This window comes from Flavobacterium tyrosinilyticum (assembly GCF_023656565.1).
GTDB classification, from domain to species: domain Bacteria; phylum Bacteroidota; class Bacteroidia; order Flavobacteriales; family Flavobacteriaceae; genus Flavobacterium; species Flavobacterium tyrosinilyticum.
Map to the genome: position 1 here is coordinate 875854 of NZ_JAMOKG010000001.1, position 115343 is coordinate 991196.

105 protein-coding genes, 1 tRNA gene and 1 pseudogene (1 of these 107 running past the window's edge) are annotated in these 115343 nt (G+C 33.3%); 67 read left to right on the forward strand and 40 right to left on the reverse strand.

Annotation, left to right across the window (positions count from 1 at the left end):
• Window positions 1-597 precede the first annotated feature (597 nt).
• From NCC77_RS03840 to NCC77_RS03850, 4 genes are all read right to left on the reverse strand, one after another.
• Window positions 598-789 (reverse strand): hypothetical protein, encoded by a 192-nt coding sequence (locus NCC77_RS03840; RefSeq protein WP_250834424.1) that lies wholly within the window; start codon window positions 787-789, stop codon window positions 598-600.
• A gap of 58 nt (window positions 790-847) precedes the next feature.
• Window positions 848-982, reverse strand: a complete 135-nt coding sequence (locus NCC77_RS22940; protein ID WP_284705076.1) for a hypothetical protein — start codon at window positions 980-982, stop codon at window positions 848-850.
• 69 nt (window positions 983-1051) lie between these two features.
• Window positions 1052-1234, reverse strand: coding sequence for a hypothetical protein (locus NCC77_RS03845; protein ID WP_250834425.1), 183 nt, complete (start codon window positions 1232-1234; stop codon window positions 1052-1054).
• A 62-nt stretch (window positions 1235-1296) separates the two neighbouring features.
• Window positions 1297-2853, reverse strand: a complete 1557-nt coding sequence (locus NCC77_RS03850; RefSeq protein WP_250834426.1) for a vitamin K epoxide reductase family protein — start codon at window positions 2851-2853, stop codon at window positions 1297-1299.
• Between the two features lie 589 nt (window positions 2854-3442).
• On the opposite strand from NCC77_RS03850, the gene NCC77_RS03855 reads away from it, so the two are divergent.
• The 5 genes from NCC77_RS03855 to NCC77_RS03875 are packed head-to-tail and all read left to right on the forward strand — an operon-like array spanning window position 3443 to window position 4360.
• Complete coding sequence (locus NCC77_RS03855; RefSeq protein ID WP_250834427.1) at window positions 3443-3583, forward strand: rSAM-modified peptide; 141 nt, start codon at window positions 3443-3445, stop codon at window positions 3581-3583.
• A 45-nt stretch (window positions 3584-3628) separates the two neighbouring features.
• Window positions 3629-3778, forward strand: a complete 150-nt coding sequence (locus NCC77_RS03860) for an rSAM-modified peptide (RefSeq protein WP_250834428.1) — start codon at window positions 3629-3631, stop codon at window positions 3776-3778.
• A gap of 45 nt (window positions 3779-3823) precedes the next feature.
• Window positions 3824-3973 carry an rSAM-modified peptide gene (locus tag NCC77_RS03865; RefSeq protein WP_250834428.1) on the forward strand — a complete coding sequence of 50 codons (150 nt, stop codon included), beginning with the start codon at window positions 3824-3826 and terminating at the stop codon, window positions 3971-3973.
• Between the two features lie 47 nt (window positions 3974-4020).
• Window positions 4021-4170 carry a TIGR04149 family rSAM-modified RiPP gene (locus tag NCC77_RS03870; RefSeq protein WP_250834429.1) on the forward strand — a complete coding sequence of 50 codons (150 nt, stop codon included), beginning with the start codon at window positions 4021-4023 and terminating at the stop codon, window positions 4168-4170.
• A 46-nt stretch (window positions 4171-4216) separates the two neighbouring features.
• The gene (locus tag NCC77_RS03875) at window positions 4217-4360 is read left to right on the forward strand and encodes an rSAM-modified peptide (protein ID WP_250834430.1); all 144 of its coding nucleotides are present in this window, start codon (window positions 4217-4219) and stop codon (window positions 4358-4360) included.
• 20 nt (window positions 4361-4380) lie between these two features.
• Here the strand turns inward: NCC77_RS03875 and NCC77_RS03880 are convergent, their stop codons facing one another.
• Window positions 4381-6156, reverse strand: coding sequence for a helix-turn-helix domain-containing protein (locus NCC77_RS03880; RefSeq protein WP_250834431.1), 1776 nt, complete (start codon window positions 6154-6156; stop codon window positions 4381-4383).
• Between the two features lie 165 nt (window positions 6157-6321).
• Here NCC77_RS03880 and NCC77_RS03885 point away from each other — a divergent pair, with 165 nt between their 5' ends.
• From NCC77_RS03885 to NCC77_RS03920, 8 genes are all read left to right on the forward strand, one after another.
• Window positions 6322-7500, forward strand: a complete 1179-nt coding sequence (locus tag NCC77_RS03885) for an acyl-CoA dehydrogenase family protein (RefSeq protein WP_248729059.1) — start codon at window positions 6322-6324, stop codon at window positions 7498-7500.
• 90 nt (window positions 7501-7590) lie between these two features.
• Window positions 7591-8373, forward strand: a complete 783-nt coding sequence (locus NCC77_RS03890; RefSeq protein WP_250834432.1) for a DUF3050 domain-containing protein — start codon at window positions 7591-7593, stop codon at window positions 8371-8373.
• A gap of 132 nt (window positions 8374-8505) precedes the next feature.
• Complete coding sequence (locus tag NCC77_RS03895) at window positions 8506-9279, forward strand: helix-turn-helix domain-containing protein (RefSeq protein WP_250834433.1); 774 nt, start codon at window positions 8506-8508, stop codon at window positions 9277-9279.
• 67 nt (window positions 9280-9346) lie between these two features.
• A complete protein-coding gene (locus NCC77_RS03900; protein ID WP_250834434.1) occupies window positions 9347-9775 on the forward strand; it encodes a hypothetical protein in 429 nt (142 codons plus the stop codon).
• A 57-nt stretch (window positions 9776-9832) separates the two neighbouring features.
• A complete protein-coding gene (locus tag NCC77_RS03905; RefSeq protein WP_250834435.1) occupies window positions 9833-10582 on the forward strand; it encodes an SGNH/GDSL hydrolase family protein in 750 nt (249 codons plus the stop codon).
• A 277-nt stretch (window positions 10583-10859) separates the two neighbouring features.
• On the forward strand, window positions 10860-11672 hold the full coding sequence (locus NCC77_RS03910; RefSeq protein WP_250834436.1) for an AraC family transcriptional regulator: 813 nt from the start codon (window positions 10860-10862) through the stop codon (window positions 11670-11672).
• 71 nt (window positions 11673-11743) lie between these two features.
• Window positions 11744-12709: a nitrilase family protein gene (locus tag NCC77_RS03915; RefSeq protein ID WP_250834437.1), complete on the forward strand. Its 966-nt coding sequence runs from the start codon at window positions 11744-11746 to the stop codon at window positions 12707-12709.
• Between the two features lie 73 nt (window positions 12710-12782).
• Window positions 12783-13289: a GNAT family N-acetyltransferase gene (locus tag NCC77_RS03920; protein WP_250834438.1), complete on the forward strand. Its 507-nt coding sequence runs from the start codon at window positions 12783-12785 to the stop codon at window positions 13287-13289.
• Window positions 13290-13336: 47 nt separating this feature from the next.
• On the opposite strand, the gene NCC77_RS03925 is transcribed toward NCC77_RS03920, so the two are convergent.
• Together NCC77_RS03925 and NCC77_RS03930 are read right to left on the reverse strand one after the other, a co-directional pair.
• Window positions 13337-13423, reverse strand: a tRNA-Ser gene (locus tag NCC77_RS03925).
• 48 nt (window positions 13424-13471) lie between these two features.
• Entirely contained in the window at window positions 13472-14353 is an 882-nt protein-coding gene (locus NCC77_RS03930; protein WP_250834439.1) for a LysR substrate-binding domain-containing protein, read from the reverse strand.
• 90 nt (window positions 14354-14443) lie between these two features.
• Here NCC77_RS03930 and NCC77_RS03935 point away from each other — a divergent pair, with 90 nt between their 5' ends.
• Complete coding sequence (locus NCC77_RS03935) at window positions 14444-15685, forward strand: MFS transporter (protein ID WP_250834440.1); 1242 nt, start codon at window positions 14444-14446, stop codon at window positions 15683-15685.
• Window positions 15686-15899: 214 nt separating this feature from the next.
• On the opposite strand, the gene NCC77_RS03940 is transcribed toward NCC77_RS03935, so the two are convergent.
• From NCC77_RS03940 to NCC77_RS03960, 5 genes are all read right to left on the reverse strand, one after another.
• Window positions 15900-16928, reverse strand: a complete 1029-nt coding sequence (locus NCC77_RS03940; RefSeq protein ID WP_250834441.1) for an asparaginase — start codon at window positions 16926-16928, stop codon at window positions 15900-15902.
• The gene (locus NCC77_RS03945) at window positions 16918-18054 is read right to left on the reverse strand and encodes a 1-acyl-sn-glycerol-3-phosphate acyltransferase (protein WP_250834442.1); all 1137 of its coding nucleotides are present in this window, start codon (window positions 18052-18054) and stop codon (window positions 16918-16920) included. Before NCC77_RS03945 ends, NCC77_RS03940 begins: the two co-directional genes overlap by 11 nt.
• A 63-nt stretch (window positions 18055-18117) precedes the next feature.
• Complete coding sequence (locus tag NCC77_RS03950; RefSeq protein ID WP_250834443.1) at window positions 18118-18897, reverse strand: TatD family hydrolase; 780 nt, start codon at window positions 18895-18897, stop codon at window positions 18118-18120.
• 314 nt (window positions 18898-19211) lie between these two features.
• On the reverse strand, window positions 19212-20858 hold the full coding sequence (locus tag NCC77_RS03955; RefSeq protein WP_250834444.1) for a S41 family peptidase: 1647 nt from the start codon (window positions 20856-20858) through the stop codon (window positions 19212-19214).
• Between the two features lie 131 nt (window positions 20859-20989).
• Window positions 20990-21961: a CDC27 family protein gene (locus NCC77_RS03960; protein WP_250834445.1), complete on the reverse strand. Its 972-nt coding sequence runs from the start codon at window positions 21959-21961 to the stop codon at window positions 20990-20992.
• Between the two features lie 253 nt (window positions 21962-22214).
• On the opposite strand from NCC77_RS03960, the gene NCC77_RS03965 reads away from it, so the two are divergent.
• The gene (locus tag NCC77_RS03965) at window positions 22215-22652 is read left to right on the forward strand and encodes a retropepsin-like aspartic protease (RefSeq protein WP_250834446.1); all 438 of its coding nucleotides are present in this window, start codon (window positions 22215-22217) and stop codon (window positions 22650-22652) included.
• A 53-nt stretch (window positions 22653-22705) separates the two neighbouring features.
• Complete coding sequence (locus tag NCC77_RS03970; RefSeq protein WP_250834447.1) at window positions 22706-24694, forward strand: T9SS type A sorting domain-containing protein; 1989 nt, start codon at window positions 22706-22708, stop codon at window positions 24692-24694.
• Window positions 24695-24765: 71 nt separating this feature from the next.
• Here the strand turns inward: NCC77_RS03970 and NCC77_RS03975 are convergent, their stop codons facing one another.
• The 6 genes from NCC77_RS03975 to NCC77_RS04000 all read right to left on the reverse strand — a co-directional run bounded on the left by NCC77_RS03975 (window position 24766) and on the right by NCC77_RS04000 (window position 33331).
• Window positions 24766-26004, reverse strand: a complete 1239-nt coding sequence (locus NCC77_RS03975; protein WP_250834448.1) for a TCR/Tet family MFS transporter — start codon at window positions 26002-26004, stop codon at window positions 24766-24768.
• A gap of 322 nt (window positions 26005-26326) precedes the next feature.
• The gene (locus NCC77_RS03980; protein ID WP_250834449.1) at window positions 26327-29503 is read right to left on the reverse strand and encodes an efflux RND transporter permease subunit; all 3177 of its coding nucleotides are present in this window, start codon (window positions 29501-29503) and stop codon (window positions 26327-26329) included.
• 92 nt (window positions 29504-29595) lie between these two features.
• Window positions 29596-30663 (reverse strand): efflux RND transporter periplasmic adaptor subunit, encoded by a 1068-nt coding sequence (locus NCC77_RS03985; RefSeq protein WP_250834450.1) that lies wholly within the window; start codon window positions 30661-30663, stop codon window positions 29596-29598.
• A gap of 12 nt (window positions 30664-30675) precedes the next feature.
• A complete protein-coding gene (locus tag NCC77_RS03990; RefSeq protein WP_250834451.1) occupies window positions 30676-32010 on the reverse strand; it encodes a TolC family protein in 1335 nt (444 codons plus the stop codon).
• Between the two features lie 91 nt (window positions 32011-32101).
• Window positions 32102-32701 (reverse strand): TetR/AcrR family transcriptional regulator, encoded by a 600-nt coding sequence (locus NCC77_RS03995; protein WP_250834452.1) that lies wholly within the window; start codon window positions 32699-32701, stop codon window positions 32102-32104.
• Window positions 32702-32809: 108 nt separating this feature from the next.
• The gene (locus tag NCC77_RS04000) at window positions 32810-33331 is read right to left on the reverse strand and encodes a YceI family protein (protein WP_250834453.1); all 522 of its coding nucleotides are present in this window, start codon (window positions 33329-33331) and stop codon (window positions 32810-32812) included.
• Window positions 33332-33597: 266 nt separating this feature from the next.
• On the opposite strand from NCC77_RS04000, the gene NCC77_RS04005 reads away from it, so the two are divergent.
• Both NCC77_RS04005 and NCC77_RS04010 read left to right on the forward strand, forming a co-directional pair.
• Window positions 33598-34572, forward strand: coding sequence for a polyprenyl synthetase family protein (locus NCC77_RS04005; protein ID WP_250834454.1), 975 nt, complete (start codon window positions 33598-33600; stop codon window positions 34570-34572).
• Between the two features lie 67 nt (window positions 34573-34639).
• Entirely contained in the window at window positions 34640-34993 is a 354-nt protein-coding gene (locus tag NCC77_RS04010; RefSeq protein ID WP_250834455.1) for a hypothetical protein, read from the forward strand.
• A gap of 65 nt (window positions 34994-35058) precedes the next feature.
• On the opposite strand, the gene NCC77_RS04015 is transcribed toward NCC77_RS04010, so the two are convergent.
• Entirely contained in the window at window positions 35059-35442 is a 384-nt protein-coding gene (locus NCC77_RS04015; RefSeq protein ID WP_250834456.1) for a hypothetical protein, read from the reverse strand.
• Between the two features lie 55 nt (window positions 35443-35497).
• Entirely contained in the window at window positions 35498-36052 is a 555-nt protein-coding gene (locus NCC77_RS04020; RefSeq protein ID WP_250834457.1) for a hypothetical protein, read from the reverse strand.
• A gap of 117 nt (window positions 36053-36169) precedes the next feature.
• Here NCC77_RS04020 and NCC77_RS04025 point away from each other — a divergent pair, with 117 nt between their 5' ends.
• The 7 genes from NCC77_RS04025 to NCC77_RS04055 all read left to right on the forward strand — a co-directional run bounded on the left by NCC77_RS04025 (window position 36170) and on the right by NCC77_RS04055 (window position 46544).
• Window positions 36170-38944: a 2-oxoglutarate dehydrogenase E1 component gene (locus NCC77_RS04025; protein WP_250834458.1), complete on the forward strand. Its 2775-nt coding sequence runs from the start codon at window positions 36170-36172 to the stop codon at window positions 38942-38944.
• Between the two features lie 75 nt (window positions 38945-39019).
• Entirely contained in the window at window positions 39020-40264 is a 1245-nt protein-coding gene (gene odhB, locus NCC77_RS04030; protein WP_250834459.1) for a 2-oxoglutarate dehydrogenase complex dihydrolipoyllysine-residue succinyltransferase, read from the forward strand.
• 218 nt (window positions 40265-40482) lie between these two features.
• Window positions 40483-42963: a TonB-dependent receptor gene (locus tag NCC77_RS04035; RefSeq protein WP_250834460.1), complete on the forward strand. Its 2481-nt coding sequence runs from the start codon at window positions 40483-40485 to the stop codon at window positions 42961-42963.
• 60 nt (window positions 42964-43023) lie between these two features.
• Window positions 43024-43356 (forward strand): hypothetical protein, encoded by a 333-nt coding sequence (locus NCC77_RS04040; protein ID WP_250834461.1) that lies wholly within the window; start codon window positions 43024-43026, stop codon window positions 43354-43356.
• Window positions 43357-43369: 13 nt separating this feature from the next.
• Window positions 43370-43669 (forward strand): hypothetical protein, encoded by a 300-nt coding sequence (locus tag NCC77_RS04045; protein WP_250834462.1) that lies wholly within the window; start codon window positions 43370-43372, stop codon window positions 43667-43669.
• 5 nt (window positions 43670-43674) lie between these two features.
• Window positions 43675-45225 (forward strand): PepSY-associated TM helix domain-containing protein, encoded by a 1551-nt coding sequence (locus NCC77_RS04050; RefSeq protein WP_250834463.1) that lies wholly within the window; start codon window positions 43675-43677, stop codon window positions 45223-45225.
• A 206-nt stretch (window positions 45226-45431) separates the two neighbouring features.
• Window positions 45432-46544: a PepSY-associated TM helix domain-containing protein gene (locus NCC77_RS04055; RefSeq protein WP_250834464.1), complete on the forward strand. Its 1113-nt coding sequence runs from the start codon at window positions 45432-45434 to the stop codon at window positions 46542-46544.
• Window positions 46545-46602: 58 nt separating this feature from the next.
• Here the strand turns inward: NCC77_RS04055 and NCC77_RS04060 are convergent, their stop codons facing one another.
• Window positions 46603-46950, reverse strand: coding sequence for a toxin-antitoxin system YwqK family antitoxin (locus tag NCC77_RS04060; RefSeq protein WP_198854876.1), 348 nt, complete (start codon window positions 46948-46950; stop codon window positions 46603-46605).
• A gap of 211 nt (window positions 46951-47161) precedes the next feature.
• On the reverse strand, window positions 47162-48157 hold the full coding sequence (locus NCC77_RS04065; protein WP_250834465.1) for a TlpA family protein disulfide reductase: 996 nt from the start codon (window positions 48155-48157) through the stop codon (window positions 47162-47164).
• 157 nt (window positions 48158-48314) lie between these two features.
• On the opposite strand from NCC77_RS04065, the gene aspS reads away from it, so the two are divergent.
• The 18 genes from aspS (at window position 48315) to NCC77_RS04155 (ending at window position 68576) form a co-directional block, all read left to right on the forward strand.
• The gene (gene aspS, locus NCC77_RS04070; RefSeq protein ID WP_248729017.1) at window positions 48315-50066 is read left to right on the forward strand and encodes an aspartate--tRNA ligase; all 1752 of its coding nucleotides are present in this window, start codon (window positions 48315-48317) and stop codon (window positions 50064-50066) included.
• Between the two features lie 309 nt (window positions 50067-50375).
• A complete protein-coding gene (locus tag NCC77_RS04075; protein ID WP_007137066.1) occupies window positions 50376-50570 on the forward strand; it encodes a cold-shock protein in 195 nt (64 codons plus the stop codon).
• A gap of 242 nt (window positions 50571-50812) precedes the next feature.
• A complete protein-coding gene (locus NCC77_RS04080; RefSeq protein WP_095929654.1) occupies window positions 50813-51178 on the forward strand; it encodes an NADH-quinone oxidoreductase subunit A in 366 nt (121 codons plus the stop codon).
• A gap of 149 nt (window positions 51179-51327) precedes the next feature.
• Entirely contained in the window at window positions 51328-51876 is a 549-nt protein-coding gene (locus NCC77_RS04085) for an NADH-quinone oxidoreductase subunit B (RefSeq protein ID WP_095929653.1), read from the forward strand.
• Window position 51877: 1 nt separating this feature from the next.
• The gene (locus NCC77_RS04090; protein ID WP_250834466.1) at window positions 51878-52399 is read left to right on the forward strand and encodes an NADH-quinone oxidoreductase subunit C; all 522 of its coding nucleotides are present in this window, start codon (window positions 51878-51880) and stop codon (window positions 52397-52399) included.
• Between the two features lie 21 nt (window positions 52400-52420).
• Window positions 52421-53659 (forward strand): NADH-quinone oxidoreductase subunit D, encoded by a 1239-nt coding sequence (locus tag NCC77_RS04095; protein ID WP_095929651.1) that lies wholly within the window; start codon window positions 52421-52423, stop codon window positions 53657-53659.
• A gap of 198 nt (window positions 53660-53857) precedes the next feature.
• On the forward strand, window positions 53858-54388 hold the full coding sequence (locus NCC77_RS04100) for a complex I 24 kDa subunit family protein (RefSeq protein WP_012023324.1): 531 nt from the start codon (window positions 53858-53860) through the stop codon (window positions 54386-54388).
• A gap of 1 nt (window position 54389) precedes the next feature.
• Window positions 54390-55760 carry an NADH-quinone oxidoreductase subunit NuoF gene (nuoF, locus tag NCC77_RS04105; RefSeq protein WP_250834467.1) on the forward strand — a complete coding sequence of 457 codons (1371 nt, stop codon included), beginning with the start codon at window positions 54390-54392 and terminating at the stop codon, window positions 55758-55760.
• Between the two features lie 172 nt (window positions 55761-55932).
• The gene (locus NCC77_RS04110; RefSeq protein ID WP_091490522.1) at window positions 55933-56961 is read left to right on the forward strand and encodes an NADH-quinone oxidoreductase subunit G; all 1029 of its coding nucleotides are present in this window, start codon (window positions 55933-55935) and stop codon (window positions 56959-56961) included.
• A gap of 6 nt (window positions 56962-56967) precedes the next feature.
• Window positions 56968-58020: an NADH-quinone oxidoreductase subunit NuoH gene (nuoH, locus tag NCC77_RS04115; protein WP_250834468.1), complete on the forward strand. Its 1053-nt coding sequence runs from the start codon at window positions 56968-56970 to the stop codon at window positions 58018-58020.
• Window positions 58021-58106: 86 nt separating this feature from the next.
• Window positions 58107-58652: a NuoI/complex I 23 kDa subunit family protein gene (locus NCC77_RS04120; RefSeq protein WP_111286267.1), complete on the forward strand. Its 546-nt coding sequence runs from the start codon at window positions 58107-58109 to the stop codon at window positions 58650-58652.
• On the forward strand, window positions 58653-59192 hold the full coding sequence (locus tag NCC77_RS04125) for an NADH-quinone oxidoreductase subunit J family protein (RefSeq protein ID WP_095929645.1): 540 nt from the start codon (window positions 58653-58655) through the stop codon (window positions 59190-59192).
• The gene (nuoK, locus tag NCC77_RS04130) at window positions 59192-59512 is read left to right on the forward strand and encodes an NADH-quinone oxidoreductase subunit NuoK (RefSeq protein ID WP_008466103.1); all 321 of its coding nucleotides are present in this window, start codon (window positions 59192-59194) and stop codon (window positions 59510-59512) included. The genes NCC77_RS04125 and nuoK overlap by 1 nt, the downstream gene beginning before the upstream one ends.
• A 6-nt stretch (window positions 59513-59518) precedes the next feature.
• Window positions 59519-61402, forward strand: a complete 1884-nt coding sequence (gene nuoL, locus NCC77_RS04135) for an NADH-quinone oxidoreductase subunit L (RefSeq protein WP_250834469.1) — start codon at window positions 59519-59521, stop codon at window positions 61400-61402.
• Window positions 61403-61412: 10 nt separating this feature from the next.
• Window positions 61413-62852, forward strand: a complete 1440-nt coding sequence (locus NCC77_RS04140) for a complex I subunit 4 family protein (RefSeq protein WP_250834470.1) — start codon at window positions 61413-61415, stop codon at window positions 62850-62852.
• 66 nt (window positions 62853-62918) lie between these two features.
• Window positions 62919-64310 (forward strand): NADH-quinone oxidoreductase subunit N, encoded by a 1392-nt coding sequence (locus tag NCC77_RS04145; RefSeq protein WP_250834471.1) that lies wholly within the window; start codon window positions 62919-62921, stop codon window positions 64308-64310.
• A 163-nt stretch (window positions 64311-64473) separates the two neighbouring features.
• Entirely contained in the window at window positions 64474-65244 is a 771-nt protein-coding gene (locus NCC77_RS04150; RefSeq protein WP_201999061.1) for a Bax inhibitor-1/YccA family protein, read from the forward strand.
• 482 nt (window positions 65245-65726) lie between these two features.
• A complete protein-coding gene (locus NCC77_RS04155; protein WP_250834472.1) occupies window positions 65727-68576 on the forward strand; it encodes a pectate lyase family protein in 2850 nt (949 codons plus the stop codon).
• A 51-nt stretch (window positions 68577-68627) separates the two neighbouring features.
• Here NCC77_RS04155 and NCC77_RS04160 read toward each other — a convergent pair whose 3' ends face one another.
• From NCC77_RS04160 to amaB, 5 genes are all read right to left on the reverse strand, one after another.
• Window positions 68628-69044, reverse strand: coding sequence for a hypothetical protein (locus tag NCC77_RS04160; RefSeq protein ID WP_250834473.1), 417 nt, complete (start codon window positions 69042-69044; stop codon window positions 68628-68630).
• Window positions 69013-69576 (reverse strand): LemA family protein, encoded by a 564-nt coding sequence (locus NCC77_RS04165; protein WP_250834474.1) that lies wholly within the window; start codon window positions 69574-69576, stop codon window positions 69013-69015. The genes NCC77_RS04160 and NCC77_RS04165 overlap by 32 nt, the downstream gene beginning before the upstream one ends.
• Before the next feature lie 6 nt (window positions 69577-69582).
• Window positions 69583-70626, reverse strand: a complete 1044-nt coding sequence (locus NCC77_RS04170) for a hypothetical protein (protein ID WP_250834475.1) — start codon at window positions 70624-70626, stop codon at window positions 69583-69585.
• A 30-nt stretch (window positions 70627-70656) separates the two neighbouring features.
• On the reverse strand, window positions 70657-71469 hold the full coding sequence (locus NCC77_RS04175; protein WP_250834476.1) for a leucine-rich repeat domain-containing protein: 813 nt from the start codon (window positions 71467-71469) through the stop codon (window positions 70657-70659).
• Window positions 71470-71597: 128 nt separating this feature from the next.
• Complete coding sequence (gene amaB, locus NCC77_RS04180; protein WP_250834477.1) at window positions 71598-73151, reverse strand: L-piperidine-6-carboxylate dehydrogenase; 1554 nt, start codon at window positions 73149-73151, stop codon at window positions 71598-71600.
• Window positions 73152-73332: 181 nt separating this feature from the next.
• On the opposite strand from amaB, the gene NCC77_RS04185 reads away from it, so the two are divergent.
• Both NCC77_RS04185 and NCC77_RS04190 read left to right on the forward strand, forming a co-directional pair.
• Window positions 73333-74289 carry an MBL fold metallo-hydrolase gene (locus NCC77_RS04185; protein ID WP_250834478.1) on the forward strand — a complete coding sequence of 319 codons (957 nt, stop codon included), beginning with the start codon at window positions 73333-73335 and terminating at the stop codon, window positions 74287-74289.
• A gap of 53 nt (window positions 74290-74342) precedes the next feature.
• The gene (locus NCC77_RS04190) at window positions 74343-74627 is read left to right on the forward strand and encodes a type II toxin-antitoxin system RelE/ParE family toxin (protein ID WP_250834479.1); all 285 of its coding nucleotides are present in this window, start codon (window positions 74343-74345) and stop codon (window positions 74625-74627) included.
• Here the strand turns inward: NCC77_RS04190 and NCC77_RS04195 are convergent.
• The 3 genes from NCC77_RS04195 to NCC77_RS04205 form a co-directional block, all read right to left on the reverse strand.
• Window positions 74620-74931, reverse strand: a complete 312-nt coding sequence (locus NCC77_RS04195; protein ID WP_250834480.1) for a hypothetical protein — start codon at window positions 74929-74931, stop codon at window positions 74620-74622. The genes NCC77_RS04190 and NCC77_RS04195 overlap by 8 nt on opposite strands.
• An 84-nt stretch (window positions 74932-75015) precedes the next feature.
• Window positions 75016-75555 carry a 3-hydroxyanthranilate 3,4-dioxygenase gene (locus tag NCC77_RS04200; protein WP_250834481.1) on the reverse strand — a complete coding sequence of 180 codons (540 nt, stop codon included), beginning with the start codon at window positions 75553-75555 and terminating at the stop codon, window positions 75016-75018.
• Window positions 75556-75670: 115 nt separating this feature from the next.
• Window positions 75671-76771, reverse strand: coding sequence for an endonuclease/exonuclease/phosphatase family protein (locus NCC77_RS04205; RefSeq protein WP_250834482.1), 1101 nt, complete (start codon window positions 76769-76771; stop codon window positions 75671-75673).
• Window positions 76772-76899: 128 nt separating this feature from the next.
• On the opposite strand from NCC77_RS04205, the gene NCC77_RS04210 reads away from it, so the two are divergent.
• The 6 genes and pseudogenes from NCC77_RS04210 to NCC77_RS04235 all read left to right on the forward strand — a co-directional run bounded on the left by NCC77_RS04210 (window position 76900) and on the right by NCC77_RS04235 (window position 83462).
• On the forward strand, window positions 76900-77781 hold the full coding sequence (locus tag NCC77_RS04210; RefSeq protein WP_250834483.1) for a serine hydrolase domain-containing protein: 882 nt from the start codon (window positions 76900-76902) through the stop codon (window positions 77779-77781).
• A 349-nt stretch (window positions 77782-78130) separates the two neighbouring features.
• Window positions 78131-79030: a S66 peptidase family protein gene (locus tag NCC77_RS04215; RefSeq protein WP_250834484.1), complete on the forward strand. Its 900-nt coding sequence runs from the start codon at window positions 78131-78133 to the stop codon at window positions 79028-79030.
• A 193-nt stretch (window positions 79031-79223) separates the two neighbouring features.
• The gene (locus NCC77_RS04220) at window positions 79224-79595 is read left to right on the forward strand and encodes a YraN family protein (protein WP_250834485.1); all 372 of its coding nucleotides are present in this window, start codon (window positions 79224-79226) and stop codon (window positions 79593-79595) included.
• A 125-nt stretch (window positions 79596-79720) separates the two neighbouring features.
• Window positions 79721-80377, forward strand: a complete 657-nt coding sequence (locus tag NCC77_RS04225; RefSeq protein WP_008466087.1) for a hypothetical protein — start codon at window positions 79721-79723, stop codon at window positions 80375-80377.
• A gap of 480 nt (window positions 80378-80857) precedes the next feature.
• A pseudogene (locus NCC77_RS04230) lies at window positions 80858-80989 on the forward strand (sigma factor-like helix-turn-helix DNA-binding protein); the annotation flags it as partial.
• 325 nt (window positions 80990-81314) lie between these two features.
• Window positions 81315-83462, forward strand: a complete 2148-nt coding sequence (locus NCC77_RS04235; protein ID WP_250835064.1) for a glycoside hydrolase family 97 protein — start codon at window positions 81315-81317, stop codon at window positions 83460-83462.
• A gap of 161 nt (window positions 83463-83623) precedes the next feature.
• Here NCC77_RS04235 and NCC77_RS04240 read toward each other — a convergent pair whose 3' ends face one another.
• Window positions 83624-84178 carry a DUF5683 domain-containing protein gene (locus tag NCC77_RS04240; RefSeq protein WP_250834487.1) on the reverse strand — a complete coding sequence of 185 codons (555 nt, stop codon included), beginning with the start codon at window positions 84176-84178 and terminating at the stop codon, window positions 83624-83626.
• A gap of 179 nt (window positions 84179-84357) precedes the next feature.
• Here NCC77_RS04240 and NCC77_RS04245 point away from each other — a divergent pair, with 179 nt between their 5' ends.
• Window positions 84358-84507 carry a hypothetical protein gene (locus NCC77_RS04245; protein ID WP_250834488.1) on the forward strand — a complete coding sequence of 50 codons (150 nt, stop codon included), beginning with the start codon at window positions 84358-84360 and terminating at the stop codon, window positions 84505-84507.
• Between the two features lie 52 nt (window positions 84508-84559).
• Entirely contained in the window at window positions 84560-84997 is a 438-nt protein-coding gene (locus tag NCC77_RS04250) for a DUF6169 family protein (protein WP_250834489.1), read from the forward strand.
• Window positions 84998-85063: 66 nt separating this feature from the next.
• Here the strand turns inward: NCC77_RS04250 and mfd are convergent, their stop codons facing one another.
• Both mfd and NCC77_RS04260 read right to left on the reverse strand, forming a co-directional pair.
• Entirely contained in the window at window positions 85064-88429 is a 3366-nt protein-coding gene (gene mfd / locus NCC77_RS04255) for a transcription-repair coupling factor (RefSeq protein ID WP_250834490.1), read from the reverse strand.
• Window positions 88422-89030, reverse strand: coding sequence for a hypothetical protein (locus tag NCC77_RS04260; RefSeq protein WP_250834491.1), 609 nt, complete (start codon window positions 89028-89030; stop codon window positions 88422-88424). Before NCC77_RS04260 ends, mfd begins: the two co-directional genes overlap by 8 nt.
• Before the next feature lie 321 nt (window positions 89031-89351).
• Between NCC77_RS04260 and NCC77_RS04265 the strand changes: the two genes are divergently transcribed.
• Together NCC77_RS04265 and NCC77_RS04270 are read left to right on the forward strand one after the other, a co-directional pair.
• Window positions 89352-90290: an L-threonine 3-dehydrogenase gene (locus NCC77_RS04265; RefSeq protein ID WP_250834492.1), complete on the forward strand. Its 939-nt coding sequence runs from the start codon at window positions 89352-89354 to the stop codon at window positions 90288-90290.
• A gap of 175 nt (window positions 90291-90465) precedes the next feature.
• Window positions 90466-91665 (forward strand): DUF418 domain-containing protein, encoded by a 1200-nt coding sequence (locus tag NCC77_RS04270; protein ID WP_250834493.1) that lies wholly within the window; start codon window positions 90466-90468, stop codon window positions 91663-91665.
• A gap of 130 nt (window positions 91666-91795) precedes the next feature.
• Here the strand turns inward: NCC77_RS04270 and NCC77_RS04275 are convergent, their stop codons facing one another.
• The 4 genes from NCC77_RS04275 to NCC77_RS04290 all read right to left on the reverse strand — a co-directional run bounded on the left by NCC77_RS04275 (window position 91796) and on the right by NCC77_RS04290 (window position 97251).
• The gene (locus NCC77_RS04275) at window positions 91796-92854 is read right to left on the reverse strand and encodes an SDR family oxidoreductase (protein WP_250834494.1); all 1059 of its coding nucleotides are present in this window, start codon (window positions 92852-92854) and stop codon (window positions 91796-91798) included.
• A gap of 94 nt (window positions 92855-92948) precedes the next feature.
• Window positions 92949-93533, reverse strand: a complete 585-nt coding sequence (locus tag NCC77_RS04280; RefSeq protein ID WP_250834495.1) for a Crp/Fnr family transcriptional regulator — start codon at window positions 93531-93533, stop codon at window positions 92949-92951.
• A gap of 135 nt (window positions 93534-93668) precedes the next feature.
• A complete protein-coding gene (locus NCC77_RS04285) occupies window positions 93669-95549 on the reverse strand; it encodes a M1 family metallopeptidase (RefSeq protein WP_250834496.1) in 1881 nt (626 codons plus the stop codon).
• Between the two features lie 64 nt (window positions 95550-95613).
• The gene (locus NCC77_RS04290) at window positions 95614-97251 is read right to left on the reverse strand and encodes a S8 family peptidase (RefSeq protein ID WP_250834497.1); all 1638 of its coding nucleotides are present in this window, start codon (window positions 97249-97251) and stop codon (window positions 95614-95616) included.
• 278 nt (window positions 97252-97529) lie between these two features.
• Between NCC77_RS04290 and NCC77_RS04295 the strand changes: the two genes are divergently transcribed.
• A complete protein-coding gene (locus tag NCC77_RS04295; protein ID WP_250834498.1) occupies window positions 97530-103766 on the forward strand; it encodes a T9SS type A sorting domain-containing protein in 6237 nt (2078 codons plus the stop codon).
• A 2-nt stretch (window positions 103767-103768) separates the two neighbouring features.
• The gene (locus NCC77_RS04300; protein WP_250834499.1) at window positions 103769-104470 is read left to right on the forward strand and encodes a glycoside hydrolase family 78 protein; all 702 of its coding nucleotides are present in this window, start codon (window positions 103769-103771) and stop codon (window positions 104468-104470) included.
• An 85-nt stretch (window positions 104471-104555) separates the two neighbouring features.
• Here the strand turns inward: NCC77_RS04300 and NCC77_RS04305 are convergent, their stop codons facing one another.
• Both NCC77_RS04305 and NCC77_RS04310 read right to left on the reverse strand, forming a co-directional pair.
• On the reverse strand, window positions 104556-105413 hold the full coding sequence (locus NCC77_RS04305; RefSeq protein WP_250834500.1) for an MBL fold metallo-hydrolase: 858 nt from the start codon (window positions 105411-105413) through the stop codon (window positions 104556-104558).
• A 78-nt stretch (window positions 105414-105491) separates the two neighbouring features.
• The gene (locus NCC77_RS04310) at window positions 105492-106406 is read right to left on the reverse strand and encodes a DUF8428 domain-containing protein (RefSeq protein ID WP_250834501.1); all 915 of its coding nucleotides are present in this window, start codon (window positions 106404-106406) and stop codon (window positions 105492-105494) included.
• A 319-nt stretch (window positions 106407-106725) separates the two neighbouring features.
• Here NCC77_RS04310 and NCC77_RS04315 point away from each other — a divergent pair, with 319 nt between their 5' ends.
• The 7 genes from NCC77_RS04315 (at window position 106726) to sufD (ending at window position 111702) form a co-directional block, all read left to right on the forward strand.
• Complete coding sequence (locus tag NCC77_RS04315) at window positions 106726-107055, forward strand: HesB/IscA family protein (RefSeq protein WP_068841559.1); 330 nt, start codon at window positions 106726-106728, stop codon at window positions 107053-107055.
• 85 nt (window positions 107056-107140) lie between these two features.
• Window positions 107141-108589 (forward strand): Fe-S cluster assembly protein SufB, encoded by a 1449-nt coding sequence (gene sufB / locus NCC77_RS04320; protein WP_250834502.1) that lies wholly within the window; start codon window positions 107141-107143, stop codon window positions 108587-108589.
• 16 nt (window positions 108590-108605) lie between these two features.
• Window positions 108606-108803, forward strand: coding sequence for a DUF2683 family protein (locus NCC77_RS04325; RefSeq protein ID WP_250834503.1), 198 nt, complete (start codon window positions 108606-108608; stop codon window positions 108801-108803).
• Window positions 108794-109066: a Txe/YoeB family addiction module toxin gene (locus tag NCC77_RS04330; RefSeq protein WP_250834504.1), complete on the forward strand. Its 273-nt coding sequence runs from the start codon at window positions 108794-108796 to the stop codon at window positions 109064-109066. The genes NCC77_RS04325 and NCC77_RS04330 overlap by 10 nt, the downstream gene beginning before the upstream one ends.
• A gap of 6 nt (window positions 109067-109072) precedes the next feature.
• Window positions 109073-109561 (forward strand): flavodoxin family protein, encoded by a 489-nt coding sequence (locus NCC77_RS04335; RefSeq protein ID WP_250834505.1) that lies wholly within the window; start codon window positions 109073-109075, stop codon window positions 109559-109561.
• An 11-nt stretch (window positions 109562-109572) separates the two neighbouring features.
• Entirely contained in the window at window positions 109573-110319 is a 747-nt protein-coding gene (sufC, locus tag NCC77_RS04340; RefSeq protein WP_008466070.1) for a Fe-S cluster assembly ATPase SufC, read from the forward strand.
• 66 nt (window positions 110320-110385) lie between these two features.
• Window positions 110386-111702 (forward strand): Fe-S cluster assembly protein SufD, encoded by a 1317-nt coding sequence (gene sufD, locus NCC77_RS04345; protein ID WP_095929604.1) that lies wholly within the window; start codon window positions 110386-110388, stop codon window positions 111700-111702.
• Between the two features lie 99 nt (window positions 111703-111801).
• Here sufD and NCC77_RS04350 read toward each other — a convergent pair whose 3' ends face one another.
• On the reverse strand, window positions 111802-113157 hold the full coding sequence (locus tag NCC77_RS04350; RefSeq protein ID WP_250834506.1) for a serine hydrolase domain-containing protein: 1356 nt from the start codon (window positions 113155-113157) through the stop codon (window positions 111802-111804).
• A 219-nt stretch (window positions 113158-113376) separates the two neighbouring features.
• Between NCC77_RS04350 and NCC77_RS04355 the strand changes: the two genes are divergently transcribed.
• The 3 genes in view from NCC77_RS04355 to NCC77_RS04365 are tightly spaced (at most 11 nt apart) and all read left to right on the forward strand, a layout consistent with a single transcriptional unit that may run on beyond the window.
• Window positions 113377-114591 (forward strand): aminotransferase class V-fold PLP-dependent enzyme, encoded by a 1215-nt coding sequence (locus NCC77_RS04355; protein WP_250834507.1) that lies wholly within the window; start codon window positions 113377-113379, stop codon window positions 114589-114591.
• A gap of 11 nt (window positions 114592-114602) precedes the next feature.
• Window positions 114603-115028: a hypothetical protein gene (locus tag NCC77_RS04360; RefSeq protein ID WP_250834508.1), complete on the forward strand. Its 426-nt coding sequence runs from the start codon at window positions 114603-114605 to the stop codon at window positions 115026-115028.
• 2 nt (window positions 115029-115030) lie between these two features.
• Window positions 115031-115343, forward strand: partial view of a SufE family protein gene (locus NCC77_RS04365; RefSeq protein WP_250834509.1) — the 5' portion only. The gene runs 113 nt beyond the window's last position; only the first 313 of its 426 coding nucleotides appear in the window; it begins with the start codon at window positions 115031-115033; its stop codon lies off the right edge, out of view.

Sequence of the window (115343 nt, forward strand, 5' to 3'; positions counted from 1 at the left end):
GTAAGGAGTTGCCTCCTTACCCTACTCTGTAATTTAGCAACTTACATTGCAAGCAGAACAACATGCGCTTGCAGAAGAATACTCTCCTAGATAACGACCATTGCAAGAGCAAGAAAATCCGCCATTAATACTTTTCATTTCAGCTTTGCTTAAAGCTTTACCAAATTTTTGTAAATTTTTCATAATTTAAAATGTTATAGTTAAAAAATAACTCACAAGAATAATTTTAAAGTTTTGTGATTTGCTCGCGATCAAATTCATAATTTTAAGATTAAACCTACGGTTATTATAAATATAACACTTTTAAACTTACATAATAGCAATATTTAAATTTTAACATAAAAAAACAGAGAAGATATGATCTTCTCTGTTTCGTATTTAAAAACAAATTTTAGCAACACAATTTCTTTAGGACATGGCCGCGGTTACCCTAACCAAATAAAATTAACACAGCGGCCAACTCCTAAGAATCTCAGTACCAATCATCAATACTGAGAATTTGCTCAATGTTCCACGATCGAGCGCCTATACATTCAAAAAAAACATGACTAAATTCTAAATAAGGCTATATCGTATTACTTTTAAAAAAGTTAAAAATCAACAACAAAGACGGCTTGTATCACAAATACCCGATGATGTATTTAGCGGACAAGTTTCGCCTAACGGTATTAAAATGCATCCTGCTTCCAAAGCATAAACCCAACAATCTGGAATTCCTCCTTTCATGGTCTTCTGTACACTTTTGTTAATGTACTGAGCACCTTCTAGTTTTAAGATCTTCTTTAACATATTTAATACCTTTTTTATATAATAACAGTGCTTGATTGTTACTATCTAAACATTAAAATTAGCAAGCATAATATTTCTCGACAGCAGTATCATTGCAATTCAGTTCTTGTGAATACTCACTTCCTAAAATGCTTTTCTGCTCTTTTTTTGTCAGCTTTCTCGTTTCTTTGCTTTTTAAAATTTTTTCTAACATAACTGGTTATTTACATTTTTGAGTTTAAGCCTCAAATCCTTAATAACTTGATGCTTAGCATTTTATTCCTTAGCAATTTCCAACATAACTATTTGGTATACAGTTCCAGTGTGCTGGCACCGTTCCAAATTCTGTACATCTTTTCGCTTTAAATCCATCTTCACAAATAGGAGCATGATCTCCGTTCATTGTTTTTAGCTCATTTGCAGTCAATTCTACCGCACCTTTCAATTTCAAAATATTCTTTAACATAACTGCAGGTTTTAAATCGGGGATTAACATTTTCTATTTGAACAGTCGAAATTTCTGTTTTTTTATGCTGTCTTCTCTAAAACTTGAACTTCCTCAACAAAATCATTTAAGAAATATTTCAATTCATTCAATTCATATTCATTTGGAAACAGCCTTTCATTGACAATTTTAATAGGTGTATAATTAAAATTGTTCATAGAGCACCAATCATATTGTTTCTGAATTTCCTGATTTATCATCATGCTTACAGAATCAACGTTCCATTTTTTAAGCCATTTTTTATGAACCATTCTCTTGATATACCAATCTGAGATTGCTTCAACTGTTTTCCCTGGCGTTGTTCTATTAATTGTTAATAGTCTTTCTACAACTGCTTTATAAGGATTATCGTTGTTTTCGGGATTAATATTAAAAAGAACATTCAAAAATATTTTGTCTGGAAACTTCAATACTAAATCAAAAGCTTCTTGAAAAGTTTTATAACAATGTCCACAACTTGGACTAAGAATGACAGAAAGTCTAACTCCTGCATTTTTGTTGCCAAATGTCAAACCTCTTAAATCTTCAAATCCTTTTGTATATTTTACTTTTTTAGACAAGAAATTTAATAGCGAATAATTTCTTTTAAATTTCTTAAGCTCTTTTAAAGAGTTCTCGTTATCAAGCATTTTTTTAATCATCACCTTAACTGTCGCCCAAATTGGAATTAAAAGCAGTAAAGAAAATACATAAGGAAAAATGGCATTAAAACTAAAACTCAACGTAAAAAGATCTGACGAAAACCAAACTATACTTTGAACTAAGATTAAAAATGATATTGCTAAACACATTATACACCATTTTTGAATCTCGAATTTCTGAATCCAGATCGAACAAACTATTATTGGAATAGCTAATAGACTTAAGAATCCAATAAAAATAGCCGAACTTAAAGGCTGAACTAATATAGCGATGATGCTTGATCCAAAGAAAAGCAATGGCAAATCTGAGAAACTCAACCATCTATTTGCAATATCATCATTGAAACTTATTACAGAGTGGCAAGAAGTATTTGAACTTAAATTACAGAATTTAGAAATTACTGTGTTTTTAACTCCCCATTTCTCCTGTACAATAAATATGCTTACGACAAAACCTAATACCGATGTTACCAAAAAAGAAGCGCTAAACCAATCAAAACGATTAAAAAAGAAAGATAATCCGGCTACTAGCGCAAGTGGCAGAAAATATTTCAACCAATTGTATTCTATTTTAAGATTGTCTCTTGCTACAACATTGTTTGGTTCAATGGCTACAATTACGCCATTCCAATCTAAAAGGAATTTATCATATGATAATTTTTGAGTCCCTTTTTTTGTAGTTGTGATTCTAACGCCGCTTTTAATTTTTTCTACCAGTATTAATTCGTCTTTAAAATAAGCCAAAAAGTTTGAAGGCAAATCTTCAATCTGCTCTTTCGAAACTCTCACAGCTGCGTTCTCCACAGAAAGCAAATCAAACGAGTCTGTAATGGCAAACAAACTCGGATAATTTGGATGTGACAAAAACAGATCCTTAAACTCATTTTTGATATCTGAGTAGCGATTGATTTGCAGAAATTTTTGGACCAGCTTTAACATCGTTTTGGATCGTTTTTAAATCATAATTACACTGCAAAGATTGGGGTTTTTATTGATTAAAATCGCATGAACACATACATTTTATTAATTATACCACATACAATTTATAAATTATACCAAGTATAGTAACCACTGCAACATGTTGAAAAATAAGCTTTTAAATGTTTATTTATTTGTCAAAAAGCTTCAAAAGCCCATTTTCGATTAACGGTTTCGCTTTTTATCTAGTTTTGGATAAGTAATAATCTAAACATTCATAAACATGAAAAATAGGCCCTAAAAAAGAGTTGATTTTACAAGAAAAAAATCATAAAAAGAGGATGCAAAAAATAACCAATTTTAGTCCATAATTGATCCTCGAAAAGAACAAAAAACACTCCCAAAAAAGCAAAGAAAAACAATTTTAAAAAATCAGAATTAACTTATAAATAAATCTTTTTTCTACTGCTTTTAAAGACCAAAAAATAAACCCAAAAAACTTTACATAATCAATTTTTAGCGCTGTTTTTTATCGCATCTGATATGACTGCCAAAAAATATTTATGAAAGATTTATAGTACTAATTTTAAATAATACAAATATCAAAAACATGAAAAATTCAAAATTAACATTCAGTGATTTTCAAATAGATAAACTTTCTAGAGAAGAACAAAAAATAATTAGAGGGGGAAATATAGATCCTAATGATCAAAACGAGCCTAAAAAAACTGGCGGAAACGGGAATCCATAAACAATAGAAAAAAACACTTTAAAACTAATCCAAAAAAATAAAGTCATGAAAAATAGCAAATTAACATTCGAAAATTTTCAATTAGAAACAATCTCGAGAAAAGAACTAAAAACAATTAAAGGAGGTGACGATCCAGTTATTGATCCAAATAATCAAAATGAGCCTAGAAAAACTGGCGGAAACGGGAATCCATAAACAATAGAAAAAAACACTTTAAAACTAATCCAAAAAAATAAAGTCATGAAAAATAGCAAATTAACATTCGAAAATTTTCAATTAGAAACAATCTCTAGAAAAGAGCTAAAAACAATTAAAGGAGGTGACGATCCAGTTATTGATCCAAATAATCAAAACGAGCCTAGAAAAACTGGCGGAAACGGGAATCCATAAACAATAGAAAAAACTCTTTTAAAAACTAATCCAAAAAAAATAAAGTCATGAAAAATAACAAATTAACATTCGAAAATTTTCAATTAGAAGCAATCTCTAGAAAAGAGCTAAAAACAATTAAAGGAGGTGACGATCCTGTTATTGATCCAAATAATCAAAACGAGCCTAGAAAAACTGGCGGAAACGGAAATCCATAAACAAGAGAAAAAACTCTTTTAAAAACTAATCCAAAAAAATAAAGTCATGAAAAATAACAAATTAGCATTCGAAAATTTTCAATTAGAAGCAATCTCTAGAAAAGAGCAAAAAACAATTAAAGGAGGAGGTGACGATCCAACTATTGATCCAAACGAGCCTAAGAAAACTGGTGGAAATGGAAACAATTAAAAAGCTTAGATCTTATGAAATTAAATATTATTCGCAAACTGAGCTGGAGACACTCCAGTTCTTTTGCGAAATGATTTTGCAAAAGATACGGCATTTTTAAAACCAACACTTTCTGCAATTGCCTGTGTCGAATATTTTCGATACAAATGGTTTGTAATCATCTGATTGATAACATAGTTAATTTTCAATTCATTAGAATATTCACTAAAAGATTTTCCAAATCTTTTATTCACTACATAAGACAAATAAGTAGTATTGGTCTTTATTTTTTTTGCAGCATACGAAAGCGTAAAATCGGCATTTAAGTATTCTAGCTTTTCTTCCAAAAGCAATAGTTTTTCTACTATTTTATTTTCTTTGGCTTCGTCGATACTCAAATTAGCATTTTCTTTTTTCAAGGCAACATCCTCTACTTCTAGAATTTCTGTTACTATTGCTTCGGCTGCAACTTGCTCAGTTTCTGTTTTTTCAAGTTCTTTCCTTTCCAGATTAGCTTTGAACTCTTCAATTAAAGCGTTCATTTTCTTTTGCGCTTTGTTTTTATCCCTAATATTTTTTATGAGAAAAAACACAATTCCAATTACGAGAATAACATAAAATATTTTCAATGCTTTATTCCAAAACACTTCATATTTATACTTCTCCTGAACGCTAAGCATTTCTCCACTAAGATCTGCCGTACCCAATTTATAGTTAACCTCTAATGCTTCATCTCTTAGATTCCCCTCATATTTTTCGTAAGAATCCAAGTATAGCTTAGAGTGCTTGTAGGCTAGCTCAGGTTCATTTTTAATACTGTAAATCTTAGCCTGTATATAATTAGACCTAAAAAAACTAATGTCGACCTTTTTATTTTTTTGACTAATAGAATCTACCTTTTTTAAAAATATAAGTGCTCTATCATATTTTTTAATCGAATAATAAAGATCTCCTAAATTAAAACAAGCAACTTGATATAGAGATTCATTATCCACTTGTTTTGCATAAAAAGAGATATCGTAATAAATTTTTTCGGCGTTGGTAAAGTCCTTTTTAAACACATAAATATTACCTAAACTAAGTTTAGCAGTAGTCTTGTTGTCAATAAATTTATCCGAATACGCTACACTTTTTTTATAATAATATTCTGCAGAATCTAATAAATAGCTTTTTTGACGATTTTTAGAATAATATCCTTCATAAGAATTTCCGAGATTGGTATACGTGTTACTTTTAGAATTTTGAAACTGATCTTTTTCGTATAGACTCTCATTCTTGTCTAAGAATGCTTCATTTTGTTTTAAGATTTTTATAGATAACTGATAGTTGCCAACACTTTCATTAAGCAAAGCAATATTGGCTTTGAATTTTACAATTTGAACAACATCATTTATTTTAGAAGAAAGCTTAACTCCTTCCTGATAGCTACCTAGAGCCTTACCATAATTAGATCTTTTCCAATAAGTAAGACCTCTATAGTTACACAGATAGGCTTGCAGTTTTGTTTTTTCATTTGACTCAGGAATCTTGCTTAATTGCTTTATCGCTTCTGCATACATTTTATCAGACTTATCAGCATTTCCTTTTAACTGATACAAATACGAACCTGCCCCATAAGCAAAAGCTTTGTGCATGTCATTTTTAGACTTAAGCATCTGATTAACATAGCCTAAGCCTTCATCATTATCTCCATTAACACTAAAGCGGATTTTATCCTGTAATTCTAAGTACTTTTCTTCTGTAAGCTCTCCATTGTTTTGAGCCGCTCCACTGAAAAGTGTTAGTAATAAAAAGAAAAAAGAGATGATCAGCCTCATTAAGTTTGTTTTTGGAATTCAAAAATAGTCTATAAATTATCAATAAACTACAATTTATTTGCCAAATTCCTATTAATTTTATTTTTACCATAAAAAAATATAACAATTTTATACCTATTTGTTATATTTTTATTATGTAAATTTGCTTTGCTAAAATTAAATAACATGAAACCAGACCTATTTCAATCTCCAGATTACTATAACTTAGACGATTTGCTAACAGACGAACACAAATTAGTTCGCGAATCTGCACGTGCGTGGGTTAAAAGAGAAGTTTCTCCTATAATAGAAGAATATGCTCAAAAAGCCGAATTTCCTAAACAAATTATAAAAGGTCTTGGCGAAATTGGTGGTTTCGGTCCTTATATTCCTGTAGAATATGGAGGCGCAGGACTAGATCAAATTTCTTATGGCTTGATTATGCAGGAAATTGAAAGAGGCGATTCTGGCGTAAGATCGACCTCATCTGTACAATCTTCTTTGGTCATGTATCCTATATGGAAATATGGAAATGAAGAACAAAGAATGAAATACTTGCCAAAATTAGCTACAGGAGAATTTATTGGCTGTTTTGGTTTAACAGAACCCGATCATGGTTCAGATCCAGGAAGCATGATTACCAATTTTAAAGACATGGGTGATCATTATCTTTTAAATGGTGCCAAAATGTGGATCTCAAATGCTCCGTTTGCAGATATTGCTATTGTTTGGGCTAAAAATGAAGAAGGCCGTATTCACGGATTAATAGTAGAACGTGGCATGGAAGGGTTTTCGACTCCAGAAACGCACAATAAATGGTCGCTTCGTGCATCTGCAACAGGTGAGCTTATTTTTGATAACGTAAAAGTTCCAAAAGAAAACCTTTTACCAAATAAGTCTGGTTTGGGCGCACCGCTTGGCTGTTTAGATTCTGCTCGTTACGGAATCGCATGGGGAGCAATTGGCGCCGCAATGGACTGTTATGACACTGCTTTAAGATATGCAAAAGAGAGAATCCAATTCGGAAAACCAATTGGAGGAACTCAATTACAGCAAAAAAAATTGGCCGAAATGATTACCGAAATCACAAAAGCACAATTATTAACTTGGCGTTTAGGTGTTTTAAGAAACGAAGGAAAAGCTACAACTGCACAGATTTCTATGGCAAAACGCAACAACGTAAACATGGCAATTACCATTGCGCGCGAAGCAAGACAAATGCTTGGAGGTATGGGAATCACAGGCGAATACTCTATTATGCGCCACATGATGAACCTTGAAAGTGTGATTACATACGAAGGAACTCACGATATACATTTATTAATAACTGGAATGGATGTAACTGGAATCCCTGCGTTTAAATAATTGATAATTATTAAAATATATACAAAATCAATCTTAAAAAGCTTCTTCTAACAGAGAAGCTTTTTATCTTTGCATTAAAATTTTTTTAAAATGAATATCGAAACGATAAACAAAAGCATACAAACACAAAAAGACCAACTATTACATCATTCTTTATACAATAAGATTCAAAACATAGATGATTTACACAGCTTTCTAGAAACACACGTTTATGCTGTTTGGGATTTTATGTCACTTTTAAAAGCATTGCAGGCCAAACTTACTTGCACAACAACACCTTGGTTTGCAACTAAAAACCCAGAAACTCGTTATTTAATTAACGAAATTGTTCTTGCAGAAGAAACCGATTTGACAATTGACGGAAGAAGACAAAGCCACTACGAAATGTATCTGGAAGCAATGGAAGCTTGTGGAGCCAATACAACTGGAGTTTTAAACTTTTTATCAGATGTACATTCCCTTCAAAATATATTTGTTGCCATCAAACAAAGTTCATTACATCCAAATGTAAAATCTTTCCTTGATTTTACTTTTAGAGTTATCGAAGAAGGAAAACCACACGAAATTGCCGCTGCATTTACCTTTGGAAGAGAAGATTTGATTCCGAGTATGTTTACTCAGATTTTGAAAAATTTCCAGAAAAACCTTCCGGATACAGATCTAACAAAATTGCTATACTATTTTGAAAGACATATCGAATTGGATGCCGACGAGCATGGACCAATGGCTATGCAAATGATTACAGAACTATGTGAAGAAGATGCTCAAAAATGGAAAGAGGTTGAAGAAGTTTCAATTCTTGCCTTAGAAAGACGTATCGCACTTTGGAACGCCATCGAAGAAGAAATCGTGATGAAAACCGAAATGGTTTAAAAACAAAATAAGTTATTTAACGTAACTCTTCTCTAAAAAATTCCAATAACTGAAACTGTTTTAACAACAGATAAGTTATTGGAATTTTGTTTTTCATACCTTTGACATTCAAACTGTTGAAAACACTTTCAAATGAAAATTATCGATTTCATTCCAACAGAACAATTAAAGCCTTTTGTCAAAACTTACAGAATTATTGAAAGCGAAGACGAATTGACAAACAGGGTTTTGCCCAGCACTTCGCTAGCAATTGCTTTTCGCTGCAAAGGCGACGTCAATTATATTCAAGAAAATCGGCATGATAAATTACCCCTTTCTACAATTTCGGGTATTCGCAAATCTGTACGATTAATTAATTATGCAAAAGATACGGCAACTCTTGTCGTTCAGTTTAAAGAAGCTGGTGCTAAAGCTTTTTTTAAAGAACCGCTCCATGAATTATTTGAAGAAAGTGTTTCGCTCGACAACTTTATTCCACGGCAAAAAATTGCCATTATTGAAGAACTTTTAGCCGAAGCAAAAACCAACAATCAAAAAATTGCAATTATAGAACAGTTTCTTTTATCAAGACTCCACAATTATAAACCAGACGATTTAATCTCGGCTGCCATTAATATCATACAATCTAAAAAAGGCATCGTTAAAATAAAAGAACTTTCCAATGCACTTTTTATCAGTCAAGATGCTTTTGAGAAAAGATTCCGAAAAACAATTGGATCATCTCCAAAACAATTTTGTTATGTTGTTCGTATAAAATCGATTATCGATCACAAACAAAAAAACCAAAACCTTATCGATCTGGCTTTTGATGCGGGTTATTTTGACCAGCCTCACTTCAATAAAGACTTCAAATTGTTTACAGGACAAACTCCAACAGAGTTTTTCAACTTTCCTTCATTTTGGTAAATCAATGATTTTTTACAATGATTAGAGCTTCGTAATTCTGAATTTTACATCAATAAAAACAAGAATTATGAAAACAAATCTTTTAATCGGAATTGTCTTTTTGACATTATTCAGCTATAGAACAAATGCTCAATCAACAACAATCAATTCAGAAATTGAACCTAAAAAATCAGAAACCATGCAGCAAATTTTTATCGATAAATTTATTGTTCCCGAGAAATCAAAACAAGAATTTTTAGAACGGGTGCGAATCAACCGAAACTTTATAAAACATTTAAACGGATTTGTAAATGACAATGCTTACGAACGCGTTGATGAAAAAGGCAATTTAATTTACATTACAATTGCCGTTTGGGAAAATGAAACGGTCTTGAAAAGCGCCAAAGAAGCTGTACAAGCTTACTATAAAAAAGAAAGTTTTAATATTTTTGAAATGTTTGAAAGACTTCACATTACTATGGAAAGAAATATTTACAAAGAAGCCACAAAACCGTAACCAGTCATTTAACGTAACTATTTGTTTAAAGCGACTAGAATCTAATTGGAACAAATTATGAAACCACATTTTAAACAAATAGTTATTATTATACTTTCAGTATTTCTTTTGAGCTGCAGTTCAGACGAAACTACTACCACAACTTCTCCCCCGGTTGTAACTCCACCTAAAACCACAGAACCACCAATTGCTAGCAAAGTAAATTATTTAGCTCTAGGCGACAGTTATACCATTGGTCAAAGCGTGTGTGCTACATGCCGTTTTCCTGAGCAATTAAAGGCGAGTTTAAACGCCATGTACTCTAGTAGCATTTCTCTTAAAATAATCGCTACAACAGGCTGGACAACATCCAATTTAATTTCGGCCATTGATTCTCAAAATCCAGAATCCAATTACGATCTCGTAACACTTTTAATTGGTGTTAACAATCAATTTCAGCATAGAAGTTTTTCTATTTACGAAAAAGAATTCCCAGAATTAGTCAACAAAGCCATTATGCTAGCCAAAGGCGACAGAAAAAATGTTGTCGTTATTTCTATTCCAGACTACGCTTATACTCCATACGGACAAGCTCTTGCAGGAAATCAAAGCGGTACAATTTCAACAGAAATTAACCAATACAATGCTTTTGCAGAGAAATACTGCAACACCAATCAAATTGCCTTTGTATCGATTACAGAAATCACGCGCGAAGGACTTAATAATCCTATTTTGGTTGCTTCAGATGGTTTGCATCCTTCAGAAGCCGCTTATAGAATGTTTGTCGATAAGATGATGCCAAAGGTTAAAATAGCACTGCAGGATTAATATTTTTAATTTTTAGAAGCAGAAAACTCATTTTCAAAATCACGTTTAGTCCCGCTATCCGCTTTATCTTTTGTGTTGAACCCCAACACAAAAGGATATCGCTTCTATCGGGGCTAGATTAGACGTTTTCGTTTTTTATAGAAAATAAACCTATTTTTGCTAAAATTGATTCTTCACGATTCAAATTCCACAAAAGCAGATTAAAAACTTCCTAAAAGAAAATCAAAGCGCCATAATAAAAGACAATCTTGATTTCGAATAAAGATTTACTATAAACATGCAAGTTTCACCTTCCAAAGAGTTATCGCCTTATATTAAACATTATCTGTTTTTAGATCATACTGAAACTGCTGTACAAAAATTTCGCCTGTTTTCTGATGGTAATACTGGTCTTGTATTTTCGGTAAAAAGCAAACTTATTTCTGGAATTAATAAATACAAAATAAAAGAACATCTGCCCGATTCCTTTTTATACGGACAACTTAAAGGTTTTAAAGATCTTTATTCTGAAAATGAAATAACGCTGATTATAGTCGTTTTTCAGCCCAACGGAATCCATCAATTATTAGACATTCCTGCTAATGAATTTCATGATGCTATTATTCCTGTTGAAGATGTATTCGATGAAAAAATCAAAACCCTTCAAGAGAACCTGTTTCAGCAAAACAACTCAACACGTGTTCAATTGTTGAATTCTTTTTTTAAGTCCTTAATTGTAGCAAAACCAGCCTCAAATCAGTTTATAATAAATCATTCTTTACACTTTATCATTAACAGTAAAGGACATTTCTCCATAAAACAATTAGTCGACTATACCGGCTATACCGAAAGACATCTGGAAAGAAAATTCAAAGAATGCATTGGACTAAATCCGAAGAAATTTGGCAACGTTGTGAGACTACATCATTTTTTAAAATTATTAAAAGGCAAATCTGACGATACCAATCTCACCACAATTTGTTACGATGCCGGATTTTCAGACCAATCACATTTAATAAAGGAATTTAAAAAACACACTGGAATTACTCCGACGGAATATTTTTATAACACTGGGAAATTAACCAATAATCTCATAAAAAGAACATTATAAAATGTCGGTTTTGTACAATTCATAACGTATTGATCAAGCTATTTTTGACTTAATTATTAATAGTTTACAATATGAAAAATCTAAAAATAGCCACAGCCCAGTTCGAAAATAAAAGTGGCGACAAAAACTATAACTTATCTGTAATCGAAAAACTTTCTAAGAAAGCCTCTGCCGAAAGCTGCGATGTGATTTCTTTTCACGAATGTTCTATAACCGGATACACATTTGCAAGAAACTTATCGAAAGATCAAATGCTAGATTTGGCAGAATTGATTCCGAGTGGCGAAAGCATCTTAAAATTGATTGAAATTGCCAAAAACAACAACATTGTAATATTGGCGGGATTATTCGAAAAAGACGAAAATGATAATTTATTCAAAGCCTATATTTGTGTAGATAAAAATGGTTTAGTTGCTAAATATCGAAAATTACATCCGTTTATAAACCCATATTTAACACCAGGAGATCGTTATTGTATTTTTGAAATTGAAGGCTGGAAATGTGGTATTTTAATTTGTTATGACAACAATATTATTGAAAACGTGCGTGCAACAAAACTTCTAGGTGCAGATATTATTTTTATGCCCCACGTAACGATGTGCACACCTTCTACCCGACCGGGTGCTGGTTTTGTAGCGCCACAGCTTTGGGAAAACCGCGAAGCAGATCCAACTTCATTACGATTAGAATTTGACGGAATGAAAGGCCGTGACTGGTTAATGAAATGGCTTCCGGCAAGAGCTTACGACAATGCCATTTATGCCATCTTTTCGAATCCAATTGGCATGGACGATGATCAATTAAAAAACGGCTGTTCTATGATTATTGATCCTTTTGGAGATATTCTAGCCGAATGCCGCACTTTTGACGATTCTTTTGCAACGGCAATAATCACTCCTGAAAAATGCATTCAAGCTGGAGGACATCGCTATATAAAAGCTAGAAGACCAGAATTGTACAGAGATATTATTGGTCAAAATCACGAATCTGAACAAAATGTGGTTTGGCTGAACTCTGATAAAAAAAGCATAAATTAAACATTTAGCCTCTCTAAAGCTATTGAAAGATTTACCTTTGAAGATTCATTAATCTACAGAATAAAGCCCAATAATGGAATTTTTTAAAACTACAACTCAGGATATCGATGCTGTTTTCGATATTTATAACGAAGCTACATCTTACCAGAAAACAGTAAACAATAAAAGCTGGAGAGGTTTTGAAAGAGCATTAATAGAAAAGGAAATTGCTGAGAACCGTCATTTTATAATCAAAGAAGGAGACGAAGTTGCTTGTACCTTTGTACTAACTTTTAACGATTTAATTATCTGGAAAGAAGCCAGCAAAGATCCAGCAATTTATTTACATCGTATTGCTACAAACCCAAAATTTAGAGGTCAATCTTATGTCAAAAAAATTGTAGAATGGGTTAAAGAATATGCCCAAGAAAATAATAAAGAATACATTAGGCTTGATACACACAGTGGCAACGAAAGAATAAATAAATATTATATCAGCTGTGGTTTTGAATATAAAGGAATAAGTACAATCGAGTGGACAAATGAATTACCAGAACATTATAAAGAAGGTTCTTTTAGTTTGTTTGAGATTAAGCTTTAAAAAAACAAACCCTTGTGAAAGACTTCACAAGGGTTTGTTTTTTATCGCAGAAAGGAAGGGATTCGAACCCTCGATACAGTTACCCATATACTAGCTTTCCAGGCTAGCTCCTTAAACCACTCGGACACCTTTCTAATTTGGTCTGCAAATAACACAAAAAAAATCGAGTTTAAAAAGTAAAATTAAGTTTCGTTTATACTTTTTCGAAATTCTTCCATAAACAATTTTACTGCTTTCTTTTGGTAACTGCCAATGGTCAGCATAAACGAATCGCGTTTGGTTACTACTCCGGTAATATGAATGGCTTTTAGACTATGCTCCCAGCCTTTCAATGCTTTTTCGGCTACAATGGTTGCCCAGTCGCTGTTTTCTACCATTTGCAATAGCGCATGAATCGAATTTAATTCTATCGAAATTTTCGGATTCATGTTGTGTTTCGCAAACAATAATTCTACATATTCTCTAGAATTGGAACCTTTTCCTGGCAAAATCAACGGAACTTCTTCTATTTTCTTAAAAGGTATTTTTTCCAATTCGGCCAAAGAATGCGATTTTGAAACCGCCATTACCATATTTGAAGTAAACAAGGGCACTTTCTGAATTGGCGGCCCAATTTCGTGTGACGAAATCACCAAAACCAAATCCAATTCATTATTAATCAGTTTTTGTTCTAAAGCTTCTGTAGTACCGTATTCTACAACTATTCTTAAATTCAGATATCTTTTGGCAAATGCATTGACAACAGGCAGAATCAATAATCCAAAAATATACGTCACGCCAATACGCAATTCGCCACCAATCATTTCGTTTAAATCTTCAATGGCCTGTTTTCCGTTTTCAACATTTTCTACCACTTTTTTAGCGTGGATTAAGAAAACAGCTCCTGCTTCTGTCAATTGCACTTTTTTGCCGATTCGCTTAAACAAAGGCAAACCAAGTTCTTCTTCGAGTTTTTTAATTTGTTGCGAAAGTCCCGATTGTGTCACAAAACACAATTCTGCCGCTTTGGTAAAGTGCAAAACCTCAGCTGTTTTGATAAAATATTGTAGTTGATAAATCTCCATATTGATAAGTTTTACTACTTATTATCAGTAAAATTATTAATTTTTCTAATGCTATCATAATCCCGACCTTTGTATTAAATATTTAGAGTTATGTTTAAAGCCTTAAAATCAAAAAATTTCAAATTATTTTTCTACGGTCAATCGGTATCCGTTATCGGAACCTGGATGCAAAAAACTGCAGTAAGCTGGATGGTTTACAGCATTACAGGATCTGTTTTTTTATTAGGTTTGGCAACTTTCTTAAGTATGATTCCGTCTTTGTTTCTGGCACCTTTAGCAGGAAGTATTATTGGACGTTATGACAGACACCGAGCCATGATTGTCTTACAGTCTTTAGCAATGCTTCAAGCTGGAGCTTTGGCTCTACTTATTTATCTTAAAATTTACAATATCAATTTTATACTTGCACTAAGTCTTATTCAGGGAATTATCAATGCTTTTGATATGACGTGCCGTCAAACCATGATGATTGATATTGTTGATAATAAAGAAGATCTCCCGAATGCTGTAGCGCTAAACTCTACCATGAATAATTTTGCCAGAATTGCAGGTCCTGCGCTTGCTGGAATTATCTTGCATCAATATGGAGAAGACATCTGTTTTATTGGAAATTTTGTGAGTTACGTACCCGTTTTGATTTCGCTAATGCTGATGAAAATCACTCCACATATTAAAGCCGAAAATAAGCTGAATATGCTAGATGATTTAGTAGAAGGCTTAGATTATGTAAAAAAAGAAACCGAAATGGCCAGAATGCTTTTAATGCTTACCTGCAGCAGTTTATTCGTCATTTCTTTTAATACTTTGATGCCTGTTTTCGCCAAAGATATTTTTAGCGGAAACGCCGAAACTTTCAGCTGGTTTGAAAGCGCTGCCGGAATTGGTTCTGTTTTGTCTGCAATTTATTTGGCCAATCTAAAATCTGCTGAGAATATGGGGAAATTAATGATTGCTGCCAGCTTATTGTTAGGATTTAGTATTATTATTCTAGCAATTTCAAGCAGTATTAGCATCGCACTTATCTGTATGACTTTAAGCGGAATCGGAATGATGGGACAGACTTCATCAATCAACATTTATATCCAGACTCATAGTATTGTCAGTATGCGTTCTAGAAGCATCAGTTATTATATGATGGCGTATCAGGGAATGATTCCTGTGGGAAGTTTAATTATTGGCTATGTTTCTCATTCGCTTGGCGTAAGAGCTACAGTAGCCATTCAGGGAATTATCTGTATTCTTTCTGTGATTGTTTATGTGTATTACAAAAAACAAAAAACTTCAGAGGATTTGGAGACTTGCCCTGTTCCATATCAAAATTCCAAAAATTAAATTCCAATTTCCAATTGCACTTGTCATCCTGACGGAGGAAGGATCACACTAGTAATTCCGTATGCAAAAGAACCAATCTTTGTCGAGTTTCTTGTGTGATCCTTCCTTCGTCAGGATGACAAACTTTGTGGTTAAGTGAAAATTTCAATAAAAAAAATCCCAAATTCCAACTTTAGATTTTGGAATTTGGGATTTAAAATATTGGAATTTACATTTAAGATATTTCGCCGCGAAGTGCAGTTTCAAAAATATCTTTAAATTCGTTTTCTGGAATATTGTGTCCAAGCAAATACATCAATTTGGTAATTGCTGCTTCTGTCGTGATGTCTTTTCCTGAGATCACTCCAAGTGATTTTAAAGCTGTACTGGTTTCGTATTGTCCCATGTTTACACTTCCTCCAGAACATTGCGTTACGTTTACGATATGCATTCCAGATTTAATCGCTTTTTCAATTAGGTTTAAAAACCAGTCTTCTGTTGGTGCATTTCCTGAACCGTAGGTTTCCAGAATGATTCCTCGCAAACCTTTCGTTGAAAGAATGGAAGCTAGAACAATTTCACTCATTCCAGGAAACATTTTTATAATAGCAACGTGATTGTCTAATTTTTTATGAACGATCAGCTTTGCATCTTTATTTATTGGAAGAAATAAATGCTTGTTTAATTTTAAATGAACACCAGATTCTACCAATTCAGGATAATTTGGCGCCGTAAAAGCTCTAAAATGTTCTGCATTTACTTTAGAAGTTCGGTTTCCACGGTATAATTTGTATTCAAAATACAAACACACTTCTGTAATAACCGGTTTTCCGTTTTCTTGAAGAGAAGCAATCTGAATCGCTGTAATCAAGTTTTCTTTTGCATCAGTACGCAAATCACCAATTGGCAATTGCGAACCTGTAAACACGACTGGTTTGGCCAAATTCTCCAGCATAAAGCTTAATGCCGAAGCAGAATACGACATGGTATCTGATCCATGAAGCACTACAAATCCGTCATAAGTATTGTAATTTTCCTCGATAATGGTGGCAATTCTTGTCCACATTTCGGGATTCATATTAGAAGAATCAATTGGATGTTCGAACGAAATTGATTCGATTTCGCAATCCAATTGTTTAATTTCTGGAATTTTCTGAATTAATTTACCAAAATTGAAGGCTTTAAGCGCTCCCGTTTCAAAATCTTTGCTCATACCGATAGTTCCTCCAGTATAAACCAATAGTATTTTTGCTTTAGATGACATCTTGGTATTTCAATTTATTGACAACAGGGTTAGCATACATGGCCAAGAATCCTTGTCTTGTCACAGGATTATCGCTTCCGATACGCATTTCTAAACGACGCTCAAAAAGCTGTTTTTCGTTCTCTTTATACTTGTGAGCAAACTTGTCTGTTTCGTTTAAAATATCGTAAGCAATAAAGTTTGTTGGCCATAATTGGTAGTTTTTCAAAATAACATCATCAATAGTTTGTGCCAAAGCTTGAACTTGCTTGTTTGCATTATCGTTTTCAGCCACAATCTGATCGATTTCTTTATCTAGAACATCGCCAACAGAAATGTGTATTCTTTTCTTCGTTCCCATGATACCACTCAAAATGGTCATGAAATCTTCGTTTTTGTCTTTTACGTAAACTTCGTTATTTGCTTCTGCCATTAATTGCGGCATTTTCAAAACATCAGTCGGATCGTATTCGTAAGAAATAGAAACTGGAACAATTTTTAATTTCTTAAAATAATCCATTAAGTTTTCTTCGTCAGAACCCATTCCGATCATTTTTAAAACTCCTGGATTGGTTTCGTCATTTCCATCTTTTGTTCTTCCTTCTCTTTGGGCAATCCAAACCGAACGATTTTCGCGAAGCAGTAATTGTCCCATATATTCAGACAACAACTTTGAACTTTGCAGCATTTCACGAGGCGTTAATCCCCTTAAAACCAAAAAATTTCTATTTAATTTTGCTAAAGTTGCCAAGAACGCTTTCTTTACTAAATTATCTCCAATTGCCGAAGCAGTCATTACTAAACCATGTTCGAATAGACAAACATTTAATAATGTTGTATCCAAAAGAATGTCTCTATGATTCGAGATAAACAGATAAGAAGTATTAGGTTCCAGTTTTTCAAAACCTGAAGTTGTAAGACCTTCAGAACTTTTTTCTAAAACTTTCTGAATTGTGTTGTAAATAAAGTTGCATTGAAAATCACGAATAGAATGTGTTTTCTTTAATTGTTCCTTCCAAACCTCATCTTCTACGTCCGGAAAAGTAAAGTTCATCATGGTTTTCATCATAGGATGATTTACTACACCATGAAGTGCTTCATTTATTTCGGAATCATAAAACGGTCGAATGGCATCAAATCTCTGCATTATTTATTTGGGTTTAAGTGGGCAAAAGAACAAAAAAAAAATTAAAGTTTTGTAAGGTACAGGTTAAATCCCAAAAACGTCTTTCGAATTCTGGGTTGTAACTGCTGCAATTTCTTCTGTAGAAACTCCATATACATCGCTTAATTTAGCAATAACGTTGACCAAATAACTGCTTTCGTTTCTTTTTCCTCTAAACGGAATTGGTGCTAAATATGGAGAATCAGTCTCCAAAACGATGTGTTTCAAATCTATTTGATTTAAAAACTGATCGATTTTTCCGTTCTTAAAAGTAACAACGCCGCCAATTCCTAATTTCATTTTGTAGGAAATCGCACGTTCTGCTTGTTCTAAAGTTCCGGAAAAACAATGAAAAATCCCAAATAAATCTTCAGATTTTTCTTCTTCTAACACTTCAAAGATTTCATCAAAAGCTTCTCTGCAATGAATTACAATAGGTAATTTATATTGTTTTGCTAACTGAATTTGTCTTTTAAAAGCGATTTGCTGTTCTTTTAAATGGGTTTTATCCCAATACAAATCGATCCCGATTTCTCCAACAGCATAGAATTTTCTTTTAGATAATTCTGCTTCTACATGTGCTAATTCTTCCAGATAATTATCTTTCACGTAAGTAGGATGCAAACCCATCATTAGAAATACATTTTCGGGATAGTTTTTCTCCAAATCGTACATAGATTGCGTAGCAGCAGCATCAATTGCGGGAATAAAAAAACGGGTAATTCCGGCATCAATTGCGCGCTGAATCATTGCGTCACGATCCTGATCAAATTCTTCAGAATATAAATGCGTGTGGGTATCGGTAATAATGGGTGTTGAATTCAAGACTATAATTTTAAAGCGCCAAAATTACGACAATATTAAAAGAATAGCAATTTCGTAAATGGGACACGGATAAAACGGATTTCACTTTCGTGAAAACGCGGATAAAAACGGATTTTTTCTTTTTTATAAATGCCTGAAAATAAAAAAACCTTTGTCAAAGCTTGGAGCTTTAACAAAGGTCAGAATAATAATCACCTAATTTTTGTTATTCTGAAGAACAAAGGGCCTCACAAGAAGCGTCGAAAAGAAAACCCCCATTTTTTCTCTCGATCAGCTAGTGTGACCCCTCGTTCTTCAGTATGACAAACGAGGTTTTATTTTCCCGTTTCTATATATAGCAAAGCCCGTTCCAAAACTTCATCTCTGCCTTGTTGAATACCTAAAATTGTTGGTTTTATCTCAATATCGGGTACAATTCCTATACGTTGCGTTTCTCTTCCGTCTGGGTAGTAAACGCCAATACCAGAGAAATTAGTATGATAACCACTAAAATCAAATTCAAAAACATTTCCGTCTGCTCCAGCAGTCTGACTTCCAATAATTGTGGTATTTCCAGCTGTTTGAAAACACATCGCCGTCCATTCTGACTGGCTTATAGAATCTTCATTAAGCAATACTATTACTTTTCCTTTGTAATTGTCTTTATTTTCAAATCCCACTTTTCGTCCTTCTTCCCAAGTATACTTTCCTGGATAATTTGGATATGGATGGGTATAAAGGCAAAATTCTTTTTCTTCAGAATTCAAAAAATTACCAATTTCTCCAAAAGTTCCATTTGGATAATTTCTCATATCAAAAACTATCGCTTTTGTCGATTTAAGAGCATCAATCATATTAGGAACATTTTTGGGTTTAATAACTCCCATGTTTACGTAACCAATATTATTGTCCAAAAGTTTAAATTTATCTTTCTTTATCTGAGCTCCTTTTTTATATTCATTTCGATGCGAATCGTGATAGTTAAACCAAGTCATTGACTTTGTTTCGTACTTTCCATCTTTCAGGAATTCTACATTTACCTTTTCAGATTCGCTCATTAAAATTGTACGCAGAACTTTATCCAGAAAAGCAACCTCGTTTGAAGCAGAAATAATATCTCTTTTCTCTTCAATAATTTCTTTAATGCTCTTATCGTTTATTTTAGTAATTACAGTTCCAATTTTAATATTGTCGACCTCTGCAAGACTATCTCCTAAAATCTCGGTAATCACTAATTTTTCATCTATTACTTTACCTGTTGCAGGAAAATAATAAAAACTCTTTTTTGTTGTTTCAGACGGGTAAATATGAAACTGGACGTGAGTATCATTGAGTTTTGCAGCCGCTTTTCTCAATACTTTATAAAAATCTTCTGGTGTTTTGGACTCAACAACAGAGGGTAATAACTCATTTAAAGTTTTATCCCATCTCTGATCCATTATGTATTTGTATGGATAATAATATTCTACCACATTCCAATACGCATAAAACATTAAAAGCTTTGAATTTTTATTAGTGTAATCAAGATTAAAATAGTTTTTTAAGTTTTTAAAACCGTCAAAACTTGGTCCAAATTCTTCATTACTTTGAAATCTGTTTTCTTCGATAAATTTTAATTTTTTTGAGAGCCTTTTAGAAAACAATTTGTCATTGAACCAGCTTAGATCAAAGTTCTTATCAAAAAATTTAACCTCTTTTGGAGTAACAATTGGAGCAATTTCTTTTACTGGTCCCAGATCATCAATCCAATTTTCTAAGATTAAAGAGAACTCTTCTTTAGTTTGTGCTTTTTCTATTAATGGCAATTTCTCCAAAAGCTGATTATCCCAATTCAATTCTCCATTAGCCACTTTTGGATGATAATATTTTAAGAAACCCCAAATTTTGCAAGTCGCAGCCAACTTTTCAGTCTCGGTAATTTTATTGAAACTAAAAATGGTTTGCGAACAAATAAAAAGAAACAACAGGATAACTTTTTTCATTTTGGTTTTAATCGTTAGGTTAAATTGATTTTGGGCTATTCCTTAAAAAAGAAAATCGAATTTAGAACTAAAATTCCAAATTCGATTGAGGTTTCCCGTAAAGAGATAAAATTTTTCTTAATAATTTAATTTTACTCCAATTCTTCAAGTAATTGTTCTACATCATCATAGCCTTCATAGTCTTGCGAAATAGTCTGTAAAATGGCTTTGCATTCGTTATATTTTCCTTGTTTTAGCTTAGATAAAGCCAGATTCCACTTTGCTTTTTCTTTGTAAACAGAATTTTCTGCTTCCAATTCTTTAAAAATGGTTTCTGCTTTTACGTATTTACTTACCTGCAACAATGAAACAGCATAAAAATATTTTATTTCATCTGAATTGTTTTCCTTCAAAATACTTTCAAAAATCGGAATCGCGGTTTCATATCTTTTTCCGTTAAAATTATTTTCTGCTTGTTTTAAAATGGCTTCAGAAACGCCTCTTTCTGTAAAATAGGCACTTTCTGGATGGTTATAATCTTCAAAATTAGGATAATGTCTATAATCAAAGAAAAACAATCCGAACATTACAATTATAGAAATTGCTACGGCAAAATACCAAGGTTTAAGCGACGCTGTTTTATGTTTCTTTTTATTGAAATATTTATCTGAAATTTTAGTCAGGTTTCCTTCAAAAGCAACTCTATCCTCTTCTATTTCATGTTTATTTTCGTTTCCGTAACGCTTTAGTTCTTCTTCAAATTTTTCTGTCTGAGCAATCAATTCGTGAGCAGATTCATTAACAGATACTACGTTTTCATAAATTGTTACATCTTTATGGGCAGAATTTTTGAGTTGGTTTAGCCATCGTCTTTTACAAAGCAAGAAAAAATAGGCATCAAATGGACATGTTAAGTGAAGTTTTCCCGCTTTCGCCTGATTAAAAAGCAAAACCATGATTTCGTGAACCACATCCTGCGCTTGATCTTTGTCTCCAGAATTATTGGTTATAAACTGGACCACTTTGGGCGCAAACTTTTTATATATCATTTCAATTACTACCGAGTCATTTGCAGCAAGTCCGTCGATATATTTTTGATCCGGATGAATTGTATTTAGATCCATAAAAAGCATTTTATAGCTAATTTAGAAAAAAGAATCCTAAAAATCTTAAAAAACAAAAGGTAACCACATTATAATCAACTGCATATAATTAAAAAAAACTTAAAAAAAGCTTTAAAAAATTAAAAGGATAAAAATAGGAAACAAACCTTACGTATATTTTGAAACTCCAACAAGCCTTCCAATTATATCTTTTGCATATCATTAGTTTTTTGGGTTTAATTGCTTTATTTTTGAGTTTCAATCAATACTAGGAATGGAAAATCTTCACGAAATTCTCAAAACAGAGAAGTACAAAAAAATAAAGTTTAAAATAACCAAAACACAGCATTTGCTAATTAAAGCTAAAATTAATGGCTATTCTGGAAATTTTATTTTAGATACAGGCGCATCCAATACTTGTGTAGGTTTTGAGTCTATTGAACGTTTTGAACTTGCTGCAAAAAATTCTAAAACAAAAGCTTCTGGAGCTGGTGGGACTGGAATGGCAACACAGATTTCGTCTCAAAATAAACTGCAATTAGGTAGCTGGAAAAGTAAAGATTTTAGCATTGTCATTTTTGATCTTTCACATGTAAACGAAGCATTAGAATCGTACAAAGCAAAACCTGTTCACGGTATTATCGGTGCCGATGTTTTATTGCAAGGAAAAGCAATTATTGACTATTTTAACCATTATTTGTATTTAAAATAAGACAATCCCTTTTTTTGATATATTTGTTGAGCTATTTTAACAAATATATCTGTATGAAAAAAACTCTACTTTGTTTTCTTTTTTTATTGCCTACTTTAATTTTTGCTCAGATTAGCAAACTTGAAACCTGCCAAAATTATCCTTTATTTGATTTGACTACTAAAAGTGCGGAACTAATTGGAAATTTAAATCCTTTGCAGACAAACATTAGCTATCATCTAAGTCTTGAAGACGCTAATAATAATGTAAATGCAATACCTGATCCTGTAAGGTATTCTTCTTATAATCCTCGCACTATATATGCCAGAATAAATAATAATGGCACTATTAGCACTAACTATTTTGAGTTAGGTTTCTATCCGTCTTTTGAAGTTCAATATCTCACAACTGCAATAACTTGTGATCAACCAAAATCACAAATTATGATAGTTGGGCCAGGAGGCAATACCACTTATTATTATTCTCTTGATTATGGAGAAACTTACAAGCCTACAAATTTCTTCTATTTAGATCCTGGAAACTATACAGTTCTGATTAGAGACAGTAAAAATTGTGCACCTCTCAATAATCCTTTACACATACAAGTAGGTAGCTATACTCCATTGATTGCAAATGCAACTGTTACAGAAGGTGTTAGTTGTGGCGATAAAGATCTTGTTACAATCACAGGAACTGGAGGGGCATCTTTTTATACTTATTCTTTTGATGGAAAAAATTACTCCGCCTCAAATGTATCAAGCGAATTAAAAGCGGGAACTCATACTGTATACATAAAAGATCAAGTTGGATGTATTGCTTCAACAAACGTTACAGTCAATCAATATAAATCTACTTTATCTTCAATGGCTGCGATAACCAATACTACTTGTAATAACAAAGGTTCAATTAAAATTGTTACCGAAGGCGGAAAACTGCCATACCAGTATTCTATCAATGGTGCTCCTTATATAACTAATCAAACATCTAACTTTACTTTAAACAACTTAGAACCAGGCGCTTATTCAATAACAACAAAAGATGATGCAAACTGTACATTTACACAAAACATTCTTATAAGACAATATAACCCAATATCTGTTGATTTAACAGCCAAAAATGTATCCTGTAAATCAGCAGCAGACGGATCAATTGAAGCAAATGCAACTGGCGGTGTTTTTCCCTACAAATTCCAACTTAGAAACGCCATTGGAACTCAACTAACAGACCCGCAATCGTCTAATATTTTTAAATATTTAGGAGTGGGAGATTACACTGTTGATGTTATTGATGCCGTAAACTGCAGTATAAGATCATCAATAATACATATAAGTGAGCCTAATCCAATAATTGTAAGTGCAAATATTGAAAATCAGACCATAACTGTAAATGCAGTTGGAGGAACTGGAAAATATCTTTATTCTTTAGATCTTTTCGAACGTGTGACTAATAATGTCTTTACAAATGTAAGTTTTGGAAATCATGAAATTTATGTTTTCGATGAAAATGGCTGTTACACCATGTTATATATAACGGTTAATCCGCCAGCTCCAATAATTGATGGAAAAACAGAAATAGTTTTAGAATTCAAGTCTGGGCAAACTTTAGGTGATCTTGTTATTAATGGTCAAAACATTAAATGGTACAGTACACCTGGAACTTCATCAACGGGAAAAACAAGTAAAGTTGCCATAGAACCTTCTTTACCATTGTCTACGGTTTTGGTTGATGGTGTAACTTATTATGCCTCACAAACTATAAACGGAATTGAAAGTAAGGAACGTCTTGCTGTAACTGCAAAATTAAACGGTTCGCTTTCTAATCCAGATTTTGACTTGACTAGTTTTCAGTTTTACCCAAATCCAGTAAAACATATTTTATCAGTCAAAAACAAATCAGCTATAGAAGACATTCAAATTTTCTCTGTTTCGGGACAATCTGCTTTTGCAAAAAAATTAAATAGTACAGAAGCTCAAATAGATTTATCTCATCTTGCTTCTGGTCTGTACATTTTAAATATAAAGTCTGACGGAAAAGAAAAAGCTGTGAAATTTATTAAAGAATAAAACTTCACCACACATAAAAAAGCCTTCATAATTTAAATATGAAGGCTTTTTTACTTTAAAAATATATCTTTTTATTGTTCCTTTTCTGTTTGTGGAACAGCATGTTTTTTCAACGAAAAATAAGCAACAACTGTACTTAGCAACATTAAAACTCCTCCTAAAATAAAAGGTGCTCCAGCAAATTTAAACGGTGCATCATCGTGCGTGAAAAAGTAAAATGTATTGGCCATCATGGGCGGACCAATAATAGAAGAAGCGCTCATTAAACTGGTTAAAGTTCCTTGAATTTCTCCTTGCTCGCTTGGTTCTACTTTACTTGCTACAACAGATTGTAGTGCTGGTCCAGCAATTCCACCAAGGCAATACGGAATTAAAAACACAAACATCATCCAGCTTTCTGTTGCAAAAGCAAACAACAGCATTCCGATTGTATATAAAGCTAAACCGATGTAAATACTTTTCTCGTTTCCAATCTTCGGATTGATGTATCTAACCAATCCTCCTTGCACAACTCCTACCAAGAGACCAATTATTCCTAATGAGATTCCGATCATTCTTTCATCCCAATTAAATTGATAAATGGTGAAGAAACTCCAATTGCTTTGTACGGCATGCGAACCTACATACAACAAAAATATTGCGGCAATTAAACCAATTAAAGTTGGATATTTTCTCAAACCTAAAATAGCTCCAATTGGATTGGCACGTTTCCAATCAAAAGGTCTACGATTCTCTTTTTTAAGTGATTCTGGTAAAATAAAAAATCCATAAAGAAAGTTTACCATACATAAAATGGCTGCGGCATAAAAAGGAACTCGTGATCCGTATTGGCCTAAAAGCCCTCCAATAACTGGTCCGATTATGAATCCTAGTCCGAAAGCAGCACCTACTAATCCGAAATTCTTAGCTCTATTTTCAGGAGTGCTGACATCGGCAATATAAGCCGAAGCTGTTGTAATACTCGCACCAGTGACTCCAGCAATAATCCTTCCGATAAAAAGCCAGATAATGGTTGGAGAGAACGCCAGTAAAATATAATCTAAAGAAAATCCGAAAAGGGAAATTAAGATGATTGGTCTTCTTCCGAATTTATCACTTAAATTTCCAATTACAGGAGCAAATACAAACTGAGTTATCGCATACGCGAAAGTTAACCAGCCACCAATTTTTGCCGCTTCGCTGATGTCTCCATGAATCAATTCTTCGATTAGTTTTGGTATTACAGGAATAATAATTCCCCATCCTGTAATGTCTATTAACATGGTTATGAAAATAAAACCAATTGCTGCAGATTTATCTTTTTGTAGCATAATTATTTTAGTAAGGTGATGCAAATAAACATATTTTTCAATTAAGAATAGGAAAATTCCAAATCTCAAAGTTCAAATTCCAAAGTTCAAATTCCAAATTCCAATGTAAAGTGCTGTTTTTTTTCACGCAGATCTACTAAAGATTTGAGCAGATACATGCAGATTTCTTTTAATTTAATCTGCCAAAATCTGTAAAATCTGCGTGAAATAATTTTAAAGAATCAATAAAAAAATCCCAAATTCCAATTTAAAGGAACTTGGGATTTTTCATTGTGAAATTCCGAATTCGGGCTCGGAATTCCACTATCAAAAATCAAAACTATTAATGAGTATGTTTCGGATTAAAACCGTCTTCACTTAATTCTGTATGCTCATAATCGGCATGCATTTCAGCTTCATAATCGATTTTTTCTCCTTTAGAGAACTTACGGATAATTTTCTCCATAATGTCGTAGATAACTGGTACAACAATCAAAGTAAGGAATAATGATGAAATCAAACCTCCAATGATTACCCATGCTAATCCGTTTTTCCATTCAGCTCCTGCTCCAGATGCTAATGCAATTGGGAACATACCAAACACCATCGCAATTGTTGTCATCAAGATCGGACGTAAACGAGCGTGGTTTGCTTGGATTAGGGCATTTCTAATTGATTCTCCAGCTGCTCTTCGCTGATTCGTATAATCGACAAGCATAATCGCATTCTTACACACCAGACCAATCAACATGATTACCCCTAAGATCGTAAAGATATTTAAAGTGTTGTTTGTTAATGCTAAGGCGAATAAAACTCCAATGAACGAAAGCGGAATAGCAAATAATACGACAAACGGGTGAACGAAACTATCATATAATCCAACCATTACAAGGTAAACCAAGATAATAGCGGCTAATAATGCAATTCCTAAAGTACCAAATCCTTCAGATTGGTTCTCTTGGTCACCACCCCAGATATAGTTGACCCCTGTTGGTTTTTGCAATTTATCCAATTTCGCTTGCCATTGCTGAACGATTGTTCCAGCTGGCACCCCAACGTTCTGACCTTGTACAGTTACAGAAGCTGTTTTATCTCTACGCTCTAATTTACTTGGTCCAGAACCTTCACTAATCGTTGCAAATTGGTTTAATTTAATCTGCTGACCTGCATTGTTGATGAAAATCAAGTTACTAACGTCTGTGATATTTTTTCTATCAAATTCGTTGTATTTGATATTGATGTCATATTCGTATTCACCAGCTCTAAATTTACCGTCTGTATTACCACTATAAGCTGTCTGCATAGTTAAACCAACTGTTTGAAGTGTTAATCCTAATGCAGCCATTTTATCTCTATCAACTTGAACGTTGATCTCAGGATTTCCGTCCTCAACTGTTAATTTAATCTCAGTTGTTCCAGGAATAGTACGTAATTCAGCTTCAGCCATTTTTGCAAATTTCATCGCGCTTTCTACGTTTGGACCTGTTACAATCAAACCTAAAGTTGCATCCTCAGCAGTACCTAAAATACCTACTGGAACCGTTTTAACTTTTGCACCAACTAAAACTTTTTCTAATTTACGTTTTACTTTTGCAGCATAAACATTGGCATCATCCGTACGATCTTTTTGATCAATCATTTTAACATCAATCTCAGCTTTGTAAGCAGTTGCCTGAGCAGCTCCTAAACCTTCACTGGTTTGTCCTACAGTTGTAATTTGGCTGAAAACATATTTCTCTCCTTTTAAGAAAGCTTCTGCTTTTTGCGTCATAAAGTTAGTTTGCTCTAATGAAGCATCTTTTGGCATCTCAATTTGAACCAAGAACTCACCACTATCAGATGATGCGAAGAACTCTCCTCCAATATATCCACCTCCCATTAACCAGAAGATCGTACCAAAAAACAATACCAGAATAACTCCCATTGTTTTAATATAGTGATCCAAACACCAGTTTAACAAGTTAGATACCCAGTTAGTAAAACGAGTTAAGTAGCTTTCAAATCCTAAAATGATTCTTCCGAAAATGTTTTTACCTTCAATATGTTCTAGTTTTCCAAAACGAGAAGACAACCACGGAATAATGGTAAACGAAGCCAATAATGAGAACATCGTAGAGATAATTACCGTAACACAGAATTGTGTAATAATGTTCGATACTAATCCTGTACTCATTGCAATTGGCAAGAACACTACCACAATTACTAATGTAATCGAAGTTACTGTTGCACCAATTTCGGCAGTTCCGTCATAAGCTGCACGGATTCGGCTTTTACCCATCTCCATGTGTCGATAAATATTCTCCAATACCACAATCGCGTCATCCACAAGAATACCAACAACAAGAGATAAACCAAGTAAAGACATTAAGTTAAGCGTATAGCCTAATAAATAAATTCCAATAAATGTTGCAATCAAAGATGCTGGAATAGAAACCATTACGATCAATGAGTTTCTAATACTGTGCAAGAAGAACAACATTACGAAAGCTACCAGAATAACCGCAATTAACAAATCGTGTACAACAGAATCTGCTGCTTCAAGAGTAAAGACTGTACTGTCTTTTGCTACTTCCAATTTCAATTGAGCCGATTTATAATCGTTCTCTAAAGTCTTAATTGTCTTAATCAATTGCTCACTTACCGCAACGGCATTTGCATCTGATTGTTTTACAATTTGAAGTACTATCGCACTTTTTTGATCTACACGCGCAATTTTCTCCGCGATTTTTTGTGTATCCTGAACATCAGCAATATCTCCTAAACGAACTTGAATTCCGTCTTGTGAAGAAACTACTAAATTTCTTAATTCATCAACATTTTTATATTTACCCGCTAAACGAATTAATATTTTTTGGTTACGAGTTTGAATGTTACCCGTTGGGAAATCCAGATTCGAAGTTAAGATAGTCTGCTGCACCTGAGGAACTGAAAGTCCGTAACCTTGCATTTTTACTGCGTCAAGGTTTACTTGAATCTCACGCTCTTGACCACCAATAATGTTTACCTGAGCAACCCCTTGTACACGAGATAAAACTGGAGCAATTTTTTTATCGATCAAATCGTAAAACGCTGCTTCGTCCATTTTTCCATTCGCACCAAGCGTCATAATTGGTAAATCACTCAAAGAGAATTTAGTTAATGACGGTGGATCTGCATCGTCTGGAAGATCACTTAAAATAGCATTAATTTTCCGCTGCGCATCGTTCATCGAAATATCAACGTTTGCATTTGATGTCAATGTAATCGATACTACAGAAAGAGATTCATAAGATTTAGAATCAATTTTCTTGATATTTTCCAGAGACGCAATCGCATCTTCAATTTTCTTTGTCACTGTATTTTCAACCTCACTTGGAGAAGCTCCAGGATATACAGTTGAAACCGTAATAACGTTGGTTTCGAATTTTGGGATCAGCTCGTAGCCTAATTGGCTGTAGCTGAACAATCCACCAAGAGTCAGAATTGTAAACAATACAATTACCAACGACGGACGTTTTATGGATATTTCGGCTAATTTCATATATCTTATTTTTGGCTTTAGGCTATATGCTGTAGGCTTTAGGCTTTTATTAAAGGCTTAAAGTTTATGGCTTAAGGCTTAAAGCGGTATAATTATTTAATAATTTCTACTGTATTTCCGTCTTGTAAGTTGATCTGACCTGTAACAATTACTACTTCTCCGTCATTTAAACCATTAATGATTTCAACTTTATCTCCTAAAATTCTTCCAGCTACAACTTTTTTCAATTTAGCAACATTGTTTTCTACAACAAAGATTTCGTTGCTGCTCACACTTCCAACAAAAGCATTTCTAGGAACAACTTTCAAGTTTTGTTTTTGGTTTTTAGCACCAAAGTTTGCAGTTCCGTACATACCCGCTTTTAGGTCATTGTTTGCATTGTTTGTAATTTCAATTTCAACAGGGAAATTTAAAGATGCATCTGCTTTTGCAGCGATGAAAGTAATTTTTCCGCTAAAAGATTTATCAGGATAAACACTTGCTGTAATATCTACAGTCTGTCCTAATTTTAAACTAGCAACTTGCGTTTCGTTTACTGTAACAGTCAATTTTAATTTAGAAACATTTACAATATCAAATAAAGCAGTTGCAGGCATTCCAGCTAAAATAGAACCTGGTTCGATATATTTTTTATTGATGTATCCATTAATAGGAGCTTTTACTCTTGTGTCTCCAACATTAATTTTAGCTTGAGTATAGCTAGATTGTGCATTAGTCAAAGCCAATTTTGCTTGATCTAATTGTTGTTTTGTAACACCACCTGTTTTGAAAGCATTTTCATATCTAGCATAATCAGATTTTGCATTTTGATATGCTGCTTCTGCCGCTTGCGCATTTACATTGATAACATCGCCCCTTACTGTTAAAAGAGTTTGTCCTACTCTTACGTAGTCACCTTCTTTAACTAAAACACTAATTACTTTTCCAGATTTTTCAGCAGAAAAAGTCAATTCCTGAATCGGTGCAAAGTTTCCGTTTGCAGTAAACCCTAAGTTAACATCTTCTGTTTTTACTGTAGCTACTTTTACAGAAACGGCTGCATTTTTTTCTGCTACAATTGCAGTTTTCGCTTCGTTTTCTGTTTTGTTCTTATTTAGAATGTAGTTAATCCCGACAATAGCCACGACTATGATTACGATTGTTATAATTATTTTCTTCATTGTAATAATTTGTTATTTAGTAAGAGATTTTAGTTCGCCTTTCGATTTGATTAGAGATATTTCGGCAATTTTATAATTTAAAACTGCTCTTGTAAAGTTATTTTGAGCTTCAAGCGATGCATTTTGTGCGTCTAACAAATCGGTTAAAGATGCTAAACCTTGAAGGTAATTGTTTTTGGTATTTGATAAAATATCAAGTGCTAAACGCATATTTTCTCTTTGGTTTTCAATAGTTACAAGGTTATTATTGATCTGCGTCATTGCATTTCTATAATCTAAATCCAAAGAAAGTTTAGTGTCCTTAATATCTTCTTGAAGAGATCTGATTTCAACATCAGCTTGTCTTACTCTAGAACGAGTTCCAAAACCTGTAAAAATCGGCACTCTCAAATTTAATCCGATTCCAGAGAAATCTGACCAGTATACTCCAGATGATGGTTTTGCAAACCAAGGAAATTCTGGACCTTGACCTATATAGTTATATCCAGCTGTCAATGAAAGAGTAGGATAATATTCTGCCTGAATTGCCTTTTTATTAAATACTAAAAGCTCTTCTTGTTTCTTTAAAAGCAGGTATTCAGTTCTGTTTTCAACATTTGGCTCTTCAGTTAAAGACGTTGGAACCACTTCAAATTCTTCTTTAGGCATCACAAATTGAGATTCGATAGGCATACCCATGTAGAATTTCAATGCATTTTCCTGCAGCTCAATTTGATTTTTAACTTGCTGACGCTCTGTGTCAATGTTAGACATTTTTACAATAATACGGTCTAAATCTATTTTTTTAGCCAAACCATTATCAAATTGTCCTTGCACAATATCACGAACCTTTTGAGTATTTACATAATTACTGTCTAACAATATCAGTCTTTCACGCTGTACATAAACAGAATAGTAGTTATTTGCAACTCTTTCAATAACTTGTTCGTCTGTCAATTGACTATTAATCTGATAAAATTCACGTGTCGACTGTGCAGCTCTTAAACCTGTAAAAACAGCCTGATCAAATATTGCCTGAGTTAAAGAAACTCCAGCTGTAGATGTCCATTTTTGGCCAAAAGCAGCCTGAATTGCAGTTCCTGGCTGTCCAAACCCCGCACCATCAATAACTGTTGTTTGAATGATAGGATTATAGGTTAAGTTACCATTTGCAGTTATTTGCGGTAATGCTCTCGAGCGTATTTCTTGAATTTTATATTCGCTGTTTTCGACCTGAAGTTTTGCCTTCTTAGCATCGGCTTTATTTTCAAGTGCATATGTAACAGCCTCTTTCAAGGTTAAGGTTTTGACTTGTGCGCCAGCAGTTATGCCTAGTGTACACAAAACTATAAGAAAGATTCTTTTCATAAGTAGTTACTATTTATTTTAAAAATTTGAGATGGCATCGTCATTTCATCTTTTACAACTCTCCCAGAATAAATGACGACAATTTGGATAATTAATTATTTATTTTTTTTAATTGCTTTTCTAATTCCTCTACTCCTTTTTCGGTTGCCATTGCACGAGTATGGTACTCCAAGGCCTCCAACTCTATTCTTTGCGCTTCACTTTCAGAAACCGTATTTTCGTTTATATGAAAAACTAGAGTGTAATAAAACTTAACATATACCTCTACATTTAAATCACTTCTATAAAGGCCTTCACGAATTCCTTTTTCGATATTTTCTCTAAAAAGCTGCGTGCATTGATCAATTTCAAAAGACAAAATGTTCTGATAAATCTCTGGATAGTGTTTTTTTAATTGATAGATTGGCGAAGTATCAATGTTGTTTTTAAACATATCACGAAACATTTCTCTAATCTCAAAATTCTCATGAATAGCATTATATTTCTTCGCTATAATAGTATCCATGATTTCGTGTACTTGCCCATGAACCAATGATGTGCTTTCCTCAATCAAAACTTCTTTGTTGCAGAAATATTTGTAAATCGTTTTTTTAGAAATACACATTTCGCCTGCAATATCATCCATTGTAACACTCTTAAAACCAAGCTTTAAAAATAACTCACTTGCTTTTGCTATAATCTTCTCTTTCATTTTAAATTCTCGAATTGCCTTACAAATATACTTTGGAAACTAAAATCAAAAAAATAGTTTCCGATATTTTTGTAATAATTTTACATTAATTTATTATTTTAGTAAGATTTATATGCTAAATTCTAAATTTGCTATAAGTTTGATATCTTTTCCCAAAGCGGCACCAGAAGAATGATTAAAAGAGCTGAAATCTAAACCAAAGTCTTCTCGTTTGATATTTCCTTTAATTTCAAAAGCTACTTTCTTTTCTCCGTTATAAATATTTTCTCCCAAAAATTCAGCATCCAATTCAACTACTCTTGTAATATCTTTTATGGTTAAATCTCCTTTGAAGAAATTGATATTCTGATTTACTTTTTGAAATGAAGTCGATTTAAAGCTAATAATTGGATGCTCATCTTCTTCAAAAAAGTCTTGAAGCTGTAAATAAGCATCTATAGATTGGAAACTTTCATTTTTGTTATTGATATCCAAAGAGAATTCAACCGAAGCATCTTCAATCTCATTATCTTCTATGTTTACATAACCATCAAATTTATTTGTATTTCCACCCATATAAGCAGTTCTCGATCTTCTCATTTCTAATAAAACATCTGACTGACTAGAATCTAAGGTCCATTTTGTTTTCATAAATACTTGATTTAATTGAATTTATAAATCATTCAAACTCTTATGGAAACTTTTACAGTGTTCTTAGTTTCCATTATAGTGCTGCAAATATAGACAGGAAACTCTAAATACCAAAAAAGTTTCCAAGTTTTTTATAAAAAATTTTAACATCTTAGAAATGAGAATAATTAAGCCCCCTTTCCAATTCTTTAAGAAGCTTTTAATCATTTCAATAATTGAAATTCATATTTGAATTGTATCTTTGAGCCTCGAAATCAGAATTCATTATGCACGATATAAGTCAGTACCAAGATTTTTTCATCAATTATCTTCAAAGCCAAAACATACATAAAGAGCCTAAAAATCTTTACGAGCCTATAGAATATATTTTAGGACTTGGCGGAAAACGCATCCGTCCTGTTTTAACTTTAATGGCCGCAGAGGTTTTTGACACTGATTATTCGATTGCACTTCCGGCAGCAATGGCGGTTGAAGTTTTTCATAACTTTTCGCTGGTTCATGATGACATTATGGACGACGCGCCTTTGAGAAGAGGACAAGTTACGGTGCATGAAAAATGGGATTTAAACACTGGGATTCTTTCTGGAGATGCCATGCTTATTTTGGCTTATCAATATTTTGAACAATATGAACCAACTGTTTTTAGAAATCTAGCCAAATTATTCAGCAAAACAGCGCTTGAAGTTTGCGAAGGACAGCAGTGGGATGTAGATTTTGAAACTCGTAAAGATGTTACAATTCCGCAATACCTTAAAATGATTGAATACAAAACAGCTGTTTTGGTTGCGGCTGCCATGAAAATGGGCGCAATTGTATCTAAAACTTCTGAAAAAGAAGCCGATTTAATTTATGATTTCGGATTGAATTTAGGATTGGCTTTCCAGCTTCAAGATGATTATTTAGATGCTTTTGGAGATCCTGAAACTTTTGGAAAACAAGTTGGAGGAGATATTATAGAAAATAAAAAAACGTATTTATATCTAAAAGCCTTAGAATTTTCTTCTGACGAAAAAGCTTCAGAATTAGAACAATTATTTACGCTTCAGCTAGAAGATAACGTAGAAAAAATAGAAACTGCCAAAGCAATTTTTAACGAATCTGGAGCATCAAAAGCAACACAGGAAGCAATTGAAATGTATACTTTTAAAGCTTTTGAAACATTGGAAAAAATGGAAATCAGCGATGAAAAGAAAAACGTTTTGAGGACTTTCGGAGAAAACTTAATGGGGCGTAAAGTTTAGTGTTCAGTTTTCAGTAATTAGTATTCAGAAAAAAATCTACAATCAGCAATCTAAAATCTAAAATCACATGTTTGTAGCACCAGTAAATACCGAATCATTATTAGAGCAAGCGCAGGCAGAGACTTTATATTTAAACCTTATTGAGCAGATTAATAAAGACTTCAATCTGGCCAATGAAGGAATCGATTTTCCGTTAAGCATTTCGCCAGACGAATTAAAGATTCAGCTTCACGAAAAAGTCTACCGAATGATTCAGTACAAATTTGCTGAATACTTAAATCTACTCTACATCATTGATGTTCCTGAAAACGAAATCAAACAACTCGACGGTTCTGATTTAGTTATTCTTGCCGAACAAGTTGCTTTTTTGATTTTAAAAAGAGAATGGCAGAAGGTATGGTTTCGAAATTATTATAAATAAGGTTATGAGGTTCTGAGGTTCTGAGATAATAAGATTCTAAGGTTTTTGAATACTTAAACCTCATCTCATACATACAACTTTTCATCTTCTTTCACAGCTATCTCTTCATTTTTATCTAATGGAATATATTTATCATCTTCCAAAATAAAAACCTGTTCTTTATTTAAAATTTTATTCAGTTGTTTAGTCAATTCTTGCAGCTCCTCATTTAGATTATTTCCTCGTGAAGCTCCAATGTGAAAATGCCAATCAGATTCTTTATTATGATTTTCAAAACCAATGGTTATTTCTAAATCGTAAGTCGCTATCCACAAAAATCTGCTCCCTTTGATACTTTTAATAAAACAATCAAAAGTTTGATCTTCTTTAAAATCAATACTTTCTAAAAATTCGGGATGATTTTGTTTTAAATATTTTAAAGTTATATCAGAATATAAAGCTTGGTTCATTTTAAAGATTTTGCAAATAAAACTTAGAATCTTAGCGACTCAGAACCTTAGCAACTTAAAAATACACCCTCACAAAAGGCATAAATCCAGAGCCGTAAAGACTTTTATTAGGATCATATAAAACATCGTAACGAGCTCCAATTGTCACGTTTCCTGTTCTATAACCTGCTCCTAGATATAATGCGGTATTCCAATAAGAATCGGAAAAACCGGGATGATAATAATTTTCATCGTAGTCGGTATCGACCTTAACTTGTTCCAATTCTGCAGATAATTGAAGTTGCGGAATCGGGTTTACAAGCGTTATAAAACTTCCGCCGTAAACAAATGATTCGTAATAATTCTTTTGATATAAATAGCCAAACTGCAATCCAACTCCAACGGCAACAATTTCGTTGATATTGTAAATGGCGCTTGGCATTACAGAGACATTAGTGTATCCTGAGCCAAACCCAAGACCTAAACCAGCCCCAAATTGAACTTTTTCCCAAAAATGGTTACTGCTGTTGTCAATGACATATTTTTGTTGTGCAATACTATAACTTGAAAATAAGACGGCCAAAATCACAAAAAAATATTTGCAATCGATTGAAAATTGAATTTTATTCATAGTTAACGTTTATTTTAACAAATTTTTACGTAAAAGTACGTAAAAAAAAGATTTAAATAAATGTGATTGTTGTACTTTTGCCTTTCTATATAACAAAAAAGTATATTCACTCATATTATGGATAGGTTTTCATTTTTAAACGCAGCGCATACCGAGTTTTTTGCACAATTATACGATCAATATTTAGTTAACCCAGACAGCGTTGAGCCTAGCTGGAGAAGTTTTTTTCAAGGTTTTGACTTTGGACAAACAACTTATAACGACGAAAATCCAGTGCAAACGATCGTTGAGTACGTGACTAGCGACAACGCAGACTGTAGTTTGGTTTCAGAAAAACTGCAAAAAGAATTCAATGTACTAAAATTAATTGACGGATACCGTACGCGTGGGCATTTATTCACGAAAACAAATCCTGTTCGTGACCGTAGAACTTCATCTCCAACTTTGGATATTGAAAACTTCGGATTAACAACAGCCGATCTTTCAACTATTTTTGATGCTGCTCAAACGATCGGCATGGTGCCTTCTTCTTTACAAGATATCGTAAATCGTCTTAAAGCTATTTACTGCCAGCATATCGGTATTGAATATATGTATATTAGAAATCCTGGCGTTGTAAAATGGATTCAGGACAAATTGGCTGTAAATGTTAATCAGCCAAATTTCTCTATAGAAGAAAAGAAAACAATCTTAAATAAATTAAACGAAGCTGTTTCTTTTGAAAACTTCCTTCATACTAAATATGTTGGACAAAAACGTTTCTCATTAGAAGGTGGAGAATCTATCATCCCAGCTTTAGATGCTTTGATCGAGCAAGCTGCCGAAAAAGGTGTTGAACAATTCGTAATGGGAATGGCTCACCGTGGTCGTTTGAACGTTTTGGCAAACATCTTCGGAAAATCTACTCAAGATATCTTTGGTGAGTTTGACGGTAAAGATTACGATCAAGAATATTTTGACGGTGACGTAAAATACCACTTAGGTCTTACTGCCGACAAAAAAACAAGATCAGGAAAAAGCATCAACATCAATTTAGCGCCAAACCCTTCTCACCTAGAAACTGTTGGAGCTGTAATTGAAGGTATCACAAGAGCTAAACAAGATAAATACTATGCTGACGATTTCTCTAAAGTATTGCCAATCGCAGTACACGGAGATGCTGCAATTGCAGGTCAAGGTATTTTATATGAAATCATTCAAATGGCTCAACTTGATGGTTACAAAACTGGAGGAACAATCCACATTGTAATCAACAACCAAGTTGGATTTACAACAAACTACTTAGACGCTCGTTCTTCTACTTATTGTACAGACGTTGCCAAAGTGACTCTTTCTCCAGTATTACACGTAAATGCTGATGATGCAGAGGCTGTTGTACACGCTGTATCTTTTGCATTAGACTACAGAATGCAATTTGGACGTGACGTATTTATTGACTTATTAGGATATAGAAAATACGGACATAATGAAGGTGACGAACCTCGTTTCACACAACCTGTTTTATATAAAATCATTGCTAAACATAAAAACCCAAGAGACATCTACGCAGATAAATTACTTTCTGACGGTGTAATCGATGCATCTTATGTTAATGCTTTAGAAAAACAATACAAATCTGCTTTAGAAGAAAACTTAGAAGCTTCACGTAAAAAAGATTTGACAATCATTACTCCATTCATGAAAAACGAATGGGACGGATTTGTTCAAGTAACAGATACTCAAATGCTTCAAAAAGTTGACACTACTTTTGCTAAAGAAGGATTAGATTCTATCATTAAGACAATCTCAACTTTACCAGAAGACAAAAAGTTTATCAACAAAATAAGTAAAATTGTTACAGACAGAAAAGCTGGTTACGATAACAATACCATCGATTGGGGAACTGCAGAAGCACTAGCTTACGGTTCGCTTTTAACAGAAGGATTTGACGTTCGTATTTCTGGTCAAGATGTTGAACGTGGTACATTCTCTCACCGTCATGCTGTTGTAAAAGTAGAAGATTCTGAAGAAGAGGTAATCTTATTAAACGCTATTGAAAACAAAAAAGGAAACTTTGGTGTATTCAATTCACTTTTATCAGAATATGGTGTTTTAGGTTTTGATTATGGATATGCATTAGCAAACCCGAAAGCCTTAACAATCTGGGAAGCACAATTTGGAGATTTCTCTAACGGTGCTCAAATCATGATTGACCAATACATTTCTTGTGGTGAAGACAAATGGAACAACCAAAACGGTATTGTTTTATTATTGCCTCACGGATATGAAGGACAAGGTGCAGAACACTCTTCTGCAAGAATGGAGCGTTACTTACAGCTTTGCGCAAGACACAACATGTATGTTGCCGATTGTACAACGCCAGCTAACTTCTTCCACTTGTTAAGAAGACAAATGAAAACGAATTTCCGTAAACCATTGGTAGTTTTCTCTCCAAAAAGTTTATTGCGTGATCCAAGATGTGTATCTACAGTTGAAGAAATTGCAAACGGAAGTTTCCAAGAAACAATTGATGACAATACAGTAGACAAAAAAGGTGTAAAAACTTTAGTTTTTGTTACAGGTAAATTCTACTATGATATCGTAGCAGAAAGAGAAAACAACGGAAGGAATGATGTTGCAGTGGTTCGTATCGAACAATTATTCCCTTTCCCTGTAGATCAAATCAAAGAAATTATTGCACAATATCCAAATGCTGACGATTATGTTTGGGCGCAAGAAGAGCCTAAAAACATGGGAGCTTACAGCTTTATGTTAATGAACTTTGATCTTGTAAAATGGAGATTGGCTTCATTAAAAGCATATTCTGCTCCAGCATCTGGAAGTTACACACGTGCAAAACGTCGTCATGCAGATGCAATTAGAATGGTATTCGATAAAAATTTATTCAGATAATAAAAAAATGTTTCAAGTTTCAGCCCCGATAACTATCAGGAATGAAGCCATAAAAACCTTAAACAAAGAAATAAGATGATTTTAGAAATGAAAGTCCCATCACCAGGGGAATCAATAAAAGAAGTTGAAATTGCAACTTGGTTAGTAAAAGACGGAGATTATGTAGAAAAAGATCAGGCGATTGCTGAAGTTGATTCAGATAAAGCTACTCTTGAATTACCTGCTGAAATGAGCGGTGTAATTACACTAAAAGCTGAAGAAGGTGATACAGTAGCTGTAGGTGCTGTAGTTTGTTTAATTGATACAGATGCTGCTAAACCAGCAGGTGGTGCAGCTCCAGCGGCGGAAGCTCCTAAAGCTGAGGCACCAAAAGCGGAAGCTCCAAAGGCAGAAGCACCAAAAGCTGAGGCTCCGAAAGCGGCTCCGGCAGCAACAAGTTATGCAGCTGGAACTCCATCTCCTGCAGCGAGAAAAATATTAGACGAAAAAAATATTGCTCCAGCAACAGTTTCTGGAACTGGTAAAGGCGGAAGAATTACTAAAGATGATGCTGTAAATGCAGTACCATCTATGGGAACTCCAACAGGAGGAAGCCGTGGAACTGAGCGTACAAAATTATCTATGTTACGTCGTAAAGTAGCAGAAAGATTAGTTTCAGCTAAAAATGAAACTGCTATGCTTACTACTTTCAACGAAGTAAACATGACACCAATCAACCAAATTCGTAACGAATACAAAGATGCTTTCAAAGCTAAACATGGTGGTCTTGGTTTAGGTTTTATGTCATTCTTTACAAAAGCAGTTACAAGAGCTTTAGAATTATATCCAGATGTTAACTCAATGATGGATGGTGATTACAAAATCGCTTATGATTTTGCTGACATCTCAATCGCAGTTTCTGGACCAAAAGGATTAATGGTTCCTGTTGTTCGTAATGCTGAATTATTGACTTTCCGTGGAATTGAAGCTGAAATCAAAAGATTAGCTTTAAGAGCTCGTGACGGTCAAATTACAGTTGACGATATGACTGGAGGAACTTTTACAATTACTAATGGTGGAGTTTTTGGAAGTATGTTATCTACTCCAATCATCAACCCTCCACAATCAGGAATCTTAGGAATGCACAACATCATCGAGCGTCCGATTGCTGTAAACGGAAAAGTTGAAATTCACCCAATGATGTACGTTGCTCTTTCTTACGATCACAGAATCATCGACGGACGTGAGTCTGTTGGTTTCTTAGTTGCTGTAAAAGAGGCTTTAGAAAACCCAGTAGAATTATTGATGAATGGCGACGCTAAACGTGCTTTAGAGCTGTAATTTTTAAAGTAATTTTTGACAATAATAAAAACCTGTTCATTAATTTGAGCAGGTTTTTTTGCTTAAAATTGGCTTAATTTTAGCTTAAGATGTTAATTTTTTAAAAAAATGTAAATTTTACCCTTTAAAAAATATTTAATTTAGAATAAATAAGAATAACTTGTTTAGTTGCAGTCCAACAATTAAATTTGCACTATCAAAATTAATTCTAAATAAAAATGAAATTAAAATTTACAGTTTCTTTTTTGAGTTTTTGTTTTGCTTTAATGACCAGCGTATCTGCTTTGGCTCAGGAAAAAGCAACTATTAAAGGTCAAATTAGCTTAACAAATAATCAAGCTGCAGATAATGTATCTGTCACATTGAAAGGAACAAAAATAGGAACTAACACAGACGCCAACGGTTTCTATGAAATTAAAAATATTAAACCAGGCAACTATGTGATAAAAGTTTCTGGAATTGGTTATTCTTCTAAAGAAAAAAGCGTTAGCCTTAATGGTGGCGATTCAATTATTGAGGATTTTAGAATTAGTGAAAACTCTCAAGAATTAAATGAAATTGTTGTAAACGGAAACAGAAAAAATCCGCTAGCTCGCAAAGAAACACAACAAGTATCAAGATTACCTCTTAAAAATCTTGAAAACCCACAAGTTTATACTACAATTACTGCTGAGTTATTAAAAGAACAAGTAGTTACCAATCTTGATGATGCGCTTAAAAATGCTCCAGGATTAACACCTCTTTGGGCTTCTACAGGTCGTGGAGGTGATGGTGCAGGTTACTTCTCTTTAAGAGGATTTGCTGTACAGCCAACAATGACTAATGGATTACCAGGATTAACAAACGGAGGTTTAGATCCTGCTAACATAGATAAAATTGAAGTAATTAAAGGTCCTTCTGGTACTTTATTCGGAAGCAGTTTAATCTCTTACGGAGGTTTAATTAACTTAACTACAAAAAAACCTTATGATCGTTTTGGAGGAGAAGTTAGCTACACTGCTGGAAGCAACGGTTTAAACAGAGTAACGGCAGATGTTAATACTCCTGTGGACGAGGAACACAGAATTAATTTCCGCGTAAATACTGCTTATCATACAGAAAACAGTTTCCAAGATGCTGGATTTAAAAAATCGTTCTTTTTTGCTCCATCATTATCTTACCAAGTAAATGACAAACTTTCGTTTTTCATTAATACAGAATTCATGAACAACAAACAGACAAACGCTACTATGTTATTTTTAGATAGAGCAGCTCCGTTGAGAGTTCACAATATGGATGAATTAGGTTATGATAACAAACGTTCTTACACTAGTAATGAATTGGCAATCGAAACTCCTTCATACAATTTACAAGGTCAAATGATGTACAAATTCAATGACCAATGGACTTCACAAACTGTAGTTTCAAGAGGTTCTTCTTCATCTAATGGATACTATAGCTATTTATACGAAGGAACACAATACGCTCCAGCTGAAATAAGCGAAGGAATTGTTTTAGGACGTTCTATGAATTATCAAAATTCAACAACTCTAACAACAGATATTCAACAAAACTTTATTGGAGACTTTAAAATAGGAAGTCTAAGAAACCGTCTTGTTGTTGGTTTAGACTACTTCAACAGAGGCATGGTTGACAATAGCTCTAATTACGTAAGAAATGGTAATATCTATATTGGTAATCTAGATGTTGCCACTGTGAATCAATATCTTTATAACATCACAGATCCTACTAAATACATCACTAATGGAGATAATGGAAACTTAACTAAAGCTGGAACTGATGCTCTTATTGCAAGTGCGGGAATTAGCATGAACAAAACAAAACAAGAAGTTTACAGCGCCTATTTCTCAGATGTAATCAATTTTACACCTGCTTTATCAGCAATGGCAAGTTTACGTGTTGACCGTTTTGTAACTGCTGGTGATGTATCAACAAATGCTGATGATTTTAATCAAACTGCATTTTCTCCTAAATTTGGTATCGTTTATCAGCCAATTATAGATAAAGTTTCGCTTTTTGCAAACTATATGGATGGTTTTGCTAATTCTGCTCCAGTAACAGAAATTTTAGGTGACGGAACTACTCGCCCAAGAACTTTCAAACCAGAACACGCTAACCAATTTGAAATTGGTACAAAATTAAACGTGTTTAAAGATAAACTTTACGCGACATTTAGCTACTATGACATTCAGGTAAAAGACCAAGTTTATGTAGTTTATACAGCTACATCTCAAACACCTTATCAAGATGGAGCACAAAGAAATAAAGGTTTTGAAGCAGAATTTGTTGCAAATCCTATTGATGGTTTAAACATCGTAGCGGGTTACAGCTATGTTGATGCTGTCTTAAACGCTGGAGATCCTTCTTTTGTAGGACGTAGACCAGAAAGTTCAGGACCAAGAAACTTAGCAAATCTTTGGGCAAGTTATAAATTCCCTGAAGGAGATTTAAAAGGTTTTGGTTTAGGATTTGGAGGAAACTACGCCGACAAAAACTTAATCATGAACAGAAACGGTGTTGGTCAATTTACAATCCCTTCTTATACTGTTTTAAATTCTTCTATTTTCTACGGAACAGAAAAATATACATTGACATTAAAATTAGACAATCTTGCTAATGTTGATACATATGATGGTTGGTCAACAATTCATCCAAGAAACATGAGAACTGTAGCAGCGAACTTCTCATACAGATTCTAATAAAAAACAGCAAAAACACCTTTCTCATAAAAGAAAGGTGTTTTTTAAATTTTAAAGATTATGATTACAACTGCCAGCGTTATCGTTTTTTTAGCTTTTTACACTCTTTATTATACTTCAAAAAGAGCTGTATTGTCTTATGATTTGGGTTTTGAAAAATGGATGCAGAAAAATCCAAAGCAAACTAAAATCATTGGCTTAATGCTTTTGTTATCTGCTTACATGATGTGGCTTTTTACACAATCATTAGGCTGTGGCACTTTGATGTTTTTTATTCAGCTCATGACAGTTGGAAGTTTAATCATTATCCTTACACCATTAAAAAAAATAAACAGTAAGTTACTTTTGGCATTACTGGTTTTTATTGCACTAACAGAATTCTACTACCAGTAATCATTATCAAATTATGCCAGCAAATTCAAAATATCTAAATCCCTCTTTTTGGCCACGCTTTTCCAAAATTACTGCTGCAATTTTAGGAGGATACTTTGTTTCTGTTACTTTTCATTTGGCTTTAGCTTCTTGGTTTAACCGTGCCAATGTATTAATCACAATGGCTTTTAGCGGTTTTATTCTATGGGTCGCTTTAATGATCATCGCATTTTTAGCCAAAAGTGGTTGGAAAGTATGGGGAGTTTACATCTTGCTTTCTTTACTTTTTTGTCTTTTTATCTATTGGGGTCAAACCTATAATACGGCACAATAATATTTATGAATAACCGTCATTACAATATCTATTTTCACACGCATACTGTCAGCGGAATCGTTATCAGTGTAGTTCTTTTTGTAATTTTCTTCGCTGGATCTTTTTCTTTTTTTAGAGATGAAATCATCAATTGGGAAAGAAGTGAATCTACAGCAATCACAAGAGAAATTCAATTAGATTACAATAACGCACTGCAGCATCTGGACAAAAAATATGTTTTGCACGGAAGAAATATCACTATTTCTAAACCTTCAGTAGAAAATCGAGTTGCGGTTTATATGGAAGGAACCAAAGACACTTTGGCTCCAAAAAAACAGCAAGCAGGAGAGTTTTTTTATTTAGACAACAAAAATTACAAAAGCTATACTTATGAAGAATCGTATTCATTAGGGGAGCTTTTATACCGTCTGCACTTTCTGGCACAAATTCCATATCCTGTAGGATACTATTTATCTGGATTTACAGCTTTGTTTTTTTTATTCGCAATCATAACAGGCGTTTTGTTGCATTGGAATAAAATTGTTTCTAATTTTTACATGTTCCGTCCGAAAGAAAAATTAAAAACACTTTGGACAGATGCTCATACAGCTTTAGGAATGATTGGTTTGCCATTTCAATTTGTATATGCAGTTACAGGTGCATTTTTTATGATTAAACTTTTAATTGTAGCACCAGCCGTAATGGCTTTATACAAAGGAGACCAAGATAAACTATACAAGGAACTGGAATATACAGATCCCGATTATAAATTTGAAAATAAAAAACTGGCTAATCCATTTAATATTAATGAGCTGGTTGCCAAAACCAAAAAGAATTGGGCCGATTTTGAAATTACCCGTGTTTTTATCCAAAATTATGGAGATGCTAATATGCATGTTTTGGTAGAAGGCGAACTTTTAAGCCATAAAAAGTTTACTGGAATTGGAAAAGTAGTTTATAGAGTTGCCGACGGAAAAGAAATTGCAAAAAAAGACCCAATTGCACAAACCAGTTATTTGGATGTTGTAAAAAATGTTTTGTATAGAATACATTTTGGCGATTATGGCGGATATGCTTTAAAAATTGTAAGTTTCCTTTTAGGAATTATAACCTGTTTTGTCATTATTTCTGGAGTTATGATTTGGCTTGTTGCCCGACAAAAAAACAATATGCCAGAAAAGAAAAGACGTTTCAATAATGCTGTTGTTCGCATTTATTTGGCCATCTGCTTGAGCATGTATCCAATTACAGCACTGGCTTTTATAGGAAGTAAAATTTTCTATCCGTTAAGTCAGTCCAATTTGTACGCACTTTATTTTGGAGGCTGGCTATTGCTGACTATTTTCTTTATTATTAAAAAGAATGATGCTTTTACCAACAAATTCTGTCTGATTTCAGGAAGTATTTTAGGATTCTTAATTCCAATTACCAACGGAATCGTTTCTGGAAATTGGTTCTGGACTTCATTTATGGAAAACAAATTTCAGATTTTCTTTATTGACGTTTTCTGGATTTTCCTAGCTGGAATTTCATTATACACCGCTTATAATTTAAAGCCTAAAAAAGCAGTTTCTTAAATGATTTTTGCCACAAAGGCGCGAAGACACAAAGTTTTTTAATCTCGCAAAACGCCAAATCGCAAAGACTTTTTCTAATATTCTCTACGACTTCGCGACTTTGCGAGATTTTTCTTTTACCAACACTTTACCCTTACAAACAAAATACTTTCGAAATATTTGCCCTATATAGATTTTGAGTATACTTTTACGCTTTTAATCAAAATATGGGATTCAAAACCAAAATACGTTTTATACACAAATGGCTCGGATTAATTTCTGGGCTTATTGTTTTTATAGTTTGTATTACGGGCTGCATTTTTTGTTTTCACGACGAGATAAAAGACATCACAAGAAAAGAATGGCGTTTGGTTGAACTTCAAAATAAACCTTTTCTATTACCATCTCAATTACAGAAAAAAGCACAGGAAGTTGTTCCGGCAAACAAAACCAGCATGGTTGCTTATTACGGAAAAAACAGATCGGCAATTGTTTATACCTATTCGGATACTGAAAATTTGTATCTTTATTTTAATCCCTATACAGGTAAATATTTAAAAACAGAAAATCCAAAAACCGATTTCTTTATTATTGTAGAATACATTCATTTGTATCTGCTCCTGCCCGATTACATTGGAAAACATATTATTGGTGGCGCAACCATTATTTTTATTCTATTATTAATTTCGGGAATTATACAATGGTGGCCAAAACGAAAAAGCGATATTAAAAGAAGTTTCACCATCAAATGGTCTGCAAAATGGCGTCGTGTCAATTACGATTGGCATAATACCACCGGTTTTTATATCTCTATAATAGCTTTAATTCTAGCCATAACCGGACTTACTTTTACGTACGAATGGGTTGGCGACGGAATTTATAAATCTTTCAATTTTGGTGGAGACAAAGAAACCGAAACCAAATTGCCTGTAATTGACACAACCACTTTCAAAGTAAATTCAGTTAACGCAATTGACAAAGCATTTATCCAAACCTTAAAATTACAGCCAAAAGCAGAAATGTTCTTTGTAATGATTCCGCAACAAAAAGGCGATATTGTGAGTACAGGTGCCTATCCGCATACCTTACGTTACGACCAGCAGAGCAATTATTATTTTCATCCGTCAAGCGGAAAATTGATTCAAAGCCAGACATTTGATAAAAAAACTTTAGGATTACAAGTGGTAGAAATGAATTACGGAATACACACGGGACAAGTTTTAGATCTTCCAGGAAAAATTATAGCTTTTACCGTGAGTTTAATTGCTGCAATACTTCCTATCACTGGATTTATAATTTGGTTTGGAAGAAACAAGAAATCTAAAAAAGTAAAAGCATAAAAAAACCGTCCCCTTTCTAATGGGACGGTTTTTTTATAATTGGACTGAAATTATGTGATTAATTTCTGTTTGCTAAAGCATTTTTCTGTAAATTTTTAACCGAACTTACTTTGTTGTCAACATAGGCAACTTCTTTCAAGCTGTCTTCATTAAAGTAAATCCATTTGCCAGTTTTAACTCCGTCTGCGTATTCTCCAACGGTTTTTTTGTTTCCATTTTCGTCATAAGATACCCAAACACCGTCTAATTTACCGTCTTTAAAAAAGCCTTCTTGCTGCACTTTACCATTTTCATAGTAATACGTTGCTTTTACCTTGTTTCCAGCAGCTTCTAATTCAGGCTTTCCTTCTTGTGCAACTACAATTCCAGAGAACAATATTGCAGCTAAAATTACACTCTTTTTCATATCTTTAGGTATTTAATGTTAAGAAATCTTTATCAAATATAATCAATTGTTTACATTAAAAAAACTTTTGCTTAACAATTTGGTAACATTGATTAAAAACTTAACATTGGAAAAATAGATAAAATAAAAAAATCAGCGCTCAAGCACTGGTTTTACTGGTATTTTAGAAATATTTGAACTTTACGATAACGTTGTAAATTTCGTAAATAAATTAGTTCAATAATGCTGTAAGCTGTTTATCCAATTCTGGATCTGAAGGTCTTGCAGCGTCATATTTTACAATATTACCACTTGGATCTAACAGAATAAATCTTGGAATTCCAGTTACATTATAATTAACAATAAACTCAGATTCCCAATCTTTATCAGCTAAAAGCTGTGTACCGCCAAGACTTTTATCGGAAACAAATTTTCTCCATTTGTCGCTGTCTTTCAATTTATCAATAGAGATACTCACAAACTCGATATTTTTTCCATGATACTTTTCTTCAAGCTTTTTTAAATACGGAATCTCAGCTCTACAAGGTGCGCACCAAATTGCCCATAAATCAATGTAAACATATTTCCCTTTAAAATCAGAAAGTTTGGTTTTTCCTCCTTTATAATTTTCATAATCAAAACTCGGAGAAGCTTTCCCTATAAATTTATTTGATTTTAAAACCCTTTCATAATCTTGCGCAACATATTGGTGGAAACTTTCAAAACTGCGCTTTAAGGCAGTTTTAAACTCTGCCGGAAAATCACTCTTCTCTATTTTTTCTGTATCCGATTTCAATTTGCTATCTAGTAAAGCAGTAAATTCATTCGGTTCTTTAGTAAAAGCCTCTTTAGTAAAGTTTTCATCATTTAAAGCCTGTTGTGCTAAAAAGTTACTTTCCTCCACTCCTTTACCTTTATACACAATCGTTTCATCAAATTCTTGCGCGTTTAGTGTTAAATTGACTTCAGAATTTGGCTTTAAATACAAATTAGAAGATTCCTTCCCATCATACAACACATAAAATCCTTGAGGAGCATCAAAAGTGGTTGCAAAAACTCCTTTTTTATCAATCGGGATTACTTTCTCAAAATTATCTCTTCCTTTAATTATTAAAGTATCACTATTTCTATTGGCAATTGTAGCCGTAAACTTGATAGTATTTGTGCCTTGAGCGACAATGTTTAAAGCATTCAAAATTACTAAACCTGCAACAAAAAGTTTTTTCATAGGTGTTTCAATTAGTTTTTAGATAATCAAAACTAAAGAAATTAAAGCTTTCCGTTTTTGGAATTAACAAAATATTTAAAATTATTCTGCATCAACTTATCACTTTACTATATTATCTTGAATTTTGTATTTACTTTTGCAATCTAAAATTTTGATTATGTATAGAAGTCATAATTGTGGCGAATTAAACGCTTCAAATATTAATACCGAAGTTACACTTGCAGGCTGGGTTCAAAAATCACGCGATAAAGGATTTATGAATTGGGTCGATTTACGTGACCGCTACGGAATTACACAACTTATTTTTGACGAAAGTCGTACTAATAAAACTGTTTTTGAATTGGCAAAAACACTTGGACGTGAATTTGTAATTCAGGTAAAAGGAACTGTTATTGAACGTGAAGCTAAAAACAAAAACATCCCAACTGGTGAAATTGAAATTTTAGTTTCAGAATTAACGATTTTAAATACTGCACTTACTCCTCCTTTTACAATTGAAGATGAAACTGACGGTGGAGAAGATATCAGAATGAAATACCGTTACTTGGACATTAGAAGAAATCCAGTAAAAAATAGTTTATTATTCCGTCACAAAGTGGCAATGGAAGTTCGTAAATATTTATCTGATTTGGATTTCTGCGAAGTGGAGACTCCATATTTAATCAAATCGACTCCAGAAGGAGCGAGAGATTTTGTTGTGCCAAGCCGTATGAACGAAGGTCAGTTTTATGCTTTACCGCAATCTCCGCAAACTTTCAAACAATTATTGATGGTAGGTGGAATGGATAAATATTTCCAAATTGTGAAATGTTTCCGTGACGAAGATTTACGTGCAGACCGTCAGCCAGAGTTTACTCAGATTGACTGCGAAATGGCATTTGTAGAGCAAGAAGATATCTTGAATATTTTCGAAGGATTGACAAGACATTTATTAAAAGAAATTAAAGGCATTGAAGTAGATAAATTCCCAAGAATTACTTACGACTACGCCATGAAAACATACGGAAATGACAAACCGGACATCCGTTTCGGAATGAAGTTTGGAGAATTAAACGAATTTGCACAACACAAAGAATTCCCTGTATTTAATGCCGCAGAATTAGTTGTCGGAATTGCTGTTCCTGGAGCAGGAAATTATACTCGTAAAGAAATCGACGGGTTAATTGACTGGGTTAAACGTCCGCAGGTTGGAGCATCAGGAATGGTTTATGTAAAATGTAACGAAGACGGAACTTACAAATCATCTGTAGATAAATTCTACGATCAAGACGATTTGACAAACTGGGCAAAAGCAACAGAAGCAAATCCTGGAGATATGATTTTTGTTCTTTCTGGTCCAGCAAACAAAACACGTGCTCAGCTTTCTGCTTTACGTATGGAATTAGCAACTCGTTTAGGCTTACGTAATCCTGAAGAATTTGCTCCATTATGGGTGGTAGATTTCCCATTATTAGAGTTAGACGAAGAAAGCGGTCGTTACCATGCAATGCACCATCCATTTACTTCTCCAAAACCAGAAGATATGGCTTTACTAGAAACAGAACCTGGAAAAGTTCGTGCAAATGCTTATGATATGGTTTTAAACGGAAATGAAATTGGAGGTGGATCTATTCGTATTCACGATAAAGCGACACAACAATTAATGTTTAAATATTTAGGATTTACTGAAGAAGAAGCAAAAGCACAATTCGGCTTCTTAATGGATGCTTTCCAATTTGGAGCACCACCTCACGGAGGACTTGCTTTTGGTCTTGACAGACTTGTGGCAATTCTGGGAGGTCAGGAAACAATTAGAGATTTCATCGCTTTCCCTAAAAACAATTCAGGACGCGATGTAATGATTGATGCTCCTGCTGCAATTGACGACGCACAATTAAAAGAACTTCGAATTAAAGTAGATATTGCTTAATTTGAAGTAAATTATTCATAAAAAAACAAAAAGCCGCTGAAATTTCAGCGGCTTTTTTAATTTAACGAAATACTAAGAAAAATCTTAAATGCTATTTTTTGTGAATTATCATATTCCTACAAACGTAATGTTTTTATATTCCTACAATTAATGATTCGCAAATTATGGTATTTTATAAACAATTTGACGCAATAAACCGCGTAAAAACACTGTAAATCAATAATTTTTACAAAAAATTAACACGTATATGTCTTTTGTATGATTTTAAATATTACATTTGTTTTATTATAAATTATTATTACATTACAAATGCGTACAGGTACAGTAAAATTTTTCAATGAATCTAAAGGTTATGGATTCATTACAGACGAAGAAACAGGAAAAGACATCTTCGTTCACGCTTCAGGAATTAACGCGGAAGAATTACGCGAAGGTGACCGTGTAAGCTATGAAGAAGAAGAAGGAAGAAAAGGGAAAGTTGCTGCTAAAGTAGCAGTAATCTAAGAAAAATATAGCAATTTATTTTTTTTGCCTCTGAATGGTCTCAGAAGACGTCCCGAAGTATCGGGACGTTTTTTTTTACCCATTTCTTAAAAAAATATTAAAATAACGCAATGTTATTTATAATGAATAAAAATTAGACATAAACGCGGTTTACTACCCTACTTAAATCCTTTTTTAGCTTGTGTTTTACAGAGTTCCAAGTTATCTTTGTGGCTCATTTTTTAAGTAAAAAATCGAAGTTTATGCAATCTGATCAATACAGTTACATTCCTATTTTAATGCAGTTTATTCTAGCTGTTGGTTTTGTGGTAGGAACAATCATTATTTCTGGAAAATTAGGACCAAGAAGAACCTCTGAAGTTAAAGATAAAAACTTCGAGTGTGGTATCGAATCTGTTGGTAACGCCCGTATTCCATTTTCTGTAAAATACTTCTTAGTTGCCATTTTGTTCGTATTATTCGACGTAGAGGTTATTTTCCTTTATCCTTGGGCAGTAAACTTTAAAGACTTAGGAATTGAAGGAATGCTAAAAATGTTAGTTTTCATGTCTTTGCTTTTAGTCGGTTTCTTTTACATCATCAAGAAGAAAGCATTAGAGTGGGAATAATAATTTTAGATTTTAGATCTGAGATTTTAGATTTATCTAATATTGAGATTTAAAATTTGAATTCAAATTTAAAGTACTGATTTAAAAAATTGATTTTACCTTTTACGATTTCAAAAATCTAAAATCTAAAATCAGAAATCTAAAATAAAATGAGCGATTCAAAAGTAAATATGGTTGCGCCGCCAGAAGGAGTTACTGGTGAAGGTTTCTTCGCTACAAAACTTAGTGATGTTGTTGGTTTAGCAAGAGCTAACTCATTATGGCCGCTTCCTTTCGCGACTTCATGCTGTGGTATCGAATTCATGGCAACAATGGCATCTCACTATGACTTAGCTCGATTTGGTTCTGAGCGTGTGAGTTTCTCGCCAAGACAAGCCGATATGTTATTAGTTATGGGAACTATTTCTAAAAAAATGGCTCCAATTTTAAGACAAGTATACGAACAAATGGCAGAACCTCGCTGGGTTATTGCTGTTGGAGCATGCGCTTCGTCAGGAGGAGTATTTGACACTTACTCTGTTCTTCAAGGAATTGACAAAGTAATTCCTGTTGATGTTTATGTGCCAGGATGTCCGCCAAGACCAGAACAAATTGTTGATGGAGTTATGAGACTTCAAGACCTGGTAAAAAGCGAATCTGTGAGACGAAGAAGCTCACCTGAATACCAAGAATTATTAGCTTCATATAATATCTCATAAGATGGCTTTAGAAAATACCCTGATCCAAGATAAACTTACTGAAACATTTAATAACGATGTTTTCAATTTTCAGCAAGAAAGAGATATTTTTTCTTTAGAAGCTTCGGCTGATAAAATTACGCCCCTAATTCTATTCCTTAAAAATGATCCTGAATTACGTTTTCATTTCTTAACAGATTTATGCGGCATTCATTATCCAGATAACGAAACAGAACGTCAGTTTGCAGTTGTTTATCATTTACACAACTGGTACGAAAACAAAAGATTGAAAATAAAAGTTTTCTTAAACGGCGACAAACCAGAAATTAAATCGGTTTCAAACATTTTCTTGTCTTCTAACTGGATGGAAAGAGAAACTTTCGATTTCTACGGAATTGACTTTATAGGACATCCTCAATTGAAACGTATTTTAAATATGGATGAAATGCAGTCTCACCCAATGAGAAAAGAATTCCCATTGGAAGACAGCGGAAGAACAGATAAGGATGACCGATTCTTCGGAAGAACAACAACAAATTGCTAAAAAATAATTCAACATTATAAAATGTCAGAACTATTATTACCACCAGAGCATCGATATGCTAAAATAATTAAGGAGAGACTAAACGAAGACGGAAGTGAACTTTCTGTACTGAATTTAGGTCCGACTCACCCTGCTACACACGGTATTTTCCAAAATATTTTGTTGATGGATGGTGAAAAAATTCTTGAGGCTGAGCCAACTATTGGCTACATCCACAGAGCATTCGAAAAAATTGCCGAAAATCGTCCTTTTTATCAAATTACACCTCTTACAGACCGTATGAACTACTGTTCATCTCCTATCAATAATATGGGATGGTGGATGACTGTAGAAAAACTATTAGGCATTGAAGTTCCTAAAAGAGCACAGTACTTAAGAGTTATCGTTATGGAGCTGGCTCGTATTACAGACCACATTATCTGTAATGGTATTTTGGGTGTTGATACTGGTGCGTATACTGGTTTCTTATACGTTTTTCAATTTAGAGAAAAAATCTACGAAATCTACGAAGAAATTTGTGGAGCTCGTTTGACTACAAATATGGGAAGAATTGGTGGCTTTGAAAGAGACTGGTCTCCAGAAGTTTTCAAAAAACTAGACAAATTCCTTGAAGAATTTCCACCAGTTTGGCAAGAATTCCAAAACTTATTCGAGAGAAATAGAATTTTCCTTGATAGAACTGTAAACGTAGGTGGTATCACTGCTGAAAAAGCAATGGCTTACGGATTTACAGGTCCAAACTTACGTGCTGCTGGAGTTGATTATGACGTACGTGTAGCACAACCTTACTCCTCTTACGAAGATTTCGATTTTATTGTACCTGTTGGAAAATCAGGAGATACGTACGATCGTTTCTGTGTTCGTAATGCTGAAGTTTGGGAAAGTTTAAGTATTATTCGTCAGGCGTTAGAAAAAATGCCTCCAGGGAACGAATATCATGCCGAAGTTCCAGATTACTACCTTCCTCCAAAAGAAGACGTTTACACTTCTATGGAATCTTTAATTTATCACTTTAAGATCGTAATGGGAGAAGTTCCTGTACCAGTTGCAGAAATTTACCACCCAGTAGAAGGAGGAAATGGAGAACTTGGTTTTTATTTAGTAACAGACGGAAGCAGAACTCCATATAGATTACATTTCAGAAGACCATGCTTTATTTATTATCAAGCATTCCCTGAAATGATTAAAGGTGCTATGCTTTCTGATGCAATTATCATCTTATCAAGTTTGAACGTAATTGCAGGAGAATTAGACGCCTAACAGATTGTAAATTTTAAATTGTAGATTTTAGATTGCTGAATGAAAATGCAGATTTTAGAATTTAGATTTAAAATTATAATTAAGAATTGTAAAATTCAGATTGAAGAATCTAAAACTTAAAACAAAGATTGAAGAATAAGGATTGTAGATAAAGATTTGAAAAAATCTAAAATCTAAAATCTAAAATCTAAAATAAAAATGGAACGTAAACATTACAAACAAGAAATAAACATGACTGAGGCATTGATCGCTCGTATCAATGAATTGATCAGTCATTATCCTGAGGGCAAACAAAAATCGGCTTTATTGCCTGTTTTGCACGAGGTTCAGGATGCACACAACAACTGGCTTAGTATTGAATTGCAAGATAAAGTTGCCGAGATTCTTCAGATAAAACCAATTGAGGTTTATGAAGTGGTTACTTTCTATACGATGTTCAACCAAAAGCCAATTGGTAAGTATATGTTTGAGTTCTGCCAGACTTCTTGCTGCTGTTTAAGAGGTGCCGAGGATTTAATGGATTATACTTCTGAAAAACTTGGCATTAAAATGGGCGAAACAACTCCAGACGGAATGTTTACCATTGCCGGTGTAGAATGTTTAGGTGCTTGCGGATATGCTCCAATGATGCAATTGGGAGATTTCTACAAAGAAAAACTGACAGAAGAAAAAATCGATCAGATCATTGCTGATTGTAGAGATGATAAAATAATATTACACGATAAATAAGATGTCACAAAAAATATTATTAGATAAAATCAATATTCTTGGAATTAAAACCTACGAAGTGTATCGCCAAAATGGTGGTTATGCTTCTGTAGAAAAAGCTTTAAAAACACTTACTCCAGATGAAGTTACTGAAGAAGTAAAAAAATCAGGATTACGTGGACGTGGTGGAGCAGGTTTCCCTGCGGGAATGAAATGGAGCTTTATTGATAAAAAATCAGGAAAACCAAGACACTTAGTTTGTAATGCCGACGAATCTGAGCCTGGAACATTCAAAGATAGATTTTTGATGGAATATATTCCTCACTTATTGATCGAAGGAATGATTACTTCAAGCTATGCTTTGGGCGCTAACCTATCGTATATCTACATTCGTGGAGAATATATGTGGGTTTTCAAAATCTTAGAAAGAGCAATCGCCGAAGCAAAAGCTGCCGGATGGTTAGGAAAAAATATATTAGGATCAGGTTATGATCTTGAACTTCATGTACACTGTGGAGCTGGAGCATATATATGTGGAGAAGAAACAGCATTAATTGAATCATTGGAAGGTAAAAGAGGAAACCCTCGTATTAAACCGCCTTTCCCAGCAGTTTCTGGTCTTTGGGCAAACCCAACCGTAGTGAACAATGTTGAAACTATTGCGACGGTGCCATGGATTGTAAACAATTCTGGTGATGATTATGCTAAAATTGGAATTGGACGCTCTACTGGAACTAAATTAATTTCTGCTTCAGGGCACATTAAAAATCCTGGTGTTTACGAAATTGAATTAGGTTTAAGTGTGGACGAATTCATGAATTCTGATGAATATCTAGGAGGAATGTCTTCAAGTAGACCTTTGAAAGCATTTGTACCTGGAGGTTCTTCTGTGCCAATTTTACCAGCTGAATTGATTTTCAAAACAGCAAATGGCGAAGATCGTTTAATGACTTACGAATCTTTAAGTGATGGTGGTTTTGCTACTGGATCTATGTTAGGTTCTGGAGGATTTATTGTTTATAACGATACTGCTTGTGTCGTTAGAAACACTTGGAACTTTGCTCGTTTCTACCACCATGAGTCTTGCGGACAATGTACTCCATGCCGTGAAGGAACTGGATGGTTAGAAAAAATCTTATGGAGAATCGAAAACGGTCAAGGCCGTGAAGAAGATATCGAATTATTGTGGAGCATTCAGAGTAAAATTGAAGGAAACACAATTTGTCCTCTTGGTGACGCTGCTTCTTGGCCAGTAGCTGCAGCGATTCGTCACTTTAGAGATGAATTTGAATATCACGTTCGTTTCCCAGAAAAAATTAAAAACAGAGATCACTTTGTTGCCGAGCCTTTCTCACAAGTTAAGCATTTAGTTGGCGGTAAAGTAATCGTATAAAAATAAAAAGCAGAAAGTTATAAAGTTCATAATGTTAAAAAGGACAGCAATTCTTTTCAATATTCCGACTTTCAACAAAAAAGTTTAAAATAGTTTCAAGTTTCAAGTTTTTTTAGTTTCAAGTCCAACAACTTGAAACTTTAAACCTGAAACTAAAAAAACAAACAAAGAGATGAAAGTAACCATAGACGGTCAAAGTATAGACGTAGAACCAGGAACAACGATCCTGCAGGCTGCACGTATGATTGGAGGGGATTTAGTACCGCCAGCCATGTGCTATTACTCAAAATTAAAAGGCAGCGGCGGTAAATGTCGTTGTTGTTTAGTTGAAGTTTCTAAAGGAAGTGAAGCTGACCCACGACCAATGCCAAAATTAATGGCATCTTGTGTAACAGGATGTATGGATGGTATGGAAGTTAACAGTAAATCGTCTGCAAGAGTAACTGAAGCCCGTAAATCTGTAACAGAATTTTTATTAATCAATCACCCATTAGATTGCCCTATTTGTGATCAAGCTGGTGAATGTGATTTACAGAATTTAAGTTTTGAGCACGGAAATCCGAAATCACGTTACATTGAAGAGAAAAGAACATTTGAACCAGAAGATATTGGTCCAAATATTCAACTTCACATGAACCGTTGTATTTTATGCCAAAGATGTGTGCAAGTTGCAGATCAATTGACAGACAACAGAGTTCACGGAGTATTGGATCGTGGTGACCACGCTAATATTTCAACTGGAATTTCTAAAGCGATCGACAATGAGTTCTCTGGAAACATGATTGATGTTTGTCCAGTTGGAGCTTTAACAGATAAAACTTTCCGTTTTAAATCAAGAGTTTGGTTTAATAAACCTTATAACGCACACAGAGAATGTACTACGCCAGGATGTTGCGGAAAAACTACAGTTTGGATGTTTGGTGGAGAAATTCAGCGTGTAACTGGTCGTAAAGACGAGTACCATGAAGTGGAAGAATTCATTTGCAACAGCTGTCGTTTTGATCACAAAGATGTGAATGACTGGGTAATTGAAGGTCCAAGAGAATTTGAAAAAGATTCTGTTATCAACCAAAACAACTACACTCAAAAATTAGAGAAAGTTACAATCGATACAGAAAAGAATATTCTTTTAGGTAGAGATATTGACCGTAAAAAGATTAGTATGGCTGCAATTCCATTAACTGATAAAGATCAAAAATAGTAAGAAATGGAAAGTGCATTTATTATAGAAAAAAGTGTTGTTATTGTTGTCGTTTTTGCGGTAACAATGATCATGGCGATGTATTCTACTTGGGCAGAACGTAAAGTTGCTGCTTTCTTGCAAGATCGTGTTGGACCCAACCGTGCTGGATGGGGAGGTTTATTACAACCACTTGCAGATGGTATGAAATTGTTCTCTAAGGAAGAGTTTTTCCCAAACACACCAAATAGATTTTTATTCGTAGTTGGACCTGCAATTGCAATGAGTACTGCTTTAATGACTAGTGCTGTAATTCCGTGGGGAGATCGTTTGCATCTTTTCGGAAGAGACATTATTCTTCAAGCTACAGATGTAAACATTGCCTTATTGTACATTTTCGGAGTTCTTTCTGTTGGAGTTTACGGTATCATGATTGGTGGATGGGCATCTAACAACAAGTTCTCTTTGATGGGAGCAATTCGTGCCGCTTCTCAAATGGTTTCTTACGAGGTTGCAATGGGATTATCAATAATTGCTTTATTGATGATGACTGGAACAATGAGTTTAAAAGAAATTTCATTACAACAGCAAGGAATGAATTGGAATGTTTTTTATCAGCCATTATCATTCTTAATTTTCTTAATCTGCTCATTTGCAGAAACAAACAGAACTCCTTTCGATTTAGCAGAATGTGAAAACGAATTAATTGGAGGTTACCACACCGAATATTCATCTATGAAAATGGGATTCTATTTATTTGCTGAATATGCAAGTATGTTTATCTCTTCTACTATTATTTCTGTATTATTCTTTGGTGGATACAACTACCCAGGAATGCAATGGATGGTAGAAAATATAGGTGTAAATACAGCAAACTTATTAGGAATTGGAGCATTATTTATAAAAATATGTTTCTTCATTTTCTTCTATATGTGGGTACGTTGGACAATTCCAAGATTTAGATATGACCAATTAATGAACTTAGGTTGGAGAATTTTAATTCCGCTTTCGATTATTAATATCATGATTACAGGTGTTGTTATTTTAAGACACGAAATCTTAGCCGCTTTAGGGTTCTAAGAACTGTAATTAGCTTCAAATAAAAACAAAATAGATTTTGAATTTGATCGATGTCAAATTATAAATCATAAACTATAATAGTAAAAATGTCAATAGAAACTATATCATTATCGGGTAGAAAAAAGGTGGTGTCAAATAAAGACATGTCTTTTGTTGAGCGATTGTATCTTGTGGCGATTGTAAAAGGTTTGGTTATTACAGTAAAACACCTTTTCAGAAAAAAAGTTACCATTCATTACCCAGAGCAAGTTCGTGAAATGAGTCCTGTTTACCGTGGCCAGCACATGCTGAAACGCGATGAACAAGGCCGTGAAAACTGTACAGCTTGCGGATTATGTGCTTTATCATGCCCTGCAGAAGCGATCACTATGAAAGCTGCAGAACGCAAACCTGATGAAAAACACTTGTATAGAGAAGAGAAATATGCAGAAATCTACGAAATCAATATGCTTCGTTGTATTTTCTGTGGTTTATGTGAAGAAGCTTGTCCAAAAGACGCTATTTACTTAACTGAATCTAAAGTATTAGTTCCTGCTAATTACAATAGAGAAGATTTCATTTTTGGGAAAGATAAATTAGTAATGCCTTTAGAAATGGCTTTGAAAAACGCTCAACTTAAAAACGCTAACTAAATGATACATATTCCTGATTTTGCACACGCAACAACTGTTCAAGTTATCTTTTGCTTTTTAGCGTTCATTACCGTTATTACTGCGTTCTTGACTATTTTCAGCAGAAACCCGATTCATAGTGCCATCTACTTGGTAATATGTTTCTTTTCAATCGCTGGTCATTATTTACTATTAAATTCTCAGTTCTTAGCTGTTGTACATATAATAGTCTACTCTGGAGCTATTATGATTCTGTTCCTGTTTACCATCATGTTGATGAACCTGAACGAACAGCGAGAAGTTCACCGCCCTAGAATTACACGTTTAGGTGCTATTGTTTCTTTCTGTTTAATATTGATTGTTTTGATTACAATCTTTATTAACTCGAAACCAATTGTTGGTGAATACGATTCTACTGGAGAAGATTTCCAATCAATTAAAGTTTTAGGTAAAATATTATTGAACGAATATATGGTTCCGTTCGAATTTGCTTCGATCCTACTTTTGGTTGCTATGATTGGAGCAGTTCTATTGTCTAAAAAAGAAAAATTAAATAAATAATGGGTAATATATTAAATCAAATAGGTATTGAAAACTACATTTTTTTAAGTGTTGTGCTTTTCTGTATTGGTATTTTTGGTGTATTGTACAGACGAAATGCTATTATCGTTTTCATGTCTATCGAAATTATGTTGAATGCGGTAAACCTTTTATTTGTTGCTTTTTCAACTTATCATCAAGATGCGCAAGGACAAGTTTTTGTGTTCTTCTCGATGGCGGTTGCTGCAGCCGAAGTTGCGGTAGGATTGGCCATTTTAGTTTCTATCTTTAGAAATATCGGATCAATCAGTATCGATAATTTAAAAAATTTAAAAGGATAATCAGAAATGGATACCAATTTAGCTTTAATTTTAGTTTTAACTCCTTTACTAGGTTTTCTAGTAAATGTCTTTTTTGGAAAAAGCTTAGGCAAAACAGTTTCTGGTGCAATCGGAACTATTGCCGTAGCAATTTCTTTTGTAGTTTCTCTTTTACTTTTTAATCAAATAACTTCAACTGGAAAAGGAATTCAAGTTACTTTATTTGATTGGATTCAAATTAGCAACTTAAAAATCAATCTTGGATTTTTATTAGATCAATTATCTGTTCTTTGGTTACTTTTTGTAACTGGAATTGGATCTTTGATTCACTTATACTCTATCAGTTACATGCACGATGATGAGAATATGCACAAATTTTTTGCATATTTAAATCTATTCGTATTCTTCATGATTACACTTGTAATTGGAAGCAACTTATTAGTTCTTTTCATTGGATGGGAAGGTGTTGGACTTTGTTCTTACCTATTAATTGGATTCTGGCATAAAAACCAAGATTACAATGATGCTGCAAAAAAAGCGTTCATTATGAACAGAATTGGAGATTTAGGTCTTTTAATCGGAATGTTCATCATTGGTTCAATGTTCTCTACATTAGATTATGCAACTTTAAAAACGGCAATTGCTGGAGCTACAAATTTAAATTTACCATTACTTTCTCTAGCAGCTTTATGCTTGTTTATTGGAGCTTGTGGTAAATCTGCTCAAATTCCGTTATACACTTGGTTGCCTGATGCGATGGCTGGACCAACTCCAGTTTCTGCATTAATCCACGCAGCTACCATGGTTACTGCTGGTATTTTTATGGTAACAAGATTAAATTTTGTTTTTGACCTTGCAACAGATGTTCAAACTGTAATTGCGGTTATTGGAGCTATCACTTCATTAGTTGCGGCTACAATCGGATTGGTTCAAAACGATATCAAAAAAGTATTGGCTTACTCTACAGTTTCACAATTAGGTTTAATGTTCTTAGCATTAGGTTTTGGAGCTTATGAAGTAGCGGTTTTCCACGTAATTACTCATGCTTTCTTTAAAGCTTGTTTATTCTTAGGATCTGGATCTGTAATTCACGGATTACACGGAGAACAAGATATGCGTAACATGGGAGGTTTGCGTAAAGCAATGCCAATTACATTCTGGACTATGTTGATTTCTTCATTGGCAATTTCAGGAGTTCCATTTTTCTCAGGATTCTTTTCTAAAGACGAAATTTTATTGACAGCTTTCCACCACAGTATTCCATTATACGTTGTTGGATCGGTTGCTTCAATCATGACAGCTTTCTATATGTTCCGTTTAATGTTCTTGACTTTCTTCAAAGAATTTAGAGGAACTGAAGAACAAAAACATCACTTACACGAAAGTGGTTCATTAATTACTATTCCGCTTATCATCTTAGCTATTTTAGCAACTTTTGGCGGATTGATCAGTTTACCTGGAAGCAGCTGGTTAAATGGGTACCTTGCTCCTCTTTTTACAAAAGTGGCAGGTGAAGAACACCATTTAGGTGCAACAGAATACACTTTAATGGGTGTAGCTGTTTTAGGCGGATTACTTGGAATTTTAATTGCTTACGTAAAATACTTTAAACAAGATAATGTTCCAGAATCTGATGAAAACATTACTGGTTTAAGCAGACTTTTATATGACAAATATTATGTAGACGAAATCTACGATGCAGTATTTGTGAAGCCAATTAATGTTTTATCTAAATTCTTTAGAGATCACGTTGAAACTGTATTATCTGCCGCTGTTTTTGGATTAGGTAAAATAGCAAGCGAAATTGCTTTCCAAGGAAAAAAATTACAAACCGGAAGTATAGGATTATATCTATTTGTATTTGTTTTAGGACTTTGTGCAATTGTTTCCTATATATTTTTAGCTCAATAATATTATCACTATGAACGTTTCTACTATATTAATTATACTTTTAATTGGTGCATTTGCCACTTACTTTTCTGGTGACAAACTAGCTTCAAAAGTTGCTTTACTTTTTAGTTTAGCCGCTTTAGGATGTTCAATTGTATTATTGAATAATTATAACGCTGGTGAAAATATTAGCGTAATCAACAGCTGGATTAATCAGCCAAAAATTTCTTTCGCTTTAAATGGTGATGGACTTGGACTTGCAATGGTTTTACTAACTGCAGCTTTAACTCCGATAATCATATTTTCTTCTTTCGGAAATGAATATAAAAATGCAAAAGGCTTTTATGCTCTAATCTTGTTTATGGCATTTGCTATGGTCGGGACTTTCTTAGCAGCTGATGGTCTTTTATATTATATCTTCTGGGAGTTAGCACTTATTCCAATCTACTTTATTGCTTTGATCTGGGGTAATGGCGATGCTGAAGAGCGTAGAAAAGCAGTGGTTAAATTCTTTATTTACACACTTGCTGGTTCGTTATTCATGTTAACTGCTTTTATCTATTTATACCAAAAAGCAGGTTCTTTCTTAATCGAAGATTTATATAAAGTAAACTTATCTGCTTGCGAGCAATTCTGGATTTTCTTGGCTTTCTTCTTAGCTTATGCTATCAAAATTCCAATTATTCCTTTCCATACTTGGCAAGCAAATGTATACCAAAAAGCACCAACAGTTGGAACAATGCTTTTATCTGGTATCATGCTTAAAATGGGATTATACAGCGTACTTCGTTGGCAATTGCCAATTGCGCCTTTAGCGGCAAAAGAATACATGACTATTTTTATTGCTTTAGGAATTGCAGGAGTTATCTACGGATCTATAGTTGCTTTGAGACAAAAAGATTTGAAAAAATTATTGGCTTATTCTTCTCTTGCTCACGTTGGTTTAATCGCTGCTGGATCTTACACTTTAACTCTTGATGGTTTAAGAGGTTCAGTTATGCAAATGATCGCTCACGGTTTTGTTGTAGTGGGATTATTCTTTGCTGCTGAAGTAATTTTCAGAAGATATGAAACTAGAGAAATTGGAGAAATGGGCGGAATCCGTACTCAGTCTCCAAAATTCACGTCAATGTTTTTAATCTTAGTATTGGCTTCTGTTGCATTACCTAGCACATTTAACTTTGTTGGAGAGTTTACAGTATTGTACAGTTTATCTCAAATCAATATTTGGTTTGCTATTCTTGGCGGAACAACTATCATTTTAGGAGCTTACTATATGTTAAGAATGTTCCAACATGTAATGTTAGGTGAAACTAATTCTAAAACTTTTGCAGATGTTACGCTTAACGAAGGAGTTTCATTTGCGGTAATCATTGCAGTTTTATTATTCTTTGGTTTCTATCCAAAACCAATCACAGATTTGATTACACCAAGCTTGGAAACTATTTTACAAGTTATCAATAAGAACTAATATTTTAAACAAAAAATAAATTAGGATTCCACTTAAAAATTGAAATCCTAAATCAAAAAGATAAAAATGAATACATTAATAGCTATAACAGGATTGGGTATTTTCTGCCTATTGTTTGAAATTCTTAATTTAAGAAAGGCCATAATTCCTATTACCATTTTGGGTTTAATAGGTGTATTGGCACTTAATTACTGTGAATTTGGAACAGAACAAAGTTATTACAACAATATGATAGCAGTGAGTAAGTTTTCTACAGCTTTTTCATCATTGTTTATCGTTTTGACGATTTTCCTTGTAGCGTTAAGTCACAATTTTTACCAAAATCACCCAACGAAAATTTCAGATTTCGTTGCAATTAAAGTATTCTTATTAGCTGGAGCTGTAGCAATGGTTTCTTTTGGAAACTTAGCGATGTTCTTTTTAGGAATTGAAATCTTATCTATTGCATTATATGTACTTGCTGCAAGTGACCGTTTAAATATCAAGAGTAACGAAGCCGGTATGAAGTATTTCTTAATGGGATCTTTCGCATCAGGAATTATATTATTTGGAATCTGCTTGATCTACGGCGCTATGGGAAGCTTTGATATCAGCGAAATTCACGAAAGTGCTTTGTCTGCAGAGTTACCAATCTGGTTTCCAATCGGAATGATTTTAATGGTTGTTGGAATGTTATTTAAAGTAGCTGCTGTTCCTTTCCATTTCTGGGCTCCAGACGTTTATGAAGGTTCTCCTGCTTTAACAACAGCTTTAATGAGTACATTGGCAAAAGTAGTAGCAATCGCAACTTTATTTAAACTGATTGCTAGTATGAACTTCATTTCTTCATTAGAAAATCAAGATCTATTGCATACTTTTGAAGTTATAGTGGTTATTATTTCTATTGCTTCAATGTCTGTTGGTAATATCATGGCGTTGAGACAAGTAAACGTAAAACGTATGCTTGCTTTCTCTGGAATCTCTCACGCAGGTTTCATGTTAATGACCTTGTTAACTGTTTCTGCATCAGCTGGAGTTTTATTATACTATACTGCTGCTTATGCATTAGCAGGAATCGCAGCTTTCAGTGTGATTTTATATGTATGCAGAGATCAAGATAATGAAGACATTACAAACTTCCACGGTTTAGGAAAAACAAATCCGCTATTGGCTGCAGTTTTAACGGCTTCATTATTATCAATGGCTGGAATTCCTATTTTCTCTGGATTCTTTGCTAAATTATTCTTATTCAATCAAACAATTCAAGCAGGATACATTGGTTTAGTAATCGTTGCCGTAATCAACTCTATTATTAGTGTTGGATATTATTTCAAACTGATCATTGCAATGTATTCTAAAGAACCTAATCAAGAAAGAACAGGAAGACCATTCCTTATTTATGCTACAGCTGTAGTGTCAATTGTTTTAAATATTGCCTTAGGTTTATTCCCATCGTTAGTTTTAGACTTATTGAAATAAGATAATTTCTTTAAATTAAAATATTCGAAAATCCATTAAATTAGTTTTAATGGATTTTTTTTATGTCTTAAATAAGAACAGAAATTCATGTTAAAAAATTCTCCTATGCAAGTGCACATCAAAAAATCTCCATATATTTGAATTCAATTAAATGTATTACAATATGAACTTTAATTCAAAAAATCCATTTTTAAACAGTAAGCGTTTTTCGTCTAATACTGAATCAAGAACAGAAGTACACCAAGCTCAGATTATTGATTACAATCAAGAAATGACGGTGTCTGGAACAATTAACAAAACAGCAATCTTATTTCTAATTTTATGCGGAGCTGCTATGGTGACATGGTGGATGGCTTTTAATGGAATGAATCCGATGTTACCTACAATTGGAGGTGCAATTATTGGTTTTATTTTAGTTTTAGTTTCTTCATTCAAACCACAGCTATCTCCTTACCTAGCGCCAGGATATGCTTTATTCGAAGGATTGTTCATTGGTGGTATTTCTGCGATATTTGAATTAAAATTTCCAGGAATCGTAATCAATGCAGTTGGTGCAACTCTTGTTACTTTCTTGGTTTGCCTTGGTTTGTACAAATTTAGAATCGTAAAAGTTACAGAACAATTCAAATCTGTTGTGGTTGCTGCAACATTAGCAATTGCGACTTATTATTTAATTTCTTGGGTTGTATCAATGTTTACAAGCTGGACACCTGTTCATTATGGAAATTCTATGATGAGTATTGGTATCAGTGTTTTTGTTATCATTATTGCGGCACTTAACCTTTTCTTAGATTTTGATTTAATTGAAAAAGGTGCAAGAGAAAAAATGCCAAAATTTATGGAATGGTACGGAGCAATGGGATTAATGATCACATTGGTTTGGTTGTATATCGAATTCTTAAGACTTTTATCGAAACTTTCTAGTAAAGACTAATAAGTTAAAAAATATAAAACTGAAGCCCTTTTGATTTTACTCAAAAGGGCTTTTTTTTTATTTCTATAGCCTTAAATTTTCAACACCAATTCAAGATTCTAATTAAATCTTCTAAGAATAATCTCTTATTTAAAACACAAAAAGAATCCATTTCTTACAAAAAATTAGAATGTAATTTATGTAATAAAAAAAAATTACAGATTATCTCAATTCATTTTGTTTAAGGTTTAAAATTACTAAAAGCGAGAAAAATACGGCTTTCCGTACTCAATAGCCAATGTGTAATAAATTACAATTAATGCAATTTATTACATTTTTAATATTTTAATAGTTCAAAAATTCAAGTATCCTCTTTTTTTTACCCAAAAAATTATACTATTAAAAATTAATATATAATTTTGTGTAATCGATTACAATTAAATCACTTGAAATCGAAAGTAATAACCACTTACTTATTTTATTAACTATCTTAAACAAACCTTATGAAAAAAAAACTACTTTTCGTGGCTGTCTTTCTCATGACAGTTCAATTATGGGCCCAAACCATCCAAATTAATGAAGCTTCTGGCTGGTTGGAAACTGCTTTTGTAAAATGGCAACCAGTCAGTGGTGCTCAGACCTACAATGTGTATTACACAGGCAACGGATTTACAGACCAAAAGATAGACGACCAGCTTATTAGAAGCTATGGTTCTTATTTCCGCGCTGACATTCTGGGACTTAAAGCCGGAACTTACACTGTAAAAGTAAAACCTGTTGTAAATGGCACAGAAGGAACTGGAGCCACAACAGGAAATCTAACTGTAACTGCACACGACAGAAACGGATTTGCTTTTGATGGCGGGCGTGTTCCAGGAGGATACAAAGCAGACGGAACTCCTAAAGACAATGCGGTAATTCTGTACATTACACAAAATACTAAAAACACCATTTCAATGAATATTACCGGTGCAAGTGCAAACCCTTGTATTGGGTTACAGAATATTCTTTACGCTATCAAGAAAGGAAAAGATACACGTCCGTTTATTATTCGTTTAATCGGAAATATCACTGATATGACGGTTATGGAAGGTGGCGATGTTGTTATTGAAAACGCAAACAATGCTTCGAGTTATGTTACCATTGAAGGTATTGGAGACGATGCTGTAGCAAATGGATGGGGAGTTCGACTGAAGTCGGCTTCAAACATCGAAGTAAGCAATCTTGGATTTATGAACTGCAATAGTACTGCAGGCGATAACGTAGGAATGCAGCAGGACAATGACCACGTTTGGGTTCATAACTGTGATCTATTCTACGGAAATGCTGGTAGTGATGCTGACCAAATAAAAGGTGATGGTGCACTTGACAATAAAACTTCAACTTATATCACATTATCTTACAACCACTTTTGGGATAATGGAAAAGCAAGTCTTTTAGGTTTAAGCGAAGGAACAACTTCTGGACTTTATATCACGTATCACCACAACTGGTTTGACCACTCCGATTCACGCCATCCTCGTGTGCGTTATTATTCAGCACATATTTATAACAACTATTATGATGGTGTTTCTAAATATGGAGCAGGATCAACTTTAGGATCTTCACTTTTTGTTGAAGGAAATTATTTTAGAAATAGTAAGCACCCAATGCTAACTTCACTTCAAGGTTCTGATATTTGGGATGAAGCAAACCAAGTGAATAATGCTGGAACAATGGGAACATTCTCTGGTGAAGCAGGAGGAAGCATTAAAGCTTTCAACAATACTTTTGACGCTTCTAACGGAACAAACAACATGCGTTTTGTAGCTTACAACGATCCAAATCCTTTGTATAATATTTCAGGAAAAATAAGCTCTACAACAGATTTCGATGCTTACGTAGCAACAACAAGAGGAGAAACGGTGAGCAGTACTGTAAAATCTAAATCTGGCGCTAATGTTTACAACAACTTCGATACAGATGCTAATTTGTACATAAAAAATCTAGTAATCGATACTCCGGCTGCGGCGAAAACAAAAACGACTCAATATGCTGGACGTGTTTCTGGAGGAGATTTAAAATGGACATTTAACAATGCCACAGATGACACTTCTTCTTTGGTTATTACAGCATTAAAAACAGCTCTTACAAATTATACTGGAACTTTAGTTGCTGTACAAGGAGAAGGAAATCCACCTGCTGGAACACAGACCTTAACTTTGACTTCTGCATCAAATAACAATCAAACAGTTGCAAGTGGTACGGCAATCTCTTCAATCGTATTTACGTGGGGTGGAGATGCAACTGATGCAACAGTAACAGGATTGCCTGCTTCTGGATTATCTTTTGTAAAAAATTCTACAGCTAAAACTATAACTATTACGGGTACGCCAACTGCAACAGTTTCGTATTCCATTGCAACTTCTGGAACTAGTGGTTCCCCAGCCACTGGTTCTGGAACTGTAACAGTAACTGCAGCTGGAACACAAACATTAACTTCATCTGGCAACAATAGCCAAACGGTTTCTTCTGGAACTGCTATTGCTTCAATTGTATTTACTTGGGGCGGAAACGCTACAGATGCATCTGTAACTGGGCTACCAGCTTCTGGACTATCTTTTGTAAAAAATACAACAGCAAAAACCATAACTATTACTGGAACTCCAACAGCAAATGTATCTTATTCTGTAACAACATCAGGCACTGCAGGAACACCTGTAACGGCATCAGGAACAATAACAGTTACAACAGGCTCAACTGGCGGATCTGAACTTCATAACTTTACAACTTCTGGAAAAACAAGCACATTCTACTCTATTACAGGAAACATGAATTCAACTCCTGGATCTGTGACCTATAACGGATTAACATTGACAGAGCGTTTAAAGATAGAATCTAGTACATCAATAACGTATACAACAACTAGTGCATCAACTTTAACTTTGGTTTTCGATTCAAGCTTTACTGGAACGATCAAAGTCGACAATGTTTCCTATACAGCATCGGCAGGTATCGTAACGGCTTCAATTGCTGCCGGTTCTCATACTATAACAAAAGGCTCTGTTGCTAATTTATTCTATATCAGCACAGTTTACAGCGGAACGACTTTGAAAATGGCTACAGTTGCCGAAACTACATCTATAGAATCAGCAAAAATAATTTTATATCCTAATCCTGTTTCCAACACATTATACTTATCAGATCCAGAACAGAAAGTACAAAAAGTACTTATTTACAATATTTCTGGAAACCTTGTAGTTAATTCTGGAAACTCTGAAAGCATTGATACAAGCGGTTTAATTCCGGGAACTTATCTAGCTAAAATTTATACCGTTGACGGGTCATTTAACCAAACATTAATTAAAAAATAACTTAACTTAAAAAGGCTTCCAAATCTGGAAGCCTTTTTAACTTTATTATCATTATCTTCTTCGATTTCTAAACTCCTCTTGTTCTATAACTTTTCCAAATTCATTCAAACATTTTTTGATTGTTTCGAGATTAAAACCAACAAAAAACAACATTCCAATAAAAATGGTGATCCAACTGTACATAATTTTTACACCAGAAATATCTGAAGCCACAACATAAAAAACAATTGTTGGCAAAATAGCCACAAGTAATGTTAATCCTAAAGATAACATAAGCGGATTAATAAAATAGCTATTGAAACTTTTAAGTCCCAGTTTTCTAATCACTATTGAAATAAATAACAGCGCAACAATACTAAAAATAATACCTGCAAAACCATAGATTAGAACTTGGTCTCCTAGATTGTTAATCTGGTTTTCATGACCAAAAAAAGTATTAAAATTGAATCCCGTCATACTTTTTTTCATTGAGTGTAACTTCAAATAAACCTTGCGCTCTATAACCAATCATTTTGGCTAATATAAAATTAGGAAATTCCTGAATTCCAACATTGTAAAGATTTACACTATCATTAAAGAACTCTCTCCTGTCTGCAATTTTATCTTCCATTTGAGAAACTCTTTTCTGCAATTCTAGAAAATTATTGTTGGATAAAAGAGCGGGATAATTTTCAGAAACTGCAAATAGATTTTTCATGGTTTTTGAAAACTCATTGGCATTTTCTATTTTTTCATCAACTGTTTTTGAATTCAAAAAATCAGTTCTTAATTTGGTCAAACTGGTTAGCATTGCAGTTTCATGTTCCATAAATTTCGAAGCTACTTTTACCAATTCTGGAACTTCATCAGCTCTCTGCATTAAAATAACATCAATGTTTCTAAAAGCTTTCTCATAATTATTCTTTAGCATAACCAACTTATTATAAATTCTGATAAGTACATTAAAAAATATAAGTATGAGAAGTAATCCAACAATTAAGGCAATGTTTTGAGCGGTCATATTTTTTTAATTTAAAATGATATAAATGAGTATAAGGGAAATGAAAAACAAAGTCACCAAAAAAGAGTCTAATAAAGGTTTATATTTATTTCTGAATGAAATACTTCTCGGCATAGCAATGCCAAAAACAGTATCTGGACTTCCTTTTCTAATTATGGTAGTACCATTGTCTGAATCTGCGTAACCTATAAGTAGCATATAATCATTGCTTTTTAAGTAAGTTTCGGTATACCTAGTCTTTCCTCCTGCTTGATTATCTATTCTGTTAAAATAATATTCTAATCCTTCCCCATCTACTGTTACCGAGCCTGTTTCGTCTTTTATCTTAAATTTACCTGTTTTAATTTCTGAAAAAATAGTGCTGTAAGTCGTTCTTCCATCATCATCACGAGGACTTTCTTTTTCAATTTTATAATAATATCCAATACAAGGTTTATTAAAATAGGGCGAAATAATGGGTTCGATTTCTTCTAAATCTCCTACAATCTCTACCTGACCCATCGCTATTGCATCAATTTTTGAAGTTGGTAAAATAGACTGGAGCCTCATAAATTTGCTTTTATTACTTGGGAAAAATATAGAACTAACTACAATGAAACCTGGAATAATGAGCAAAAGAAGTTTCAAATTTCCATTTTCAGCCAAATAGATAAAAGATAGAATAATACCGATCAAAACAACGATTCCAAGGATTTTTTTACTCAATGGTGTTTTTTGAATATTATGTTTCCGATTGAATTTTTCCCTTTCTATCCTTTCCTCTTTACTGCTTCTAATTCCCGAAACAATCATTCCAATAAAAGCCGATAAAAAAACAGACAAAAACAATAGCAATACAACTGCCAAAGGATACGAAGAATCAATTAAAAAACTGAGTCCGACAAGTACGGGAGATAAAACAAAAAACAGCCAAGATGGAAATTTAAAATTAAAAAGTCCTGAATAAATGACCGTCTGGAACAAAGCAATTCCTAAACTAAAAAACATCAGAAAAACAACCTCTACGGCATCTGCTTTATTTTGAGTTAAAAATTCGAAAAGATCATTCATAAAATGATAAATAATGATATTGTTAAAGGTTTAAAATAGGATCTCAACTTCCGTAGAAAGCAATTTTCTGATTTTATTTCTCTCTACATCTGAAATTGGATTATTACTTAAATCCAAACCAATCAATTTACTCAATTTATTGATTTCGTTTGGAACTTCGGTAATTTGGTTATGACTTAAAATAAGAAACTTCAAATTTTTAAACTTCAAAATCTCTTCAGGAAATAGTGTCAATTTGTTCTTAGATAAATCCAATTCTAGTACTAATTCTGGTTTTAATTTCGCTTGTTCCAGATCATAGAAAGATGTTTTTTCTCTTTTCTTCTCTTCTTTATTTTTACTCAAAAGGCCAAATCCTGCTATAATAAGTGCTGCCACAAAAAAGATGCACAAGAAAGCAACCCAAACAGGATCTTGATTTTTTTCGTTTGTGAAAAGTCTTTGGTAAATATAAAATGCCATTCCGAAAAACAGAACCAGAAACAAACCTAAAAAAATTAAAAAAAGAAGGTATTTGAAAAAGGTAAAAATCACTTTTTTAACGCTGGAAGTATTTTTTGCAAATCGGAAATAGACAACTAACGCCAAGATTAAGACCCAAAAAACAGCAACTCCAATTTTAGCCCATAGGTTTCCATTTTCAATAATCGAAAAGGAAATAAAAGTTGGAAACATCAAAACAAACCAAATAATTATTCCTCCAATTCCAATAGAAACACAGCCAATTTTATCCTCTTTCCCATTTGATTTCAACCAAAAATAGGCCAATAAAAACGATAAAAGAAGTACTCCAATAAATCCGTATCCAAATGGAGTAAGTCCGGCTAAAAAAAATAGAGTCATTTTGGGTTGCTTATAAATTATAGAAAGTTTAGGCTAATAAAAGTAAAAATACTACAAATTTTTAGCATTAAAAAACCGCCTTTCTCAAATACTGAAAAAAGCGGTTTTATTTATTTTAAACTTCCTACCTACAAGTCAAATTTAATTCCCTGTGCTAACGGAAGATTTGTTGTATAATTAATCGTATTGGTTTGGCGTCTCATGTAAATTTTCCATGCATCAGATCCTGACTCACGCCCTCCTCCTGTTTCTTTTTCACCACCAAAAGCACCTCCAATTTCGGCACCAGAAGTTCCTATGTTTACGTTTGCAATACCACAATCAGAACCTGTTGCAGATAAAAATCTTTCTGCTTCGCGTAAATTATTAGTCATAATTGCAGAAGATAATCCTTGCGCAACACCATTCTGAATTTCGATGGCATTCTCTACTTCTCCAGAATATTTAATTAAATACAAAACCGGAGCAAAGGTTTCATGCTGTACAATTTCAAACGAATTTTCAGCTTCCGCAATGGCTGGTTTTACATAACAGCCACTCTCGTAACCTTGACCAGAAAGCACTCCTCCTTCTACAAGGATTTTTCCGCCTTCGGCTACAACTTTATTCAAAGCTGCTGCATACATTTCTACAGCATGAGTATCAATTAGTGGTCCAACATGATTATTTTCGTCAAGCGGATTTCCGATTCGTAACTGCTTATAAGCCGCAACCAGAGCATCTTTTACTTTATCATAAATACTTTCGTGAATAATCAATCGTCGAGTTGAAGTACAACGTTGTCCAGCCGTTCCAACAGCTCCAAAAACAGCACCAATAACCGTCATTTTTATATCTGCATCTGGAGTAACAATAATAGCATTATTTCCTCCTAATTCTAATAATGATTTTCCTAATCTTCCTGCAACAGTTTGTGCTACGATTTTCCCCATTCGGGTAGAACCTGTAGCTGAAATAAGAGGAATTCGAGTATCTGCAGTCAACAACTCTCCTATTTTATAATCACCATTTATTAAACACGAAATTCCTTCTGGAAGATTGTTTTCTTTTATAACTTGAGAAATTATATTTTGGCAGGCAATTCCGCAAAGAGGTGTTTTTTCAGAAGGTTTCCAAACGCAGACATCACCAGAAATCCAAGCTAAAGCTGTGTTCCAAGACCAAACTGCAACTGGGAAATTAAATGCCGAAATAATTCCAACAATGCCAAGCGGATGATATTGTTCGTACATTCTATGTCCAGGTCTTTCAGAATGCATTGTTAGTCCGTGAAGCTGGCGAGATAATCCTACTGCAAAATCGCAGATATCAATCATTTCCTGTACTTCTCCATATCCTTCTTGTAATGATTTCCCCATTTCATAAGAAACCAATTTACCAAGCGCTTCTTTATTTTGTCTCAATTTTTCTCCAAACTGACGCACAATTTCACCACGCTGTGGAGCAGGAATTAATCTAAAAGTTTTAAAAGCTTCAGCCGCAGTTTGAATTGTTTTTTCATAATCTGCTGCCGTTGACATTTTTACCGAAGCAATTAATTTCCCATCAACTGGCGAGTAACTTTCTAGAATTTCTCCAGAAGAAAAATTATTAATTCCTGTTGATGTTCCTTCATTTATTGTCTTGATGCCCAATTTATCAAGAGCTTCCTTCATTCCAAATTGCGATGCTATTGTTGTCATTGTAACTTTTTTGGTTAAAATTGTTGTATTTTTATGTAAAGATATTGTTTTAGAATTAATTTTCAATTGAAGTTAATTCATAAATCAGAGTAAATTTAAGTTTATTTTATAGTATTAACAGAACCGAAACCTCATTATTGAATTTATTTAATGAAATTTGCAGTACTTAAAATTAAAAAATATGACCCTTTTTAATAGGCTTCTGCTTTGTTTTCTTTTAGTTACAACCAATATATTTTCCCAAAAGGAAAAAACCTCTTTTTCTGTAGTTCCATTGGGAGTAATGGGCGGTATCGACGAAAAAAATCTTTCGGCTTATTTAATCGCTCCATCCAATACAACTGATTATATCTGTCTAGACGCTGGAACTGTAAACGCTGGAATCGAAAAAGCTATAGAAAATAAAACTTTTAAAGTTTCTACAAGCGAAGTTTTACGAAAATACATCAAAGGATATTTGATTTCTCATGCACATTTAGATCATGTGTCAGGTTTGATAATCAATTCTCCAGCCGATTCTTCGAAAACGGTTTATGCTACAAAGAAATGCATGGAAATGATGGAAAACCATTATTTCAACGATCAGACTTGGGCTAATTTTGGAGATGCAGGTCCTGGCTTTCATATCAAAAAATATCATTTTCAGACTTTAGATTTGGCGAAAGAAACTCTTTTGACCAATGCTAAAATGACGGTTAAAGCATTTCCTTTAAGCCATGTTAATCCGTTTGAAAGTACCGCTTTCTTAATTAAAAACGACAATAATTATGCTTTGTACTTAGGTGATACAGGGCCTGACGAAGTGGAAAAAAGCAATAATCTCCGTGATTTATGGACAGCTGTTGCGCCATTGGTTAAGGCCAAGCAATTGAAAGGAATTTTTATTGAAGTTTCGTTTCCAAATGAACAGCCAGATAAATTTTTGTTTGGTCATTTGACTCCGAATTATTTAATGAAAGAACTTCATGTTTTAGAGGAATTATCAGGAAAAGGTTCTCTGGAAAACTTTAAAATTATTATTACACATTTGAAACCGCCGGCAAAAAATATTGCAAAAATTAGAGAGCAGTTAAAAGCTCAAAACAATTTAGGATTGAAGATTATTTATCCTGAGCAAGGGAAAAATTTTAGTTTATAAATGTGCGTTTTGTAAGTTTATTTCTATATTTTAGCCGAATATTCAAATTCACAATGGAGATTATTTGGTCTAAAAAATCACAATATAACTTTGATAATATTCAAAATTACCTTGAACAATTTTGGTCGCCACACATAGCTCAAAAATTCATTAAGGATGTTTTACGCATTATAACTTTATTACAAAACAATCCTATGCTTGGAAAATACGATACGAAATTGAAATGTCGAAGTATAATTATTTCAAAAAACATTACTCTATATTATGAACTTACAGACAATCATATTGAATTGATCTCATTTTATAACAATCGACAAAAACCAATAAATTTTATATAAGATTTTTGCTCTTCAGCTTGGCTAACATTTGTTCATGTGTTATAAAATCTCCATTTTTTATATCTCGTTTTCCTTGCTCAATATCCGCCTTTAACTCTAACATAAAATTTTCTTCTGGAGAAAGTATTTTAGCAATAGATAATACTTCGTCAGGAGTAAATGACTGTGTTTTCAATTTACGATAAAATGTTGGACTAGGAATTCCTACTTTTTCAATTATGTAGTTTTTCTTGTAAGGGGATTTTTCCATTAATCCTTCAATATTATCAACTATATTCTTATATGCGATTATTTCTTGTATCATAATTGATATGTTTTCATTTCGTTTTTGATACAAATATAAAAAATAAAGCACATATATATGTGCTTTTTTGCAGTTAAATACTTCTTATTTCTTAGCCGTAAATCTAGGATCGGTTTCCATAGCAGTTCCACAATTATCACAAGTTCTTAATTCTTCTGAATTGTAGAAGTGCTCAAAATGAGGAAGAAAGTCTTTCTCAATGTTATGAAGTTCAAAATATACTTCATACAATTTATGATTGCAGTTATCGCAATGCCAAAGCAAACCATCTGTAAAACCTTGTCCAGCACGTTTTCTTTCGATCACAAGTCCGATAGAACCTTCTGAACGAACGGGAGAATGAGGCACTTTTGCAGGATGCAAATACATATCGCCAGCATTTAATTCCATTTCTTTACGCTGTCCATCTTCCTGAATGACGACCTTAATACTTCCTTCTAACTGATAAAAAAGTTCTTCTGTTTCGTTATAATGGTAATCTTTTCGTGCATTTGGTCCAGCAACTATCATTACAATATAATCTCCAGAATCAACATACAGGTTTTTATTTCCAACAGGCGGTTTTAGTAAATGACGGTTTTCGTCAATCCATTGCGTCAGGTTAAAAGGTTTTGCTATAGCCATTTTTATTCAAAATTTATGAAAAGCTAAGGTAGTGAAATTGTAGAGACGCACCGCAGTGCGTCTATGGGTTTGTATTTTAATTTCTGAAAAACTTCAGATGCACTGCAGTGCGTCTCTACCTTAAAAACTCTTTTATCAAATAAACATAAACCGGAAAATGATCACTAAAACCTGCTTCGCTCAATGTATTCCGCAACGGATATCCTTTATATGCACCAGAATTTTGAATAAGATAAGGTCTATTGAAAATCCCTGCTTTCCAAAAATTAAAAGTCGAAAAATCAGCTTTAACTAAGGATTCTGTTAGGATAATTTGATCAAAAATATTCCAAGAGTCCCGATAAGCAATAGTTCCTAAGCCATTTTTAGCAAGCTCTTCAAACGGATTAAAAACATCAAATTCAGCAACTTCAGCTTTTATTCCCTTAGCACCTAACCCTATTTTGATACTTTTATTAAATGGTCCGTCATTAAAATCTCCCATTGTCAATACTTTTGCCTGCGGAATAATTTGCTGTAATGAATCGATAATTTTTCGGTTCAATTTTCCTGCTGCTTCCCGAAATAGCATTGTTGCTTTTTCTCCGCCAGATCTGGACGGCCAGTGATTGACAATAATATGGATTTCTTCGTCTTCTAAAAATCCTGACACTAAAAGCTGGTCTCTTGTAAAAACTCGATTTTTATTTTCTTTTTTAATTTCAATTTCGTCATCCAAAACTTCTGCTTCTTGTTCTTTTTTGACCATTTCTTTTTTGTAAATAATTAAAGGAATATTTGAATAAGAAGTGGGTCTAAAATATTTTTTCTGATACAGCAAAGCCACATCGATTCCTCGTTTGTCTGGAGAATCAAAATGAATGATTCCTAAATCTAGTGGCAATAGCTTTGGTTCTTTAATTAAATCTTCTAAAACGCCACGATTCTCGATTTCAGCTCCTCCAATTAAAGTCGGAGCATTTGAATTCTCGGGTGTACCAATTTCAGATATTACCCTCGCCAAATTTTTTAATTTCTGCTCGTATTTTTCCGTTGTCCAACGTTGTGCTCCATTTGGCGTCCATTCGTCATCATTTGTAAATTCATCATTTACAGTGTCGTACAGATTTTCAAAATTGTAAAAAGCTACGGTATGTATTTTGTATTTTTTGGGTTGGCTAAACAGAACATTCAACGCAAAAAGAATAATCAAAGAGAATTTATATTTTAACGGCATAGAGAAGATTTTTAAAAAGACAAACTTAATTAATTTGTAAGATTTTTACTTGAATAAAATTTAAAAATATTACATTTGTTTCTAATAAAACTCTTGTATCTTGCTCAAAAAATCTGACAATTTATAACATGAAAAAAATACTGTTTTTTGCTTTATTCTTGAGCTTTACAAATCCATTTTACGGGCAAAAAAATAGTTCCAGAGCAGAGGAAATCAGAAAACAATATAAAATTCCAGAATTGGCTTATGCAGTTGTTTCTTCAGATTCTATTTTTGAAATCGAAGCTTTTGGATTTCAACGCTACAAATCTTCTCATAAAGCAAAAATTAACGATATATTTCGTTTAGGATCCATCACAAAAACGGTCACAAGTTATATTGCGGCGACTTTAGTTAAAGAAGGAAAAATAAACTGGAATTCTAAATTTTTTGATTTATATCCTGAATTAAAAGCAGAAAGTAATCCAGAAATTTATAATGTAACCCTGCAAGATTTCTTGACATTTAGAGCACCAATTCCAACTTGGTCTTACGGAAATGAAACTCCAAATCAACAAGAAATTAAAGGAAATAATCAAGAACAGCGTTATGAGTTTATAAGCTGGTTTTTTAAGCAAAAACAAATTGCTACAGAAAAACAAGAATGGTATGGTTCCAATCCAAGTTTTGTTGCTGCAGGTTTAATGCTTGAAAAAGCAACTGGAAAGAGTTATGAAACTTTAGTGGAAGAATTGGGTAAAAAGCTAAATATTAACTTCGGTTTTGGACAACCAAACGTGACTGATATAAACCAGCCGTGGGGACATGATGAAAATTTGAAGCCTGAAAAACCATTTGTAAATTATAAATTAAATTGGCTTTCATCAGCAGGAAATATCAATGTAAATCTTCCTGATTTTTGCAAATTTACACAGATGCAACTACAAGGTTTGTTAGGAAAATCAAAAGTAATGTCTGAAGAAGAATTTAATAAAATGCATTTTGGTTTTCCTGAATTTTCTTTTGGATGATATTCTGAAATAAATGAAAAATCGGGCCTAAAATATTCTTTTCACTACGGAAATCCAGGAACATTTTTAACCAAAGTGTATATTTGCATAGACATCGATAAAGCTTTTATCTTATTTGCCAATGTGCAGTCTGAAGAAGCAGACAAAGGTTTAATGTTACTTTTGTCGGAACTGCAAAAACAATATGGAGGTTAAATTGTTAAACCTTAAAAATTAATTTTATAATTTTAAGCAAAAGAAAAAAATGAATAAAAACTGCTTTCACTATATAAAGAGACACTTTGTCTTTTGTAAACTCGCATTTCTTATTTTTGCTTTACAATCATTCAACTGTCAATCTCAACAAAACATGATAACACCGCCTTATTTACAAAAAGGAGATACTGTGGCACTTTTGGCAACAGCAAGAAAAAACATCGACGACAATTTAAAACCAACAATAGACCTATTGCACAGTTGGGGGTTAGAAGCCGTAATCGGGTCAACAATTGGTTTAGATTATCATCAATTGGCTGGAACAGATGAACAGAGAGCTGCCGATTTTCAGAAACAAATGGACAATCCAAATATTAAAGCGATCTGGTGCGTTCGCGGCGGATATGGAACTGTTAGAATGTTGGATTTATTAGATTTTACGAAATTTAAACAGCATCCTAAATGGGTGATCGGTTTTAGTGATGTAACGGTTCTTCATAATCATTTGAATACGATGGGCTATAAATCTATTCATGGTATTATGCCCGTAACGGTTCCTAGAGCAACTCCAGATGCCGTCAGCTCATTAAAAGCCGCTTTATTCAACCAACCTATTTCTTACTCTATTAGTCCAAATCCTATGAATCGTTTAGGAAGTGCTACTGGAGAATTGGTTGGAGGTAACTTGTCTATTTTATATAGTTTGTTAGGATCCCCATCGGCAATTGACTGCAAAGATAAAATTTTATTTATCGAAGATTTAGACGAATATCTGTATCATATTGACCGTATGATGATGAATCTAAGACGTAACGGATGTATCGAAAATCTAAAAGGAATTATCATTGGCGGAATGACAAGCATGAAAGACAATGAAGTTCCTTGGGGGAAAAATGCATTGGAAATTATTGATGATGTTACGAAAAAATACAATATTCCAGTCATTTTTAATTTCCCAGCCGGTCATATCAGAGACAATAGAGCTTTAATTATGGGAAATACTATTTCTATAGAAGTTACTGCTTCTGGAAGTACGGTTACTTTTAAAAAGTAATATCACATTGCTTAGGATCTAAGCAAATCTCACAATACCACATAAAATCTCGCAAAGACACGAAGTCGCAAAGTTTAATATTCTTTGTGCCTTCGCGTCTTTGCGTGCAAAAAACATAAAATTAATATGACGCTTTCAAAAACTCAAAACTCAAAACTTGAAACCTGAAACTTGAAACAAAAAAACAAAACCCATGGCAGAACATAACGATTTAGGAAAATTAGGAGAAGATCTCGCTGCGGCACATCTTGAAGAAAATGGATATTCGATTATAGAACGAAACTTTGTTATCCAAAAAGCAGAAATAGATATAATTGCACAAAAAGATAATATTTTGGCAATTGTTGAAGTTAAAACTCGTTCGAGTTTAGATTTTGGTTCTCCGCAAGATTTTGTGAAGTCCAAAAAAATTCAATTACTCATTAAAGCAGTAAATGCCTACATAAACGATAGGGAAAAGGATTTTCAAGAAGATTTAGAAATCCGTTTTGATATCATTGCGGTCCATAAAAACGGCGAATCATTTGCAATTGAACATCTTACTGATGCTTTTTATCACTTTTAACATATTTTTTTATTGTTATAATTGTAACAATTTGTTTTTTTATTTATATTTGCAAAGAATTATAACATCGCAATGTTAAATTAACTACCAACTCAACTGTTACCAAAAAAAAAAAAAAAAAGATTATGAAAACTGTTTCTTCTATTGTAGAAAACTACATTAAAACAAAACCATTTTTATTAAATGCCCTGTCACTCGGAATTATTAACCTAACTTCACTTTCGCGAAATATTATGACCGAATTAGAAAGTGAGTTTGGCAAAGAAGTAAAACAAGGCGCTGTTGTAATGTCTTTAAAACGACTAACGGAAGAACTAGATTTTAAACTAAACCACAAAATCAATAAAGTAATTAAAAATATTGGTGAAATCACAGTTCGTTCGGAACTTACCGATTACACTTTTGCTGCATCTGAAACGGTCTTAAACAAACAAGCAGATTTGATCTCTGATATCAATGCTCTATCTGATATTTTTTATACCTCATCTCGTGGAGTAAACGAAACTAATATTGTAGTGAGCAGCAGTGTAAATCACTTGGTTGAAAAACACTTTATGAGAGAAAAATTAATCCAGAAATTGGATAATTTAGCTTCGATTACAGTAAAATTACCAAAAGAGAACATTGTTGTCCCTGGTATTTACTACTTCATTTTCCAGCGTTTGGCTTGGGAAGGAATCATTATCAATGAGGTAATTTCGACTTCAAATGAATTTACTATTTTAGTTGGAGAAGATCAAGTTGATGTTGCTTTTAAAGTAATTAAAGACTTGAAAAATTAATTAATAAGATTTAAAGAATCGCTTTGATTCTTCTTTATAACACAAAAATCCTTTTGTCTTTTTAATAAAAGATGAAAGGATTTTTGTGTTATAAAGAAGTACATCGGCATAATTCTATTTTTAGCAAATAAGAATATTCTCAAAAGTAAAATTCAAAAATTACTTTCTACTTCAGAAAAGCGTCAATATGACACTTACTTGCAGAATGCCACTTTACAATGCATTTTACGTCTTTCTCTAAAAAAACTAACAAAAAATTTGAATTAAGTTTTTTTATATATGATTTATTGAGAATAATATTTTTATATATTTGTGAAGAAGTCAGACATCAGACCTCGAATTTTGATAGTTTAGTACCACTAGAATTAAATAAATGCAAATTAAATTGTTCGAAGCGGCTAACCATAGTGAAAAATTATTGCTAAGTGAACTCCAAAAAGGAAACTTAAAAAACAAGCTATAAAATAGCTTCCAACCAAACGAAGGCAGATTTTAAAATGTCGGAAAAAAGGAATGAGCTACGAAGAAATAAGCAAGGAATTCGGAATCTCGATAAATGCATTCCGGAACCAAATAAGTAAAGCGCTCGAATTGATGCGCGGTTTTTTTTAACTTCATGATAAAATTATCTAACCAAAACCACAAATATTACCCTTAAAATCACTCTTCGGAGTGATTTTTTTTTATCAATTCCAAGTGCTATATTTCCTAAAAAGTTTCTATCATTTCGACCGAAGGGAAATACACTACTCTAATTGTTTTGGCTAATACCATTAGAAAAATGCATTAACTGGAAGCACGATTTCTTTAGATTCAGAAATTAATTTAGAAGCTTACCAATATTTAATACTTAAAAAAGAATAAAAGCTTATAATAAAGTTAGATTTGCAAAAAACTAAATAAAATGAATTTTCAATCCCAAAAAACACTGCTTCAAATGCGTTTGAACAAAAAAACAGCGTTTTTATTTTTTACTATCCTAAGTGTATTTTCACTTCAGGCACAAGAAATAGCTTCGCCAGACAAAAATCTTTCTCTAAAATTTGAATTAAAAGAAGGTGGTATTCCGTCTTACCAATTATCATACAAACAGAAACCAGTTATTAAACCAAGTTCTTTAGGTTTAGAGCTTAAAAACAATGCTTCGTTTATGGATGGTTTTACCATTACAAATACAGCACAATCTTCTGTTGATGAAAATTGGAATCCGGTTTTAGGAGAAGAAAAAACAATTCGAAATCGTTACAACGAATTGGTTGTCACTTTAGCGCAAGCGAAAAACAACAATAGATTTATCCGTATTCGTTTCCGTTTATTCAACGACGGATTGGGATTTAGATACGAATTTCCTAAACAAAATGATCTCAACTATTTTGTAATTAAAGAAGAGCGCACCGAATTTCAATTGGCTGGAAATCATAAAATTTTCTGGATTCCAGGAGACTATGACACCAACGAATATGCTTATACAACATCAAAGATTTCAGAAATCCCTTCTTTGATGAAAAAAGCTACGATTGAGATTAATGCACAACAGCCAATCAAAGAATTATCTGTACAAACGCCTTCAATGATGAAGTCGGACGATGGTTTATATATCAACATTCACGAAGCAGGATTAATTAACTATCCAGCAATGTATCTTGAAGTTGATGCCAAAACCAACAAAATGACAAGTCATTTAGCACCAGATGCCGTTAGCGCAAAAGGCTACATGCAGACTGATGCTCAAACACCTTGGAGAACTATTGTGGTAAGTGATAAAGCAACTGATATTTTAGCTTCAAAATTAATTTTAAACCTTAACGAACCAACCAGTTACAAAGATGTTTCATGGATTAAACCAGTAAAATACATTGGAATTTGGTGGGAATATTTTGTTGCAGGAAGAAGTACATGGGCTTTTGGAAAAGAAAACAACGTAAAAATGACAGATGATTTTACGAAACTTACTCCAAACGGAAAACACGGAGCTACAACAGAACGCGCAAAAGAATACATTGATTTTGCTTCTAAAAATGGCTTTGATGCAATCCTTATCGAAGGTTGGAACATTGGCTGGGAAGACTGGATTGGCAACTGGAAAGAAGACGTTTTTGATTTCGTTACCGCATATCCTGATTTTGATGTAAAAACGGTTCATGCTTATGCAGCTTCTAAAGGTGTAAAAATTATCATGCACCATGAAACTTCAGGCTCTGCAACCAATTACGAACGTCGTCTAGATCGTGCTTTTCAATTTATGAATGATAACGGTTATGATGCTGTAAAAACAGGTTATGTAGGACAGATTATTCCGCGTGGAGAACATCATGACGGACAATGGATGGTCAATCATTATATCAACGTTGCGAAACGTGCTGCCGATTATAAAATTATGATCAACAGCCACGAAGCCGTTCGCCCAACGGGATTAAACCGAACTTTTCCAAACTGGATTGCTCAGGAATCAGCGCGCGGTACTGAGTTCGAATCTATGGGAGGATTAGCTCCAGATCACACTACAATTCTGCCATTTACCCGCTTAATGGGAGGCCCAATGGATTATACGCCTGGAATTTTCCAGACCGATCTTTCATATTACGGAACAGGAAGTTCACAACGAGTAAATACGACTTTAGTAAAACAATTGGCTTACTATGTAACGATGTACAGTCCGTTGCAGATGGCGGCTGATATTCCTGGAAATTACGAGCGTTTTCCAGATGCATTTCAGTTTATTAAAGACGTCGCTGTAGATTGGGATAACAGTTATATTCTAGAAGCCGAACCTGGAGATTACATTACAATTGCACGTAAAGCAAAAGGCAAAAACGAATGGTTTATTGGCGGAATTACAGATGAAAATGCCAGAACAGCAAACATTTCTTTCGATTATTTACCTGCAGGAAAAAATTTCGTTGCCACAATTTATGCCGATGCTAAAGAGGCCAATTGGAGTCAAAATCCACAGAAGTATAAGGTTGCTAAAGTTATCGTAAACTCAAAAAGCAAATTGAAGCAGTATTTAGCTCCTGGTGGAGGTGTTGCCATCAGTATTAAAGAAGGAATGGCTTCCGATTTAAAAGGATTGAAAAAGTTATAATTTAAAGTGCTGAGATACTGAGGTATTTAGTTTCTTAGTTTTTTGCCACGAATTTTACACTAGATTATTTCTAAAGATTTTAAAACTAAAAAACTGATTTTAAATAAATTCGGTTGGGTTGAAATAGAAAAGCGCATGAAATTCATGCGCTTTTCTATCTTTTAAAATGTGTAATTCAGAGCAAATCCTAAATTATTCTCCGATGTGATTTCATTTTTATTTAATGCGGGTTTAAAAGCTAAATTCTCATTTACATTAAACTGAGATAAAGCGGCATCAACGTTGGCATCGATAATGTTTAAGACATAAAAACCAACCATAAACAAAGCAGATAAATCTCTATTTCTTTGATAGCCTTTTTGAGCTGTAATTAATTGGCTTTCGCTTAAGCCAGCCAAAAATTCAGAATCGCTTTTTTTGCCTTCAAGCCTATTTTTGTATTCATTTCTATAAAGATTGTAATTCTTCTGATTGTCGATGTAGAAATAAGCACTCGTGCCAATAGCACCATATACCAAAGGAAGTTTCCAATATTTTTTATTATAAATCTGTCCTAAACCAGGCAAAACTGCCGAATAAAAAGCCGCTTTTGCTGGACGAAGCGGATCAATTGTTTCTGATTTTAAGGAATCATTTGAAATAATTCTATCTTTTCCCTGAGCGAAAATTGAAGTAAATCCAAGAAGTAAAAAAAGAACAAGAAGTTGATTCTGCATATAAAGTGTCTTTGAAAATTTTGGTTCAAAGAAAACTTTTTAATTCTAAGGTTTTTCTTAAATAAAAGATAAAGAAAACTTAATTTTTAAATTAACTGATAATCAATAAAATACTTTTAAAAAAAAAATATAATATTACAAATTTTTCAATATTCAACTTAAAACTGTTACTTTGCAACATGAAAACTACAACAGTAAATAAGGAAGCAATTAAACAAGCCATTATCAAGATGAGAGATGATAAGTTTGCTGTACGCTCTTTTTTACAAGGTAAAACTTCTATAGAAACCTTAACTTTAAAAGGTATCAAACTTGTTAAAGCAATATAATTATACTTTTAATTCTGATTCTGGTTATTATAGTTTCTTTACAAAAAGACAAATGGAATACAGAGTTGCTTTCTACGAAGATTTCACATTAGCATCTTGCGTTGGGAACGATATAGAACTTGGAAATGTTTATCAAATTACCATTGACAAAATTAGCTCTCGACCTGAACAATTTGATGTATTGATTTCAAAAACAATCAAAAACATTATTACCGCATTTTTTGAAAATATTCATGATGCATTAATTTATATCTGCGATGATAATGATAAAAAAGCATTTCAAAGATTTTCTGTTTTTGATAGATGGTACAAAAAAAGATCCATGACCAATTATATCACAAAGCTTGATAATATTATTGAATTTGATTCTGATACAGAAACTATTAAACTTTATACATCTCTAATGTTTCATAAAGAAAATACTAATTTTAAAACCATAACAGAAGCTTTTAATAATATCAGCAATGTTTTAAATGGAGAAAAACCATAGCTAGTTCTAGCAACAAAAAACCGATATATTTCTATATCGGTTTGTTATTATTTATTACTATACACTTTACTCCTCAAACAACTCCATCAACTCCAAAGCTCGTTTTATCGACTTCACATTTTCAAAAGTCAATAACAAGCGTAGGCCATTCACGGTTTGTTTTTCTTTCATTTTGCAAAGATTACTATGCTTTTGAACAAAGTTTAAAACATTTCTAAACTTTACCGACTGGTAATAATCTGATTGTTGGTCGGATACAAAATAGCCAATCATTTTGCCTTGCTTCAAGACTAATTTCTCGATTCCGACTTTTGTAGCAATCCATTTTATTCTAATGCTGTTTAACAATGCTGTTGCCTGTTTTGGCAATGGCCCGAAACGGTCAATTAATTTTTTCTCAAATTCCTGTAATCCCGCTTCGTCTTTTATTGCTCCTAATTCGTTGTATAAAACCAAACGTTCCGAAACGTTATTGATATATTCATCTGGGAATAATAATTCGAAATCGGCATCAATTTGAATGTCTTTTACGTATTCTTTGGTATCAATATCATTTTCTTCAGGATACAAATCCTTGAATTCGTTTTCCTTCAATTCTTCAATGGCTTCATTCATGATTTTCTGGTACGTATCAAAACCAATTTCATTAATGAAACCGCTTTGTTCTCCACCCAATAAATCTCCAGCACCACGAATCTCCAAATCTTTCATGGCAATATTGAAACCACTTCCCAATTCACTGAATTGTTCCAAAGCCTGAATACGTTTTCTGGCATCTTCAGTCATTGACGAATACGGCGGACAAATGAAATAACAGAATGCTTTTTTGTTGCTTCGCCCTACTCGACCACGCATTTGATGCAAATCTGATAATCCGAAATTATTGGCATTATTGATGAAAATCGTGTTGGCATTTGGAACATCCAAACCACTTTCGATGATTGTGGTTGCGACCAAAATATCAAAATCTCCGTTCATGAAACCTAACATCAATTCTTCAAGTTTGGCACCGTCCATTTGTCCATGGCCAATTCCGACTCTTGCATTTGGAACCAAACGCTGAATCATTCCGGCCACTTCTTTTATATTTTCGATTCGGTTATTAATGAAGAAAACTTGTCCGTTTCTCTGAATTTCATACGAAATAGCATCACGAATAATTTCTTCATTAAAACCAACCACATTCGTTTCAATCGGATATCGGTTTGGCGGAGGCGTTGTAATTACCGATAAATCTCGAGCTGCCATCAAAGAAAACTGCAGTGTTCTCGGAATTGGCGTTGCAGTCAAAGTCAGCGTATCAACATTGGCCGCAATGGTTTTCAGTTTATCTTTTACGTTTACACCAAACTTTTGTTCCTCATCAACAATCAATAATCCTAAGTCTTTAAAAACTACATTTTTATTGACCAATTGATGTGTTCCAATTACAATATCTAGTTTCCCTTCGGCTAAATCTTTTAAAGTCTGCGTTTTTTGTTTTGCCGTTCTAAATCGGTTTAAGTAACCAATTGTAACGGGCATATCTTTTAATCGTTCCGAAAAAGTTCTAAAATGCTGATACGCTAAAATAGTAGTCGGAACCAAAACAGCAACTTGTTTACTATTATCAACCGCTTTAAAAGCAGCACGAATCGCAACCTCTGTTTTTCCAAAACCAACATCACCACAAACCAAACGATCCATTGGGCGATCGCTTTCCATATCGGCTTTCACTTCTGCCGTTGATTTCATTTGATCTGGCGTATCTTCATAAATAAACGAACTTTCCAATTCGTTTTGAAGATAACTGTCAGGCGCAAACTGAAATCCTTTTTCTAAACGGCGTTTTGCATAAAGCTGAATCAAGTTGAACGCAATATGTTTTACGCGCGCTTTGGTTTTTTGTTTTAAAACTTTCCAAGCGTTCGATCCAAGTTTATAGATTTTAGGAGGCGTTCCGTCTTTTCCGTTGTATTTTGAGATTTTATGAAGCGAGTGAATGCTCACATACACAATATCATTATCGGCATAAACCAATTTTATGGCTTCCTGGGTTTTGCCTTCAACCTGAATTTTTTGCAACCCGCCAAACTTTCCAATTCCGTGATCGATGTGTGTTACATAATCACCAACCGAAAGTGCCGTTAATTCCTTAAGCGTAATATTCTGCTTTTTAGAATATCCGTTTTTGATGTTGAATTTATGATAACGTTCAAAAATCTGATGATCGGTATAAGCCGTTATTTGATTTTCTTCGTCAATAAAACCTTGGTATAAAGGCAATACAATGGTATGATATTGCTTTCTTATATTTTCTGAATTGGCTTCATCTAAGCTTTCAAAAATATCGTGAAAACGTTTTGCCTGCGTATCATTCGAACAAAACAGATAATTGACATATCCGTTAAAATGATTTTCACTCAGATTATTCAGCAATAAATCAAATTGTTTATTGAAAGATGGCTGTGGCTGAATATGAAATTCGATTTTTTTAGTGGTTTTAAAAATCGGTCTTGAAGCCAATTCTACCACCGAAAAATCTAAAGCGCGTTTAATAAACGAAGCCTGATTTAAGAATAATTGCTCTGGCGTGGCGTGTTTTATTTCTTTCGAAAGTTTCTCAAAAGCTTCTTCTGCTCTCGCAAATTGTTTGTCTAACTGACTAAAAAGTCCGTCGGTATTTTGGATGAAAAGAACTGTCTTTTCAGCAATATAATCTAAGAAGCTTTCTCGGTTTTCCTGAAAAAGCTTGTTCTCCACATTTGGGATGATCGTGATTTTTTTATGTGTTTCGACAGATAATTGCGTTTCCACATCAAAAGTTCTGATGCTGTCAACTTCGTTTCCGAAAAACTCAATTCGATACGGATGATCATTTGAGAAAGAGAATACATCGACAATTCCTCCACGAACAGAAAATTCGCCAGGTTCTGTAATGAAATCTACTCTTTTGAATTCGTATTCAAATAAAACTTCATTAATAAAATCAATCGAAATTTTATCGTTTAAAGCCACTTTTAAAGTGTTTTTATCGAGTTCTCTTCTCGTAACTACTTTTTCAAAAAGTGCTTCAGGATACGTAACTATTACGGCAGGTTTTTTTCTTGAATTAATTCGGTTTAAAACCTCAGCGCGAAGCAGTACATTGGCATTGTCTGTTTCATCAATCTGATATGGACGGCGAAATGATGCCGGATAAAACAGTACATCTTGTTCTCCAATCATTTGCTCTAAATCGTTCAGGTAATAAGCCGCTTCTTCTTTGTTGTCTAAAACAATCAGAAAAGGCAGTTCGGTTTTCCTGAAAACAGAACGTATTATAAAAGAAACAGCAGATCCCAACAATCCGCTGATGTTCATTTTTACCTGATTTCCTTCCAGTAAACTTTTAGCAATCTGCTCGGCTTTTGGCAGATTATCGTAGGTTGTATATAAGGCGTTTTTACTCAACTTTTGGTATATTTTTATCTAAAGGCGGTGCCGAACTCGGAATCGCGCGTGTTGTGTCTAACATTCTAAGGAAATCTTCTTCTCCTTGTTCTTTAGGTATTTTGGCTTTTTCGACAATTTTATCCATTTGTCTTTCCAAAGAAATCAGCTCTTTATTGATTTCTTGTATCAAAAACACCACTTTATCATCTGGAATGGTACTCAAATGAATAAATAAATCCAGCATTTTAATTTTAGTAATCAAAATAGAAATACGGCTTTTGATCTGTGGCTGATTAAATTGAGCCGGAATATTATTGTTTAAAGCCATTGCTTTCTTAGAAATCGCAGCCGATTTTTTCTGAAAAGCCCCAATTGTCTTTCTAGGCTTTTCTGAAATTTCTTTATTAAATTCACGCCACTCTGTCCATGAATTCAATTGTGATTCTGAAATTTCATTAATGGGTTCGTCTAGAAAAGTCCAACCTTTATTTATGTTGTTAAAAATAGCTTCTTTCTTTTTTGCTTCTTTTGCATTTTCTGCAAGGCGTTTTTCATTTTCATTTTGGCAAGAAAATAACACAGTTGTCAAAAGCAGAAAAAGAGATATTTTGTATTTCATTTATTAAAATGTTAGGCTGCAAAGTTACGAAGTAAATTTACAATTACGAATTCTGTTTTTTGCTAAAGATTCTATAAATCAAGGTTATTTTTTCGTCTTTTTATCCTTATCAGAAAATCAATTTTAAAAAAAATCATTTGATCATTATATCAATAAAATAGCGCTTTTTCATGGGATTCTTAAAAAGGCACAAAGACACACTCTTAAAAGAGAATAATATAACAAACAAACTTTTAAATTATTGAATTTATAATTTATTATTCAAAAAAGTGCAAGTAATTGCGAAAACGTTATATTTGTGTCTCTAAAAATCATCATGAAATGAATCCTAAAATATTGATCATTGGCGCCTGCGGTCAGATTGGAACAGAACTGACGCAAAAACTGCGCAAAATATACGGAACCGAGAATGTTATCGCTTCTGATATTCGAAAATTAAATACTGATGTTGTTAATTCGGGACCTTTTGAAGTGGTCAATGCTTTAGATTTTAATCAGATCGAACATTTGGTAGAAGTGCATAAAATTACTGATGTATATCTAATGGCGGCACTTTTATCGGCAACTGCTGAAAAAAATCCAGCTTTTGCTTGGGATTTGAATATGAATTCACTTTTTCATGTTTTAAATTTAGCTAAAGCCAAAAAGATTCAGAAAATTTTCTGGCCGTCGAGTATTGCGGTTTTTGGACCAACAACTCCAAAAGAAAACACGCCTCAATATACCATAATGGAGCCTTCTACAGTTTACGGAATTAGTAAACAGGCAGGCGAAAGATGGTGCGAATACTACCATAATATTTATGGTGTAGATGTTCGCAGTATTCGTTATCCAGGTTTAATCAGCTGGTCTACTCCTCCAGGGGGCGGAACTACAGATTATGCAGTTGATATTTTCTACAAGGCGATTGCCGATAAAAAATACGAATGCTTTTTGTCTTCTGAAACCAAAATGCCAATGATGTATATGGATGATGCAATCGATGCGACAATTAATATTATGAAAGCACCAGCTGAAGAAATTAAAATACATTCTTCATACAATTTGGCTGCAATGAGTTTTACTCCAACTGAAATTGCTGCTGAAATTAAAAAACATATTCCTGAATTTGAAATTACGTATAATCCAGATTTCCGTCAGAAAATTGCAGACAGCTGGCCGGCAAGTATCGACGATGCTGATGCAAGGAAAGATTGGGGATGGAATCATAAATTTGATTTGGAAACTATGACTAAAGATATGCTGGAGCATTTGGCATAATCTGAAACGATAAAATTTTAAAGCGTGTTATTCTAAAAAATAACGCGCTTTTTTGTACATTTTATTTGTAAGAAAAAATATTGATTGTATAATTTATGTACTTTTGATTGCGTTTGAACAATAATCAAGTTTATTCCAAAATCATCAATCAAATCACAACAAAAACATCAATCAAATGACAAATTCTTATCATCCTGTCGAGCAAGGCAAAAGAACTGCAATTGTCGACATCCTTCGGGGCTGGGCTATATTGGGTGTAGCCATTGGCAATTATCTGGATTTTCTATACATCGGTATAGAAAAAGAGCTTAAGCATAGTGCTTTCTCTGAAACTCTTCAATTTATTAACCGCTATTTATTTGCGGCAAAATCTTGGACATTATTAACTCTTTTATTTGGTTACGGATTTGCAATTTTGATTAACAATGTTGCTTCTAAAGGAAAAAATCCTGTCGCTTTTTTTGCATGGCGAATGTTTTTGCTATTTATTTTAGCCTTTATTAACTCTGCTTTCTGGCTTGGCGATATTTTAAAAGATTATGCCTTTTTAGGACTTGTTTTATTACTGTTTTACAGATGTTCTACCAAAACTTTAGCCATTATTTCTGCTGTAATTATACTTACAGTTCCTTTTGTAATGGCTTATGTAAATGGTTTAAAAATTGAACATCCTGAAATTGCAACAAATCCAGAATACTTAAAACTCTATCATTCTGGAAACTGGATTGACTTTTTCAGATTTAATCTGCTTGCGTCATTCTACGAACAAATTATAATTCCAGGCTATGCAATTACTGCTCATTATGTAATGTTGGGCTGTATGCTTTTTGGGTTTATGCTTCAAAAACTAAACTTCTTCAATCGCTTAACAGAATTAAAGAGACTTTTAAAATCTGTCTGCATCATTAGTTTGGCTGTTGCTGTACTTATCGCAATTGGATTTAATATTGCTATAATATACAAAGCTCCGTTATTAAAATTCTTTCACCCACTTTACTGGTTAGTGTTAAGTACAATGATTTTTATCTCGACTGGAATCTGTCTTTTATACGTCAATGGAAAATTAAAAACAGTTTTCAGTTATTTTAGCGCAGGCGGAAAAATGACATTGACCAATTATATGAGCCAAAATATATTGGCTGGTATTATTTTTTCTGGAATTGGATTCGGAATTGCAGATTCAATGCCGTATTGGTTTTACTTTTTATTGGCTGTTTTTATCTTTATCATTCAATTGTTTATTAGTAAATGGTGGCTTTCAAAATACAATTATGGCCCAATTGAATGGTTATGGAGATCTGCAAGTTATAGAGAATGGGTTCCTTTTAAAAAAGCACAACCAGAAGAGGTTGCTGCTGATATAAAAATGGTCTAAAATTAGAAATTTGGAATAAACTTGAATATAAAAGAAAAGCCCTTAAATTTAGATTTAAGGGCTTTTTTAAGTAGTCTAAAGGAATTACTTCACTTCAAAATATTGTTTATTTTACATCTGTCGCTTCAATTTATGGTATGATTTTTTTCTGACGCAATTGATCAAAAAGACTAAAAAACATTTCTTCGGTATCTATAAATTCATAAAAACCCAAACGTCTTGCTTTGGTTCCATCAGCAAAAAAATCATAATCCCACGAAAAAACAAAATCTCCAAAGTTCCAACTGGCTAATTTTTCATAATCGTGTTTTTCTAAATTGTATTTTTCCTGAATATTTCCCCATAAAACCTTTTTGTCAGCCATAACTGTTTTTAATTCCATTTGAAGCGGAGACGCAACAGGAATATCAAAATAAGAAGCAATTTTTGGCCAAAGTTCTGTCCATCGAAACAAATCTCCATTTGTAATATTAAAAGCCTGATTGGCACATTGCGGATTTGTAGCTGCCCAAACAGTTGCTTTAGCTAAGAGTCCTGCATCAGTCATTTCCATAAGTTTATCGTATGCCCCTGCCTTCCCTGGAAATCGAAGCGGTAGATTTAATTCTTTAGAAATTGATGCATAAACAGCTATCAAAAGTGCCAGATTCATTGGGTTTCCTATTGCAGTACCACCTACAACAGAAGGTCTAATGGCACTCCAATTCCACTTTTTTCCTTCTTTCTTTTTTTCTAAATATTGCTGTTGGTCAATGTTAAATTCTGGAGGCATATGACCCGCATCTGTTTCTTTTGCTGGAGTTTTAAAAGGTCCTAAATGAGCTCCATAAACTTTGTATCCCTGCATCAGACTAATATGCTGTAAGTCTTTAGCTATTAGCTCAATTATCTCAACTACATTCTTAAGCATATTAAGATTCGGCTCAACAAGCTCAGACCATGATGGACGATCTTGATAGGCGGTGTAAAATATATGTGTAATTTTTGTGAGATTAGATAACTGCTTTTTACTGTTTTCAGTATCCAATAAATCAACTGAAATGTATTTCAGATTAGGAGCATTTGCACCTCCTTTTCTGGATAATCCGATAATATTCCAGTTGTTGGTAGATAAAAGATATTCTATAAGATTTGCACCGATAACGCCATTTGCGCCAACAACCAATGCTGTGTTTTTATTTGCTGTCATTTTCTTTGTATTTAAAATTGTTTTACAAAGTTCAGACAAGCTAAAGAGCTATAAAATGAAGTGGATTATGAAATAAGGTTGAACTAGTTCAAGTTTACTTTTTCAATTTATTGTTTTTTATTTTTGAAAGAAATTCTGTTGTCATTCCTAGATAAGAAGCCAAAGCATATTGAGGTACCCGATTTGCGATTAAAGGGAATTGATTTATAAATTTCTCATAACGCTCTTCTGCCGAAGAAGTAAGATTGGTAATAATTCTTCGTTGAAAAAATGCTGCTGTACGTTCTGCTGTAATACGAAAAAAAGTTTCAAATTTTGGATTAGCCCCTTTTAATTTCGCTTCCGTTTCGAAATCTATTTGCAGCAAAACAGCATCTTCTAAAGCCATAACAAACATCGTAGCTGGTTGCTGATAAATGTAACTATTATAGTCAGAAATCCACCAGTCTTCAATAGCAAACGCAATCGTATGTTCCTGACCTTCATCATTTACCACATACGCTCTTAAAGCACCTTCGACCACATAGTTCCTATGTTGAGCCACAAAATCTGGCTGCACTATAAACTGCCGTTTCTTTATCTTTTTTATTTTAAAATTAGAAACAAATTGATTGGCCTCTTCGTCAGAAAGATCTATTCGGTCTTGCAAATGCTTGATTAAAAACTCGTATTCTGTCATTCTTTTTCGAATTTAAAAATTTCAATCCACAAGATTGCTATTGTATCAAAATTACAACTCTTTTAAATTTTATAAAGCAAAAAAAATCCAAAGCCAGAATTGCTTTGGATTTTTCTATTTGAAAATGTAGAATCTTTACTTCACTTCAAAAACATTATTTGTTTGTTTTACATCAGCCATTAATCCGCTTGGATCGATAGTGATTTTTTTGATTGACGTTTTGTTTTTGTCAATTGTAAAACTATAATTTTGCTGTGCCCAAGCCCAGTCTTCTAGAACTGTTCTTTTCTCGTTCGGATTTGGATTTGGTTTAATGAAATTCATCATTCTTAATGGAATATAGAATGTTTCAGATGTTCCGTCTGTGTAATCCACTTTCAAGTCAATTGGCATTGGCATTCTTCCAATTCTTTCTAAAGAAACGGTTGTTTTTCCTGCATTGTCAGCAACGTCTTTGATTCCGTAATCGATTGTATTGGTAGTTTGTGTCCAATCAATCAAATACCAATCTAACTCAGCTCCAGAAACTCTTTCAGCTGTTCTTTTGATGTCGTTTGGAGTTGGGTGTTTGAATTTGAAATCGTTGAAATATCTTTTTAAAGTTGCATCAACATTCTCTTTTCCGATTATATATTCTAATTGAGAAAGGAAAAGACTTCCTTTAATATAAGAAGAAATACTATAAGGGCGGTTTTCATCGTAACGGTCTCCGTGAGTGGTTTGTGGCTGTTCTTTTCCAGAATTTACTAAACTGTAATATGCTTTGTAATTTCCTACAAAAGGATTTACTTCTTTTTTATCTCCTTTTAATTCATTCAAAGCACTGTCTTCGATGTAAGTTGTAAAACCTTCGTCCATCCAAGGGTGTTTTGATTCGTTTGAAGCTAAAATGTGCTGAAACCAAGAGTGTCCTAATTCGTGTGTAGCTGTTCCTAGAATTCCTTCAAGAGTTCCGTTTCCTAACATTAAAGTACACATTGCGTACTCCATTCCACCGTCTCCACCTTGAATAAATGAGTATTGCTTGTAAGGATACGCTCCAACTCTCTGGTTGTAATATTCCATTACTTTAACCATTAAAGGCTCAAGTTGTTTCCAGTTTGCAGTCGTTTTTTCGTTGTTTTTGTAGAAGAAATGCAAATCGACATCGTTTGGTCCTTTTACAATATCGTGCGTATATTCTTTATCGGCAGCCCATGTAAAATCGTGAACATTTGGCGCAATAAAATGCCAAGTCAATGTTTTTGCTTTTTTAGGATAAGTAACCGTTACACCAGCATCTTGATAACCATGTCCGATAGAATTTTTGTCTTGCAAATATCCAGAACCACCAATTGTGTACTCTTTATCGATTGTAATTTTTACATCAAAATTACCCCAAACACCATGGAATTCTCTTGCAATGTATGGATCTGCATGCCATCCTTCAAAATCAAATTCGGCTAATTTTGGATACCATTGCGACATAGAAAGTTCTACTCCTTCAGAATTGTTTCTTCCAGAACGGCGAATCTGTACTGGAACTTGTCCGTCAAAATCTAATGTAAAAGTCGTTTTAGAATTTGGAAGGATTGGTTTCTCCAAAGTTACTTCTAAGATCGTTCCAGAAACTCTTGTTTGAGCAGCTGCACCGTCTTGTTTGAAGTTTGTAATTTTTAAATAACCGGCTTCATTTGGTTTTAAAGTCTCAATACGGCTCTGTTTTACTTCTTTTCCGTCAGCTTGTTTTACTTTGCTTACCATTCTTCCGTCTGGATCTTTAATAAAATGAAGACGTGCATCCATTTCGCTTCCTGGTTGAAATGCGTTTGGATATAAATGATAGAATACTTTTTTTAAAGTATCAGAAGAATTATTGGTATAAACCAATTCTTGTTTTCCTTTGTACTGATAGTTTTTTACATCCATAGAAACCTCCATTTTGTAGTCAGCGTGCTGCTGCCAATATGGGGCGCTTTGTGCAAAAGCCGAGTTAAAACCTAAGCTTAGGAAAGAAAGTAAAATAATTTTTCGCATGTGTATATGTAATAGAAAATGGAAGAGCGTTAACTCTTCCATTGGATTAATCGTTTATTATTGTTTATTTTTTAGACATCTTTTCAGCCATTAATAACGCATTATAAGCATTTACCATCTTTGCTGTTTTTGATGATTCTGCAGAAGAAACCGCAACTGGTTTTTCATCTGGATTCTCACTTTCGCCCAAAACAACCATTGAAGGAAGCGCTACTCCAGAGTCCATTAAAATCTTTTTAACTTGAGCTGCTTTCAATTTTGGATAGTAAGAACGAATCAATGCTGCAACACCCGCCGCATTTGGAGATGCCATTGAAGTTCCTTGCAAGTATTTGTATTTGTTGTTTGGCACTGTTGCATAGATTTCTTCACCTGGAGCAAAAACGTCTACGTTTATTTTTCCAAAGTTTGAAAATGGAGCCACAACATTTTCTCCATACGATTTATTAATCGCTCCAATTGTAATTACATTATCTGCAAATTCTTTTACGTTGTCTTTAGAATCGTTTGGATAATTGATGTTTTTTGTTTCATCGATATTGTAACCGTCATTACCTGCAGCATGCACAATTAAAACGTCTTTCTTAGCTGCATATTTAATCGCGTCGTAAACCCATTCTTTCTGTGGAGAGAAACTTTTTCCAAAACTTCCATTGATTACTTTAGCCCCATTGTCTACTGCATAACGAATTGCCAAAGCAATATCCTTATCGTATTCGTCTCCATCTGGGACGGCTCTAACTGTCAAAATTTCAACATTTGGAGAAGCAACTCCGTCTCCGCCTAAATTATTTCCTCTAATTTGAGCAATAATTCCAGCTACGTGAGTTCCGTGAAGCGCTTTTTCTTTATCTGGACCAAAAACCACATTATTTCCATAATGAGCATCTTTAATATCTTCTGGATTATCGCCTACGATTTTTCTTCCGTCAAAATCTTTGTTCAAGTTGTACTCCAACTGATCGTAAACTTGGTCTTTGTATTCTCCAAAATCGGCTTCTGGATCAAAAGTTGGTCCAGCGTTTGTAAAAATCTGAGTCATAATTGCTTTACTTCTCGCCACTTTTGGATCTGTAGAAGTTACAGCGCTTAAATCTTCAATTTTGTATGTTGTCTTATTAAGCTCTTTTTTTATTGTATTGTGAACATCAAGTAAAAAATCTACTTGTTCTTTATCTTTAAGAGCTTTATTATATTTCTCTGTGTATTGCGCTAAAGCTGCTTTATATTCTGGAGAACCGTCATCGGCTTTTTTCACGATACGTGTCATTTCCAGATTTTCGTGAACAGCATTTCCTAGGAAATTCCATCCGTGAACGTCATCTATAAATCCGTTTTTATCGTCATCGATTCCGTTTCCTGGAATCTCTTTTTTATTCGTCCAAATCATTCCTTGAAGATCTTCGTGCTCGATATCGACACCAGAATCTACAATTCCTACGATTACTTTCTGCCCTTTTTTACCTTGCAGTAATTCAGCGTAAGCTCTATCAACACTCATTCCCGGAATAGAATCTTTTATCAAATCAAGATGACTCCATCTCTTCAATTCATTTTCGCTAACTGGAGCTTTTTTTACTACTGCTAAAGGAGCCACAATTGGCTGTTTTGGCACTGAATTTTGTGCTTGTAAAGTTGCATTACAACCTGCTAAAACAAGTAATGCAAACGCAGATAATTTAAGTGGTTTTATATGACTCATATATCTATAAATAATTGTAAAGTTAAAAGATGGGTCTAAATTATGCTTTTTTGTTACAAAAAACTAACTGTTAACACTGTGTTATGAAATTAGGAATATTTTTTTTCAAAATACAATCAAATTATTGCAGAAAAAACTGTAGGAAAAATATATTCCAAATAAACAAATCGTTTTTATAACGGCAAAAAAACAACAAATAATATATTGTTTACGGGTTCACGTAAAGATTATCAGTTAAATATACGTAGAATTGCGCGACCTAATTCTAAACATATTCTATGAAGACAAAACTACTCTTGTTGCTGTTACTGGCAAATTTTTCTATTTATGCACAAACAACAGCTATTCCTGACATTAATTTTGAAAAAAAATTGATTGCTCTAGGAATTGATTCTGGTACTCCCGACGGACAAGTACTTACATCAAAAGTTAGTTCGCTAACCAGACTAGATGTTTCGTTTAGTTCTATTGCAGATTTAACTGGTATTGAAGCCTTTACTTCCTTAATAGAATTAACCTGTTATTACAATTCTCTAACAGCTCTTAATCTGTCTAAAAATACAAACTTGCAGGCATTATATTGTTCAGACAATCAATTGGAGACTCTTGATCTATCGAACAATATAAAATTATTAAACTTATCTTGCGGTCAAAATAAATTGACCAGTTTAAATCTTACAAAAAACAGTGTCTTAAGTGATTTAAGCTGTTCTAGTAACAAATTAACGAGCATAGATCTGACTAATAATGTTGCTCTTAAGGATTTAAGTTTGTACCAAAACCAATTAACTAGCTTAGATTTATCTAAAAATGTTTTACTTGCAAGATTTAGCTGTGAAGGTAATTATTTAACCAGTTTAAATCTTACAAACAATCCTAGCTTAGTCAATTTAACTGCAGGACGCAATAATTTTACCAGTTTGGATCTTTCTAAAAATTTGGATTTGCAAGCTGTGCATATTTATAATGGCTCTTTAACGACACTTAATATTTCAAAAAACATCAATTTAAAAACACTTACCTGTTCTTCTAATAGATTAACAAGTTTGGATGTTTCTAATAACCTTTACTTAAATTATTTAGAATGTTCGAGCAATTTACTGACAAGTCTTGATGTAAGTAAAAATATCTTATTAACTAATTTGTCTTGTGGTTATAATTCAGCTATTACAACTTTAAATGTAGCAAGTAATACTGCCTTAAAAACTTTAGATATCGCTAGCTGTAAACTCACAACTATAGACGTTTCTTTAAATAAGGACTTAACTTCTTTAAATGTAAGCTCCAATAAATTGTCTAGCTTAAATGTCTCTAGTAATACAAACCTGAAAAGTTTAAGCTGCTCAAATAATGCTCTAACAAGTTTAGATATTACCCAACTTGGCTCACTAAATGAATTGCAATGCAACAACAATCAATTAACTGATTTGAATGTTTCTAAGAATTCTAATCTAAATGTAATAAATTGTTCTGGCAATAAATTGACTTCTTTGGATTTGTCTAACAACAAAATCTTAACCGATTTATCTTGTCAGTCCAATAAAATTACAACATTAGATTTCTCTAAAAATACATCTTTAGTTAATTTAAATTGTTCTAGTAATAGTTTACTAAATTTAAATTTAAAGAATGGGAAAAACTCTTTAATTAATAAAGTTTTTTTTAATATAAATACAAATCCAACTTTGCTGTGTGTACAAGTAGATGATGTTGCTTTTTCAAATGCAAATTGGACAAAAAAAGATGCAGGTACTAGTTTTAATACCAATTGCAATCAGTATACAGCTATTCCAGACCCTGCTTTTGAAAGCAAATTGATTGCTCTTGGATTTGACACAGATGGGAAAAACGGATTAGTTTTAAATTCAAATATTGCAGCATTAACTTCTCTTAATGTTTCAAATAGTTCGATAACTAATTTAAGCGGTATAGAAGGATTTGTTAGCCTAAAAGATCTTAACTGCTCAAATAATTTATTGGAAAACTTAGATCTTTCTAAAAATACAGCAATAAATTCATTAAATACGACTGGCAATAAAAGCTTAACATGTGTTCAGGTTGCCAATGTTTCAGAGATCAATAATTGGACAATTACAAAAGATGCTATAACTAGTTTTGGCATAGATTGTAATGCTTATACACTTATTCCAGATTCTAAATTTGAAGATAAACTTATTGCTCTTGGAATTGATACTGATGGAAAAAATGGAAAAGTAATCACTAAAAGCATCTCTTCTATAACCTCTCTCGATGTTACCAATTCATCTATATCTGATTTAACTGGGATTCAAGATTTCACAGCTCTAAAAGAATTATCTTGTGCTCAAAATAGTTTTGAAACGGTAGATCTTTCAAAAAACATTGCCTTAACTAGCTTTTATTCTTCTGGTAATTCGGGTAGTGCTGTAGGAGGTGGTAATGGTAAATTAAAATCTTTGGATTTTTCTAAGAACACAAACTTAAAATCATTAAGCTGTTCATTGAACCAAATTTCATCGCTTAATATTTCAGGATGTAATCAGTTAACCTATTTAGACTGCAGCAGTAACAATATTTCGTATATTGATATTACAAGTACTTCACTTACATCTTTAAATGTTTATGGCAATCCATTTACTAATATTGACGTAACTAAAAATCCGAAACTTACTTATTTAGACGTTGGTTACACCAAAATAAAGGCAATAGATTTATCTAACACCCCTTTATTGGAGTCCTTTTTCTGCCACAATAATAGTGTTACTTCTTTAGACATTTCAAAATGTCCAAACATAATTTACCTAAATGTTTCTTATAATCAGCTGGTAAATCTAAATTTAAAGAACAATAACAATAGAAAAATTGCGACAAATATTTCGTTTTATAATTTCAAAAACAATCCTAATTTAACTTGTATTCAAGTTGATGACGTATCTTTTGCAAATGCGAACTTAAGTGCGTTAAAAGATGGAACGGCAAGTTTTTCTACTTTTTGTGAGCCTGTTGTAGCATATACTACTATACCAGACATCAATTTCGAAAAGAAACTTATCGCATTAGGTATTGATAAGGATGGAGAAAATGGAAAAGTTGCAACTTCAAGCATTACTTCTGTCGCTTCTTTAAATGTTTCAGGTTCTAATATTAAAGACTTAACTGGTATTAAGGATTTTGCTTCATTAAACTCGTTGGATTGCAGCAACAATCAATTGACTGTTTTGGATGTTTCTGAAAACAACAACTTGAAGAAATTAAATGTTAGCAAAAACCAATTATCAAAACTTGCACTTGATAAAAATGCACCGCTGAATGATTTAAACATTAGCAATAATAATTTTGTTTCGATCGACATTTCAAAAAACACGAACTTAAGTACTTTTAACTGTAGTTATAATAACTTCGTAGTTTTAAATACTGCCAATAACACCAATCTTACTTTCTTAAGCTGTGGTTTTAATAAATTAGCCAATCTTGATGTTTCTAAAAATACCAATTTGAAAGAGCTGGAATGTTCAAACAACAACATTTACAATCTTAATTTGAAAAATGGAAACAACGCCAATATGCAAAGAATGATTTTTGGCAATTTTACCAATAATCCAAATCTATCTTGTATTCAAGTTGATAATGCGGCTTATTCTACTGAAAATTGGATTGCAAAAGATTCGAATGCTTCCTATTCTGAAGCATGTGCAGAGAATGTTCAATATACTCTTATTCCTGATGTTAATTTTGAAAATGCATTAATCGCTCTAGGATACGATTCTGGCAAAGCAGATGGGAAGGTATTGACCTCAAAAATTAATACTGTTACTTCTTTATATGTTGTAGAAAAATCTATTACAAACTTAAAAGGAATTGAAGATTTTACTTCGCTAAGTATATTTTCTTGTAGCGCAAATCAGGTAACATCTTTAGATGTTTCTAAAAACTCCGCTTTGACTGTTTTATATTGTGATAGAAATAAATTAACAACTCTTGATGTTTCCAAAAATACTGGTTTAGTAACTCTTGGCATCAGTAATAATCAAATAGAAGACATAGACCTATCTAACAATTTATCTTTAGTGAATTTTTATGGAGCTTCTAACAAATTGAGCAGCTTAAATACATCTAAAAACTTAAAATTAGGTTCTTTAACTATTGACAATAATAAACTAACCGCATTAGACATATCTCAAAATACAGAATTAAAGGAACTTTATTGTTCTACTAATACTTTAAACAGTTTAAATATCTCTAAGAATGTTAATCTTATGTATTTAAATGTTTACTACAACAATTTAACAAGCTTAGATGTTTCTAAAAATACTGCTTTAATTACCTTAGATTGTTCTTATAATAAATTGAGCAGTATTAATGTTTCTAAAAACAAAGCCTTATCTACATTCTATTGCAGCAGCAATAAAATAACAGATTTAGACCTTTCGGGCAATACTGCTTTGACGAAGTTTTTCTGCGGAGGCAACACTTTGAAAAGCTTAAACTTAAAAAATGGTAATAATACCAAATTAACAGTGAGCCTTACAAGCAATCCAAACTTAAGCTGTATACAGGTAGATGATGTTGATTATGCAAATAACAATTGGAGCGCTCAAAAAGACAAAACAGCTTCTTTTAACGTAGACTGTGCTTTCTCTACTCTTATTCCAGATCCTGCTTTTGAAGATAAACTAATAGCTTTAGAGATTGACAAAGATGGTAAAAACGGAAAAGTATTAACTTCAAGTATTGTAAACCTAACTTCTTTAGATGTTTCTGGAAGTCAGATTAACGATTTAACAGGGATTCAAGATTTTACTGCGCTAGAATCTTTAACCGCTAGTGAGAATAATTTAACTAAGATTGACGTATCTAAAAATCAAAATTTAACTCGTTTAAACGTTGGCCAAAACAAGTTGACAGCATTGAACGTTATAAATAATGTGGCACTACAGGCGATATATTGTAATAACAATGCAATTAAAAGTCTTGATTTGTCGAAGAACGTGAAATTGACGGAGATTTATTGTCCAGACAACAAACTTGTTTCCTTAAATTTAAAAAATGGAAATAATGCCGCTAACAATGGTCCAAGCATTAAAAACTTTACTAATAATCCAGATTTAACTTGTATCCAAGTTGATGATGTAGATTACTCTAATACAAATTGGGCTTATTTTAAAGATGCTACTGCAAATTACAGTTCAAACTGCGATTATTTCACAGCTATTCCTGATATCAATTTTGAAAAGAAATTAATTGCTTTAGGCATTGATACTGATGGAGAAAATGGTAAAGTCGCTACCTCAAACATTCTTCATATAAAAGACTTAGACGTTTCTTCAAGCTCTATTAAAGACTTAACGGGTATTCAAGATTTTATTTCGTTAGAAAGATTATCCTCTAAATCAAATCAATTAACTACTTTGGATTTAAGCAAAAACACCGCTCTTTATAGCTTAACTGCCGATTCCAATTCATTAACAACTGTAAACATAACAGGCAATCAAGCCTTAACAACGCTTTCGTTAAGCTCTAACAGAATTGCTGATTTAGATATTTCTAAAAACACAGCTTTAAATTATTTAGATTTAGGTTACAACCAAATTAAAAGACTAGATGCTTCTAATCATAAAAAATTGGTTTCGCTAAAAGTCAACAACAATCAGTTAGTATATCTAAACCTTCAAAATGGTAAAAACCAATTACTAACGAATGCTAATTTTACTTGTAAAGGAAACTTACTCTTATCTTGTATTCTTGTTGATGATATTAATTATGCTAACACCAATTGGTTAGATAAAAAAGACAACGCCGCAAATTATAATACAGAATGTACAGGTGAATTGGCTTTACCAGTAAACAACTTTACTGTCGAAACCAAATCAGAATCTTGCTTAGGAGAAAATAACGGAGAAATTACGATTGTTGGAACAGCTCCGCTTGCTTACAATGCGACAATTAACGACAAGCCTTATACCTTTACGAATAATGCTTTAAAACTTACAGCATTAACTCCAGGAGTTTACAATATCAAGATTACGATTCCTGAAATGATTTATGAACAAATTTTTAATGTAACTATTCAAAAAGGTGCAACTGCTACAGGAAAATCTAGCATAAGCGCTAAGAATGTAGAAGTTGAAATTACTGAAGGAACTGCTCCTTTTACTGTATTTGTTAATGGTACAGAACAATTTCAGACAACAGATACAAACTTTACAGTTTCTATGCAAACAGCTGGATTAGTTGAAGTGGCAACGGCAAAAGCTTGCGAAGGTGTTTTTGCTAAAAAAGTTTCTTCTTACGAATTGGGGACAATACTTGCCGCTTATCCGAACCCAACTACTGGAATTATTGAAATTGAAATTCCAAGCACTAAAACTGAAATTGCAATTGAACTATACAATTTTGGAGGCCAATTAGTTTCTCACGGAACTTACACTATTGAAAACGGAAAAGCTCTTTTAAATCTTGAAAAATTACCTTCAGGAATTTATGCTGCTAAAGTCAATTTAGAAACTCCAGAATACATTAAAATTATAAAAAAATAAAGATGAAGAATTCTATATACCTTTCAATAATCTCTTTAGTATTTGCTGCTTGCGGAAGCGGAGGCGGAGACGACCCTGTTACTCCACCTGCAGTTAATACGGCTCCGACAGTTCCTGTATTAACACTTCCTGCTGATAATAAATTATGTTTAGACAATAATGTTTCTTTTCAGTGGAATGCTTCAACCGATGAGCAAAAAGATGCGATTGTTTATCAAATTCAAATTGCAAAAGATAATGCATTCTCTCAAATTGTAAGTACGCTAGATAATTCGTCTCTTTCGACAAGTGCTTTAGCATTAGAAAAAAATACAGCGTATTACTGGAGAGTAAAAGCGACAGATGCCAAAGGATTGTCAAGCGCTTATTCGTCAACATTTAAATTTTACACTGCTGGTACAGCTGTTGTGAATCATTTGCCTTTTTCTCCAGAATTGATCGCTCCAGTTTTAAATGGAAACATCGGTACATCATCTGCAAATTTAAGCTGGAATGCTTTCGATGTTGATACGTCTGACATTCTTACTTATGATGTCTATTTTGGAACTGCAAATCCGCCAACTGCAAAAGTAGGTGACAATATAACTTCAAAAGCATTTGAGGTAGCGCTACAGCCAACTACACAGTATTACTGGAGAGTGGTTGTAAAAGACAATAAAGGCGGTGAATCCGTAGGTCAGGTTTGGAAATTCAAGACCAACTAAACTTCATAATTACAATTAGTTAAAACCAAAAAATCCCATTTTCATTAAGTTGAAAATGGGATTTTTTTATATTGATTATATTCTCTTAAAAAATATCTTCGCAAGTAAAAACCTCTTTCAATCGAACGCCTTTTTCGGTATGTTCTACAGTTATAATCTCATTGTGTGCATCGTGCTCCAAAAACAGATAATGATTCTGATCTGCTGCTAAATTCAAGAATTTCGATTTCTCAGGCATTGTCAGCAAAGGTCTTGTATCGTATCCCATAACATATGGAAGCGGAATATGCCCAGCTGTAGCCAATAAATCGGCACAAAAAACAATCGTTTTATCTTGATATTTGATATAAGGAATCATTTGTTTTTCGGTATGACCGTCAACATAATAAATATCAAACTCAAGTTCTTTTGAAAAACCAAAATCAGATTCTGGTCTTTCAATAAAATTCAATTGTCCGCTTTCTTGCATTGGCAGAATATTTTCAGACAAGAACGAAGCTTTTTCTCTAGCGTTGGGTTTTGTCGCCCATTCCCAATGATTTTCGTTGGTCCAAAATTTAGCATTTTTAAAAGCTGGCTCGTAACCTGTTTTATCAGCATTCCATTGAACACTTCCTCCGCAATGATCAAAATGAAGATGCGTCATAAAAACGTCGGTAATATCATCTCGATTGAAACCATATTTTGCCAGAGATTTATCTAAAGAGTGTGATCCCCAAAGCGAATAGTACCCGAAGAATTTTTCTGATTGCTTATCGCCCATTCCTGTGTCGATCAAAATAAGACGATTTCCGTCTTCGATCAATAAACAGCGTGCAGCAATATCGATAAGATTATTGGCATCGGCAGGATTTGTTTTATTCCAAATTGTTTTAGGAACAACGCCAAACATTGCGCCTCCATCTAACTTAAAATTTCCAGATTCTATTGGGTAAAGTTTCATGAGAATGATTTTCTAAAAGAACAAAGCTAGAAAATTCAAACTCCTTTTGCTAAAATTTAAAGCTAAAAAACTTTTAGATTAATCTAATGTAATCGAAGTGCTTCCCATTATTTCCTGCTTATCAAAATAATTCACAAAATAAGTCCCTTTCTTAAACCCATCTGCATTTAAAATTCCGTAAGCATTAAGAGATTTACCTTGAAAATCGGTACTAACAATAAAACTATAAACCAGTGCTTTATCATTTCCAAATTCAATCAATTTGTTATCTCCTAAAACCGTATTTTTTTGATCCAAAACTTGAACATAAAAAACTCTTTTTCCTGTCTTTGCAACGGCATTTCCGTTCACAGTAAAACTAATTTTAAGTTTCTTTGCGTTCTTTGCTTTTGTCGTTTCTAGTTCTGCTCCAGAGTTTTTTTCGCGAAGTGCAATTGCTTTAAAATTGCTTAAATAAAGTTTTGAAGCATCTTTTAAACTCGATTCCAATTTCACTTGTTTAGAAATCAAAGTGTCATTTTCTGCCTTTTGTTTGTACATGACAACATTCTGACTTTCTATTTCGGTCAATAAATTTTTATTCTGGGATTTTAGTTTTTTAATCTCTAAGACCTTACTGTCCAATGAAGATTTTAGCCCCGAAAGCTGGTTCCGGTAAATTTTAATTTGATCTGCCGACGGATTTTGCGAAACTTTTATAATTTCCATTAAATTTTCGACATTCTTACGTTCCAGTTCCAACTCTTTAGACAGAGCCGTATTTTCCTGAATGACCAGATCATATGCCGCTTTCAGTGTACTTAATGAATCTAAAATGTTTTCCTGTTCCGTTCTTTCATTATTAACTACTAAAGCTTTATCGCCTTCGGTTTTAACTTCTTTCTTAATTTTATCAGATTCACTGCTAAAAACCAATACTGCAGCACCTAATCCAAAAACAAAAATTACTGCCAATAAGGGCTTTAACCACTTATTTTTGTGTTGTTTTTTCATAATTACTCACAATTTTCTGCAAAAGTACCGAATAAATAATGGCTATAATCAGTAGAAATACTTGTTTTTTAACATTAAGGAGCGATATTTGCAGCACGATTCAAAAAACAATTCCTTTTCGAATTTTGATTCCGATTTTGTCAAAATAAGTATTATCTATTTTCACATTTGTTATAATAATGTGAACCGTTATGGAAAAAGGTTTTTAAGTCGTATCTTTGCAGATAATTTCTATTTAACATTGAAAATTAGCGTTTTAAATCTGTAATAAATTCATTACAGACAAAAAATGTTCATTAAAAACAAACATCTAAGAACAATGATAAAAGTTTCTGATACTGCCAAAAAGAAAATCATCGACCTGATGACGGATGATGGTTTTGACGCCGCAAGCGACTACGTAAGAGTAGGCGTGAAAAGTGGTGGATGCTCTGGTTTGTCTTACGATTTAAAATTTGACAAAACCAAAGGAGATGACGACAAAATATTCGTTGACAACGACATACAAATTGCTGTAGAAAAAAAATCATTCCTTTATTTAGCTGGGACAATTTTAGAATTCTCTGGCGGATTAAACGGAAAAGGATTTGTTTTCAACAATCCGAACGCAAGCAGAACTTGCGGATGCGGAGAATCATTCTCTCTTTAGTCAAAAGCTGAAAGTTGTAAGTCATTAAAGACTTCAATTGACTTTCGAACTTTAGACTTTAAAACATTAGACAATAACAAAAATAATGAGCAAATACACCGAAGACGATTTAAAGATCGAACTGGAAACTAAAGAATACGAGTACGGATTTTATACCAATATAGAATCTGAGACTTTCCCTATTGGCTTAAACGAAGAAATTGTAAGAGCTATTTCTCTTAAAAAAGAAGAACCTGAATGGATGACCGAATGGCGCATCGAGGCTTTCCGTGCATGGAAAGAAATGATCGAGCCAGAATGGGCAAACGTTCGTTACGAAAAGCCAGACTTTCAGGCCATTTCATATTATTCAGCTCCAAAACAAGTAGACCCTAATAAAACTTTGGATGATGTTGATCCAGAATTATTAGAGATGTACAAAAAATTGGGAATTTCTGTTGACGAACAAAAAATGATGAACAATGTCGCTATGGATATTGTTGTCGATTCTGTTTCTGTAGCAACAACTTTCAAGAAAACTTTGGCAGAAAAAGGAATTATTTTCTGTCCAATTTCTGAAGCGATCAAAGAACATCCTGAATTAGTAAAAAAATACTTAGGTACAGTTGTCCCTCAGAAAGATAACTTCTACGCAGCATTAAACTCAGCTGTTTTCTCTGATGGAAGTTTCTGTTATATTCCAAAAGGCGTAAAATGTCCAATGGAACTTTCAACTTATTTCAGAATCAACCAGGCAGGAACTGGACAATTCGAAAGAACTCTAGTTATTGCCGATGAAGGAAGCTACGTTTCTTACCTTGAAGGATGTACTGCTCCAAGCCGTGATGAAAATCAATTACACGCTGCTGTGGTTGAATTAATCGCTTTGGATGATGCTGAAATTAAATATTCTACCGTTCAAAACTGGTTCCCAGGAAATAAAGAAGGAAAAGGTGGAGTTTACAACTTTGTAACCAAAAGAGGTTTATGCGAAACAAACGCTAAAATTTCTTGGACACAAGTTGAAACAGGCTCTGCTGTAACTTGGAAATATCCTTCTTGTGTATTAAAAGGAGATAATTCAGTAGGAGAATTTTATTCTATTGCTGTTACCAATAATTACCAACAAGCAGATACTGGAACAAAAATGATCCATTTAGGAAAAAACACTAAATCGACTATTATTTCTAAAGGTATCTCGGCTGGAAAATCTCAAAATAGCTACCGCGGTTTAGTGCAAATCTCTCCAAGAGCTGAGAATGCAAGAAACTTTTCTCAATGTGATTCATTGTTAATGGGTAACAATTGCGGAGCGCATACTTTCCCTTATATCGAAAGTAAAAATCCATCAGCAAAAATCGAGCACGAGGCAACTACAAGTAAAATTGGAGAAGACCAGGTATTTTACTGTAACCAAAGAGGTATTCCAACTGAAAAAGCGATTGCCTTAATTGTAAACGGTTTCAGTAAAGATGTATTGAATAAACTTCCAATGGAATTTGCTGTTGAAGCTCAAAAATTATTAGAGATTTCTTTAGAAGGTTCTGTAGGATAATCAAAAGTAAATAATTATGGACATCATCTTAAAAAATGTAAAGAAAAAAGATTTTCCAGTTTTTCAATCACTGGCAAAATCTCTTGGTTTTGAAATTGTTGAAGATAATGAAAAGCCATATAATCCAGAATTTGTAAAAGAGATTATTGACGCTGAAAAAAGTATTGAAGAAGGAAAAGGAATTAAAATAAAAGTTGAGGATTTGTGGAAATAATTTATTCTGAAAAGGCACAAAAAGACATTCTTTTTTGGAAGAAGTCCGGAAACAAATCAATAATGAAAAAAATCACAAATTTAATTGAAGATATTTTACTTCATCCTTATGAAGGGCTTGGAAAACCAGAACAATTAAAATATGAATTATCTGGAAGATGGTCAAGAAGAATTGATAAAGAGCATAGAATTATTTACAGAATAACCGAAGAAAACAATATAGAAATACTAAATATTCTTTCACTGAAAGGACATTACGAATAAGTATTAATGGAAAACAAAAACGTCATCATTTTAGGTTCTTCAAGAAAAAACGGAAACACAACCAAAATTGTGGATGAACTTTCGAAAGAACATAACATTGATGTAGTTAATTTGAGTGATTATAATATTTCATATTACGATTACGAAAGCAAAAACATAGACGATGATTTTTTGCCTCTTATAAGAGGAATTATCGAAAAATACGACACCTTAATTTTTGCAACGCCCATTTATTGGTACAATATGAGCGGAATTATGAAGGTCTTTTTCGACAGGATTTCAGATTTAATCCGAATTGAGAAAGAAACCGGAAGAAAACTTAGAGGGAAGAAAATCGGAGTGATATCAAATTCTCACGATGATGAAACTGACGAAAGTTTTTACATTCCATTTCAAAAATCTGCCGATTATTTAGGCATGGAATATTTAGGACACACGCATTTTAATGCCGACACCCTAAACCAACAAACAAAAATAGAATTGACATTTATATAAAATAAAAAACAATGTTATCAATAAAAAACCTTCACGCCGCGATTGGTGATAAAGAAATTCTTAAAGGAATTAATATAGAAGTTAAAGCTGGAGAAGTTCACGCGATAATGGGACCAAACGGTTCTGGAAAAAGTACACTTTCTGCTGTTATTGCAGGAAACGAAAATTATGAAGTTACAGATGGAGAGGTTATCCTTGATGGAGAAGATCTTGCTGATTTAGCTCCAGAAGAAAGAGCACACAAAGGTGTTTTTCTTTCGTTTCAATATCCTGTAGAAATTCCTGGAGTAAGTGTGACTAACTTCATGAAAACTGCTATCAACGAAACTCGTAAAGCAAATGGTCAGGAAGAAATGCCTGCAAATGAAATGCTGAAAGTGATTCGTGAGAAATCTGAATTGTTAGAAATCGATCGTAAATTTCTTTCTCGTTCTCTTAATGAAGGTTTTTCTGGAGGAGAGAAAAAAAGAAACGAAATCTTCCAAATGGCAATGTTAGAGCCAAAATTAGCTATCCTTGACGAAACCGATTCTGGTCTTGATATCGATGCTTTAAGAATTGTGGCTAATGGTGTAAACAAATTAAAAAGCGACAAAAACGCTATTATTGTTATCACACACTACCAACGTTTGTTAGATTATATCGTTCCTGATTTCGTTCACGTTCTTTACAACGGAAGAATCGTAAAATCTGGCGGAAAAGAATTGGCTTATGAGCTTGAGGAAAAAGGATACGATTGGATTAAAGCAGAAAACTAGTTTACAGTTACAGTTTACAGTTTGCAAAAACTCATAACTCATAACTCATAACTTACAACTAAAGAAATGGATTTAAAAGAAAAATTAGTATCGTCTTTTATGGCTTTTGAAGAGCGTGTCGATGTACATTCAGATTTACATGACATACGCACAAATGCTTTAAAAAACTTCGAAAATAAAGGTTTCCCAACCAAAAAAGAAGAAGCTTGGAAATATACATCGCTAAATGCCATCTTAAAAAATGACTTTACGGTTTTTCCAAAACAGGAAAATGCAATCGAATTCAATCAAGTAAAAAAATACTTTTTACACGAAATTGATACTTACAAATTAGTATTTATCGATGGTGTTTTCAGTTCGCATTTGTCTTCTACAACGCATGACGGAATCGATGTTTGCTTGATGTCATCGGCATTGACCAAACCAAAATATAAAATGGTTATTGATACGTACTTTAATCAAATTGCAAGTAAAGACGACAGCTTGACTTCATTGAATACAGCTTTTGCAATTGAGGGTGCTTTTATCAATATCCCAAAGAAAAAAGTTGCTGATAAACCAATTGAAATCATGTATTTCTCAACTGGAAACGAAGCGGCTTTAATGGTTCAGCCAAGAAATTTGGTTATTGTGGGTGAAAATTCACATGTTCAAATTATCGAGCGTCACCAAAGTTTGAACGAAAATCCAGTTTTAACAAACTCTGTTACTGAGATTTTTGCTCAAAAACGCGCGATTGTTGATTATTATAAAATTCAAAACGATAATAGTGAAGCGAATTTAATTGACAATACATACGTTTCTCAACAACAAGAAAGTCATGCTTATGTGCATACTTTCTCATTTGGTGGAAATCTAACTCGTAACAACTTAAACTTTTATCATTTTGGTGAAAGATTGACAAGTACGTTAAACGGAATTTCAATCTTAAACGACAAACAACACGTTGATCATTATACTTTGGTAAACCATGCACAGCCAAACTGCGAAAGTTTCCAAGATTATAAAGGAATTTTCTCTGATCGCTCAACAGGAGTTTTCAACGGAAAAGTTTTGGTAGAAAAAGAAGCTCAAAAAACAAATGCTTTCCAAAAAAGCAATAACATTTTATTAAGTGACAAAGCGACTATCAACGCAAAACCGCAATTAGAGATTTTTGCAGATGACGTAAAATGTTCTCACGGATGTACAGTTGGACAACTGGATGAAACAGCAATGTTCTACATGCAATCACGTGGAATTCCGAAAAAAGAAGCTAAAGCTTTATTGATGTACGCATTCTCAAATGCCGTTATCGAAAGCATTAAAATACCAGAATTAAAACAAAGAATTACTAAAATCATTGCCATGAAATTGGGAGTGAATTTAGGATTTGATTTGTAGTCAGGTTTTACCGCAAAGACACAAAGGTTACGCAAAGTTCGCAAAGGTTTATTACAAAACTTTGCGAACTTTGCGCTTTTACCCTTGCGCTCTTTGCGGTTAAATCTTATTTTTTACTGAAGAAATTATATCTTTCAAAAACCCATTAAAGTCAAAACTTTTATCACCTTCTCTTACTCCCATTCTCACAATAACCATATCCAAAGACGGAATAATCGCTACCATTTGACCTTGATAACCGCTGCAATAAAACATATCTCTAGGAACATCTGGAAATTTCCCTCCAGCGTTTAACCAAAATTGTGCTCCATATTTTCCTTCAGAAGTATTTGTTGGAGTTACGGTGTATTTTACCCAGCTTTCATCCAGAATCTGTTCACCGTTCCAGTTTCCTTTGCGCAGATATAATAATCCAAATTTTGACCAATCTCTTGGCGTTGCCCATCCGTAAGATGAACCTACGAAAGTTCCTGACATATCTTGTTCGACAATCATCGAGTTCATTCCGATTTTGTCAATTACGGCGCTGTACCAAAAATCAAGATATTCCTGCTGTGTTTTAAATTGTCTTCTTAAAATCAGGGACAATAAATTGGTCGTTCCAGATGAATAATTCCAATGTGTGTTGGGTTTAAATTGCGCTGGTTTATCCAATTGTACTTTTCCCATATCTTCGGCCTGAAAAAGCATTTTTGTAGCGTCGCAGATTGTGCTGTAATTCTCTTCCCATTCTAAACCAGAATTCATGTGAAGCAAATCGTTAATCGTGATAATTTTACGTTCATCGTCCTGCCATTCTTTAACTGGAGCTGGTTTGTAAATATCAATTTTTCCTTGTTTGGCTAAAACTCCAAATGCAGAACTTGTAATACTTTTTGTCATTGACCAACCTAAAATTTTACTGTCTTTATTAAAACCTGTATCGTATTTTTCGGCAATCAATTTATCTTTATATAAAACCACAACAGCACGAGTTCTTTTAATTCTTCCACCTGTTTTGTCAAAAGCATTATCGACCGCTTTTTTCAGTTTCGAATAATCAACATTAGAAAATGCAGTGTCTTTTGGCTCATTATTTCCGTATGGAAAAGGAAGATTGTTTTCTAATTTTGTTCTCTTTGGAAGCAGATATGGTTTTGAAACATCAAAATTATCATTAATCAAAACTGCACCTAAACCTTCACGATAAATTGCTTTTCTTTCCTTTAAACCATAAACATTTGAAGTGGCAAATTTCCCAGCTTCATCAATTGAATTTTTCGCCAAATCAATCATATCGATATCATTGTCGGTTTTCTCAATTAAATCCAACGGACGATTATCTATAAAATGTCCAGATGCGACACTTTTAGCCGAGAAGCCTGAAATCAAATCAAGCTTTGGATAAGTTGTAAATCCGAAATACAAAAAAGCAAGAACCACTGCAAGCAAAAGTACTTTGAGAAATTTTTTCATGATGATTAGATATTTTTACTGCAATATAAATAATTTATGTTCAAGATTTTAAGCATCAAATTAGAAAACCGCTTCAGATAATTCAGAAAACTGATTTGATTTTTACGGAATCAGCATTTACGCCCTAAATCAATGGGACCATAAAAGGAAATTATAGAATTACTGTATAAACAAATTTAGTTTTAGTACTTTTGTAAATAGATTTTTTCTAAATAAGACATGCTAGATATTCAAAAAATAAGAGCTGATTTCCCGATACTTTCTCAAACTGTAAACGGAAAGCCATTAGTATATTTCGACAACGGAGCTACTTCTCAGAAACCACAAGTTGTAATTGATGCAGAAGTAAAATATTATCAAGAAATCAATGCCAATATTCACCGTGGCGTTCACACTTTAAGCCAGTTAGCAACTGATGCTTACGAGGTTGCTCGCGGAAAAGTAAAAGACCATATCAACGCAAAACACGCCCACGAAGTTCTTTTTACTTCGGGAACAACACACGGAATTAATTTGGTTTCAAATGGTTTTGCTTCGATTTTAAAACCTGGTGATGAAGTTGTAGTTTCTTCATTAGAACATCACAGTAATATTGTGCCTTGGCAAATGTTATGCGAGAAAACTGGAGCAATTTTAAAAGTTATTCCAATCAATGAAAATGGAGAATTAATCATTGAGGAATTTGACAAATTGCTTTCAGACAAAACAAAAATTGTTACTGTAAATCATATTTCAAATGCATTGGGTGTAATCAATCCAATCAAATATATTATTGACAAAGCACATGCTGTAGGCGCAGCAGTTTTAATTGACGGTGCGCAAGCTGTTCCACATTTAAAACCAAATGTTCAAGAATTAGATTGTGATTTTTATGCTTTTTCTGGTCATAAAATGTGTGGCCCAACGGGAACAGGAATTCTTTATGGAAAAGAAGAATGGCTGAACAAACTTCCTCCTTATCAAGGTGGCGGTGAAATGATCAAAGAAGTTACTTTCGAGAAAACAACTTACGCTGATCTTCCTCACAAATTTGAAGCAGGAACTCCAAATATTGCTGGCGGAATTGTTTTAGGAACTGCAATTGATTATTTAAACGAGATCGGTTTTGATAAAATTCATGAATATGAAAATGAATTGTTAGAACATGCTACAAAACGTCTTAACGAAATTGAAGGTATCCGAATTTACGGAAACACCAAAAATAAAGCTTCTGTAGTTTCATTTAATATTGACGGAATTCACCCTTATGATGTTGGTTCAATTATAGATAAATTAGGAATTGCTGTTAGAACAGGACATCATTGCGCACAACCAATCATGAATTTCTTCTGTATTCCAGGAACAATTCGTGCTTCTTTCTCTTTTTACAACACAAAAGAAGAAATTGACGCAATGGTTGATGCTGTTAAAAAAGCACAAACCATGTTAAGCTAAAAAAGAAACATATGAGAATATTATCACTATTGCTTTTAACTCTTTTTATCGCAACTGGATGTTGCAGTCAAAAAAAGACCGATATGAAATCGACACAAATTGAATATTCTGCTCATTCTAGAGGTTACTTTAAAGTGATAACGGTACAAGACAAAACTGTTTCGGTTATTAAGGAACGTAATGCTGAAGCCGTTAGAAGCAATATTGATGATGCAAAATGGAATAAAATTGCTGATGCGTTTTCAAAAGTAAATTTAGAAGGACTTTCTACTTTAAAAGCACCAACCGACAAACGCACTTATGACGGTGCTGCAATAGGAAATTTAAAAATAGTAAAAGACGGAAAAACGTATGAAACTCCAGGTTTCGATAATGGTTTTCCTCCAAAAGAAATTGAAAAGCTAGTTAATTTATTAGTTGATTTTTCTAAAGAATAATTATGACAATAAAAGAAATACAAAACGAAATAATAGACGAATTTTCAATGTTTGATGATTGGATGCAGCGTTATGAATACATCATTGAACTAGGAAAAAGTCTTCCTTTAATAAAAGAAGAATACAAAACCGACGATAATTTAATTAAAGGCTGCCAGTCAAAAGTTTGGTTGCAAGGTGAACAAAACGATGATAAGATTGTTTTTACAGCCGATAGCGATGCTATTTTGACAAAAGGAATAATCGCAATTTTAATTCGTGCTTTCTCCAATCAAAAACCAAAAGATATTCTAGAAGCCGATACTGATTTTATCG

Excerpts from the sequence above, each read along its gene's own strand:
- NCC77_RS03840 (WP_250834424.1), bottom strand. The coding sequence starts at position 789 with ATGTTAAAGAAGATCTTAAAACTAGAAGGTGCTCAGTACATTAACAAA.
- NCC77_RS22940 (WP_284705076.1), bottom strand. The coding sequence starts at position 982 with ATGTTAGAAAAAATTTTAAAAAGCAAAGAAACGAGAAAGCTGACAAAA.
- NCC77_RS03845 (WP_250834425.1), bottom strand. The coding sequence starts at position 1,234 with ATGTTAAAGAATATTTTGAAATTGAAAGGTGCGGTAGAATTGACTGCA.
- NCC77_RS03850 (WP_250834426.1), bottom strand. The coding sequence starts at position 2,853 with ATGTTAAAGCTGGTCCAAAAATTTCTGCAAATCAATCGCTACTCAGAT.
- NCC77_RS03855 (WP_250834427.1), top strand. The coding sequence starts at position 3,443 with ATGAAAAATTCAAAATTAACATTCAGTGATTTTCAAATAGATAAACTT.
- NCC77_RS03860 (WP_250834428.1), top strand. The coding sequence starts at position 3,629 with ATGAAAAATAGCAAATTAACATTCGAAAATTTTCAATTAGAAACAATC.
- NCC77_RS03865 (WP_250834428.1), top strand. The coding sequence starts at position 3,824 with ATGAAAAATAGCAAATTAACATTCGAAAATTTTCAATTAGAAACAATC.
- NCC77_RS03870 (WP_250834429.1), top strand. The coding sequence starts at position 4,021 with ATGAAAAATAACAAATTAACATTCGAAAATTTTCAATTAGAAGCAATC.
- NCC77_RS03875 (WP_250834430.1), top strand. The coding sequence starts at position 4,217 with ATGAAAAATAACAAATTAGCATTCGAAAATTTTCAATTAGAAGCAATC.
- NCC77_RS03880 (WP_250834431.1), bottom strand. The coding sequence starts at position 6,156 with ATGAGGCTGATCATCTCTTTTTTCTTTTTATTACTAACACTTTTCAGT.
- NCC77_RS03885 (WP_248729059.1), top strand. The coding sequence starts at position 6,322 with ATGAAACCAGACCTATTTCAATCTCCAGATTACTATAACTTAGACGAT.
- NCC77_RS03890 (WP_250834432.1), top strand. The coding sequence starts at position 7,591 with ATGAATATCGAAACGATAAACAAAAGCATACAAACACAAAAAGACCAA.
- NCC77_RS03895 (WP_250834433.1), top strand. The coding sequence starts at position 8,506 with ATGAAAATTATCGATTTCATTCCAACAGAACAATTAAAGCCTTTTGTC.
- NCC77_RS03900 (WP_250834434.1), top strand. The coding sequence starts at position 9,347 with ATGAAAACAAATCTTTTAATCGGAATTGTCTTTTTGACATTATTCAGC.
- NCC77_RS03905 (WP_250834435.1), top strand. The coding sequence starts at position 9,833 with ATGAAACCACATTTTAAACAAATAGTTATTATTATACTTTCAGTATTT.
- NCC77_RS03910 (WP_250834436.1), top strand. The coding sequence starts at position 10,860 with ATGCAAGTTTCACCTTCCAAAGAGTTATCGCCTTATATTAAACATTAT.
- NCC77_RS03915 (WP_250834437.1), top strand. The coding sequence starts at position 11,744 with ATGAAAAATCTAAAAATAGCCACAGCCCAGTTCGAAAATAAAAGTGGC.
- NCC77_RS03920 (WP_250834438.1), top strand. The coding sequence starts at position 12,783 with ATGGAATTTTTTAAAACTACAACTCAGGATATCGATGCTGTTTTCGAT.
- NCC77_RS03930 (WP_250834439.1), bottom strand. The coding sequence starts at position 14,353 with ATGGAGATTTATCAACTACAATATTTTATCAAAACAGCTGAGGTTTTG.
- NCC77_RS03935 (WP_250834440.1), top strand. The coding sequence starts at position 14,444 with ATGTTTAAAGCCTTAAAATCAAAAAATTTCAAATTATTTTTCTACGGT.
- NCC77_RS03940 (WP_250834441.1), bottom strand. The coding sequence starts at position 16,928 with ATGTCATCTAAAGCAAAAATACTATTGGTTTATACTGGAGGAACTATC.
- NCC77_RS03945 (WP_250834442.1), bottom strand. The coding sequence starts at position 18,054 with ATGCAGAGATTTGATGCCATTCGACCGTTTTATGATTCCGAAATAAAT.
- NCC77_RS03955 (WP_250834444.1), bottom strand. The coding sequence starts at position 20,858 with ATGAAAAAAGTTATCCTGTTGTTTCTTTTTATTTGTTCGCAAACCATT.
- NCC77_RS03960 (WP_250834445.1), bottom strand. The coding sequence starts at position 21,961 with ATGGATCTAAATACAATTCATCCGGATCAAAAATATATCGACGGACTT.
- NCC77_RS03965 (WP_250834446.1), top strand. The coding sequence starts at position 22,215 with ATGGAAAATCTTCACGAAATTCTCAAAACAGAGAAGTACAAAAAAATA.
- NCC77_RS03970 (WP_250834447.1), top strand. The coding sequence starts at position 22,706 with ATGAAAAAAACTCTACTTTGTTTTCTTTTTTTATTGCCTACTTTAATT.
- NCC77_RS03975 (WP_250834448.1), bottom strand. The coding sequence starts at position 26,004 with ATGCTACAAAAAGATAAATCTGCAGCAATTGGTTTTATTTTCATAACC.
- NCC77_RS03980 (WP_250834449.1), bottom strand. The coding sequence starts at position 29,503 with ATGAAATTAGCCGAAATATCCATAAAACGTCCGTCGTTGGTAATTGTA.
- NCC77_RS03985 (WP_250834450.1), bottom strand. The coding sequence starts at position 30,663 with ATGAAGAAAATAATTATAACAATCGTAATCATAGTCGTGGCTATTGTC.
- NCC77_RS03990 (WP_250834451.1), bottom strand. The coding sequence starts at position 32,010 with ATGAAAAGAATCTTTCTTATAGTTTTGTGTACACTAGGCATAACTGCT.
- NCC77_RS03995 (WP_250834452.1), bottom strand. The coding sequence starts at position 32,701 with ATGAAAGAGAAGATTATAGCAAAAGCAAGTGAGTTATTTTTAAAGCTT.
- NCC77_RS04000 (WP_250834453.1), bottom strand. The coding sequence starts at position 33,331 with ATGAAAACAAAATGGACCTTAGATTCTAGTCAGTCAGATGTTTTATTA.
- NCC77_RS04005 (WP_250834454.1), top strand. The coding sequence starts at position 33,598 with ATGCACGATATAAGTCAGTACCAAGATTTTTTCATCAATTATCTTCAA.
- NCC77_RS04010 (WP_250834455.1), top strand. The coding sequence starts at position 34,640 with ATGTTTGTAGCACCAGTAAATACCGAATCATTATTAGAGCAAGCGCAG.
- NCC77_RS04015 (WP_250834456.1), bottom strand. The coding sequence starts at position 35,442 with ATGAACCAAGCTTTATATTCTGATATAACTTTAAAATATTTAAAACAA.
- NCC77_RS04020 (WP_250834457.1), bottom strand. The coding sequence starts at position 36,052 with ATGAATAAAATTCAATTTTCAATCGATTGCAAATATTTTTTTGTGATT.
- NCC77_RS04025 (WP_250834458.1), top strand. The coding sequence starts at position 36,170 with ATGGATAGGTTTTCATTTTTAAACGCAGCGCATACCGAGTTTTTTGCA.
- odhB (WP_250834459.1), top strand. The coding sequence starts at position 39,020 with ATGATTTTAGAAATGAAAGTCCCATCACCAGGGGAATCAATAAAAGAA.
- NCC77_RS04035 (WP_250834460.1), top strand. The coding sequence starts at position 40,483 with ATGAAATTAAAATTTACAGTTTCTTTTTTGAGTTTTTGTTTTGCTTTA.
- NCC77_RS04040 (WP_250834461.1), top strand. The coding sequence starts at position 43,024 with ATGATTACAACTGCCAGCGTTATCGTTTTTTTAGCTTTTTACACTCTT.
- NCC77_RS04045 (WP_250834462.1), top strand. The coding sequence starts at position 43,370 with ATGCCAGCAAATTCAAAATATCTAAATCCCTCTTTTTGGCCACGCTTT.
- NCC77_RS04050 (WP_250834463.1), top strand. The coding sequence starts at position 43,675 with ATGAATAACCGTCATTACAATATCTATTTTCACACGCATACTGTCAGC.
- NCC77_RS04055 (WP_250834464.1), top strand. The coding sequence starts at position 45,432 with ATGGGATTCAAAACCAAAATACGTTTTATACACAAATGGCTCGGATTA.
- NCC77_RS04060 (WP_198854876.1), bottom strand. The coding sequence starts at position 46,950 with ATGAAAAAGAGTGTAATTTTAGCTGCAATATTGTTCTCTGGAATTGTA.
- NCC77_RS04065 (WP_250834465.1), bottom strand. The coding sequence starts at position 48,157 with ATGAAAAAACTTTTTGTTGCAGGTTTAGTAATTTTGAATGCTTTAAAC.
- aspS (WP_248729017.1), top strand. The coding sequence starts at position 48,315 with ATGTATAGAAGTCATAATTGTGGCGAATTAAACGCTTCAAATATTAAT.
- NCC77_RS04075 (WP_007137066.1), top strand. The coding sequence starts at position 50,376 with ATGCGTACAGGTACAGTAAAATTTTTCAATGAATCTAAAGGTTATGGA.
- NCC77_RS04080 (WP_095929654.1), top strand. The coding sequence starts at position 50,813 with ATGCAATCTGATCAATACAGTTACATTCCTATTTTAATGCAGTTTATT.
- NCC77_RS04085 (WP_095929653.1), top strand. The coding sequence starts at position 51,328 with ATGAGCGATTCAAAAGTAAATATGGTTGCGCCGCCAGAAGGAGTTACT.
- NCC77_RS04090 (WP_250834466.1), top strand. The coding sequence starts at position 51,878 with ATGGCTTTAGAAAATACCCTGATCCAAGATAAACTTACTGAAACATTT.
- NCC77_RS04095 (WP_095929651.1), top strand. The coding sequence starts at position 52,421 with ATGTCAGAACTATTATTACCACCAGAGCATCGATATGCTAAAATAATT.
- NCC77_RS04100 (WP_012023324.1), top strand. The coding sequence starts at position 53,858 with ATGGAACGTAAACATTACAAACAAGAAATAAACATGACTGAGGCATTG.
- nuoF (WP_250834467.1), top strand. The coding sequence starts at position 54,390 with ATGTCACAAAAAATATTATTAGATAAAATCAATATTCTTGGAATTAAA.
- NCC77_RS04110 (WP_091490522.1), top strand. The coding sequence starts at position 55,933 with ATGAAAGTAACCATAGACGGTCAAAGTATAGACGTAGAACCAGGAACA.
- nuoH (WP_250834468.1), top strand. The coding sequence starts at position 56,968 with ATGGAAAGTGCATTTATTATAGAAAAAAGTGTTGTTATTGTTGTCGTT.
- NCC77_RS04120 (WP_111286267.1), top strand. The coding sequence starts at position 58,107 with ATGTCAATAGAAACTATATCATTATCGGGTAGAAAAAAGGTGGTGTCA.
- NCC77_RS04125 (WP_095929645.1), top strand. The coding sequence starts at position 58,653 with ATGATACATATTCCTGATTTTGCACACGCAACAACTGTTCAAGTTATC.
- nuoK (WP_008466103.1), top strand. The coding sequence starts at position 59,192 with ATGGGTAATATATTAAATCAAATAGGTATTGAAAACTACATTTTTTTA.
- nuoL (WP_250834469.1), top strand. The coding sequence starts at position 59,519 with ATGGATACCAATTTAGCTTTAATTTTAGTTTTAACTCCTTTACTAGGT.
- NCC77_RS04140 (WP_250834470.1), top strand. The coding sequence starts at position 61,413 with ATGAACGTTTCTACTATATTAATTATACTTTTAATTGGTGCATTTGCC.
- NCC77_RS04145 (WP_250834471.1), top strand. The coding sequence starts at position 62,919 with ATGAATACATTAATAGCTATAACAGGATTGGGTATTTTCTGCCTATTG.
- NCC77_RS04150 (WP_201999061.1), top strand. The coding sequence starts at position 64,474 with ATGAACTTTAATTCAAAAAATCCATTTTTAAACAGTAAGCGTTTTTCG.
- NCC77_RS04155 (WP_250834472.1), top strand. The coding sequence starts at position 65,727 with ATGAAAAAAAAACTACTTTTCGTGGCTGTCTTTCTCATGACAGTTCAA.
- NCC77_RS04160 (WP_250834473.1), bottom strand. The coding sequence starts at position 69,044 with ATGAAAAAAAGTATGACGGGATTCAATTTTAATACTTTTTTTGGTCAT.
- NCC77_RS04165 (WP_250834474.1), bottom strand. The coding sequence starts at position 69,576 with ATGACCGCTCAAAACATTGCCTTAATTGTTGGATTACTTCTCATACTT.
- NCC77_RS04170 (WP_250834475.1), bottom strand. The coding sequence starts at position 70,626 with ATGAATGATCTTTTCGAATTTTTAACTCAAAATAAAGCAGATGCCGTA.
- NCC77_RS04175 (WP_250834476.1), bottom strand. The coding sequence starts at position 71,469 with ATGACTCTATTTTTTTTAGCCGGACTTACTCCATTTGGATACGGATTT.
- amaB (WP_250834477.1), bottom strand. The coding sequence starts at position 73,151 with ATGACAACAATAGCATCGCAATTTGGAATGAAGGAAGCTCTTGATAAA.
- NCC77_RS04185 (WP_250834478.1), top strand. The coding sequence starts at position 73,333 with ATGACCCTTTTTAATAGGCTTCTGCTTTGTTTTCTTTTAGTTACAACC.
- NCC77_RS04190 (WP_250834479.1), top strand. The coding sequence starts at position 74,343 with ATGGAGATTATTTGGTCTAAAAAATCACAATATAACTTTGATAATATT.
- NCC77_RS04195 (WP_250834480.1), bottom strand. The coding sequence starts at position 74,931 with ATGATACAAGAAATAATCGCATATAAGAATATAGTTGATAATATTGAA.
- NCC77_RS04200 (WP_250834481.1), bottom strand. The coding sequence starts at position 75,555 with ATGGCTATAGCAAAACCTTTTAACCTGACGCAATGGATTGACGAAAAC.
- NCC77_RS04205 (WP_250834482.1), bottom strand. The coding sequence starts at position 76,771 with ATGCCGTTAAAATATAAATTCTCTTTGATTATTCTTTTTGCGTTGAAT.
- NCC77_RS04210 (WP_250834483.1), top strand. The coding sequence starts at position 76,900 with ATGAAAAAAATACTGTTTTTTGCTTTATTCTTGAGCTTTACAAATCCA.
- NCC77_RS04215 (WP_250834484.1), top strand. The coding sequence starts at position 78,131 with ATGATAACACCGCCTTATTTACAAAAAGGAGATACTGTGGCACTTTTG.
- NCC77_RS04220 (WP_250834485.1), top strand. The coding sequence starts at position 79,224 with ATGGCAGAACATAACGATTTAGGAAAATTAGGAGAAGATCTCGCTGCG.
- NCC77_RS04225 (WP_008466087.1), top strand. The coding sequence starts at position 79,721 with ATGAAAACTGTTTCTTCTATTGTAGAAAACTACATTAAAACAAAACCA.
- NCC77_RS04235 (WP_250835064.1), top strand. The coding sequence starts at position 81,315 with ATGCGTTTGAACAAAAAAACAGCGTTTTTATTTTTTACTATCCTAAGT.
- NCC77_RS04240 (WP_250834487.1), bottom strand. The coding sequence starts at position 84,178 with ATGCAGAATCAACTTCTTGTTCTTTTTTTACTTCTTGGATTTACTTCA.
- NCC77_RS04245 (WP_250834488.1), top strand. The coding sequence starts at position 84,358 with ATGAAAACTACAACAGTAAATAAGGAAGCAATTAAACAAGCCATTATC.
- NCC77_RS04250 (WP_250834489.1), top strand. The coding sequence starts at position 84,560 with ATGGAATACAGAGTTGCTTTCTACGAAGATTTCACATTAGCATCTTGC.
- NCC77_RS04260 (WP_250834491.1), bottom strand. The coding sequence starts at position 89,030 with ATGAAATACAAAATATCTCTTTTTCTGCTTTTGACAACTGTGTTATTT.
- NCC77_RS04265 (WP_250834492.1), top strand. The coding sequence starts at position 89,352 with ATGAATCCTAAAATATTGATCATTGGCGCCTGCGGTCAGATTGGAACA.
- NCC77_RS04270 (WP_250834493.1), top strand. The coding sequence starts at position 90,466 with ATGACAAATTCTTATCATCCTGTCGAGCAAGGCAAAAGAACTGCAATT.
- NCC77_RS04275 (WP_250834494.1), bottom strand. The coding sequence starts at position 92,854 with ATGACAGCAAATAAAAACACAGCATTGGTTGTTGGCGCAAATGGCGTT.
- NCC77_RS04280 (WP_250834495.1), bottom strand. The coding sequence starts at position 93,533 with ATGACAGAATACGAGTTTTTAATCAAGCATTTGCAAGACCGAATAGAT.
- NCC77_RS04285 (WP_250834496.1), bottom strand. The coding sequence starts at position 95,549 with ATGCGAAAAATTATTTTACTTTCTTTCCTAAGCTTAGGTTTTAACTCG.
- NCC77_RS04290 (WP_250834497.1), bottom strand. The coding sequence starts at position 97,251 with ATGAGTCATATAAAACCACTTAAATTATCTGCGTTTGCATTACTTGTT.
- NCC77_RS04295 (WP_250834498.1), top strand. The coding sequence starts at position 97,530 with ATGAAGACAAAACTACTCTTGTTGCTGTTACTGGCAAATTTTTCTATT.
- NCC77_RS04300 (WP_250834499.1), top strand. The coding sequence starts at position 103,769 with ATGAAGAATTCTATATACCTTTCAATAATCTCTTTAGTATTTGCTGCT.
- NCC77_RS04305 (WP_250834500.1), bottom strand. The coding sequence starts at position 105,413 with ATGAAACTTTACCCAATAGAATCTGGAAATTTTAAGTTAGATGGAGGC.
- NCC77_RS04310 (WP_250834501.1), bottom strand. The coding sequence starts at position 106,406 with ATGAAAAAACAACACAAAAATAAGTGGTTAAAGCCCTTATTGGCAGTA.
- NCC77_RS04315 (WP_068841559.1), top strand. The coding sequence starts at position 106,726 with ATGATAAAAGTTTCTGATACTGCCAAAAAGAAAATCATCGACCTGATG.
- sufB (WP_250834502.1), top strand. The coding sequence starts at position 107,141 with ATGAGCAAATACACCGAAGACGATTTAAAGATCGAACTGGAAACTAAA.
- NCC77_RS04325 (WP_250834503.1), top strand. The coding sequence starts at position 108,606 with ATGGACATCATCTTAAAAAATGTAAAGAAAAAAGATTTTCCAGTTTTT.
- NCC77_RS04335 (WP_250834505.1), top strand. The coding sequence starts at position 109,073 with ATGGAAAACAAAAACGTCATCATTTTAGGTTCTTCAAGAAAAAACGGA.
- sufC (WP_008466070.1), top strand. The coding sequence starts at position 109,573 with ATGTTATCAATAAAAAACCTTCACGCCGCGATTGGTGATAAAGAAATT.
- sufD (WP_095929604.1), top strand. The coding sequence starts at position 110,386 with ATGGATTTAAAAGAAAAATTAGTATCGTCTTTTATGGCTTTTGAAGAG.
- NCC77_RS04350 (WP_250834506.1), bottom strand. The coding sequence starts at position 113,157 with ATGAAAAAATTTCTCAAAGTACTTTTGCTTGCAGTGGTTCTTGCTTTT.
- NCC77_RS04355 (WP_250834507.1), top strand. The coding sequence starts at position 113,377 with ATGCTAGATATTCAAAAAATAAGAGCTGATTTCCCGATACTTTCTCAA.
- NCC77_RS04360 (WP_250834508.1), top strand. The coding sequence starts at position 114,603 with ATGAGAATATTATCACTATTGCTTTTAACTCTTTTTATCGCAACTGGA.